Source organism: Veillonella magna DSM 19857 (assembly GCF_000428745.1).
Taxonomy (GTDB): Bacteria; Bacillota; Negativicutes; order Veillonellales; family Veillonellaceae; genus Veillonella_A; species Veillonella_A magna.
The window spans coordinates 57,672-173,014 of record NZ_AUAN01000003.1 but is presented as its reverse complement, the minus strand read 5'-3'; the positions used below and the strand labels follow the sequence as shown (position 1 = coordinate 173,014).

The 115,343-nt window shown below is 45.2% G+C and carries 110 protein-coding genes, 4 tRNA genes and 1 pseudogene (2 of these 115 cut by a window edge); 18 read left to right on the top strand and 97 right to left on the bottom strand.

Annotation, left to right across the window (positions count from 1 at the left end; genetic code table 11):
- The 5 genes from G344_RS10385 to G344_RS0100795 form a co-directional block, all read right to left on the bottom strand.
- A protein-coding gene (locus G344_RS10385; protein ID WP_051245627.1) for a pyruvate carboxylase subunit B crosses the window boundary here: on the bottom strand, nucleotides 1-103 show its beginning. It extends 1,304 nt beyond the left edge of the window; 103 of the gene's 1,407 nt are visible here — the first part of the coding sequence; the start codon lies at nucleotides 101-103; its stop codon lies beyond the left edge, outside the window.
- 247 nt (nucleotides 104-350) lie between these two features.
- The gene (locus G344_RS0100810; protein WP_028254526.1) at nucleotides 351-671 is read right to left on the bottom strand and encodes a hypothetical protein; all 321 of its coding nucleotides are present in this window, start codon (nucleotides 669-671) and stop codon (nucleotides 351-353) included.
- A 124-nt stretch (nucleotides 672-795) separates the two neighbouring features.
- On the bottom strand, nucleotides 796-1,728 hold the full coding sequence (locus G344_RS0100805) for a hypothetical protein (RefSeq protein WP_028254525.1): 933 nt from the start codon (nucleotides 1,726-1,728) through the stop codon (nucleotides 796-798).
- An 11-nt stretch (nucleotides 1,729-1,739) separates the two neighbouring features.
- Nucleotides 1,740-2,687 carry a phosphodiester glycosidase family protein gene (locus G344_RS0100800; protein WP_028254524.1) on the bottom strand — a complete coding sequence of 316 codons (948 nt, stop codon included), beginning with the start codon at nucleotides 2,685-2,687 and terminating at the stop codon, nucleotides 1,740-1,742.
- Nucleotides 2,688-2,706: 19 nt separating this feature from the next.
- A complete protein-coding gene (locus G344_RS0100795; protein WP_028254523.1) occupies nucleotides 2,707-3,516 on the bottom strand; it encodes a polysaccharide deacetylase family protein in 810 nt (269 codons plus the stop codon).
- A 242-nt stretch (nucleotides 3,517-3,758) separates the two neighbouring features.
- Here G344_RS0100795 and G344_RS0100790 point away from each other — a divergent pair, with 242 nt between their 5' ends.
- The gene (locus G344_RS0100790) at nucleotides 3,759-4,556 is read left to right on the top strand and encodes a carbon-nitrogen family hydrolase (RefSeq protein WP_028254522.1); all 798 of its coding nucleotides are present in this window, start codon (nucleotides 3,759-3,761) and stop codon (nucleotides 4,554-4,556) included.
- A 130-nt stretch (nucleotides 4,557-4,686) separates the two neighbouring features.
- On the opposite strand, the gene G344_RS0100785 is transcribed toward G344_RS0100790, so the two are convergent.
- The 10 genes from G344_RS0100785 to rpsF form a co-directional block, all read right to left on the bottom strand.
- Nucleotides 4,687-5,478, bottom strand: a complete 792-nt coding sequence (locus tag G344_RS0100785; protein WP_156886121.1) for a ferredoxin reductase domain-containing protein — start codon at nucleotides 5,476-5,478, stop codon at nucleotides 4,687-4,689.
- A 292-nt stretch (nucleotides 5,479-5,770) separates the two neighbouring features.
- Nucleotides 5,771-6,721 (bottom strand): 2-hydroxyacid dehydrogenase, encoded by a 951-nt coding sequence (locus G344_RS0100780; protein WP_028254520.1) that lies wholly within the window; start codon nucleotides 6,719-6,721, stop codon nucleotides 5,771-5,773.
- A 115-nt stretch (nucleotides 6,722-6,836) separates the two neighbouring features.
- Nucleotides 6,837-6,922, bottom strand: a tRNA-Leu gene (locus tag G344_RS0100775).
- A gap of 12 nt (nucleotides 6,923-6,934) precedes the next feature.
- Nucleotides 6,935-7,010: transfer RNA gene (locus tag G344_RS0100770), tRNA-Phe, on the bottom strand.
- A 13-nt stretch (nucleotides 7,011-7,023) separates the two neighbouring features.
- A tRNA-Asp gene (locus tag G344_RS0100765) sits at nucleotides 7,024-7,099 on the bottom strand.
- Between the two features lie 196 nt (nucleotides 7,100-7,295).
- A complete protein-coding gene (locus G344_RS0100760) occupies nucleotides 7,296-8,606 on the bottom strand; it encodes a dicarboxylate/amino acid:cation symporter (protein ID WP_028254519.1) in 1,311 nt (436 codons plus the stop codon).
- Between the two features lie 254 nt (nucleotides 8,607-8,860).
- Complete coding sequence (locus G344_RS0100755; protein WP_028254518.1) at nucleotides 8,861-9,844, bottom strand: ABC transporter substrate-binding protein; 984 nt, start codon at nucleotides 9,842-9,844, stop codon at nucleotides 8,861-8,863.
- Between the two features lie 233 nt (nucleotides 9,845-10,077).
- Entirely contained in the window at nucleotides 10,078-10,308 is a 231-nt protein-coding gene (gene rpsR, locus G344_RS0100750) for a 30S ribosomal protein S18 (RefSeq protein WP_028254517.1), read from the bottom strand.
- Nucleotides 10,309-10,347: 39 nt separating this feature from the next.
- Nucleotides 10,348-10,752 carry a single-stranded DNA-binding protein gene (locus G344_RS0100745; protein ID WP_028254516.1) on the bottom strand — a complete coding sequence of 135 codons (405 nt, stop codon included), beginning with the start codon at nucleotides 10,750-10,752 and terminating at the stop codon, nucleotides 10,348-10,350.
- A gap of 22 nt (nucleotides 10,753-10,774) precedes the next feature.
- Nucleotides 10,775-11,059 carry a 30S ribosomal protein S6 gene (rpsF, locus tag G344_RS0100740; RefSeq protein ID WP_028254515.1) on the bottom strand — a complete coding sequence of 95 codons (285 nt, stop codon included), beginning with the start codon at nucleotides 11,057-11,059 and terminating at the stop codon, nucleotides 10,775-10,777.
- A 246-nt stretch (nucleotides 11,060-11,305) separates the two neighbouring features.
- Here rpsF and G344_RS0100735 point away from each other — a divergent pair, with 246 nt between their 5' ends.
- Both G344_RS0100735 and pepT read left to right on the top strand, forming a co-directional pair.
- Nucleotides 11,306-12,850, top strand: a complete 1,545-nt coding sequence (locus G344_RS0100735) for an AbgT family transporter (protein WP_028254514.1) — start codon at nucleotides 11,306-11,308, stop codon at nucleotides 12,848-12,850.
- Between the two features lie 155 nt (nucleotides 12,851-13,005).
- A complete protein-coding gene (pepT, locus tag G344_RS0100730; RefSeq protein ID WP_038154606.1) occupies nucleotides 13,006-14,280 on the top strand; it encodes a peptidase T in 1,275 nt (424 codons plus the stop codon).
- Between the two features lie 205 nt (nucleotides 14,281-14,485).
- Here pepT and G344_RS0100725 read toward each other — a convergent pair whose 3' ends face one another.
- Complete coding sequence (locus G344_RS0100725) at nucleotides 14,486-15,310, bottom strand: class I SAM-dependent methyltransferase (RefSeq protein WP_028254512.1); 825 nt, start codon at nucleotides 15,308-15,310, stop codon at nucleotides 14,486-14,488.
- A 270-nt stretch (nucleotides 15,311-15,580) separates the two neighbouring features.
- Between G344_RS0100725 and G344_RS0100720 the strand changes: the two genes are divergently transcribed.
- Nucleotides 15,581-16,888, top strand: coding sequence for a hypothetical protein (locus G344_RS0100720; protein ID WP_028254511.1), 1,308 nt, complete (start codon nucleotides 15,581-15,583; stop codon nucleotides 16,886-16,888).
- Nucleotides 16,889-17,011: 123 nt separating this feature from the next.
- Nucleotides 17,012-17,087, top strand: a tRNA-Thr gene (locus G344_RS0100715).
- Between the two features lie 289 nt (nucleotides 17,088-17,376).
- Here the strand turns inward: G344_RS0100715 and hydE are convergent.
- From hydE to G344_RS10375, 5 genes are all read right to left on the bottom strand, one after another.
- A complete protein-coding gene (hydE, locus tag G344_RS0100710; RefSeq protein WP_028254510.1) occupies nucleotides 17,377-18,495 on the bottom strand; it encodes a [FeFe] hydrogenase H-cluster radical SAM maturase HydE in 1,119 nt (372 codons plus the stop codon).
- 19 nt (nucleotides 18,496-18,514) lie between these two features.
- A complete protein-coding gene (locus G344_RS0100705; RefSeq protein WP_083963028.1) occupies nucleotides 18,515-19,261 on the bottom strand; it encodes a YaaA family protein in 747 nt (248 codons plus the stop codon).
- Entirely contained in the window at nucleotides 19,218-19,820 is a 603-nt protein-coding gene (locus G344_RS10380) for a hypothetical protein (RefSeq protein WP_051245625.1), read from the bottom strand. The genes G344_RS0100705 and G344_RS10380 overlap by 44 nt, the downstream gene beginning before the upstream one ends.
- Nucleotides 19,821-19,924: 104 nt before the next feature.
- Entirely contained in the window at nucleotides 19,925-21,181 is a 1,257-nt protein-coding gene (locus G344_RS0100695; RefSeq protein ID WP_028254508.1) for an Nramp family divalent metal transporter, read from the bottom strand.
- A gap of 26 nt (nucleotides 21,182-21,207) precedes the next feature.
- On the bottom strand, nucleotides 21,208-21,885 hold the full coding sequence (locus G344_RS10375; protein WP_156886120.1) for a hypothetical protein: 678 nt from the start codon (nucleotides 21,883-21,885) through the stop codon (nucleotides 21,208-21,210).
- Nucleotides 21,886-22,182: 297 nt separating this feature from the next.
- Here G344_RS10375 and G344_RS0100685 point away from each other — a divergent pair, with 297 nt between their 5' ends.
- On the top strand, nucleotides 22,183-23,430 hold the full coding sequence (locus G344_RS0100685) for a M20 family metallo-hydrolase (protein ID WP_028254507.1): 1,248 nt from the start codon (nucleotides 22,183-22,185) through the stop codon (nucleotides 23,428-23,430).
- 141 nt (nucleotides 23,431-23,571) lie between these two features.
- Here G344_RS0100685 and G344_RS0100680 read toward each other — a convergent pair whose 3' ends face one another.
- Nucleotides 23,572-24,534 (bottom strand): AEC family transporter, encoded by a 963-nt coding sequence (locus tag G344_RS0100680; protein ID WP_038154604.1) that lies wholly within the window; start codon nucleotides 24,532-24,534, stop codon nucleotides 23,572-23,574.
- Between the two features lie 165 nt (nucleotides 24,535-24,699).
- Between G344_RS0100680 and G344_RS10370 the strand changes: the two genes are divergently transcribed.
- Entirely contained in the window at nucleotides 24,700-26,364 is a 1,665-nt protein-coding gene (locus tag G344_RS10370; RefSeq protein WP_051245621.1) for an ArnT family glycosyltransferase, read from the top strand.
- A 178-nt stretch (nucleotides 26,365-26,542) separates the two neighbouring features.
- On the opposite strand, the gene G344_RS10365 is transcribed toward G344_RS10370, so the two are convergent.
- The 4 genes from G344_RS10365 to G344_RS0100655 all read right to left on the bottom strand — a co-directional run bounded on the left by G344_RS10365 (nucleotide 26,543) and on the right by G344_RS0100655 (nucleotide 31,374).
- Nucleotides 26,543-27,355, bottom strand: coding sequence for a DeoR/GlpR family DNA-binding transcription regulator (locus G344_RS10365; RefSeq protein ID WP_051245619.1), 813 nt, complete (start codon nucleotides 27,353-27,355; stop codon nucleotides 26,543-26,545).
- Nucleotides 27,356-27,384: 29 nt separating this feature from the next.
- Nucleotides 27,385-28,746, bottom strand: coding sequence for an alanine/glycine:cation symporter family protein (locus G344_RS10360; RefSeq protein ID WP_051245616.1), 1,362 nt, complete (start codon nucleotides 28,744-28,746; stop codon nucleotides 27,385-27,387).
- Nucleotides 28,747-29,077: 331 nt separating this feature from the next.
- Complete coding sequence (locus G344_RS0100660; RefSeq protein WP_028254505.1) at nucleotides 29,078-30,100, bottom strand: sugar phosphate isomerase/epimerase family protein; 1,023 nt, start codon at nucleotides 30,098-30,100, stop codon at nucleotides 29,078-29,080.
- The gene (locus tag G344_RS0100655) at nucleotides 30,100-31,374 is read right to left on the bottom strand and encodes an MFS transporter (RefSeq protein ID WP_028254504.1); all 1,275 of its coding nucleotides are present in this window, start codon (nucleotides 31,372-31,374) and stop codon (nucleotides 30,100-30,102) included. The genes G344_RS0100660 and G344_RS0100655 overlap by 1 nt, the downstream gene beginning before the upstream one ends.
- Nucleotides 31,375-31,754: 380 nt before the next feature.
- On the opposite strand from G344_RS0100655, the gene G344_RS0100650 reads away from it, so the two are divergent.
- The 3 genes from G344_RS0100650 (at nucleotide 31,755) to ychF (ending at nucleotide 35,259) form a co-directional block, all read left to right on the top strand.
- Nucleotides 31,755-32,987, top strand: a complete 1,233-nt coding sequence (locus G344_RS0100650; RefSeq protein ID WP_028254503.1) for an LL-diaminopimelate aminotransferase — start codon at nucleotides 31,755-31,757, stop codon at nucleotides 32,985-32,987.
- Between the two features lie 118 nt (nucleotides 32,988-33,105).
- Nucleotides 33,106-34,080, top strand: coding sequence for a diaminopimelate dehydrogenase (locus G344_RS0100645; protein WP_028254502.1), 975 nt, complete (start codon nucleotides 33,106-33,108; stop codon nucleotides 34,078-34,080).
- Nucleotides 34,081-34,152: 72 nt separating this feature from the next.
- Nucleotides 34,153-35,259, top strand: a complete 1,107-nt coding sequence (gene ychF / locus G344_RS0100640) for a redox-regulated ATPase YchF (protein ID WP_028254501.1) — start codon at nucleotides 34,153-34,155, stop codon at nucleotides 35,257-35,259.
- Between the two features lie 142 nt (nucleotides 35,260-35,401).
- Here the strand turns inward: ychF and G344_RS10355 are convergent, their stop codons facing one another.
- From G344_RS10355 to G344_RS0100620, 4 genes are read right to left on the bottom strand one after another with little or no spacing between them, the layout of a single operon-like run.
- Complete coding sequence (locus tag G344_RS10355; RefSeq protein WP_038154602.1) at nucleotides 35,402-35,683, bottom strand: putative Se/S carrier protein; 282 nt, start codon at nucleotides 35,681-35,683, stop codon at nucleotides 35,402-35,404.
- Between the two features lie 22 nt (nucleotides 35,684-35,705).
- Nucleotides 35,706-36,332 (bottom strand): sulfurtransferase-like selenium metabolism protein YedF, encoded by a 627-nt coding sequence (gene yedF / locus G344_RS0100630; RefSeq protein ID WP_038154600.1) that lies wholly within the window; start codon nucleotides 36,330-36,332, stop codon nucleotides 35,706-35,708.
- Nucleotides 36,322-37,350: a selenide, water dikinase SelD gene (gene selD, locus G344_RS0100625; RefSeq protein ID WP_028254499.1), complete on the bottom strand. Its 1,029-nt coding sequence runs from the start codon at nucleotides 37,348-37,350 to the stop codon at nucleotides 36,322-36,324. Before selD ends, yedF begins: the two co-directional genes overlap by 11 nt.
- A gap of 15 nt (nucleotides 37,351-37,365) precedes the next feature.
- Nucleotides 37,366-37,572 (bottom strand): DUF951 domain-containing protein, encoded by a 207-nt coding sequence (locus G344_RS0100620; RefSeq protein ID WP_028254498.1) that lies wholly within the window; start codon nucleotides 37,570-37,572, stop codon nucleotides 37,366-37,368.
- A gap of 644 nt (nucleotides 37,573-38,216) precedes the next feature.
- Here G344_RS0100620 and rbr point away from each other — a divergent pair.
- Nucleotides 38,217-38,765: a rubrerythrin gene (gene rbr / locus G344_RS0100615; RefSeq protein ID WP_028254497.1), complete on the top strand. Its 549-nt coding sequence runs from the start codon at nucleotides 38,217-38,219 to the stop codon at nucleotides 38,763-38,765.
- 158 nt (nucleotides 38,766-38,923) lie between these two features.
- On the opposite strand, the gene G344_RS0100610 is transcribed toward rbr, so the two are convergent.
- The 3 genes from G344_RS0100610 to modA form a co-directional block, all read right to left on the bottom strand.
- Nucleotides 38,924-39,550, bottom strand: a complete 627-nt coding sequence (locus tag G344_RS0100610) for an ATP-binding cassette domain-containing protein (RefSeq protein ID WP_028254496.1) — start codon at nucleotides 39,548-39,550, stop codon at nucleotides 38,924-38,926.
- A 194-nt stretch (nucleotides 39,551-39,744) separates the two neighbouring features.
- Nucleotides 39,745-40,407: a molybdate ABC transporter permease subunit gene (modB, locus tag G344_RS0100605; protein ID WP_028254495.1), complete on the bottom strand. Its 663-nt coding sequence runs from the start codon at nucleotides 40,405-40,407 to the stop codon at nucleotides 39,745-39,747.
- A 37-nt stretch (nucleotides 40,408-40,444) separates the two neighbouring features.
- Nucleotides 40,445-41,236 carry a molybdate ABC transporter substrate-binding protein gene (modA, locus tag G344_RS0100600; RefSeq protein WP_028254494.1) on the bottom strand — a complete coding sequence of 264 codons (792 nt, stop codon included), beginning with the start codon at nucleotides 41,234-41,236 and terminating at the stop codon, nucleotides 40,445-40,447.
- A 391-nt stretch (nucleotides 41,237-41,627) separates the two neighbouring features.
- On the opposite strand from modA, the gene G344_RS0100595 reads away from it, so the two are divergent.
- Nucleotides 41,628-42,605: an AEC family transporter gene (locus G344_RS0100595; RefSeq protein WP_028254493.1), complete on the top strand. Its 978-nt coding sequence runs from the start codon at nucleotides 41,628-41,630 to the stop codon at nucleotides 42,603-42,605.
- A gap of 84 nt (nucleotides 42,606-42,689) precedes the next feature.
- Here the strand turns inward: G344_RS0100595 and G344_RS0100590 are convergent, their stop codons facing one another.
- From G344_RS0100590 to G344_RS10345, 30 genes are all read right to left on the bottom strand, one after another.
- Nucleotides 42,690-44,624 carry an OPT family oligopeptide transporter gene (locus G344_RS0100590; RefSeq protein ID WP_028254492.1) on the bottom strand — a complete coding sequence of 645 codons (1,935 nt, stop codon included), beginning with the start codon at nucleotides 44,622-44,624 and terminating at the stop codon, nucleotides 42,690-42,692.
- 37 nt (nucleotides 44,625-44,661) lie between these two features.
- The gene (locus tag G344_RS0100585) at nucleotides 44,662-45,036 is read right to left on the bottom strand and encodes a PaaI family thioesterase (protein WP_028254491.1); all 375 of its coding nucleotides are present in this window, start codon (nucleotides 45,034-45,036) and stop codon (nucleotides 44,662-44,664) included.
- A gap of 20 nt (nucleotides 45,037-45,056) precedes the next feature.
- Entirely contained in the window at nucleotides 45,057-46,262 is a 1,206-nt protein-coding gene (menC, locus tag G344_RS0100580; RefSeq protein WP_244869473.1) for an o-succinylbenzoate synthase, read from the bottom strand.
- A complete protein-coding gene (gene menE / locus G344_RS0100575) occupies nucleotides 46,259-47,707 on the bottom strand; it encodes an o-succinylbenzoate--CoA ligase (protein ID WP_028254489.1) in 1,449 nt (482 codons plus the stop codon). The genes menC and menE overlap by 4 nt, the downstream gene beginning before the upstream one ends.
- A gap of 15 nt (nucleotides 47,708-47,722) precedes the next feature.
- Nucleotides 47,723-48,565: a 1,4-dihydroxy-2-naphthoyl-CoA synthase gene (menB, locus tag G344_RS0100570; protein ID WP_028254488.1), complete on the bottom strand. Its 843-nt coding sequence runs from the start codon at nucleotides 48,563-48,565 to the stop codon at nucleotides 47,723-47,725.
- Nucleotides 48,566-48,618: 53 nt separating this feature from the next.
- The gene (menH, locus tag G344_RS0100565) at nucleotides 48,619-49,464 is read right to left on the bottom strand and encodes a 2-succinyl-6-hydroxy-2,4-cyclohexadiene-1-carboxylate synthase (protein ID WP_051245614.1); all 846 of its coding nucleotides are present in this window, start codon (nucleotides 49,462-49,464) and stop codon (nucleotides 48,619-48,621) included.
- Between the two features lie 50 nt (nucleotides 49,465-49,514).
- Nucleotides 49,515-51,185 (bottom strand): 2-succinyl-5-enolpyruvyl-6-hydroxy-3-cyclohexene-1-carboxylic-acid synthase, encoded by a 1,671-nt coding sequence (menD, locus tag G344_RS0100560; protein ID WP_028254486.1) that lies wholly within the window; start codon nucleotides 51,183-51,185, stop codon nucleotides 49,515-49,517.
- Nucleotides 51,185-52,330 carry an isochorismate synthase gene (locus tag G344_RS0100555; protein WP_028254485.1) on the bottom strand — a complete coding sequence of 382 codons (1,146 nt, stop codon included), beginning with the start codon at nucleotides 52,328-52,330 and terminating at the stop codon, nucleotides 51,185-51,187. Before G344_RS0100555 ends, menD begins: the two co-directional genes overlap by 1 nt.
- 209 nt (nucleotides 52,331-52,539) lie before the next feature.
- The gene (locus G344_RS0100550) at nucleotides 52,540-52,836 is read right to left on the bottom strand and encodes an ArsR/SmtB family transcription factor (protein ID WP_156886119.1); all 297 of its coding nucleotides are present in this window, start codon (nucleotides 52,834-52,836) and stop codon (nucleotides 52,540-52,542) included.
- 57 nt (nucleotides 52,837-52,893) lie between these two features.
- Nucleotides 52,894-53,508, bottom strand: a complete 615-nt coding sequence (locus G344_RS0100545) for a hypothetical protein (protein ID WP_028254483.1) — start codon at nucleotides 53,506-53,508, stop codon at nucleotides 52,894-52,896.
- Nucleotides 53,498-55,015, bottom strand: coding sequence for a DUF2157 domain-containing protein (locus G344_RS0100540; RefSeq protein ID WP_028254482.1), 1,518 nt, complete (start codon nucleotides 55,013-55,015; stop codon nucleotides 53,498-53,500). Before G344_RS0100540 ends, G344_RS0100545 begins: the two co-directional genes overlap by 11 nt.
- 81 nt (nucleotides 55,016-55,096) lie before the next feature.
- On the bottom strand, nucleotides 55,097-55,546 hold the full coding sequence (locus G344_RS0100535) for a universal stress protein (protein WP_038154598.1): 450 nt from the start codon (nucleotides 55,544-55,546) through the stop codon (nucleotides 55,097-55,099).
- Between the two features lie 126 nt (nucleotides 55,547-55,672).
- On the bottom strand, nucleotides 55,673-56,431 hold the full coding sequence (locus G344_RS0100530) for an amino acid ABC transporter ATP-binding protein (RefSeq protein ID WP_028254480.1): 759 nt from the start codon (nucleotides 56,429-56,431) through the stop codon (nucleotides 55,673-55,675).
- Nucleotides 56,432-56,440: 9 nt separating this feature from the next.
- Nucleotides 56,441-57,094: an amino acid ABC transporter permease gene (locus tag G344_RS0100525; protein WP_038154596.1), complete on the bottom strand. Its 654-nt coding sequence runs from the start codon at nucleotides 57,092-57,094 to the stop codon at nucleotides 56,441-56,443.
- Between the two features lie 63 nt (nucleotides 57,095-57,157).
- On the bottom strand, nucleotides 57,158-57,970 hold the full coding sequence (locus tag G344_RS0100520; protein ID WP_028254478.1) for an amino acid ABC transporter substrate-binding protein: 813 nt from the start codon (nucleotides 57,968-57,970) through the stop codon (nucleotides 57,158-57,160).
- A 628-nt stretch (nucleotides 57,971-58,598) separates the two neighbouring features.
- Nucleotides 58,599-59,090, bottom strand: coding sequence for a hypothetical protein (locus G344_RS0100515; protein ID WP_028254477.1), 492 nt, complete (start codon nucleotides 59,088-59,090; stop codon nucleotides 58,599-58,601).
- Nucleotides 59,091-59,131: 41 nt separating this feature from the next.
- Nucleotides 59,132-60,118, bottom strand: coding sequence for a tryptophan--tRNA ligase (gene trpS / locus G344_RS0100510; RefSeq protein WP_028254476.1), 987 nt, complete (start codon nucleotides 60,116-60,118; stop codon nucleotides 59,132-59,134).
- Between the two features lie 168 nt (nucleotides 60,119-60,286).
- Nucleotides 60,287-62,119 carry a glutamine--fructose-6-phosphate transaminase (isomerizing) gene (gene glmS, locus G344_RS0100505; RefSeq protein ID WP_028254475.1) on the bottom strand — a complete coding sequence of 611 codons (1,833 nt, stop codon included), beginning with the start codon at nucleotides 62,117-62,119 and terminating at the stop codon, nucleotides 60,287-60,289.
- 339 nt (nucleotides 62,120-62,458) lie between these two features.
- Nucleotides 62,459-63,814 carry a phosphoglucosamine mutase gene (gene glmM, locus G344_RS0100495; protein ID WP_028254474.1) on the bottom strand — a complete coding sequence of 452 codons (1,356 nt, stop codon included), beginning with the start codon at nucleotides 63,812-63,814 and terminating at the stop codon, nucleotides 62,459-62,461.
- Nucleotides 63,815-63,827: 13 nt separating this feature from the next.
- Nucleotides 63,828-65,429, bottom strand: a complete 1,602-nt coding sequence (locus tag G344_RS0100490) for an NAD(P)/FAD-dependent oxidoreductase (RefSeq protein WP_028254473.1) — start codon at nucleotides 65,427-65,429, stop codon at nucleotides 63,828-63,830.
- Complete coding sequence (locus tag G344_RS0100485; RefSeq protein ID WP_051245612.1) at nucleotides 65,413-66,369, bottom strand: CdaR family protein; 957 nt, start codon at nucleotides 66,367-66,369, stop codon at nucleotides 65,413-65,415. The genes G344_RS0100490 and G344_RS0100485 overlap by 17 nt, the downstream gene beginning before the upstream one ends.
- Nucleotides 66,366-67,184 (bottom strand): diadenylate cyclase CdaA, encoded by an 819-nt coding sequence (cdaA, locus tag G344_RS0100480; protein ID WP_028254471.1) that lies wholly within the window; start codon nucleotides 67,182-67,184, stop codon nucleotides 66,366-66,368. Before cdaA ends, G344_RS0100485 begins: the two co-directional genes overlap by 4 nt.
- 108 nt (nucleotides 67,185-67,292) lie before the next feature.
- Nucleotides 67,293-67,616, bottom strand: a complete 324-nt coding sequence (locus G344_RS0100475; protein ID WP_028254470.1) for an XdhC family protein — start codon at nucleotides 67,614-67,616, stop codon at nucleotides 67,293-67,295.
- On the bottom strand, nucleotides 67,606-68,331 hold the full coding sequence (locus G344_RS0100470) for an XdhC family protein (protein ID WP_028254469.1): 726 nt from the start codon (nucleotides 68,329-68,331) through the stop codon (nucleotides 67,606-67,608). Before G344_RS0100470 ends, G344_RS0100475 begins: the two co-directional genes overlap by 11 nt.
- 35 nt (nucleotides 68,332-68,366) lie before the next feature.
- Nucleotides 68,367-69,173, bottom strand: a complete 807-nt coding sequence (gene yqeB / locus G344_RS0100465; protein ID WP_028254468.1) for a selenium-dependent molybdenum cofactor biosynthesis protein YqeB — start codon at nucleotides 69,171-69,173, stop codon at nucleotides 68,367-68,369.
- Nucleotides 69,170-69,778: a nucleotidyltransferase family protein gene (locus tag G344_RS10350; RefSeq protein WP_051245610.1), complete on the bottom strand. Its 609-nt coding sequence runs from the start codon at nucleotides 69,776-69,778 to the stop codon at nucleotides 69,170-69,172. The genes yqeB and G344_RS10350 overlap by 4 nt, the downstream gene beginning before the upstream one ends.
- Nucleotides 69,769-70,530 carry a selenium cofactor biosynthesis protein YqeC gene (gene yqeC / locus G344_RS0100455; protein WP_028254467.1) on the bottom strand — a complete coding sequence of 254 codons (762 nt, stop codon included), beginning with the start codon at nucleotides 70,528-70,530 and terminating at the stop codon, nucleotides 69,769-69,771. The genes G344_RS10350 and yqeC overlap by 10 nt, the downstream gene beginning before the upstream one ends.
- 125 nt (nucleotides 70,531-70,655) lie before the next feature.
- Nucleotides 70,656-72,935 carry a xanthine dehydrogenase family protein molybdopterin-binding subunit gene (locus tag G344_RS0100450; protein ID WP_028254466.1) on the bottom strand — a complete coding sequence of 760 codons (2,280 nt, stop codon included), beginning with the start codon at nucleotides 72,933-72,935 and terminating at the stop codon, nucleotides 70,656-70,658.
- A complete protein-coding gene (locus G344_RS0100445) occupies nucleotides 72,932-73,387 on the bottom strand; it encodes a (2Fe-2S)-binding protein (RefSeq protein ID WP_028254465.1) in 456 nt (151 codons plus the stop codon). Before G344_RS0100445 ends, G344_RS0100450 begins: the two co-directional genes overlap by 4 nt.
- The gene (locus G344_RS10345; RefSeq protein WP_051245609.1) at nucleotides 73,378-74,199 is read right to left on the bottom strand and encodes an FAD binding domain-containing protein; all 822 of its coding nucleotides are present in this window, start codon (nucleotides 74,197-74,199) and stop codon (nucleotides 73,378-73,380) included. Before G344_RS10345 ends, G344_RS0100445 begins: the two co-directional genes overlap by 10 nt.
- Before the next feature lie 260 nt (nucleotides 74,200-74,459).
- Between G344_RS10345 and G344_RS0100435 the strand changes: the two genes are divergently transcribed.
- Entirely contained in the window at nucleotides 74,460-75,398 is a 939-nt protein-coding gene (locus G344_RS0100435; RefSeq protein ID WP_083963024.1) for an epoxyqueuosine reductase, read from the top strand.
- A gap of 43 nt (nucleotides 75,399-75,441) precedes the next feature.
- Here G344_RS0100435 and yfbR read toward each other — a convergent pair whose 3' ends face one another.
- The 3 genes from yfbR to G344_RS0100420 all read right to left on the bottom strand — a co-directional run bounded on the left by yfbR (nucleotide 75,442) and on the right by G344_RS0100420 (nucleotide 78,026).
- Nucleotides 75,442-76,107: a 5'-deoxynucleotidase gene (yfbR, locus tag G344_RS0100430; protein ID WP_028254463.1), complete on the bottom strand. Its 666-nt coding sequence runs from the start codon at nucleotides 76,105-76,107 to the stop codon at nucleotides 75,442-75,444.
- Nucleotides 76,104-77,003 (bottom strand): D-alanyl-D-alanine carboxypeptidase family protein, encoded by a 900-nt coding sequence (locus tag G344_RS10340; RefSeq protein ID WP_083963023.1) that lies wholly within the window; start codon nucleotides 77,001-77,003, stop codon nucleotides 76,104-76,106. The genes yfbR and G344_RS10340 overlap by 4 nt, the downstream gene beginning before the upstream one ends.
- Before the next feature lie 96 nt (nucleotides 77,004-77,099).
- Nucleotides 77,100-78,026, bottom strand: coding sequence for a mechanosensitive ion channel family protein (locus G344_RS0100420; RefSeq protein ID WP_028254462.1), 927 nt, complete (start codon nucleotides 78,024-78,026; stop codon nucleotides 77,100-77,102).
- Nucleotides 78,027-78,140: 114 nt separating this feature from the next.
- On the opposite strand from G344_RS0100420, the gene G344_RS0100415 reads away from it, so the two are divergent.
- Nucleotides 78,141-78,860, top strand: coding sequence for an adenosylcobinamide amidohydrolase (locus tag G344_RS0100415; RefSeq protein ID WP_028254461.1), 720 nt, complete (start codon nucleotides 78,141-78,143; stop codon nucleotides 78,858-78,860).
- Between the two features lie 83 nt (nucleotides 78,861-78,943).
- On the opposite strand, the gene G344_RS0100410 is transcribed toward G344_RS0100415, so the two are convergent.
- Entirely contained in the window at nucleotides 78,944-79,927 is a 984-nt protein-coding gene (locus tag G344_RS0100410) for an asparaginase (protein WP_028254460.1), read from the bottom strand.
- A gap of 291 nt (nucleotides 79,928-80,218) precedes the next feature.
- On the opposite strand from G344_RS0100410, the gene G344_RS0100405 reads away from it, so the two are divergent.
- Together G344_RS0100405 and G344_RS0100400 are read left to right on the top strand one after the other, a co-directional pair.
- Entirely contained in the window at nucleotides 80,219-81,655 is a 1,437-nt protein-coding gene (locus tag G344_RS0100405; protein ID WP_028254459.1) for an aminoacyl-histidine dipeptidase, read from the top strand.
- Between the two features lie 236 nt (nucleotides 81,656-81,891).
- Complete coding sequence (locus G344_RS0100400) at nucleotides 81,892-82,995, top strand: NADH-dependent flavin oxidoreductase (RefSeq protein WP_028254458.1); 1,104 nt, start codon at nucleotides 81,892-81,894, stop codon at nucleotides 82,993-82,995.
- Between the two features lie 176 nt (nucleotides 82,996-83,171).
- Here the strand turns inward: G344_RS0100400 and G344_RS0100395 are convergent, their stop codons facing one another.
- From G344_RS0100395 to G344_RS12185, 6 genes are all read right to left on the bottom strand, one after another.
- A complete protein-coding gene (locus G344_RS0100395) occupies nucleotides 83,172-83,576 on the bottom strand; it encodes a hypothetical protein (RefSeq protein WP_028254457.1) in 405 nt (134 codons plus the stop codon).
- Nucleotides 83,577-83,591: 15 nt separating this feature from the next.
- The gene (locus tag G344_RS0100390) at nucleotides 83,592-84,389 is read right to left on the bottom strand and encodes a sulfite exporter TauE/SafE family protein (RefSeq protein WP_038154626.1); all 798 of its coding nucleotides are present in this window, start codon (nucleotides 84,387-84,389) and stop codon (nucleotides 83,592-83,594) included.
- A gap of 294 nt (nucleotides 84,390-84,683) precedes the next feature.
- Nucleotides 84,684-86,240 carry a ClC family H(+)/Cl(-) exchange transporter gene (locus G344_RS0100385; RefSeq protein ID WP_051245607.1) on the bottom strand — a complete coding sequence of 519 codons (1,557 nt, stop codon included), beginning with the start codon at nucleotides 86,238-86,240 and terminating at the stop codon, nucleotides 84,684-84,686.
- 103 nt (nucleotides 86,241-86,343) lie between these two features.
- On the bottom strand, nucleotides 86,344-87,267 hold the full coding sequence (locus tag G344_RS0100380) for a carbon-nitrogen hydrolase family protein (RefSeq protein WP_028254454.1): 924 nt from the start codon (nucleotides 87,265-87,267) through the stop codon (nucleotides 86,344-86,346).
- Nucleotides 87,260-88,540 carry an alanine/glycine:cation symporter family protein gene (locus G344_RS10335; protein WP_211219538.1) on the bottom strand — a complete coding sequence of 427 codons (1,281 nt, stop codon included), beginning with the start codon at nucleotides 88,538-88,540 and terminating at the stop codon, nucleotides 87,260-87,262. Before G344_RS10335 ends, G344_RS0100380 begins: the two co-directional genes overlap by 8 nt.
- Entirely contained in the window at nucleotides 88,537-88,662 is a 126-nt protein-coding gene (locus G344_RS12185) for a hypothetical protein (RefSeq protein WP_277352579.1), read from the bottom strand. Before G344_RS12185 ends, G344_RS10335 begins: the two co-directional genes overlap by 4 nt.
- Before the next feature lie 166 nt (nucleotides 88,663-88,828).
- On the opposite strand from G344_RS12185, the pseudogene G344_RS10330 reads away from it, so the two are divergent.
- A pseudogene (locus G344_RS10330) lies at nucleotides 88,829-89,706 on the top strand (LysR family transcriptional regulator).
- A 113-nt stretch (nucleotides 89,707-89,819) separates the two neighbouring features.
- On the opposite strand, the gene G344_RS0100365 reads toward G344_RS10330, so the two are convergent.
- From G344_RS0100365 to G344_RS0100355, 3 genes are all read right to left on the bottom strand, one after another.
- Nucleotides 89,820-91,229, bottom strand: coding sequence for an alanine/glycine:cation symporter family protein (locus G344_RS0100365; protein ID WP_038154593.1), 1,410 nt, complete (start codon nucleotides 91,227-91,229; stop codon nucleotides 89,820-89,822).
- A 232-nt stretch (nucleotides 91,230-91,461) separates the two neighbouring features.
- On the bottom strand, nucleotides 91,462-92,181 hold the full coding sequence (locus G344_RS0100360; RefSeq protein WP_051245601.1) for an LrgB family protein: 720 nt from the start codon (nucleotides 92,179-92,181) through the stop codon (nucleotides 91,462-91,464).
- Nucleotides 92,175-92,552 carry a CidA/LrgA family protein gene (locus G344_RS0100355; RefSeq protein WP_028254451.1) on the bottom strand — a complete coding sequence of 126 codons (378 nt, stop codon included), beginning with the start codon at nucleotides 92,550-92,552 and terminating at the stop codon, nucleotides 92,175-92,177. The genes G344_RS0100360 and G344_RS0100355 overlap by 7 nt, the downstream gene beginning before the upstream one ends.
- Before the next feature lie 202 nt (nucleotides 92,553-92,754).
- Here G344_RS0100355 and G344_RS0100350 point away from each other — a divergent pair, with 202 nt between their 5' ends.
- The gene (locus G344_RS0100350) at nucleotides 92,755-93,660 is read left to right on the top strand and encodes a LysR family transcriptional regulator (protein ID WP_028254450.1); all 906 of its coding nucleotides are present in this window, start codon (nucleotides 92,755-92,757) and stop codon (nucleotides 93,658-93,660) included.
- A 74-nt stretch (nucleotides 93,661-93,734) separates the two neighbouring features.
- Here the strand turns inward: G344_RS0100350 and G344_RS0100345 are convergent, their stop codons facing one another.
- From G344_RS0100345 to ilvA, 21 genes are all read right to left on the bottom strand, one after another.
- Entirely contained in the window at nucleotides 93,735-94,616 is an 882-nt protein-coding gene (locus tag G344_RS0100345; protein WP_028254449.1) for a hypothetical protein, read from the bottom strand.
- A gap of 36 nt (nucleotides 94,617-94,652) precedes the next feature.
- Nucleotides 94,653-95,957, bottom strand: a complete 1,305-nt coding sequence (gene larAH10 / locus G344_RS0100340; RefSeq protein WP_244869472.1) for an NPN-dependent 2-hydroxyacid racemase, LarAH10 family — start codon at nucleotides 95,955-95,957, stop codon at nucleotides 94,653-94,655.
- On the bottom strand, nucleotides 95,935-97,137 hold the full coding sequence (locus tag G344_RS0100335) for a DNA polymerase IV (RefSeq protein WP_028254447.1): 1,203 nt from the start codon (nucleotides 97,135-97,137) through the stop codon (nucleotides 95,935-95,937). Before G344_RS0100335 ends, larAH10 begins: the two co-directional genes overlap by 23 nt.
- A 6-nt stretch (nucleotides 97,138-97,143) precedes the next feature.
- A complete protein-coding gene (locus G344_RS0100330; RefSeq protein WP_028254446.1) occupies nucleotides 97,144-97,479 on the bottom strand; it encodes an ArsR/SmtB family transcription factor in 336 nt (111 codons plus the stop codon).
- Between the two features lie 274 nt (nucleotides 97,480-97,753).
- Nucleotides 97,754-98,317 carry an alkyl hydroperoxide reductase subunit C gene (gene ahpC, locus G344_RS0100325; RefSeq protein ID WP_028254445.1) on the bottom strand — a complete coding sequence of 188 codons (564 nt, stop codon included), beginning with the start codon at nucleotides 98,315-98,317 and terminating at the stop codon, nucleotides 97,754-97,756.
- A gap of 301 nt (nucleotides 98,318-98,618) precedes the next feature.
- The gene (locus tag G344_RS0100320; protein WP_028254444.1) at nucleotides 98,619-100,193 is read right to left on the bottom strand and encodes an ABC transporter permease/substrate-binding protein; all 1,575 of its coding nucleotides are present in this window, start codon (nucleotides 100,191-100,193) and stop codon (nucleotides 98,619-98,621) included.
- Between the two features lie 2 nt (nucleotides 100,194-100,195).
- Nucleotides 100,196-101,323, bottom strand: coding sequence for an ABC transporter ATP-binding protein (locus tag G344_RS0100315; RefSeq protein ID WP_028254443.1), 1,128 nt, complete (start codon nucleotides 101,321-101,323; stop codon nucleotides 100,196-100,198).
- A 512-nt stretch (nucleotides 101,324-101,835) separates the two neighbouring features.
- Nucleotides 101,836-102,516: a GntR family transcriptional regulator gene (locus G344_RS10325; protein WP_051245599.1), complete on the bottom strand. Its 681-nt coding sequence runs from the start codon at nucleotides 102,514-102,516 to the stop codon at nucleotides 101,836-101,838.
- Nucleotides 102,516-104,129 (bottom strand): CTP synthase, encoded by a 1,614-nt coding sequence (locus G344_RS0100305; protein WP_028254442.1) that lies wholly within the window; start codon nucleotides 104,127-104,129, stop codon nucleotides 102,516-102,518. The genes G344_RS10325 and G344_RS0100305 overlap by 1 nt, the downstream gene beginning before the upstream one ends.
- Nucleotides 104,130-104,142: 13 nt before the next feature.
- Nucleotides 104,143-105,807 (bottom strand): arginine--tRNA ligase, encoded by a 1,665-nt coding sequence (gene argS, locus G344_RS0100300; protein ID WP_028254441.1) that lies wholly within the window; start codon nucleotides 105,805-105,807, stop codon nucleotides 104,143-104,145.
- Nucleotides 105,773-106,231 (bottom strand): YwiB family protein, encoded by a 459-nt coding sequence (locus G344_RS0100295; RefSeq protein ID WP_028254440.1) that lies wholly within the window; start codon nucleotides 106,229-106,231, stop codon nucleotides 105,773-105,775. Before G344_RS0100295 ends, argS begins: the two co-directional genes overlap by 35 nt.
- Nucleotides 106,232-106,304: 73 nt before the next feature.
- Nucleotides 106,305-106,607: a GIY-YIG nuclease family protein gene (locus G344_RS10320; RefSeq protein ID WP_051245597.1), complete on the bottom strand. Its 303-nt coding sequence runs from the start codon at nucleotides 106,605-106,607 to the stop codon at nucleotides 106,305-106,307.
- An 8-nt stretch (nucleotides 106,608-106,615) separates the two neighbouring features.
- Nucleotides 106,616-107,239, bottom strand: coding sequence for a peptidylprolyl isomerase (locus tag G344_RS0100285; protein WP_028254439.1), 624 nt, complete (start codon nucleotides 107,237-107,239; stop codon nucleotides 106,616-106,618).
- Between the two features lie 122 nt (nucleotides 107,240-107,361).
- A complete protein-coding gene (locus tag G344_RS0100280; RefSeq protein ID WP_028254438.1) occupies nucleotides 107,362-108,135 on the bottom strand; it encodes an HAD family hydrolase in 774 nt (257 codons plus the stop codon).
- A 14-nt stretch (nucleotides 108,136-108,149) separates the two neighbouring features.
- Nucleotides 108,150-108,389 (bottom strand): DUF1653 domain-containing protein, encoded by a 240-nt coding sequence (locus G344_RS0100275; RefSeq protein ID WP_028254437.1) that lies wholly within the window; start codon nucleotides 108,387-108,389, stop codon nucleotides 108,150-108,152.
- A 14-nt stretch (nucleotides 108,390-108,403) separates the two neighbouring features.
- Nucleotides 108,404-109,666 (bottom strand): iron-containing alcohol dehydrogenase family protein, encoded by a 1,263-nt coding sequence (locus G344_RS0100270; protein ID WP_244869471.1) that lies wholly within the window; start codon nucleotides 109,664-109,666, stop codon nucleotides 108,404-108,406.
- A 333-nt stretch (nucleotides 109,667-109,999) separates the two neighbouring features.
- On the bottom strand, nucleotides 110,000-111,010 hold the full coding sequence (gene ilvC, locus G344_RS0100265) for a ketol-acid reductoisomerase (RefSeq protein ID WP_028254435.1): 1,011 nt from the start codon (nucleotides 111,008-111,010) through the stop codon (nucleotides 110,000-110,002).
- Between the two features lie 141 nt (nucleotides 111,011-111,151).
- The gene (locus G344_RS0100260; RefSeq protein ID WP_038154590.1) at nucleotides 111,152-111,973 is read right to left on the bottom strand and encodes an ABC transporter ATP-binding protein; all 822 of its coding nucleotides are present in this window, start codon (nucleotides 111,971-111,973) and stop codon (nucleotides 111,152-111,154) included.
- 108 nt (nucleotides 111,974-112,081) lie between these two features.
- Nucleotides 112,082-112,570 (bottom strand): acetolactate synthase small subunit, encoded by a 489-nt coding sequence (gene ilvN / locus G344_RS0100255; protein WP_028254433.1) that lies wholly within the window; start codon nucleotides 112,568-112,570, stop codon nucleotides 112,082-112,084.
- Entirely contained in the window at nucleotides 112,570-114,276 is a 1,707-nt protein-coding gene (gene ilvB, locus G344_RS0100250) for a biosynthetic-type acetolactate synthase large subunit (protein WP_028254432.1), read from the bottom strand. The genes ilvN and ilvB overlap by 1 nt, the downstream gene beginning before the upstream one ends.
- Before the next feature lie 124 nt (nucleotides 114,277-114,400).
- Nucleotides 114,401-115,343, bottom strand: the 3' portion of a protein-coding gene (ilvA, locus tag G344_RS0100245) for a threonine ammonia-lyase (protein ID WP_028254431.1). It continues 290 nt past the right edge of the window; the window shows 943 of its 1,233 coding nt (coding positions 291-1,233); its start codon lies beyond the right edge, outside the window — the gene reads right to left on this strand; the stop codon is at nucleotides 114,401-114,403.

Here is a 115,343-nt window from a genome sequence, read left to right as displayed (position 1 = left end):
TTTCCAATACAGGCACCATCTGGCTAGTACGCATACGAGTTGCCAAGACGGACTGATGACCGTCACGAAGGACGGTTTCCATGAGTTTCACTTTTTTCGCCATTATTAATCCTTCTCCTTCACATTTGAGATGAATCGAACACTGCCGACTCTGTAAAATCTTCCACATTTCACAGATGTTTGCGATTCAAATCATTATTCTACAGATTGCGTCTCACAAGTCACTATCTTAAAAATAAAGACAGGCTTGTTTACGCCACAACACTATTAGACTACTTATACATGCCTTTGTCAACACATTTTTTAATACGGAATAATCATCTATGAGCGCTGTTTTTCTTAATTTTAGACTATTTTAATTTTTTCGGCCCTGTTTCCAAAACTATATTTTTGCCTTCTTTTTTTACCTGGACATAAAAATTATTTATACCATCCTTATAATACTCCATTTTTATCTCTAACAGCATCTTGCCGATTTGCGTCTCGATTTTTTCTGTCAGGAACTCACGATAGAAAGCATCTTGTTTATTTTCAACAGCTTTTTTCTTGGCGATTTTCGCTTGTCTAAGCCCTTCGCCGCGAAGCATGGCATTCTCAAATGTTTCCTCTTCCGTAAAGCCTTTAAACATATCTGCGTCACTTAAATTCTTTTGAATTTTGATTTTAGCCATTTTATTTCCTCCTTACTTAGTCGCTTATGAAAAAGACCTGCTAAAGCAGGTCTTTTAGCCTATGCTAATTACGCAACTACAATCTTTAATCAGATTTTAATAATATTATAATTTTTACTAATTATTATTTTTTCTTATCCGATGAATCGCTTGCATCATCCTTCGACGAAGAAGTACCATAGGTACCGTCTTCCATATTTTTCTTAATTGAGGCAACGGTAATCGTGCTCAAAGTTTGCGGCGAATCAAAGGTATGAATCGTTTCAAAGCCTACCCCAAGGCGCCCCTTGCTAAGAGATAATACTTCGTCTTCTTTATTCACCTTGGCAATATAAATATCCTTATTCATATCAACACCGATAAGGCGATATCGTCCCGGCGGATTGATAACACGCCATCCACCCTCGGTGCCGTTGAACATAAAGACATCGCCGGTACGCACATTATCGTAGAAGAAGCGATCTTCATCATAAAAAACTGCAATGCGACCGATATTAGAAGCCTGCATATACACACGACGCGTGTCATAGTTGGCATCGGTACGGTAAATACGATATGCATTCTCCGCTACCTTAATTTTCATGTATACCACATTAGTTGCCGTGGAAAAAGCCGCTTCCGTGATACGGCTATCCGATGGTAAATCCTCCATTGTCGTATCCACTTCATGGTCCGGATTTTCCGGATCGATGCGCGCTAACACAACAGCATCCTTAGGTCCGCCGTATAATCCCATGATTGCCAAATCACGGTCAGGTAGCCACTCGAAGTAGCTTACCATTCGCCCCTTGAGATCAAGCTTGGTTGGTTCTTTCTTGCCGGATGTATAAATTTTAACCGCATCATTGGTAACCACGGCCATGTACTTATGCCCTTCCGAATAATATTTACGTCCTTCCGTAACATCAGGAAAATTGCCGTCCTTTTCCTGCGATGCATTGCTTACAGCAAAATCCGTAGTCGGTGCCAAGTATACTTGATCCAAATAATAGTACACACCGCCCTGTAATAGAAGGCCTACTACAAAGGCCGTGCAAATCTTGCCGAATGATTTCATAACGCCTCCTATTACTTAACAATGAACGCCGTCGGAATCATACGTTCACCCAATAAATCCGCTGGTTTATTGACTACTTTACCATTATAATACAATGTCGTACTGGAACCGCCATCTAAATTAGCGGCAATATAACAACCTTCGGCATAAAGAACATCCTGTACATCACGCAAGGTCGCTCCGGTAGAATATCCCGGTTGACGTCCATCAATAACTAAGAAGATAACCGTACCATCTTTTTTCTGACCGATGGCTGTACGCGGACCAATCCCCCAACCGCCATCACCTTCGGTAATCATCTTCTTACCATTCACAATCAATGGTGGTCCGAAAGTAATTCCTTCGGAAGCTTCCATATCTGCTAACTCCGTCTTATTATAATTACCGGCAATAAGGTTACCGCTCTTGGTAAAGCCTACGAAATCTACGTTTTCATCAGGGCCTACATCCTGACCAATAACATATTTGCCATCGCGCAAGATAAAGCCATACGGCAAGCGCCCTGTACCCGTACCATTCGGATCGTGGAACCCACCGCCGTTAATAGCCGCTACCGCATCATTATCCTTGGCGATATTACTGGTAGTTTCTCCTTTTTCTTGGATATTCTTCGCCGTAGCTACGTGAATACGACGGGGATCCGGAATTTCCAATAAATAGCCTACATAGCGACTGGATTCAATTTTACGTAGCTTTAATGTATTATCTTCTCTGGCCTTAAATTTAAACAAGTCCTGACTGCGCACGGTTCCTACCGAGCCTAATATGGCATTAAGCTCATCTTGGTCGAAAAGCCACGTAATATAATGCGGATGCCGCGACCGCATGATTGCCCCCACTACGGTGCGCTTAATATTATCAAACGGACCGAACAAAACAATGAACGGCGCTGATACCGCGGTAAAAATAAACATAACAAGGATAAACTTTACCCATGCTTTTCGAAAGAACGATTTCATAGTTATCTCCCATCCTCAATTATAAGTCTGTATACTGTTCTGTCGTAATGCGCTCTTCGAAATGCGCTAAATCAACGGCATTACCTATCCAAATACGATGTAATGTAAGTGGATTATCACCTTGATGTACCCATCCCGGATTCATCGTTACCGCCAATCGAATACCTGCTTCCTTGGCCGCCGTTTCTGCCTGAGCATCTACCCGTCCGTAAGGATAGCAAAACCATACATTATCAATGTCCAGTTTATCCTTAAGCGCTTGTTGTGCTTTAACAATATTATCTTTCTTTGCCTCCGCTGACAATTCATTCATTCGTACGTGATCATAGCCATGACTGGCAATAGTAACGCCGTCATCTTTCATTTCTTTAATCTGCTCCCACGTCAATCGCTGTCCTACATCACCGGGATTTACATACACAGTTGCGGCAAATCCATATTTCTTCAGCGCCGGATACACAACGGAATATGTATCTGCATACCCATCATCGAACGTCAGCACTACCGGTTTTACGGGCACTGCTTTACCGCTTGTTACATAGTCATATAACTGCTCCATTGTAATCGGATGGAATCCCTTGTCCTTTAAAAATTTCATTTGTGCTAAGAACAAATCCTCGCGAAGCACCGCATCATTATCCTTATCAGGTCCAATTTTGTGATACATCAATACCGGGATTCCTTTGGGTACTGCTGTCGCTACCTTCTCTTGCACCGGAGCCTTTGCCTCGGGCTTTGACTCTGTCGTCGGCGCCGCTCCAAAGCTACATCCGGCTATGATTACCACAAGACCTATGAGCAACGCGCAGAGAATATATATTTTTTTCATGATAACATGTAACCTCCTACGTATCCGCCATTTATTGTAAGTATCTTTCCATTCAATCATTAGGAACTTATTTTTGTTGCGATACAACGCCAAACTCCCTCAACTATATCTCTTTTTGCTTTTACGATATATTTTACCATTTTTTTAGTATTTTCGCAGTAAATTTCTCTATATTGACAAGCCTTTCTCCCACTCATATACTGAAAGTGTATATCATCTTGGCTATTAAGGGAGGGAATATAATGAAAAAAAATATAGCACTTGTACAATTCGCCGTCACTGTCGGTGACGTTGCGGCTAACTATACACGGGTCGAACAACTTCTTACCGAAGCAGTGGCCAGTCATCCCGATATTATCGTCTTGCCCGAAACTTGGAATACCGGTTTTGCGCCGACTCCGGCGCTCAAGGATATGGCTGATCCCGACGGCGAGCGTACCCGCCACTTTCTATCCGACTTTGCCGAAAAACATGCCGTGAATATCGTCGGCGGATCGGTAGCTACCGTAAAAAAAGGGTGTGTATATAATACTACATACGTCCTTGACCGACAGGGTTCGGTAATTTCCGAATATGACAAAATACATGGCTTCAGCCCGGCAAAAGAAGAAAAATTCTTTACTGGCGGTAATCACATTCATCATTTTATGCTGGATGATATTCCTTGCTCTAGCTGCATTTGTTACGATATTCGCTTTCCCGAATTAGTACGTACCGCCGCATTACAAGGAGTAGATCTTTTCTTTGTACCTGCACAATGGCCTACGATTCGCTTACGTCATTGGGAAATACTGAATATAGCCCGAGCAGTAGAAAATCAAATGTTCTTATGCGCCGTGAACGGTTGCGGTCAGTTGGGGAAGGTCACCTGCGCCGGTAACTCTCTTCTATTAGATCCATGGGGCGAAGAAATTCTTCACTTAGACGGTACCGAGCAGGTACGGACAGCTAGTATTGATTTATCTATATTAAAAGATATTCGTCAACGCATCAATGTATTTCATGATCGTAAACCCGGTCTATATCGTAGCGACTACTAAGCGTCTTTCCTTTCTGACTACATTTCACATACAACATATGCGTTGTATAATACTCTCCCCTATATCAAGAAAGAGAGATGATTTCATATCCGGAAATCATCTCTCTTTTTATTCTACATAATCCACCATCTCATTTAATATAAATAGCTCGCTGTTCATCAGGTCGATCAAGGAAAATTCTATCTTGTGCCACTCCATTGTTTTCTAAAAAAGCTATCCACTCTTTCATAAAACGATGACCGCCGATAACAATAAAACGTCCTTGTTCTACTAAAATACTGTCTTCCATTAGTTTTTTTACTGCTTGTTCAAAACTATATCTATTATTCTTATACATATAACGCACACGTTCATCGTGTACTTCCAGTTCGGTCAACTCTTCCAATGGTTCGGCTACATTTAACGAAAGAATAGGACCATCACCACCGGCTTCCAGTAGATCACGAATAAATGCATGCAAACTGGACAGACCAACGCCCATAGTCAAAGCTACAATAGGACCCTTCGGCGGAACACGAAGATGCGTAGCCGATGTCAAAATAAAAATCCCGTCACCTACTTGATACTCTCCTAGGGTCTTTTTAAATAAGGACGGCTCCGCAGCTATACGCGTAGAAAATACAATCGCATTATCACATTCTCTAGTAGAAATAGAAAACGTTCTCGTAAACGCAGGATCAAAATCGGCTTCCGTTATTCCGCCCAACAATGCGCACCGTGTTTCTTTATCAGCTTGCTTTATCTTTTGTGCCAGCTCCGGCGACAATCCCTCGTAGAGCGCCACGCGCATATGAGCACCACCGGTCCAATGCATGCCTTCTGGCACATATAGTGTATAAGTACGTAACGATGTTCCTTTCTTTTTACAGTCTTTGATATCTGCCAAATAAATAGCCACAAACGTCACTCCTTTCATTCTCACCAGAGAACTCCTTTTATACATATGTGTTGCGGCATCCGCATTACTCTTTCGTCCGTAGTTTTCGCACACTCTTCATCACAATGTACAGATGTCATTTTTATTATTCTTCACTCATATTTAAAATTCCTCTTTTTAGATGTAGATGCAACAAAAAATCCGTTGCGAACATCACATTGTATATCGCGATGTGATTACCGACAACGGATTTTCATTGTATATCCTATTACTTATAAGAAAAAAGAGCTTATCATACACTCCCGCTTTAGGCGAAAAAATTTATACATACTCTCGATTAATCGACGCGATTAATCGGTTGTCCCTTCGCGAAAGCCTTAATGTTCTCCCGCAACAAATCAATTAAACGCCGTCTCGTTTCTAAGCCGCGCCATCCCATATGCGGAGTAATAATAACAGAGTCCATCGTAAATAATGGACTGTTCTCGTCTAAGGGCTCTACTTCTTGTACGTCTAAACCGGCTCCGGCAATAACTCCTTCTTGTAAGGCTCTAATCAATGCTTCCTCATCAATAAGAGCACCTCGTGCGGTATTAATAATATATGCGGAAGATTTCATCTTATCTAATGCTGCTTTATTAATCATGTGCCGTGTTGTTTCATTCAATGGACAATTCAATGACAGAAAATCACTTTCTCGTAGCACGGTATCAAAATCTGTGAAGTGTACACCCTCACTATCTTCGCGAGGTGTTCTTGTTGAAACAATGACACGCATTCCCAATGCTTGAGCTACCTTACTCATTTCTTTTGCAATATTACCATAACCGATGAGTCCCAATGTCTTTCCGTTTAACTCTACATGTTTGACCATTAAATGCTTGTGGAAATTATCATGATTCCCCTCTGCCAACATACGTATCTGCTTTTGCATTTCACTGGCTAAATTCAGCATCATCATAATTCCCGTGTGAGCTACGCGTTCACTACTATATGTCGGAATATTACAGAGCATAATCCCTTTTTCTCGAACTGCATCAAGATCAATATTGTTGTATCCCGTACCTGCTTCACAAATCATCTTCACGCTATCCGGGAATTGACGAATAATCTTACCCGGCACCTTCATTTCTTTCGTCACTACTACAGTAGCACCTTGAACACGTTCCAAAATCAGATCTTCCGGTGTTTCATCATAAATAATAACCTCAGAAGCAATAGATGAATAATCTACATTACCATCATAATTTACCAAGCCTGCATTAAGTACTACGGTTTTATCATTCATAAGAGACTCCTTTTCGTACAACTATATGTGATACTTCAATGATAGCAACAAATCAACATCAACGCAATAATATAAAAAAGAGTACATCGTCATACTCACGATGTACTCTTACGCTTGGTGCGGTTGATGGGACTTGAACCCATACGAGCGTACGCTCACCACCCCCTCAAGATGGCGTGTCTGCCATTCCACCACAACCGCATATTCTTTTAATGGTGCCTCAGGACAGAATCGAACTGTCGACACACGGATTTTCAGTCCGTTGCTCTACCGACTGAGCTACCGAGGCATGAATAAAAAAATGGCGACCCCGATCAGATTTGAACTGACGATCTTCGCCGTGACAGGGCGACATGTTAACCGCTACACCACGGGGCCGCGTATCTGACGCTCACGTCAGGTACTTGTATAATATATCATGTTTACTTTTAAATTGCAAGTCTTTTTTTAAAAAATATCGCTTTACGTTAACACGTAAAGCGATATTTTAATTAGGGCTTAAGAAACTCTCTCTCGTATATGTTTATAGATGTTATTCAACTTCCAATATCATTATTCCAATATCATTATAAAGTTAAATGCTTGGTGCCAATGCTTGGTCTTCATCGGTAAGCTTACCTTGCAAATCCTTATCCGTCATAGCACATACTGCCGAATCAGACCATACATTTTCTGCCGTTTCAATCATATCAATAATAGTATAAATCGGCAAAATAACCCCCATAAGACCAATCGGCGCGCCAATAGACGACATCAAGGACAACGTCAAGAAGTAACATCCCATCGGTACGCCTGCGTTACCTACGGCTGCCAGTACGGCAATAAAGAGCCAGCCTATCATTTCACCTAACGATAATTCCATCCCTGCATTCTGCATCAAGAAAAGAGACGTTACCAAAATAAATGCCGCACAGCCATTCATATTAATAGTCGTACAAATCGGTAACACAAACCGAGATACTGCTGTATTGGCTTTTAAATTCTGTTCTGCCGAAGCCAACGTTACAGGCAAAGTACCTGCCGAGCTTTTAGTAAAGAGTGCCACCATAACAGCCGGTGACATTTTTTTGAATACTGTTATAGGATTCAACCCACGAGCAATTAGGAACAGCGGAATCACAATAAAGAACTGAATCAAGTTCCCACCGATAACAATGGCCGTATATTTACCAAGCGCGCCGACAATAACACCAGCTTCGATTTGTGCTGCCAACTGAGCCGCAAAAGCCAAAATGCCCACCGGCAAAATCCAAAGCAATGCACGAATTAATGTAAATAATACTTCCTGGAAGCCTAACAAAATTTTTAAGAAGGCATCACGATTTTCTGTTTTAGGCATAAAAGCTAATGCCAAACCTACAGCCGCCGCAATAAGCATTACCGACAATACATTGCCTGACAAGAATGGCTGCAGGAGATTATTAGGTATAATCGACAAGAAGTGATCATAATAGGTAATCTTACCCAACTTTTCAGGTACCTGAGCTACCCCGGCGCCGATAAGATCGGCAGAAATATTGCCCGGCTGAATCCATAAATAAAGCGCTAAACCTACAGCTGCCGCGCAAATTGTAGTAAGAAGCGTATAAGTAACCGCATGAGCAAAAATACGACCTGTGTTTTTATTCGACCCCAATGCTGCCAAAGTGGTGATAACCGCCAATGTAATTGTCGGAACCGCAATAAATTGGAACAGTCTAGTAAACACTGATGCCACAAAATTAAACAATTCGTTTAATCCCGGATTATTCATCCAACCCAGAATTCCCCCTATAATAAGGGCCGCAATCCATAGAAGCAATTGTTTCAGCTTGCCTTGTCCTCGGCTACTGTCCAATGCTTCCTTGGCCTTGCGATTGACTTGATTTTCATCATGTTCTGCCATAAAAATCCCTCCAAAGCTACGCTTTCTTAAACCCTATAATAATTATGGGAATAATTATATTCCTACTTGTAGACAATGTCAATTGACTTTCAGTACTTCACAACTTCACTTTTCATCAACATGATAAGCAAAAAGCAGCCAAGATGAAATCAAATCTCAACTGCCTTTACTTATACAATTTATGCAATACGGAGTATTTCCTCTATTTACATCAATCAAATTATAACTTATCTTAATTCCGCATGTATTACAAGCTATTTTGCTTCCTTAGGTACATCTGCCGGAACAGTAATTCCCAATTTCGTTAGCTGACTATTATTGATAGCTAATTTCATCATATCCTGCATCTGGATCGGCATATCCTGCGGCTTTTTCTTGCCATCCAAAATATCGGCTGCCATATGACCTGCCTGTACACCCAATTTATAGTAATCTACCGTATAGCCCATTAATCCGCCGCCAGATAATAAATTATCGTCCGCAATAAATACCGGAACTTTTGCTGCATCGGTAACTGCCGTCAAATTAGGCATAGCCGATGCCACCAAATTATCTGTTGGTACAAAAATAGCCTTTACGCCTTGATTAACAAGATTTTGTGCTACCTGTTGGATATCGTTGACACTGGTAATCGTACCCTCCGTCACATTCAACCCCTTCTTAGCCGCATATGCTTTGAAAGCCTCTATTTGAGCCTGCGAATTAACCTCACTAGACGCATAGACAACTCCGATTTCTTTTACACTCGGCATAACTTTCAAAATTAAATCAACTTGCTTTTCCAAAGGATTAAAGTTTGTTACTCCCGTAACATTAGTTCCCGGAGCCTTCATATCTTTAATCAAATCAGCCTTTTTATAATCAAAGATTGCTGCACCTACAATTGGTATATCTTTGGTTTTATTCGCCATAACCTGTGCAGCCGATGTAGCTACCGCAAAAACAAGCTTATCGTTATCCGCTACAAACCGATTGGCAATGCTTTCCATATTAGCATGGTCACCCTGTGCATTTTGACGATCAATAGTAATATTCTGACCTTCTTTATAGCCACGCTCTGCCAAACCATCTACAAAACCTTTTACCGAAGCATCCAACGCAGGATGTTCAACCGGCTGAATGACACCGATTCGAGGGGAATCAGAACCAGCACTCGATCCGGACGACCCACATCCGCCTACCATTACACCGGCCATGATCAACATCGCCACAGCTACTCCCATACTACGCTTAAACATACTAGAAACTCCTTTCTACCTGGCTCTTCACTGAGCCTCTACCATTCTACATATATCTTACTGGCACAATGCTTTTTCACAAGACAATTGTATGCCCGCTCGCAAGATGTATCCATTATACTCCTGAATGCTATTTATTTCAACTGCAGTCAACGTCGCTGTTATATTATATCCATTTATAAAAAGCAAAGAACCCGGCAACCTTTCGGTTACCGGGTTTCAAGGTCATCAGCTTATTCAGCAGTGAACGGCAATAAAGCAATTGCACGAGCACGTTTGATGGCTAAAGTCAATTTGCGCTGATGTTTAGCGCAAGTGCCGGAAATACGGCGCGGAAGAATTTTACCGCGTTCCGTAGTGAAACGGCGAAGCTTAGCAACGTCCTTGTAATCAATTTCTTCAACATGATCAACGCAGAAGTTGCAAACTTTTCTTCTTGGCTTTCTGCCTCTATCTCTTCTCATTGTGAATCCTCCTTTTCGAATTAGTAGGAGTCCTAAACATTAGAACGGAATGTTCTCCTCGTTGTTGCCGCTTCCGAAGCTATCAAAGTTAGAACCGCCTCCGAAGGAATCCGCTGCATGCTGTGCATCAAGCGATTGTCCTACAAAATTGGCAACAACTTCGGTTACGTAACGTTTTTGACCATCCTGCGTTTCATAAGAACGCGTCTGCAGACGGCCTTCTACGAAGCAACGACTACCTTTACGAAGGTTGCCGGCTGCCTCCCCGAGTTTTCCCCAAGCCACACAATTAATAAAAGCGGTCTGTTCTCTCATTTCATTGGTGGTGGAATCAACATATGTGTTCGTCGCAGCCACGGTAAACGTTGCTACGGCTCTACCAGTTTTGGTAAAGCGAACTTCCGGGTCACGAGCTAAATTACCTAAGATTTGTACAGAATTCATTCTTACCTCCCAGGGCTTTTGCTTATGCTTCGTGTTTAACAATCAGGTGTTTAAGGACTTCATCGTTGATTTTCAACACACGATCGATTTCTTTGATTTCAGCCGGAGCTGCTTCAAAGTTTACCAATACGTAGAAACCATCCGTGAATTTTTTCACCGGATAAGCAAGACGACGCTTGCCCCAACGATCTACCTTTTCTACTGTGCCGCCTACACGAGCAATCAAAGCCTCAATCTTTTCAATTACAGCGTTAGTTGCTTCTTCTTCGGCCGGTTTCACAATAACCATGACTTCGTATTTGTTCATACAAAATCACCTCCTCTTTCGGACTAATGCCCCTATCTTTCATAGGGGTAGGAAGTGCTTGCCATTAACAAGCTTTTTAATTATATAACAAACCTTTCCATCACGCAAGTAGCATTTGATTTTTTAATAAACCTCCATTTATATTTTGTATACATACAGAGAACATATATCCTTAGCAATCTAATTTATAGTATAATCAAAGTAAACATCTGTACTTAGTCCTTAACACAAGAAAGGAGCACCTCTATGGTCACGCAACAACAAAAACCAACTACCGGCGTACTCGCTTTTATCGAGCGCCTGGGCAATCGCGTTCCTGATATTACCATATTATTTATCGGAGCCTTTATTATTGTCTGCATCATCTCTGCCATACTCTCAACTATGACATTTGGCTACGTCAATCCGGCAACAGGCAAACAATTACAAATCATCAACATGCTTAGTCCGCAGTCACTCATCACGTTGATGAGCAAAATGGTAACCAACTATTCCGGATTCCCTCCGTTGGCCATGGTTATCGTAGCTACCCTAGGCGTAGGTATTGCCGAAGGATCCGGTTACTTAAATATTGCATTACGAAAGCTCCTCTCTATTACACCGCAAAAGGCCATTACACCGGTGGTTATCCTTGTAGGCATGCTTAGTCATCTCGGTCCGGATTCCGGGTATGTTATTATTATCCCTATTGCAGCTTACATGTTCTACGCTTCCGGAAAGCACCCGTTGGCTGGAATTGCAGCATCATTTGCCGGAATTGCCGGCGCCTTTGCCGCCAATTATACACCGTCAGCTATCGACCCTGTAATTCAAGGATTTACTCAAAGTGCGGCACAAATTATCGACCCTACGTATTTGGTCAATGTATTATGTAATTTTTATTACGCCTTTATAGCTACCTTCATCGTTATTCCCACCTGTTGGTTTATTACTGAGCGCATCGTTGAACCCTGGCTATGGAAAATGTATCCTCTTGATGAATCCTTGCAGGTAGAGCACAATGCGTCCACAGCCATCACCCCGCGTGAAAACAGGGCATTCTTTCTTGCCACCGGCTTTCTGGTGCTCATGGCTATCGGTCTCGTTTGGGGCCTTCTACCGGCGGATAGCCCGTGGCGTGCACCCGACGGTACCATCGCCAGTTTTAAAGCCCCCATTATGCAGTCTATCGTCGCATTAATTTTTCTCTTCACTGGTGGTATTGGTATCGTATACGGTATAGCTGCCGGCACCTTTAAAAGTACAAAAGATTTTACAAAATCCATGGAAGATATTACTCACACGTTAGTACAACTTATCGTATTCTATTTCTTTGCAGCACAATTTTTATATGCATTTAATGCTTCACAAATTGGTGCTTTACTTGCCATTTCCGGTGCCGAATTTCTGCAAGGCCTGGCTTTGCCGCCACAGCTCACTATCTTCGGGATTATCTTCTTCGTTGCCCTATTAAATCTGATCATCACCTCTGCATCGGCCAAATGGGCTATCTTGGCACCGATATTCGTACCAATGCTAATGGGTGTAGGCATTGCTCCCGAACTGACGCAAGTGGCCTTTCGTGTATCAGACTCGGCTGTTAACGTAGTAACTCCTATGTTTGCATTTTATCCACTCATCATTACGTATTGTCAAAAATATGTGAAGGAAAGTGGTATCGGTACCTTAAGCTCTATGATGCTTCCTTATACTATAGGGCTACTCATTTCACTGACTATAGTATTGTACTTGATGTGGGCCTTTGATATTCCCTTAGGCTTACAAGCATCATACATCTACCCTAGACCTTAACTTTTATTCTTACTATTGTTAATTTATATTATCATCCCTAACAAATAGCAGTATCTCCAGCATGTTAAGGCATTTAACACATTACGGAAACGTTTTATTTCTTTAACGATTACCACATCTTTTGATAAAACAACAAAAGCCGAAAGGAGTAAACCATGTCTATTAATCTCTATCCCGACGACAACATTTTGCAAGAAGATCTCGTAACGCGTTTCTTCCGTTACACTTCGGTAAGTTCCCAAAGCGATGCCTCCTCTACCATTGTTCCCAGCACACCGGGGCAACGCGAACTAGCCGAATTACTCAAGGAAGAGCTTACTTCTATGGGACTTCATAATCTACACCTTAGTGAATACGGAGTACTCACCGGCTATTTACCTAAAAATTGTAAGAGTTCTATACCGTCTATGGGATTTTGTGCCCATCTTGACACAGTCGATGTCGGTCTACGCCCATCCATTAGACCTCAACGGGTTACCTTCACAGGCGCCCCCATCTGTTTAAACAAAGAAGAACAAATCTATCTAGATCCGGCCGAGCACCCCGAACTTCTCCCCTATAAGGGACAGGAGATTCTCGTCACAGATGGGCTCAGTGTTCTTGGTGCCGACAACAAAGCCGCTATCTCTACAATAATGACGGCACTACAAGTGCTCCGTGATACGCCCTCCCTATTACATGGCGATATATACGTTGCCTTTGTGCCCGATGAAGAAATAGGTCTTGTAGGCGCCAAGCATATGGATTTTAATCGCTTCCCTGTACAATTTGCCTATACTATTGATTCTTGCGAAATCGGCGAGGTTGTATACCAAACCTTTAACGCGGGGCAAGGAACATTGACAATCGAAGGGGTCAGTGCACATCCTATGTCAGCCAAGGGCGTATTACTTAACCCTACCTTGATAGCCGTAGACTTTGCCAATTATTTCAATCGTTTGGAAACGCCGGAAAATACGGATGGCACCGATGGTTATATTTGGGTGCAAGCCATCAACTCCAACCAACGAACAGCCACGGTAAGCCTAAACATTCGCGATCATCACAAAGATCGTTACGAAGCAAAAAAAGCCTATATTCGAGAAGCAGTAAACTTTTTACAAAAGCGGTATCCGCGTGCCAAATTAACACTTACCATCGACGATGTTTATGGTAATATCGAAGATGCAATTACTTCGGACAACCATTATGCTATCGATTATGTATATCAAGCAATGGGTCGCCTGGGCATCACACCTAAAACTATCGCCATGCGCGGTGGTACGGATGGATCTTATATTTCTACCCAAGGTATACCTACGCCTAATTTCTTTACCGGCGCTCATAATTTCCATTCTCGTAATGAGTTTCTTCCGTTACCCTCTTTTGTGGCCTCCTGCAAAATGGCTCTTACACTTATTACTCTTACTGCCGAGCAAGGAAACGCCTAATACAAATTTAGCATTTCTATTAATAAAATAATTTTAGAAAAGAGTACTAACCACAATACGCTAGTCCCTCTTTCTAGATACTACTCAAAATTATTTCTAAACTGTTTAACTTTATAAAAAGACCCGTACATATTTTATACAGAAGTCTTGGCCTGTCCATGATTACTGGTAAAAATATATACGGGTCTATTCATTTAGTGATAATTTATTTTACTGTCCACGAAATCCATGCAACTTTGTCTTCCGTTACATTATGTACCTTACCGTCTTCCTTAACATACGGCTGCAAAGCATCCTTCATGGCTGCCTTCATAGCTTCCTTTGTTCCCCACTCTTCACTATATAACCGAAGCATAAAATACTCAATAGCCGCCTCCATATCGAATGCTTCTTCTTCCGGTGTTGTAATATAGTCTACATTTACGTCTTTTCCCACCTGATGCGCCACCGAAATGCAGCCATCTACTTGAGACTGCCAATCAAACGTATCCTGTGTGCCATAAAAATGCTGGGTCAACGCTTCTACTATAGTATCATGACGATCCGCAAAGACAACTAACAAGCATTTATCTTTAGATGTTTGAGACATAGCCGCTACATTTGCCTTATCAAACATAACTGGACAAAAGAAGCTATACGTCAAATCAAATTTACGATTCCACTCCAATGACTGCCTTGTTTCTTCCGACCACGGCCCAACAAAAAGCTTTAGCGCCGTGCCTTCTCGCTTGGCTAGTTCTTGTCCTCCTTTGATCATACCATCAGACAAATCAATACCATGCGCTTCATAACCTTTCTTTGCCAAGCCCAACGCATAATCACCTACACCACAGCCAATGTCCAATGTAGCCGCTCCCTCTTTAGGTAACAGCCCCTTCTTTTCTAAATAATTCAAAAAATAAACTACCTGTGCTTTTCGGTCATCACGTTCATGGAGTTCTACAAAAAAATCAGAACGATCGTTCCAAGCCTTTTGTTCTTCACGCCATGCATCTAAAGATACATTTACTGTATTTACAACGGTTTCCATACAACCTTCCTTTCTAATTTATATCCTTTTATTTTATTTGAGATTTATTCTTATATTTATATTTTTCTATATAAGAGTACTCCTATTTTTATAATTGCGCAAGGGATTTCCTCAATTTAGTTATATCGTTTTTTTATATCGCAGTTTTATTTTTCAATAACTTTTATAAATTCGACCGTATTTATCACCCCCTTAATGAAAATATATGTTACAATACAGGTGTTATCACATTTATATATACTATTGTAACGTTAGCGAGGGAACCTTTTTATGAATTCATTCTGTCGTTCATTATGTCTGACAACTGTACTTAGTCTAGCCCTGGCTGCCGGGGGATTTTCCGTTCCTGTACAAGCAGCCTTTCCTTGGGCCTCCGATGTTTCGACTGCTACCGGCGAAACCCCAGCTTGGCAAACAGCCTATCACCAAGATTTAACTAATGATAGTATCGCCACAAAGGTCCTTCCCGAACTGGATCGCAACACCCCGACGGGAATGGTCCTAACACAATTAGCCAAAAGCAATACTATCCTTATCGGCCATAGTCCCACTACCGATTATCGTTTGACTATACCCGAACCTCCATACCGTGTAGACGTGCGCGGTAATCATGCATCCAAAATATTACTAACTACTGAACCGGATCATGTATGGGCTCTGGAAGCTACGCCTACTACTGCTGCAGAAAAAGCCGCTATCCGCACAGGCTCTCCTATGGTAAAAGGAATTCCGTACCGAGTCCTTACCGATACCACCTTAACTGACATTTTAAAGGAAGGCTATGATTATCCGGAACGCATACGCGGAGGCTTATTACCGAAGGATAATGCGATTGCCCCTTACTGGGATGCCATGCCTTACAATGAAGATAATTACTCTTTCTATGCCTACACAGGTAATTTTATTCTTCGCGACAATATCAACTTTCATTATACCGTTGGCACTATAACACCGCAAAAAAATGATGCTGCATCCAATGTAAAGGATTGGGCTACTATCCTTCTTCCATCAATGCGTACTTCTTCTGAAGCGCTGCGCACTGCACAGCCTATCACCAGTGATGATACTACATTTTATATCCCAAAAGGGTTTAAACTGGATACTAAAAAATCAACAACATCGGATAAATCACGCAACCCATCTATTCGCGTATATCGACACAACGATACGGTAATCACCTTAACCGAAAATGTTAGCTATCTTCAGCTACCTACAATAAAAAAATTAGGAGCTAACAAAAAATTCCTTAGCTTTATCGCCAATGATTTAGGTACTGCCCAAGAATTATCAATGGTAACCAACTCCTCTTTTATCTATAACAATGGTATACCTGCTTTTTACTTTGAAGGAGTCCGTAGCCAAAACGATGCTTCTGTGAACTACATGACTGTCCTTTATATAGATGGCCAACGAGCCTATCGCTTGATGGCGCTATACGATCCGCAGACAGCACCTGCCGATTTACAGCATCTAAAGGATATTATCCAAACTATTGATACAGATAAAGCTGATCGAGCCTTACTCGGTGTAGACATCAATACGATGCTATCCAATCGCGGGCTTCCTCCGCAAAAATAACACATGGTAAAAGCTAACAAAATAGCGTCAAGACATGAATGCTTGGCGCTATTTTATTAATTTAGCCGCAAGAAAATTTATATTGACAAATCTTTTATTCGTGAATATAATTATTAAAGACGTGCCGGTATAGCTCAGTTGGTAGAGCGGCTCATTCGTAATGAGTAGGTCGTAGGTTCGAGTCCTATTATCGGCTCCAATAAATGAGAAGAATCCAAGTTTTATATAAAACTTGGATTCTTCTTTTTATTAGTGCACAAATCAAAAAAATATTGCACCCTATAATATTCTTTTGTATAATAAAACAAGTAATTATTTCAATCCTTTCTTATATCATATACACATCCGATGATATGGATAAAATAATTACTATCTTCCAAAGCACCTGTGTCTTATCCAACACACATTCATCCCCACAGCACAGGTGCTTTCCTTCATAAAACGGGACTGTAACAACTAATTGCTACAGTCCCGTTTTTTATTTTAAATTAAAATGCACCGGTTCTTTTACCAAAATGACGCGAGTCACCATTCTGCTTCCAACCGACACGATCTCCGATAGACATAACACGGCGAGTCAAGCAATCCTTGCACTTATCTGCATTATCATCTACACAAGGCTTATTATCATACAATAAATATTTTGCTCTATGTTCCGGAATTGTAATAATCGGCATCAAAATATTGGCGCCTGCCGCCAAACCTTTTTCACGCCCTAACGGATCCAGAGCTTGCAGTGCCGTTGTTGCAGCAATGTTAACATCCTTTAAGAAAAGTCGTGTTAACGCAATCATCTTAAGGCCCAGTTGAATACGACGTAATTTACCTTCTTCACTATCGATACCCATAGCCAGCGCCTGCTGTCCCAACGGCGTATCATGATGTACTACGTAGGGTCCCATACCGATCATATCAATATCCATATCTCGATAGAAGAGAATATCATTGACCAAATCCTCTTCTGTCTGCCCCGGTAATCCAATCATAACACCCGTCCCCACCTGGAAACCAACTCGCCGCAAAGCCTTCAAACACGCAATGCGCGTATCAAAGGAGTGCATCGCATCCTTAGGATGGATTGTTTCATACAAATTACGATTCGTCGTTTCTATACGCAATAAATACCGGCTGGCACCGGCATCTACCATACGACGATAGGCTTCTTCAGACTGTTCACCTACACACATGGTAATTCCTAACGATCCGTCACCAATTCGTTTGATATCTCGAATGAGCTCCACTACATAATCAACGAACGCATCATCGGTACGTTCTCCGGATTGCAAAGTAATAGATCCATATTCGTGATCATAAGCCCACTGCGCCATACGAATAATGTCATCCCGCTTCATGTCAAAACGTTCTGTCTTATCATTTTCACGGCGAATCCCGCAGTATTTGCAATTTTTGATACAACGGTTAGAGAATTCAATGAGTCCCCTATAGTATGCTACTGTATCCACGTTACGCGCTTTAACTTCATAGGCCTTTTTATAAATCGCATCTAAATCGGCCTGGTCAGTACAATTCATAAGGAAGCGTAATTCCTCCACCGTGAGCATATCCGCCCCGGCTAAATCTTTGCGCAATATTTCTGAAACTGTCATAGTTACCTCATCATACATGTTACACTTTTTTGTGCTGTCGACGATACGTAATAAGGCTCGACTCATTTGATTTTATACCAGCCAAAACAAAATCATCCAGCACCTCCGGAAGATCGCTGGGTTGTGCTACACGTTTTTCCAATACGTATCGCGCCAATCGCCCACGCATCTGCTTAGACGATGTGCTCAGCTGCTTCCAAACTCCATTCTTTTCCTCTAAAAATTCTACCGTTACCATACGCGGGTGGTTCACTAACTTGGCATACTCTTTTGATGCTAAATTTAAAATCCAATCTTCATTGGCAAAGTAGCTCGTTACGGAAGGACACCACCAATCATACAGTGTCTCCTTGCGATCTTTCAGCACACCGTCTACCAAATCTAATCGATAGTCCTTAACAGGACTTTCCGGAGTAAGTACACCATACAGCGCCGACAAAACAATCAGCACGTCTTTTCCGTACGTTTTAGATTCTTCATCCAATGTTTCCCAACTTAAATTTTTAAAAGCCAATCCATTATAGCTTTCGGCAGCACACCCCGTGGGAGCCTCATCATAATGAGTAAAAAATTCCTGTACTCCAATCGCTTTTTCCTGAGTAAGCTTCAAGGCCTTTCCTATGGCCTCTAAGGACAAACTCTGCATATGCTTTACAATGCGTTCCGTCATAGCCGCATCAAACAATGGAGCCGTTGGTATCCCTTTTATTTTTTTAGTCTTACTAGGAGAGACGATGACCTTCATTGCTTTTTCCTTGTCCCTCATTATCGGACGGTTCTTCTAATTCCGGGTTCCATAACATCAGCGGCACCGCTACTACGTGAGATGCCTTATTTTCATGACATAGACTAATTATTTCATTCAGATAATCAGAACCCTTGCGCATGATATCACAGAGAATAACAACGTGACGATTTTTTACATCTGCACCTTCGTACACCATTTCCTGACTATTATATACCACTCGGCCTATTTCCAAACGATCATTCATAAAATCATCAATACGCTCAAAACTAAGATGCTTTAACAACGTGCTGATTGGCGTAACCGGTGGCACATGCGTAGCCAATCCTTCCGGCGGTACCTGAATATACACGGTTTTGCAACGCTTATCCGTACGGTACTGAAGCAATGCTTTTTCTACCGCACCGAAGAATAAAAATAACTGCCACGGATCATAGTTGCCTGCTTCAAACATTTCAATAACCGAACCGTCATCACTGAAAGCCAACTGTGCTAACAATTCTTCTGCCACTTCATTAACCACTTCTTCATAATCGGATACTTTTTTATCTGTGTGTTTTTCATTTTCTTTTTCTGCCATTATATCCTCCTCATATTACCCTCACCGGAGTTACGTTTTATCATTATAGCACGACAAGCCATATTTGTGATATATCTAACATCACATATCCATAAGACTTCTGCCTAGGCTACACACAGCAAATAAATATTCATCACTGTCACGATAATCCCGATACTCCACAGCATGATGCTCGTCGACTTTCTGTTCTTATATACTCCCATTACGGAAGAAGAACCTGTCAGATAAAGCTGTAAAAAAATTGTAATCGGTAACTGCAAACTCAAAAACATTTGCGATACTAGCAGCGCCTTAAACGAGTCCTGTATAAACATAATAAGAACCAATGCCGGAACGTAAGTTAATGCTAGACCTACGCGACTGTGCAAATCTTTCATATCATAGGACTCGCCAAACATACCGGCAAAAATGCTGGCACCGGCCATCCCCGCCGTAGCTGATGATGCAAAACCGGCAAAGAGCAAAGCTATCGCAAAAATAACACCCGCCGATGGACCAATAAGTGGTACTAACAATTCCTGCGCCTGTTCCAATTCCGTAACTTCAATGCCCTCAACAAAAAAGGTAGCCGCCGCCAACAAAATCATAGCCGAATTAATTGCCCAACCAATTCCCATAGAAAAAATGGTGTCCATAAACTCATAGCGCAACTGCTTTCGCATAATAGCCGGATCCTGCTTGTTGAACTGCCGACTCTGAATAATCTCCGAATGTAAAAACAAGTTATGCGGCATAATTACGGCCCCCAGTATGCTGAGTACTACCAGCATCGATTCATTCGGTAATGTCGGAGACACCCACGAGCATCCCGCCAAAGGCCAATCAATATGCACCATAGAAAGCTCTGCCAAGTAAGCCAGCGCAATGAGCGATACAAAACCGGCAATAATTTTTTCTAATTTACTATAAGAGTTCGTGACCAGCATGCCTGTACAAACCAAGGCCGTCAGTATCGATCCCCACAAAAGGGGAATATGAAACAGCATTTTTAACGCTATGGCCGCGCCGATAAATTCTGCTAAAGCCGTCGCTGCGGCCGCAATACCGGCTGTACTAAGCAATATGCGAGATAACCATCGCGGTAAAAACTGGTATGTACACTCTGACAAGCATCGCCCCGTAACAATGCCTAGGTGTGCCACATTATGTTGTAACAAGATCAACATAATCGTCGACAATGTAACCACCCAAAGTAAATTATATCCAAAGCTGGCACCGGCAGCTAAATTAGCGGCCCAGTTACCGGGATCAATAAAACCTACCGTCACGATAATTCCCGGCCCAATATAGCGGAACACCTCTGATACCTGCATATTCTTCTGATGCATGGTCGTCAACTGTTCCTTCAATTTTTTTATCATCTATAACTACCTCCCCACCACAGCTACTATGGCTGTATTACGTTTTCATTCGAAGGGGTATTACCGGAATCATTGGAATGCTTCGTTTCCTTCTTAACATCCTGTGCGGCTTCTTCAGCCGGTGTAGATGTAACAGCTTCACCGGCAGATACGACTACACCTCTTTGAATAGGCTGTAATTCATCCGGTGCCGATTTTCCAGGTCCACCGATAGTAAACTCTAACAAAGCCCTCGCATCATTTTTACTGTGACGGCCGGCCCCGTTTGCATATCGGATACGCACCTCACCGCCAACCTTTACGCGGTTCGTATCGATATGAAAGTTATCCATCTTATGTGCGATTTCTTCATCGGACAATACCCGCCTGTTTTCTCGTTTTTCTAATTCTACTTCATAATCCATCAAATCATCGCGATATTCCTTATATAGACGAATAGCAAGTTGCTTGTCACTATCATTCATTACTTCGCGCTTTTCTACAACCTCTGCTATTAACGGCGTCAATTCATAACGAGTATAGGACTGTGTTCCCAGTACCAACCCACGAGTGTCCGTAATAGCGCCATGCTTAACTAACGTTACCAACGCTTTATATGCCCAATCATTAGGACGTACTTCTTGCATACCATGACTTGCGGCTCCGGCTGATGCCGACACACTTACACAAACCAATGTTGTCATCATTACTTGTTTCCAGTTCATATACCCTCCGTCTGTACCAAGCAGCAAATAACCGTCAACCATCGTACGGCATCTCCGCTTCTACATATTACTTACGACTATTCGGGATACGACCTTCGATGGCCGTACAGCCCTATTATACCATGTTTTCTACAAAAGCCTAGACAGGCCTATACATGGTAAGTATAGGCTAGATAAATGAAAATAAAATAAAATACTTTTTTATCCTTTGCATAATGCTATAATAAACATAACAGTTATTTGATTCTAATAGAAAGGAAGCGATGTGCGGTTCTGCCGTACATACAGTATAAGCTTATGATTAACAAGGAACGTATTACCACACACTTTAATGTCATCAGGACTGTCAGCGTTATCCCCGGTATTCCAGGTATCAATCGTCTGGCATTTACCGATCCAGACTGGCAAGCCCGCGCATTTTTAATTGCTCGCTTAGAGTCCTTAGGCATGAAAGTTCGCGAGGACTCCTTCGGCAATGTTATTGCTCGTTTAGAAGGCAAAAATCCTAATGCTCCGGCTATTATGGTTGGCTCCCACACCGATAGTGTCCCCATGGGCGGTCACTATGACGGGCTGTCGGGCATCGTAGCTGCCATCGAAGCCTTGCAAAGCATTCAAGAAGATGGTATTGAATTGGATTGTCCAATCGAAATTGTCCTCTTCATGTGCGAAGAATCTAGCCGTTTCGGAGTGGCCACATTAGGCAGCCAAGCTATGCGCGGCGAATTAACGCCGGAATTTTTAAAGGAGCGTACCGATAAAGACGGTAACACCTTATACGATGTACTAAAATCCCGTGGTCTTTCACCGGATTTAGTAGGCAGTGATCCTTACACATCCCCTTTAAAGGCATTCTTCGAATTACACATCGAACAGGGTAGTGTTCTGGAAGAAGCCGGCTGCCCTCTAGGTATCGTTACCGGCATTTCCGCTCCGACTCGATACAAAGTAAGTATTCACGGCACGGCCAACCACAGCGGTGCCACCCCGATGCCTCTTCGCCGGGATGGCTTATGCGCAGCTGCTGAAATCATTTTAGATGTAGAAGCTACAGCCAAGGCAACCAATCATCCTGCGGTAGTTGCTACCGTCGGAGTTATTGATGCAGTACCCGGCGTAATGAATGTTATCCCCGGCGAAGTTACCTTAGGCATAGATATCCGCAGTATTTCCGCTGAAGCTAAAAAGCAAGTTGTGGATCATATCTTAGACAATATCCAACGCGTAGCTCAAAAACGAGATATCGTCATCGATACTTACGAAATGTCTAAACAAACACCGCTTCCTATTGCCCCGGAAATGCTGACATTCATGGAAAAAGTAGCGGTCGACAACGGTTATCCATATATGTTACTCCCCAGTGGTGCCGGTCATGATGCCATGAACTGGGGTGACTACACCAAGGTTGGTATGGTATTCATTCCTTGTAAAAACGGTATTAGCCACAATCCGGCCGAACACATTGATCTTGACGACATCGTACTTGGTGCACGCTACTTAGAAAGCCTTTTAAAAGCTGCCTCCAGCGATAGTTTTCAATGGTAAATAAAATACATTTGAAATAAATTTACAACCTATTAAGAGATAAATATTTCCGCCAACCGATGAGACGACAATAAAAAAGAGACCTCCTTGCCATAATGCAAAGAGGTCTCTTTTCTACATTCATACTCGGACTAACTATTTTCACAGCCACGACGAAAACATAATCACACAAGGTAATGTTACTACAGACAATACGGTAGTCGCAACTACCAGCTGAGTCGCATAATCCGCATGACTGTGGAGAATTGCCGCGATAAGTGCTGTCGTAACTCCACTGGGAACAGCCGCCGAAATAATAAGTACTTGGCTTACCAACGATCCTACCGGTTCTATCCACAAACTATAGCCTACAATGGTAAGCCACATGAGAAATGGACCCATAATAAGTCGTCCCGCACTCCCCCAAAGCACGGGGCCACTCCAAAAATTAAAAGGCGTCCGCGATAATTGCACCCCCAAGGTAAAAAGGGCAATCATTACCAACGCATTACTGATATTAGAAATAATAGGCCAAATCGGCGTGTTCTTAATCGGCACACCACCTACATTGAGAACTAACGCCAAAGCAATAGAATAAATGATCGGCATCTTAAATACAATAGCCAATGCATCGCGTGCGCTCATTTTACCCGAACCGGCAAAATAAAAACCAAAGCTATTAGTTACAATATTTTGAAAAGCAAACACTACAATTTGAATGCCGATTGCCGCTTGTAACCAAATCGCTTCACCACCTTGCAAAAAAGGTTCATTAGAGTAAATAAAAACGATTAACGGAACTCCGATATTTCCGCAGTTATTGAACAAAATCGCATTACGCATAATACCTGCTCGCGCCGTATCCATACGTGATGCGCGTTCTAGCAACCAACTTCCCAACCAAGTCACCGCAAAGCCAATAACAGTCAACCAAATAACTTGGCTGCTTTCCGGCGTAAATACATATGTGTAAGTGTTGGTAAACAAAAAGGCCGGCGATACAACGTAAAAATTAATTTTACTCAAAGTATCCAAGTCCATAGAAAATTTACGATCCATAGCAAAACCAATTGCTACCATCGCCAAAATAGGAACTATTGTTGTAAGGAAGATATGCGTTATCAAATTGTCACGCCCCTTTATAGAAAATTCGCATGGTCCAATCGCTATGCGTTACGCTCGTATAATGCTATCATATATACAATAGTCTGTTATGGTCTTATTATAGGCGGTTTTTCCCGATAATGCACTAACCTTTCTACCATAACAAGCAAATCAAAGGAGATACTTATGACAAAGCGCGATTACTTAACGGCCGGTGGCTTAGCCGTTTTTACCTTTTTATTCTATTCTCTCTTTACATGGCATATGCCCGTCACCGATCCGGTAGAATCCAATTACGTGCTTACCGCTACTGAAATGATGCAGGCTCACGATTATTTAACACCGCGTATCTATGGTGCACCATGGTTTGATAAACCTATCCTGGTATATTGGGGGCTGTTAGCGTCTATGTCACTTTTCGGCAACAGCGACTTTGCGCTCCGCTTGCCGTCACTTTGTACCGCTGCACTTACTATCGGTACTACATTTTTAGTGTGGCGTAAATTAACTCACCGGTATCTGCCCGGTCTTATAGCCGCTGCTGTCTTAGGCACCTCGCTTCAATTTTGGTATATCTCTCATGCCATCGTCACCGATGGTTATTTGTATTTGTTCACCTTAGGAATTTTCTATCATGCCTATCAAGGACTCAACACGTATACCACACACGCTAACCTAACTACCGATACTGCTAAAGCAACTTCACCATTAGCTACGAAACATATTATCATTGCCTATGCTTGTGCCGGTCTTTCTATTCTTACCAAAGGTCCTGTAGGTCTTGTATTGCCGGGACTGATTCTCCTCATCTATTGTCTCTTTACCCGTCGCTATAAAGATTGTTTACGTCTCTTTTCTCCATGGGGGCTTTTCATATGCGCTCTTGTAGCCGTGCCATGGTATGGCTACATGTATTACCTACACGGGGCCGACTATGTAATGGAATTTCTCGGACTTCATAATGTAGTACGTGCTACTGTATCCGAACATCCCGAAATGGACGTTTGGTATTATTACTTACTCCTTTTGGTAGTACAAATTCTACCTTGGACCGGTCTTATCATTTATGAAATGCGTCAACTGTTACGACTGCGCCGCCACTTATCGCCGCTTATCGTTTATACTCTTGTTTGGCTTATGGGTACGTTATTATTTTACTCACTTATGTCAACCAAGTATATAACCTATACCTTCATTGCCCTAATTCCACTGACCTACCTTATCGCCGATGGTGCTCTTCGCCTATCCGCACGTCTATCTTCCAAACGCTTGACGCTACCGGTTATGGTTCTTCCCTTTTTTCTTTTGCTGTCAGGTCTATCCATCGCAGCACCACTGTTCTTTCCCGAAGCTCGTCTGGCCATTTGGAGTATGGCTATAGTCGACGCCCTGCTCATCCTTCAGCATTACCGTCATCGTTTACGCCTTCTCGGATCCGTCATTATAGCTATGATTGTTTTCTACGGCACGTTATCCTATGCGCTGTTACCTGTTATCGAAGACGCTTCCGCTCGCGAAGCTTCGACCGCTATACCAAAGGACTATACAGGCGATATCTATATCTATTACACCTTTGCCACTTCCTTTAATTTCTACAGCGGTCGCGAAGCCTATTTATTATTGCCGGACGATATACCCAACACAAGTCGGTGGCAATCGTTTAGAGAAGGTATGCCTAAAAAATTTCCTAACGATGTTGCCCAAGAAATGCGTATCAAACCTTCTACCCCTGTAATTATCTTAGTGCCAACATCCAAGGAAAAGTACTTTACTGCATTGCCCATCAGCCAGTACGTAACACCGCAAAGGGTAGTGGGAAAATATCTTCTGTATAGCAATAACTCCTTGTAGGAAGTGGACCAAGCTCCATCGACTCTTAGACTAACACGTTTTGTCCCATAACTCCCATCAGTGTTCTCATCCCGGCATAAAAAACACCCTTATATTCTACGTGCCTCGTTTTTCCAAGCACCTAAATATAAGGGTGTTTTTATTGTTAATTACTTTATAGTCACAGTGAACCTATATACTAATCATCCAGGTCTTCTAATAAAGAACGACCTCTCGGATTGGCCACAACAATGTCGTGACCCATTTCGGCATAGCGCTTTACTACCTCTTTATCTAGTTTACTATCGGAAATAATAAAACTTACTTGATCCAAACCACAAATATGAAGTAGTGATGCCGAATTAATTTTATTCGAGCTGGACAATACAATAACTTTGGACGAAATGGCAACCATTTTTTTCTCCAAGCTTGCTTCTTCATCTTTATAATCGGTACAGCCTTTGAAAAGATCTACACCGGATACAGCCAGGAACAAAAGATCGACGGAGAAGTTATCCAAGAACTGTGTAGCCAACGCGCCGAAGAACGCATTTTCTTCACGATCAAAACGGCCACCGCAAAGAATTACTTGAATCTTCGGATCTTCTCGCAGAATATCTACGATGGTCAACGAATTGGTCAATACAGTCAAACGCTTTCCGCAAAAAGCGAGCTCCCGCGCTACGGCTTCATTGGTTGTTCCCGAATTGAGAGCCACGCTGGTGCCATCTTCCACAAAAGATACTGCCATCAAAGCAATTTCCGATTTTTCTAATTTTTCCGACTGTTTCCGTCGACCGTAATCCATCTCCGGATACTTACCGGTATAGAACTTATTAGACACCACACCACCGTGTACCTTGCGAACCAATTGATTGCTGGTCAACACTTCTAAGTCGCGGCGAATCGTTTCTACCGACACATTTAATAACTTAGCTAACTCTTTTTTTGTTACTGTACCTTGTTCCCGTACCAAATCAACAATAAACTTATGACGCTCTTCTGCTAACATCGAAAACACTCCTTTTCTATCTGACATACTCATACCATATGCTGTGCTTTATCAGGACAACCCGCTTCCGCGCTCCGCAATTCCCTCAGTACATCACCTCTGAGCCATAGCAAGGCCAACAGATTGGGAATTATCATAATACCTAATATAACATCCTGCAAGAGCCAAACCATTTTTATGGAAGCAATGGTTCCCAAAAAGATAATAATCATAAAAATATATTTAAAATTATCGGCTAAACGCGTGCATCCCAAATAGGCCAATGCTACGTTGCCAAAATACCATTGCGATATAATCGTGGAATAGGCAAAAAGAATGACTGCAAAAAATACGATATATCGCAAATAATAATTTACGTTTTCAAAAGCGGTTAAAATAAATACTGCCGGTGATAGGTCTTCCGTAAACACGCCGGACGCAATGATAGTAAAAGCAGATACGCTACAAATAATAATGGTATCTACAAACACTTCAACAATTCCCATGAGGCCTTGCGTATGTGCTCTTTTCACTCGTGCCGCCGAGTGGAGCACCGGTGCCGATCCCTCCCCGGCTTCATTACTGTAAAGGCCGCGAGCCACACCGAAGCGCATCGCTTCCTTGACACCGTAACCGGCTACGCCGCCGAGCGCACTTTCAGGGTAAAACACCGAGCCTATAATCATTTGCCATACAAATAAGGCTCTGTCCCAATGAACGATTACTACAATCAACGAACCTACGATATACAAAACGGCCATTAAAGGTACGAGTCGTTCCGTCACTCGCCCTAGTCGAGTGACTCCGCCGACAACAACAAGAAAGACCATAATACATAAAAAGATGCCGATAAGATAGCCGGGAATATCAAAGGTATGCATGAGCACACCGGACAAAGCATTGGCCTGAATAAGTCCGCCACCGCAAATCTGCATAAACATAAGTATGGCAAATAGCGCACCCAACCAAGGAAGCTTCATGCCCTTTTTGATGTAATACATAGGTCCTCCTACGTATTCCCCTTTTTTATTCTTCTCGCGGTATAAAATGCCCAACACAATTTCCGCATATTTCGTAGCCATACCGACAATTCCCGTAAGCCACATCCAAAAAACCGCTCCGGGACCTCCGCTGGCTACCGCCGTTGCTACACCGACAATATTTCCATTGCCTACGCAGCTGGCTAACGCATTGGTCAACGCCTGAAATGAAGATAATGTCCCCTCGCCACTGCCCTGGCCGCTGCCGCGCATGCCTGCTACGGCTTGTGCAATAGCACGTGTAAAATATCTAATTTGTACAAATCGTGTTGCTACCGTATAGTACACGCCTACACCGATTAATGCCACCATCAAGTACTTATCCCAAATCAGTCCTGAAAGCGTGAGTAAATAGTCTTCTACCATACCCATATTACCACCTTACTGCTTTTATCCGTAAGCCACTGTGATTACGCCATAGATTACCATAAATTCTATGCCTTCTTGTATCTTATTGAGTGCTGTCTTAACACTATCACCTTGTCAATCGTTTCATTGCAAATAAGAGACAGACGACGTTACCGTCATCCATCTCTTTTATCTTACACTGCACTATCGTAAAAACACAATAATTATATATTTATTTTGCAATTTTTCCCAACTAAATACAGCTCATTTGTGTTATTCGCTTATACCTCTTGACAGCATTATATAACAACACCCTATAAAATATCAGCCATATATACGCATTATAATCGTATCTCTACTCATATTGTGCCAACATACGTTTTATATAACTTACACTTTTTTCCACACCGTGCATCTGATCAACCAACAATTGTTCCAGCATAGCCTCAGATACTTCATGTGGATAATAATACTGTGATGGCTTAATAGGATATAAAGGATGACGAATGGCAAATGCCCCTTCGCCACAGCCATATACACCGCCGGTACCCACCGAGCGCTTAAACTCGGCACAGTAGGGATAGCACATTTCGATATTTAAACGCTCTACCGGTGAGTTTTCATACAATACATCAAATAAAGCCGGCACATCTAAATTGCCTTCACCGATAGGCACTCCACACACAACATAGCCAAACTCCGATGATTTGTCGGGAATAATTATATGATCCTTACAATGCGTCATCTTTACATAAGGAGCCATCTTTCTCACTGCTGCCATCGGATCCTCCCAGGCCATCATAGAATTTCCAAAATCAAAGAGTAATTGTACCCATGGACTTGCAATTTCCTTCACCAGTGCTACTAATTCGTCTGCTGTTTCATATTCATGATTTTCCAAACATAATGTAATGCGATACTTTTTAAGCAATGGCTCGATACGACGAATAGCCTCCACTGCATCCCGCAAGTTTTGGGGATCGAAGTCCTGCCTTACTTTTACAATGTCATACGCACCCTCTGCTGCTGTTGCGAGCGCCGATCGATTAATCGTAATGGGTACGTAAGAACGGACAAAGCGCGCTCCTAATATATGTGCTACGCGCAATACTTCTGTCAACCGTTCATACTCAAGGTTACGCATATCAAGTTCCACGTACATATCATACGCCTTGAGCTTATCTTTAATTTTTTTCAAATGAGTTTCATCGGCACTGCCCAATGTTCCCCATTGTTCATCAAGATTATAATCCTTGATTACATTAATCTGAACACCGTCCAGTCCCAACTCATGAGCCTTATCGATAAAACCAAAAATATCCATCCGCTTATGCTGAAACCATAAGTGCAGACTTTCGGTTTCCAGTCCTAATTTCATTACTGCACCATTGCCTTTCTGCGTTTAACCATGCGCAACAACACTGTAGAAATGATAACGCCCAAGATAGAAAATCCAATCATGCAACTGAATACGAATTGATAACCCGTAAATCCCGGATACGAGTCCAATAAATATCCATAAAGCGCAAAGCAAAACAGTTGCGGTGCGTATCCCAGAATGCAGGCAATACTCATAGCTGCCCCGGAAATATCTCGCGGCACATCAATTTCATCGACATTAGCAAAAAATACGGCTCTCATAGTAAATATAATGGCACCATATCCCAATGTCAAAACCATCCCTAGGTACACATTAAAATTCTTATGCGGTAACATCATGAAGATAACCATATATATAATAGCAATAATCAACGCTACACGAGTATAGCGAATAGGCGAATGGAATTTTTTATCTACCAAGAAGCCGCCTACAGGACCGCCTACCATCTTAAGACCGTACTGGTTAATAATACCGTATGCACCGACCAATGCCACCGGTAATCCATAAATATCCTTCAAGAACGGAATAAAATATGTAAGACCGCAATATACAGAGTACACGGAGAAGATCATGAAGGAGACTACCCAAATTTCAGGCATTTTAATTGCTTTCAGCATGCCATCAAACGCTACCTTAGACTGAGACACTTTACCTTCCAAAACTTCTTGCGACACTTTGTCATCCTCTACTAAAAAGTAGGATACGATCCCTACGGTAATAACAATGCCGGAGTAGAATAAAATAGATCCGCGCAAAGCAAATGCAGTTTCGCCCAGTCCAACGAAAATAGCTAACGCAGTAAAGGCAACTATGGTATCGACAATACCGCGCCCTGCTTCCAGAAAACCAAACAAACGGCCCTGCTCTTCACTCGTACCCAACAAGCGCACCGCTTTGAGCAGTACCGGCCAATACACAATTTCTCCCCAGAACGAAAGTAAGGCCCAAGAGATTAAAATACCCATATATCCCGGGAACGTAGAAATATAAATACCGGTTAAACCAATGCCCACCAAAGAAATAGAAATCATCTTTCGTTTTGAAAATCTGTCCGCCAAGTAGATGGAGGCAAAGTTACCGATAGTTTGTACTAAACCATATACGGATAACGCCATACCTATCTGCGTGTTTGATAAACCCATAAACTCTTGCATCGGTACATAGAAAGCATCCTTTAACGAAGAAAGCTTAAATATAGTACCTCCGCCTAATACGAGTACTACAAATGTAAACCATTTGTAAGCTACTGCGCTCATTCTGTCCTTTAACATACGGCCACCCCGTTTCCATGACTAAAACATTATAGTTTAGTTGCAACTTTGTGATTACAATATATCATTATTTGTTAATTATGTAAATTATTTTATGTTATTTTGTGTTTTTATATTACATTTTTATATACATTGCTATTTTTATTTACCACAGATTGCACTTTATGCATGGCCATATGCAATAAATCAATATTTCTTCTCAATTATTTATTGCATTCCTTATAAATTCTATAGTAAAATAATTTTCGAAACGGACTATATTCTATATACTATGAATACAGTCATACATGAATCGATTGCATGCTGCAATGGCAATTTTTCCGATGAACTTATCGGCATGCATCACCATTACTGAATGAGAATTGAGGGGGATTTATCCTATGGCAACCGTAAATGAAAACTATTTTAACCTGCAAGGTTCCTTCCTCTTTGCGAACATTGCACGCAAAGTAGAAGAGTTTCAGAAGGCACATCCCGATGCCGACATCATTCGACTTGGCATCGGCGACGTAACACTGCCGCTTGTACCGGCTGTAATCGACGCTCTTCACAAAGCCGTTGACGAAATGGGCAATACTGAAACCTTCCGTGGCTACGGTCCGGAGCAGGGCTATGAATTTTTGCGCAAAGCGGTAGTAGAAAAAGACTATGCACCGTTGGGCATCACTATTGCCCTCGATGAAGTATTCATCTCCGATGGCGCTAAATCCGACGTAGGTAACATTCAAGAATTGTTTGCCGAAGACAACATCGTAGCCATTACCGACCCTGTGTATCCGGTGTACTTAGACAGTAATGTCATGAGCGGCCGTACCGGTAAAGCTATTGACGGCATCTTCGAAAAAGTTGTATATTTGCCGACGACGGCAGAAAATAACTTCTCTCCGGACTTTCCGAAAGAACGCGTTGATATTGTATATCTTTGCTGCCCTAACAATCCTACAGGAACCGTACTCAGCCGTGCCCGCCTAAAAGAATGGGTTGACTGGTGTAAACAAAACGATGCTATCCTCATGTTTGACTCCGCATACGAAGCATTCATTTCCAGTGAAGACACCGTTCACAGCATTTACGAAATCGAAGGCGCTCGCGAAGTAGCCATCGAATTCCGTTCTTTCTCCAAGACGGCCGGCTTTACGGGCACTCGTTGCGCTTACACCATTGTTCCTAAGGAAGTGACTGCCCGTACTAAAGATGGCGAACGCAAACAGCTTAATCCTATGTGGAACCGCCGTCAGTGCACCAAGTTCAATGGCGTGCCGTATATCATTCAGCGTGCTGCCGAAGCAGTATATACCGAAGATGGTTACAAACAGACGCGCGAGAACATCGCCTACTACAAAGAAAATGCCCGCATCATTCGTGAAGGTCTCGAAAGCATTGGGCTTACCGTATTCGGTGGTGTAGATGCACCGTACATTTGGCTAAAAGCTCCGGCCGGCATGACCAGCTGGGATCTCTTTGATCTCTTATTAGAAAAAGTTCACATCGTAAGCACGCCGGGTTCCGGTTTCGGTCCATCCGGTGAAGGCTATTTACGCCTTACCGCATTCGGTAGTCGCGAAAATACATTACGCGCTATCGAACGCATCAAGACGTTGTCTTTTAAATAAGATAACATCTCGGCGGTAACGCACTCGTTATAAATGCGGGCCCGCCTATTACGGCGGGCCCATTTAAATATATTCTTTACAAAGTATAGTCAAAAAATTTTAAAGGAGATGTATCTCTATGAACAAAATCAGAATTGGTATCGTAGGCTATGGTAACCTCGGTCGCGGTGTAGAAGCAGCTGTAGGTCGTCAGCCGGATATGGAACTTATCGGTGTATTCTCTCGTCGTTCCGGTCTCACCACCAACAGCGGTGTAGCCACCTACACGATGGATCAGCTCGCCGATTTTCAAGGTAAAATCGATGTCATGGTATTGTGCGGCGGTTCCGCTACAGACCTTATCGAGCAGACACCGGAAGTTGTAAAATACTTTAACGTTATCGACAGCTTCGATACCCACGCCCGCATTCCGGAACACTTCGAGAATGTAAAAAAAGCAGCCCTTGCCTCCGGTAAAGCCGGTCTCATTTCCTGCGGCTGGGATCCGGGTATGTTCTCCTTGCAGCGTGTGTACGGCGAAAGCGTATTGCCGCACGGAGAATCCTACACCTTCTGGGGTCGCGGCGTAAGCCAAGGTCACTCCGATGCCATTCGTCGCATCAAAGGTGTTGTAGATGCTCGCCAGTATACGGTGCCGAAGAAAGAAATCATCGACGCAATCCGCAATGGTGAAACGCCGGAAGTAACTGCCACCTCTTCCCATGATCGCGAATGCTACGTAGTCGTAGAAGATGGTGCCGACAAAGCAGCTATCGAAAAAGAAATCAAAACGATGCCGAACTACTTTGAAGGCTATCATACAACGGTTAACTTCATTTCCCAAGAAGAACTCGATGCCAATCACAAAGGCATTCCTCATGGTGGCTTCGTCATCCGCAGCGGTGAAACCACAGAAGGAACTAAACATATTTATGAATTTTCTTTACAGCTTGACAGTAATCCGGAATTCACCGGTTCTGTCTTAACCGCCTTCGCCCGCGGCCTCTATCGTTTGGCCAGTCACGGTGGTCGCGGTGCCTTCACTGTATTCGATATTCCGCCGGCATGGTTGTCGCCGAAAACGGAAGAAGAATTGCGTGCTCACTATTTATAATGCTATAATAAAATAAATTATGGTTACAGCGCATCTATGAAAATAGGTGCGCTATGATTTTGAGGTGAACACATGAGTACAAATTTAGAAGTAGGTATTGTAGGCTTGCCGAACGTCGGTAAGAGTACCCTATTCAATGCTATTACAAAAGCCGGAGCGGAAGCAGCTAACTATCCGTTCTGTACCATCGAACCAAATGTAGGCGTCGTTGATGTGCCGGACGAACGCATTAACGTCTTGGCTGAAATGTTTAAGTCAAAAAAAATTGTCCCTGCCGCAATGCGCTTCGTAGACATTGCCGGTCTCGTTGCCGGAGCTTCCAAAGGCGAAGGGTTGGGCAACAAATTTCTCAGTCACATTCGTCAGGTAGATGCGATTGCCCAAGTAATTCGTTGCTTTGATGATCCTAACATCACACATGTATCCGGCTCTATCGATCCGATTCGTGATATTGAAATTATCAATACCGAATTATGTCTGGCCGATTTGGACAGTGTCGAAAAACGTCAGCAACGTATTGAAAAGATTGCCAAAAGCGGTGATAAAGCAGCTCGTGCCGAATTGCCGGTATTAGAAAAAGTAGCTGCTGCACTTAGCGAAGCTATTCCGGTGCGTGCGCTTGGTCTTGAAGAAGAAGAACTGGATATGCTCAAGGAGTTAACTCTCTTAACGGCCAAGAAATCCTTGTATGTAGCTAACATTTCCGAAGATGAAGTGTCTGATTATTCCGGTAACGACTACGTTAAGCGTGTACAAGAATACGCAGCTAAGGAAGGTTCCGGTGTCGTTGTCGTGTCGGCACGTATCGAATCGGAAATCGCCGAGCTCTCCGACGAAGAAGCCAAAGCCTTCCTCGAAGATTTAGGCGTAACCGAAAGTGGTCTTGATAAGCTCATTAAAGCCAGCTACAGTTTGCTCGGTTTGATTAACTTTTTTACAGCCGGTGAAATGGAAGCGCGTGCCTGGACGATCGTAGACGGCACTAAGGCGCCGCAAGCTGCCGGCAAAATTCACTCCGATATAGAAAAAGGATTTATACGTGCAGAAATTGTTGCCTATGATGACCTCATTGCCTGCGGCAGTCAAAATGCAGCCAAAGAAAAAGGTCTTGTTCGCTTAGAAGGCAAAGACTATGTCATGAAAGACGGCGATGTAACCTACTTCCGTTTTAATGTATAAACAGAATACTATCCACAAGTAAATTACCGTAACAAAAAGGCCATCGGCTTTGCATTTGCAAAACTGATGGTCTTTTTACATCGTTTTATAAAATTTTATATAATCTCTACTGACTCATCTTAGGCAATGATTTTCTGCTCACTTATCCCCTAAGCGATTCACCGAACAATTCATCTGCCGATAGCTTTACACAATCTTTCGCCGATCCACCGTAGCTATATACCCCGGAATGCGATATACCATTATCTCGCATGTACCCTAAAGCCGTTCGCAAATCTACTCGCTTTAGCAAAATACACAAGCCACATGCATGGTGTAACTGCGGTGGTGTAGGAATCAGCTTCATCACCAGTCCCTTTTCTTTGAAAAGTGTCTCTGCTTTAGTAGCAAAATAATAACTGGTGAACATAATCAAAGTATCCATTGCGTGTTCCTAATCCTTTAGCCTACAAAGTGACCATGGCTTCCGTCATCATCGAATCGGAAATAACATACATGTTAGTAATGGTGCCAACCTTAACAGACTCCTTCAAGCCATAAAAATCAAGACAGATACCGCAGGCCGCAATCTCTACACCTGCATCCGCCAAAGCCTGCAGATTTTCCAAGTGTTCCGATCCTTCCGCAACCATTTTAACGCCGCTGTTAATGAAGAAAATCTTTTTCGGTTTTACATCAGCTTCCGTCAAGCAAAACCAGAATGTCTTCATCAAGGAGCGTCCCAACTCTTCGCTGCCTTCACCAAGATAGTCCTTAGTCATCAAAAGAACACGACCGCCTACTTCGGGAATTTCTTTTTTCTCATGTACTGTAGCCGTCGATTCTGTCTGATTTGCCACTATATCATTACCCGGCGGCGTCATTCGAATATAGTAAGCACTCCCGCGTTGCTGGATACCTACCGCATACTTTTTAGATTTCCCCAACTTAATTACATTATCTCGGCTGACTTCATTATCTACGACGGTAACAATCACCGCTTCCGGAGAAGCATCCATAGCTTTTTTACTTTCAATAACGGGAACCGGACATAATTTTCCCCGTACGTCCACTACTACTTCTTTACTTGACATATACTGCGCAATCTCCTTTCGTTACTACTTCACCGATACGCGTTGCTGCAATTACACCTGCCTCATGCATGGCCTTCACTAAATCATCGGCTTCCTCCGGCGGCACCGCCAACAGCAATCCACCGGATGTCTGCGGGTCAAAGCATATATCGCTCCATACTTCATCTACGTTTTCTGCAAAGCAAATGCCCGATACGGCTTTACGATTTCCATACGTTGCCGCCGGCACCAATCCCATAGATGCCGCTTCCACCGTATCCGTAAACAAAGGCAGCTGCGCTGTGTTGATAACAATAGACACATCACTACCGTCCGCCATCTCGCGCCCATGTCCCATAAGACTGAATCCGGTCACATCCGTGCAAGCATGTACCGTAAAGTGTTGTGCCGTTTCTGCCGCTGCTTTATTAAGTGTAAACATACTGTTTGCCGCCTCTTGCGTGCCGTTCTCAAAGACGCCGCCTTTTAAAGCAGTGCTCATAATGCCTGTGCCTATAGGCTTAGTCAAAATCAATGCATCGCCAACCTTAGCACCGCTATTCTTCCATACCTTGTCGGGATGAATCACTCCGGTAACAGACAAACCAAAAATAGGCGTTTCGTTTTCAATGCTGTGTCCGCCTACCACTGCAATCCCGGCAGACTCCAGAATATCCGCCGCCCCGTTTAACACTTCCGTCAATACACCTTGCTCTACCAAAGGCACGGGAAAACCTACAATATTCATCGCTGTCAACGGCCGTCCTCCCATAGCATAAATATCACTGACGCTATTTGCCGCCGCAATGCGCCCGAAGGTACGAGGATCATCTACGATGGGCGTAAAAAAATCCAGGGTCTGTACTAATGCCGCATCATCCGTCAAGCGATACACGCCGGCATCATCAGCCCCTTTCATGTCTACCAGCACATGTTCATTCGTCGGTACCCGAACTTGCTGTAACACACCTGCCAATATATGCGGCCCTATCTTACAGGCACAACCTCCCTTGGCTGCATAGGTCGTAAGCTTAACCATGTCGCACTTCCTTTCTTACTCTTTGGCATCCGGTCCGCGAGACACAATCTTTTTTACCGCCTTTTCAAATTTAGGACGAGCGATCATAACTTGGTGACCGCAGCCTCGACACACCATAGTAAAATCTACCCCAATACGTCGCACTTCCCATTCATCGCTGCCACAGGGATGCGTCTTCTTCATTTTTACTATATCGCCTACATAATATCTAACAAATGCCATAACTGCCTCCTACACGATACGCTACCTTATTACTTTCTTATTGTAACACTCTTATTTTCCCTATGCAAAATTCAATACGCCTTTACCCGCTTCATCTCTTTTGATAGTATCCGCTTCACCTTTCTTGGTATAATCTACTTCATCTTTCTTATCTTACTCTGCTCCGCCTTTCTTGTCATAATCTGCTTCGTCCGGCTACTCGACATAATTTACTTGTTACAAGTATATCCTTTCGCTTATCTTTTTGATTTCCTAATCTACGCCGGTACAAACCGGGTTACGGTAACGTAGGTTATCTTATTATAAAGCGTGTTTAGTTACCTTATTGAATGGTATATAAAGAATATATTCCGTTAATTATCAATAGAGAATTCTTTAATATGATATTAATTCTCATTTAATAAAGTTAGAGCATAGCACATCATCTTACTATCACGTATTCCCAAAACATAGATAAACTCTACATTGATAAGCATTATCATTTTAAAATAAATTTATAAAATTCGATAAAAAAGACTTGCTTTTCTCATTTCTATGTCCTATAATGTAATCAACAATGATTATTCATTAATTTGAATTGTTTGCTACATTCTAAAAGTTTGTATGTATTGTTGTTTATGTGAGTGCATAAAGGAGAGATTATCATGTCAGAATTAAAAGGAACTAAAACTGAACAGAACTTACAGGCTGCATTTGCTGGTGAATCCCAGGCTAACCGTAAATACACGTATTATGCTGCTGCAGCTCGTAAAGCAGGCTTGAACAAAATCGCTGATTACTTCGAAGAAACCGCTTTGAACGAAAGCGCTCATGCTAAAATCTGGTTCAAACTTCTCCAGGGTGGCGACGTTAACGCTGACGTAGCTGTTAACTTGAAAGACGCTGCTGCCGGTGAAAACTACGAACACACTACAATGTATCCGGAATTCGCTAAAGTAGCTAAAGAAGAAGGCTTTGCTAAAATCGCTTACCTCTTCGAACAGGTTGGTAACATCGAAGCTCGTCATGAAGAACGCTACAACGATCTTCTTAGCTATGTAAACGGCGGTAAAGTGTTCAAACGCGAACAGCCGGTTGCTTGGATTTGCGCTAACTGCGGTTACATTCATGTAGGTAACGAAGCTCCGCAGGTTTGCCCGGTATGTGCTCATCCGCAGGCTTACTTCTCTCAGCATAGCGACGTTCTTCTCTAATTCTAACTACTAAGTAGCTTGATTATAGTGAACGCAAGGTTGCAATACTATATAACAATATAGCCAAGTGGCATTACATGTATGCAAGTGCATACTAAAAGACCGACGGTGGTTTTCCATCGTCGGTCTTTTTCATATCTATGAGCTTCTCATTCTATTTATTCTGTATATAACTGCCCTGCCTCACAATGCCATCGCTGTTGTCCTACCTCATCAGCTTCATTTTTATCATGAGTAACCCATAAGCAGGGGATCTGCCATTCACCGATTATATCTACCAAATCCCGGCGTACCTGTTCCCGCAAATTCCAATCTAATGCCGACAACGGTTCATCCAAAAGCAGTATTACCGGCTTAGCATATAGAGCACGCCCTAATGCTACCCTCTGTTGCTCACCGCCCGATAATGTGCCTGCCTTTATATCTTTGTACTTACCAAGTCCCAAGCGATTCATAATATGGGATAGTAACGCTTCATCACCGCGTTTGCTATAGGTAATATTGTGATATACCGACATGTGTGGAAAAACAATATTTCCCTGAGGCATATAACCTACAAAGCGTTGCTGCGGAGCCAGAAAAATATTCTTTGTCGTATCCACCCATACCTCATCATTGCGGATAATACATCCCGTAATAGGGCGTACCAAACCGGCCAGCGATTTGATGATGGTAGACTTGCCACTTCCCGAAGAACCGGTTAGTGTAGTAATCCCGGTATCCAATACGCCCTCTGCCTGTATTAACAGCGTTGGGCGCTGCACTGTTATTGCAAAAGATATCAAACTCCATCGCTCCTTATTTCTTCATCCTTCAACGTCGCACCGTTAACTTTAAAACGACTAGCGCTCAAAACAGCAACACTACTAAAAATAGTAACACTAATAATACTAACACTAGTAATACTAACACCAATAATACTAACACCAATAACACTAACGCCCAAAATGCTCACTTCAAAACGATCAGAACAATTATATCAGCGCCGCTGTCCGAATAAACCGCCCTTGGTAATAAGATGTACACTCCACAACAAACCCAGCGTAAGCGCGCAGATATAAACGACAATAGCAAAGGCTCCGCTGTAATCGCCTACTTCCACTAAAGAATAAATAGCCAGCGGCATGGTCCGTGTAAGCCCCGGAATATTACCGGCAATTAAAATCGTCGCACCGAATTCCCCCAATGCTCGACTAAATGCCAAAATAGCCCCCGTCACAATTCCCTTCCAAGCCAAGGGAATAGAAATAGTAAAGAAAATCCGCAGTTCCGAAGCACCCAAGGTACGAGCCACATCTTCTACAGCGGGATCAATCGAACTTAGCGCTGCCCGCACTGTCTGATAAAATAATGGAAAGCCGATGATCGATGATGCCAATACAGCCCCCATTTTGCTGAATACCACCTGTATTCCTATGGACTGCAGCCACGCACCAAAGGCTCCGCCGGGGGAAAAAATAACTAACAACGCAAAGCCCACTACTACCGGCGGCAAAACTAAAGGCAAGGTCAACACCGAATCGATGAGTGCCTTGCCTTTCACATCATACCGCTTCAATATATAATTCAGCAGCAGGCCCACTACGATAATATGTACTAATGCCAGGAGAGCAACCTCCAGCGACAACCATAATGGACTCATAGCTTATAACTACTCCTTGCTAGCTACCGCTATGCATTTATTTTGCTGCATTCGGTACACTGGTAAATCCGTACTTCTGTAAAATCTGTTGTGCTTCGGCACTGGTCAGATACGCATAAAAATCCTTAGCCAATTGGTTTTCGTTCTTTGTTACTAACGCAATAGGATAGATAATCGGCTTGTGACTGTCTGCCGGCGCCGTATCGGTAATGGCAACGCGATCCTTGGAAGCCATGGCATCCGTCTTATATACAAATCCTGCATCCGCTGTTGCTTCCGCAACATAAGCGGTTACTGCTTTTACATCCTTCGCATATACCAGCTTAGGCTGTACTTGTTCCCATACACCTAATTTTTTAAGACTTTCTTCTGCATACTTACCGGCCGGTACCGTTTCAACCGTGCCGATAGCCAAGCGATTTACATTTCCTAAATCACTGATTTTATAGGCCTGCTTACCTTTGGGAACGATAAGTACCAATGAGTTCGCCGTCAAAGGCTTTACCTTTTCCACCAAATTCTTATCTTGTAACAGCCTCATATTACTTTCGTTAGCAGAAATAAAAATGGATGTAGGTGCCCCCTGCTCTATTTGCTGCCGCAGCGTACCGGAACCGCCGTAATTAATTGCGATCTGGGAAGCATCCAAATGATGTGCCTTCACGTAATCATCCTTCAGCTCATTCATAGCTGCCTGCATGCTGGCTGCTGCCGACACCGTAATAGTTTCTTTTGAAACATCCGCTTTTTTTGTATCATCGCTTTGCCCGCAACCGGCCGTTACCAATAACAACGCACTTAATGCTACCCCCAACCATTTCTTATTCATCTCACTACCTCCTTATCGTATCGACTCTGATGCTCCGCTCATCACCATATCATATACGCCATCGCAGTCTTTCTAAAAGCAGAGCACAATATATATTTTTCTGTTCATATCCATATTACTACAAAACACGCAGTTCCGCACGTCTCATTCATCACATAGGCATAAATTGTCAGTTAATTATCTTTGCTAATCACAGGCTATATGCATTCTCTTTTCTATGGGTACTACATTATGATAGTATCTCACTAAAGAATGTAGGCAGTACATATTTTCATACCGGCTATAGGAAATTAATATATTTTTATTCTTACTTCACTGTGATATAGTATAAATAGCAAGTGTAGGTATAGAATTAACGGAGGTTGTCCCTCTCTTAGGAAGGAAGTCATGTATGGAACTGTTTATACATATTTTTTGGACCAGCGTTATGCCGATTCTCATCATGGTGTTCGCCGGCTTTATATTGGATAAATTATTTACATTGGATTTACGTACCTTAAGTAAGCTGAATTTTTTTATTCTCTTACCTACCTACGTGTTCACTCAAATTTACACGGCTCATTTAACAACGGAAAGTATCGAAATTTTCTTCTGTGCCCTGCTCATCTTAATCAGCAACAGTTATGTAGGCGTCGGCGTCAGTAAACTGCTGGGCTATGATTTGAAGAAAACCCAGATCATCCGCAATGCTACCATGTTTAACAATGGAGGCAATATAGGGATTGCCATTGCCACCTTTGTATTTTCCAATGTACCGTACATCGTCAACGGCAAAACACCTTATGTGGAAGTAGGCATCGTCGCCATTATTGCTTCTTTTATCATCCAAACCATCAGCTGTAATACGCTGGGCTTTTATCAAGCCGGTGTCGGCGTACTGACTAAACGCGATGCATTGCGCATGGTCTTTCATATGCCGGTGCTATATGTAGCCCCCGCTGCTGTTCTGGCTCGCTGGATTCCCTACGATCTTACCACTCTTATGGTTTGGTCACCGCTGAGCATCTTCTCTCATGCCTTCGTTGGTATGGCTATGATGACCTTAGGTGTACAAATGAGTCGCACTCCTTTGAATTTTATAAAGAAAGACGTTATGGTCGCTACGGCCTTACGCCTCATCGGCGGTCCGATTATTGCTGCCACCTTGATGCTCTTGTTTATCACCCTCTATTCACCGGTGCATCCTATCTCTGCCCAGGCTATCATCATTAGCTATAGCGTACCTTCCGCGGTAAACACGGCCCTCATCGCCTTTGAAATGAAAAATCATCCGGAGTTGGCTACGCAAATCGTCATGGCCACCACCCTCTTCTCGGCCGTCACCATGCCACTGGCCATACTCTTTGCCTATTACCTTTTTCCGGTATAAGAGAATATAACAAAAATAACCCTCTCCCACGCAGAGGCTCTTCGCAAGACCGAGCCTCCTAGTGGGAGAGGGCTATTTTTGTTATTATAACTTAGCTTTTACCTTTACCGCTACCTTATACATGAACACGCAAAGTACTAAGTACATTACGATGCCCAAATACGTAGCACCTTGGGTAGCATGCCATGCCTTAGCAAACCAGTCGATACCGGCGATACGCAATACCGCACTGATTAAACTACCGATAGCACCGCCGGCTACAAAGCCGGATGCAATGGTGCTGCCTTCACTGAGGCGCAATTCATTAGTATCCTTGTCATCACTGCTGTGAGATACCAAATGAGAAATCAATCCACCTACCAAGACCGGTAAGTTGATTTCCATTGGCAAGTAACTACCAAGGGCAAAAGCCAACGGCGGCACACCAATCATCCAGAGTACAACGGCGAAAAGAGCACCGGCCATATACAACGGCCAATGAGCGCTGCCGCCGGACATAAGCGGCTGAACAATAGCTGCCATCGCATTTGCCTGCGGTGCCGGCAATGCATCCGGACCGGTAAATCCATATGCATGATTTAACAAGAGCAATACGCCTACGGACACAACAGCAGATACGATAACACCTACCAACTGCCACAGCTGCATGCGTTTCGGCGTAGCACCTACCAAGTAGGCTACCTTCAATTCCGACATAAAGTTACCGGCTACACCGATAGTGGTACCCAGGAACGCCGCCATCATTAAGATTGCAATGATACCGACATCACCGGTCATACCGGTAGAAGCCAATACTACCGCCGAGAGAATAATCATAAAGATGGTCATCCCCGATACCGGTTCGTTACCGGTAAAAGCGATAGAACTAATACCTACTACAGACAACAGGAATCCCAAAATCAAAACGATAAGGAAGGCCAAAATCGTCTGTAAGAAAGTTTGCGCGTAATAAATATGGAAGAAAATAGCAAATAAAACGACAGTAGCAATAATACCTAATGCCAATACGGACATCGGTAAATCGCGCTGCGTGCGCAAGATTTCTACCTGCACCGTCTTATTCGGCGTAAAAATATCTTTTAACGCACGAACGACAACATCCTTAACTACACCGGCCATTGTCAAAAGACCGATGACCCCGGCCATAGCCAGCATACCGATACCTACATGACGTACATAGTTGCTGAATACGGCACGTACCGGTGCATCCGCCAACATCACCGTCTGACCATCAATCACCATCGGATGCGTACCACCTAAGTAGTATACGATCGGTACGCATACAAACCAGGAGAAGAAGGAACCGGCCGCAATAATAGCTGCGTAACGCAGCCCCGTAAAGTACCCGATACCGAGCAAGGCCGCATCACTATCAAGACCGAAGCTCAGCTTTAATTTATCTTCCAGTACCTGTCCCCAGGAAAAAGCAGCCGAAGAAATCCCTTCCTTCCACCATCCTAAGCTGTTCAATACAAAGTCGTATGCCATAGCCAAGGTACCGCTGACAATCATCAGCTTTGCCTTACTGCCTTCAGAGCTGCTCAATACTTCTGCAGCGGCACGACCGGCCGGGAACGGATATACGGAATTCATTTCTTCACAGAAATACCGCCGGAACATAACGGACAGGAACACACCCAAAAGACCGCCGAGAATAATCGGCACAATCATCTGGAAGAAGGATAAGCTCGGCATTTTCAAAATATAAATAGCCGGCAAAATAAACATGGCCCCGCACAACACATTTGTGCCGGAGCTGGCAATGGCTTGGATATGCACCGTTTCCGGGAATGCATTTTTGCGTTTGAACATAACCGCCATGCCCATAGCCAATACCGATACCGGTGCAAACGCATCGACGGTCTGACCGATTTTAAGACATAAATACCCTACTGCCAACGCAAACAAAGCAGCATAAAACAAGCCCCAAAATACAACGTAGCCGTTGATTTCCACGTATTCCTTTTGAGGCGACATAATTGGCTCGTGAAGCTCTGTTTTTACCTCTTCGGTAGCCATAAAAAAACCTCCAATTCACATCGACCGTAACACTGAGTTAGTTCGCTGCAATCAGGGCGTTTACAACCGTAACCTGCGAGATCAATCGATCCTCCTCGTCAACGACGCGAATAGACCATACATGACTGCGCTTACCGCGATGCAACAGTTCTCCGATTGCGGTAACAGTCCCTTCCGCCTTTTTAGGTCGCACATGATGTGCCGTAACGGACTGTCCCACCCCCAGATACTCTCCTCTTTCAATCTCATTTGAGGCCATACCGGCGATAGCTTCGCAGAATGCAATCGTGGCGCCGCCGTTCAAATAACCGAACGGCTGTGCATGGAAGGGACCCAGTTTCATACGACTTTCCAATCCCGTTTCCGTACAGCGCACATATTCAATAGTAAGCTGCTCTACTAACGACTTCATCGGTCTCGCTCCTCTCTTTTTCATGGCGTAAAAGTTACCTGCCGCTGCGTATACTGATTCAGCACAGCTTCATCCACAACGGCCCCCGAGCCTATACCTGTAGGCACCTGCATAGATCCTTCACTGAATGCGATATCCGGACATATCACATCCTTTTCAAAATACCTGGCGGAATCCGACAAATCGCCGGCCATATACGTATCCGGTAATGCTGCCAACTGTACATGCAGCCACTTAGATATTCCGCTTTCTACCATACTTCCAATCCAATAGGCGATATGCTGCCTCCGGCAATAGTGAATGATTTCCTTCGCCCGTACTAAGCCGCCGAGACGACCGATTTTAACATTGAGCACGTCCAAGGCACCTGCACGGTGTGCCCGTCGTAAATCATCCATGGATTGCACGCTTTCATCAAGGCAAATAGGTGTGCTTGACGGCGTATCTTGCCGCAATTTTCCCAGCACCGACACATCCGCATCCAGCGGTTCTTCAACACACGCCAGCTTATACGGTGCCAGTGCCTGTATCAACGGCCATTCACTGACATGAAAGCTGCGATTCGCATCCGCTGCCAATGTAATCTCCGGAAAAGTGCGGCGCACCAAGCTCACTCGTTCTACCGCATCCGATGGATTAATCTTCAATTTAATACGTTTACATCCCTTCTCAACTTCTCGTCTCACCTTTGCCAACATGTCATCCAGCGCCATGTCTCCGATGACAACCCCCGACACAATCATCGGCGTAAGAGGCTCACCGAAAAAGGTGCTTACCATAGGCTGACCCAACTTCCTATAGTATAGATCCAACAGCGCATTTTCAACGCCCGCCGTTGTCATTGGATAGGCGTCGCTACCGATTAATCGCACTATATCGTCGGCTACCTGTTCCGGATTCGTTATACGGTACCCCACTAAGCGCGGACCGATGCACTCGGTGCACAGTGACCACGCCGTATCCAGCGTTTCCGCCGTATAAAACGGTGTCGTAAAAGCCACTATCTCACCATAGCCCGTAAGTCCTGTGTTATCGGTAACTGTCACACATAAAGTGTCGCGCTGCGCCAGCCTCCCTTTTGCCGTGACAAAGGCAAATTTCATCGGCAGCACAACGTGTCGTATAGTCACCCGGGCAACCTGCACCGTCATCGGGGCAGATGCGCCGCCATTGTCATCGTTCCCTGCCGATGCGGCAAAGAACCGCACATTATCGCTTTCCTTCATAGGTGTAGCTCGCCTCGCAGTACTTTACCGGATGCATTTTTCGGCAGACTCGCAATCTGTCGTATGTACTTCGGCAACTTATACCGCGCCAAACGGTTTGCCAAAAAATCACGTACTGCCTCCGGTGCTACCGTACCGGCATAAAACAATGCCGGTACCTGCCCCCAATGTGCGTCTGCTACCGGTATGACCGCACATTCTTCCAAGCCGTCCAGTTCATATAAGGTATCTTCCAATTCTTTAGGATAAATATTTTCTCCGCCGGAGATGATAATATCCTTGCGGCGATTTAACAAATATAAAAAGCCATCCTCATCAATATAACCGATATCATCGGTATTAAGACCTTCCGGCGATAATGGTTTCTTTCCCAAATACCCCGTCATCAACATTGGCGACTGTATCCATATGTCACCGACACCGTGGCTGTCCTGATTCTTAACGGTAATTGTTACGCCCGGCAAAGGCTTACCCACCGCCGCCAATTTATGAGGATACGCTAAAATATTAAAAGTCGCACTTTGTGCAAAGCTTTCCGTCATACCGTATGTTTTATATACGGGTAATCGTTTTTCCAAGCACCGCTTAATCAAAGGCTGAGGAATAAATTCACCGCCTAAGAGAATCATCCGCAAACCATGTGCCGGCACGGCTTCAATAATTCGCTGTAAAATCGTAGGCACCAAGGAAATCATATTCACCTTGCCTTCGCCGATAGCCTTCAGTACCGGACCTTCTTCATACTTGCGCATAATCGTGGCCGCCGTACCATTGTAAAGGGTACGAAGTATAATGGACAATCCCGACACATGAAACATCGGTAACACAACAAGCCAGTTATCCTCGGCTTCGACACCGATAACCTCCACCGATGCCGCTACATGCGCGCGAATCTGTCCCCAACGAATAGGTACCGATTTGAAGCGTCCCGTAGTCGCACTGGTATTCATAATCACCGCTATTGCCGTATCATCCGGTCGCCAACAAAAGGACGTGTTTGCCGGTGAATTCGGCATCACCGCTTTACCGCCGGCTGCCGTTAACGCATCGCGTTTCTCTGCCGCTTTTGATGAGCGTGTCGGCACGGTTATATGTAAACTATGAAGTCCCATTGCTGAAATGTCCTCGATTCCATTCCACGGGACATCCCCGGCTACGGTTAGCAAGCTGGTAATCTCTAACGTTTGCATCTGATCCGCCACCTCGCCCGCCGTCAAATGTGTATTTATCGTCAGCACTTCCTTACCGCACAACAGCGCCGCAAATAAAGTGACCGCCATAGCAACGGAGTTTTCTGCCCGAAGTGCCACACGCCGCTGCCCATCCAATGCCTCTTGCAAGTAGGTAGCCACCGCTATCGTCGCTTCGTACACATCACCATAGGTCCACTCATTTAAAAAGAGTGCCGACGGCCGTTCAACCGCCCATCGTCGAAGCCATTCCATGACTGCACCTCACCATCAAGGGAATTTCGGGAATTGCTTGAAGTCCGGTTTGCGTTTTTCCTTAAATGCGTCGCGGCCTTCCTTGGCTTCATCCGTTGTGTAGTAAAGAAGGGTTGCGTCACCGCCGAGCTGCTGCAAACCTGCCAAACCGTCCGTATCGGCATTAAAGGATGCCTTCAAGAAACGTAACGCCATCGGGGAAAGCTGTAAAATTTCTTCACACCATTTCACCGTTTCTTCTTCTAACTTATCGAAAGGTACCACCGTATTGACAAGCCCCATGTCCAATGCCTGCTGTGCCGTGTATTGGCGGCAAAGGAACCAAATTTCGCGAGCCTTTTTATGACCTACCAAACGAGCCAAGTAACCGGCACCGTAACCGGCATCAAAGGATCCTACACGCGGACCGGTTTGCCCGAACTTCGCATTTTCCGAAGCAATGGTCAAGTCACATACGATGTGAAGCACATGACCGCCACCGATTGCATAGCCGTTAACCATAGCAATAACCGGTTTCGGCGTAATGCGAATTAAATGCTGTAAATCGAGCACGTTCAAACGAGGAATACGGTCTTCACCGACATAACCGCCATTACCGCGAACGCGTTGGTCACCGCCGGAGCAGAACGCTTCCTTATCCTCACCCTGTCCATGGTTGGCACCGGTCAGAATAATAACACCTACTTCCGCATCATCGCGGGCTACCGTAAACGCATCAATCAGTTCCACTACTGTTTTAGGGCGGAACGCATTGCGTACTTCCGGACGATTAATGGTAATTTTAGCAATGCCATTATAGGTTTCATAAATAACATCCTCATACCCTCTGTCCAATACTTGCCAGTTAAATTTGCTCATACCATGACCTCCTTATACATTCTGTCATATTTATATGAAAGATAGTAATTGTGTTAACAGCCTAAGAATAAGCCGACAATCTCGGCAAACTCCTCCGGCTTTTCTACATGCACATTATGCCCCGCACCGGCAACAGACGTTGTCGTAATATTTAGCCACTGCGCATACACCTCGCGCCGAATCGTATCATATTTTTCATCCAGCTCTCCGCTGATATAAAGAGTAGGCATCTTCAGTCTATCCAACTTATTGCCTGCATAAAGGAACATTCCCTGCCCTGCGCCGCGAAGCATGCCGGCAAGGCCGTGCGGCGATACCTCACAACGGCGTTGCCTAATAGCCGCCTGTACGGACGGTGGCAAATGGCGTTGCGTTTCAAAGATAGGTAACTTTTCCCAGTAGTTCGCAAACCATATTGCCCCATGCGACTCTATCCTAGCCGCCAATCCCGCATCTTTTATGCACCGTTGCAGTCGATCATGTCTATCCTTAATACCGGGCGACGCCGACTCGAGAATCAACGCACGATAGGGCAAGTCGGGATACTCCAATGCCATTTGTAAAGCCAGGCGGCCGCCCATAGAGTAACCTAATAGTACGAAAGGCTTTCTCCGGCTGATGACTGTACAAAGAAATTGTAAATCATCCAATATAATATCCGAATCGTACGATGCCGGACTCCACGGTACCGAAGTCTTACCATGCCCCATCATATCAATGGCATAGATACGGAAACCGGGCAATGTCAGTTGATCCCAAGTGCGTCCATCCTCGCCAAAACCGTGAAAACAAATCAGCGGCACGCCGTGCTTATCACCATGCATATGCACATAATATTCCTTACTGTCTATGCCGATACAGGTTCCCTGTCCTTCGCGCAACGATTCCTCCAGTGCCATTGCCTCGTAATCATCTCCTATTAAAGCTTCACTCGTATAAAGTTCATGACTCATCGCATCACCGTATACTTTCTATGTAACTCTCTACTGCGTGCCCGATCGGTGGGCACTTCAATCAAATATATATCATCGCCGCTTAACGCTTCCGCCAACGTGCGATTAAATGCTTCATACGACTCCGCCTTACAATACCGCAAACCTGTAAGCTGTGCCAAGCCGCTGAAATCAAGCCCGTGCGGCGTAGCAAACAAATAATCAAAGTGCGGTGATTCCCGCTGCGGCAGATATTCAAAAATACCGCCCCCATCATTATTGAACAGAACGATTACCAACGGAATCCGATGCGTTTTCCCCATGATAAGACCGTTCATATCATGTAGAAACGATAAGTCACCGGTAACCATAACGGTGCGTTTACCGGCCGCCGCTATTCCCAACGCCGTCGACACCGTACCATCAATTCCGTTAACGCCGCGATTGCCCAATAGTTCTACATCCTCCGAACCGGCTATCCAGAAGTAATCCATGTCGCGAATGGTCATACTATTCGCTGCCAACAAGCGACTATCCTTGGGCATCTGTTTCTGGAGCAAGCTAATGATGCGCCCTTCAAAAAGGAACGGCTCCGACGCTACGGTAGATAGTTGCGTACGCATTCGTCGTTGATACTCTTGCCAACGAGCCGTGTACGCCGTTGCTTCCGTTACATCCGTAGGCAGCATTTGCGCTAATGCCTCACGACAAAACAAAGCTACATCGCTGCGCACCACTACATTCGTAGTCAAGGCCGCATTGCGATACTCCACTGCCGGATCCACCTGCATGCATAGTATATCATTGTGAAGACGCATAAACTGCTGGACCCGTTTTGATACGGGAATCTGTCCGAACAGCACCACAAAATCCGGTTTTATATCGGCCTTTACCTCATCAGACGATAAGAACGCATCATAGCTGTCTATAATGTGCGAATGTGTAAAGCGCCGCACCGGTGACAGCGGATCCGCCAATATGGGCACCTGCCATGCTTCGGCCAGCTTCACTATGTCAGCCGCATAGCTATCCCCCCGATAATCGGGCCCGCATAAAAATAAACCGCGCCGACCTACGGGAATTTCCGGCAACGCCGCTGTCATCTGGCCCGGTATAATACGAAATCCGCGCTGGCTGCGTCCCATAGTAAAATGTGATTCATCTGTATCCGGCATCAACGGTTCGCTGACGGGAACATTAATATGCACCGGTGCCGGGGCCACATTTGTAGCAGCCAGCATGGCTTTTTGAATCACCGTTCGCGGATACACGTTCGGCGTACTTTCTGTGGGGGCCGCCAGTTCTTCGTAGTAAGCAACGAACTCACCGAACAAATTTGCCTGCTTCATCGTCTGCGGCGCTCCCACGGCTCGTAATTCCGCCGAACGATCCGCCGTAATGACGATAAGCGGTACGCGACTGTGCTTCGCCTCTGCCAGCGCCGGTAAATAATGGGCACCGGCGGAACCGGAGGTACAAACCAACACCACCGGACGCCGTGATGCCTTGGCTAACCCGAGGGCAAAAAAGCCGGCGGACCGTTCGTCCAAATTCATATATGTAGAAAATTTCTTATACGCCGTAAACAAAATTGCCAAGGCCGTAGACCGAGAGCCGGGACTGAATACAACATCCCTAACGCCTAACAGATACAGCTCATCTACGGCAGACGCTAAATACTCATTCATTACAGGGCCTCCACTATCGTTCTCAGCTTTGTCTTCGTTTCCGTATATTCTTCATCGCACTCGGATCCGTCCACAATGCCGCAGCCCGCATACGCATACATATGCTTGCCTTTAACAAGGGCCGATCGAATGCCTACGGCCAATACGCCGTCGCCTTTGCTGTCCCACATGCCCAGCGGGGATGCATACAGTCCGCGTTCATGACCTTCATACTCCTTGAGTAATTTCAGAGAAACATCCCGCGGTTGACCGCCCATAGCCGGCGTCGGATGCAGCACGCCGCCCCAGTCCAACAAGCTGTGCTCGCTGTCCTCAGCAGTCACCAAGGTACGCAGGTGAAACAGATTTTTCAACTCCATCAATTCCATCGGCCCCGCTGTTACCGAAGAAGCCAAGCGCTGCATAGATTCCGTAATCATGCGCACCACGATACCATGTTCTCGCACATTCTTATCATCATGCAGCAACCGCTGTCCCTGCGCCTCGCGATTCTCTGCCGTTTTACCGATTGTACCGGCCAAAGCATAGCTGGTAATACAGGAGCCTTCCTTTTGCACCAAAATTTCCGGCGATGCCCCCAAGAAGGTACGTCCCTCTTTGTGGTAGCCAAAAATAAAGCATCCCGGATTATTGCTGACGAGACGATGGAGAATACTGCATTCATCAAAATCCTCATCGCCCACCAAGTGCACCTCGCGGGAGGCTACAGCTTTAGTAATGCGCCCGTCTTGAATCGCCGATGTAATAGCCGTAAACAATCGTTGCCAAGCTTCGTAGTCATCGGTACGTTCCTCATAGTGATGTGTGCGAAGTATCGTTCGGTCATCGTCAATCGTTTCCGGTATATCCGCATACATATAGCGCTCACCGTCGGCATCGGCTATGTAATAATGGGAGAACGCAATCATTTCATTGCCCATATCTCGCCACAGATCACCGCGGGCCGTCTCAAAAAAGGTACGCCCGTAAAATATGTACGGATACGCCTTACTATCAGCTTCCGTTTGCAGCACCGCACGACGATCGGCACCGATAATCAAACGCTGCTTCTGTGTATCATACCAAAAGACCCGTTCCCGGCCATCAAAGTGACGCCAAAAGGATAAAGGGTCTGTCAGTTGTAATGTCATTGTATTGTAATTCATGTAGATCCTCACATGACCGCCGCAGCGGCCCCACTCATTCGGTTACCTAACTGTGTTATTATACAACATCTTATTATAGCACTCCCACCCCGTAATCACCAACCAAAAACCGCAACCTGTCTTCTAAAAAAGGACGGCAAAAAGGACTGCTCTGTTCATAGTCCATGCAATGAACAAAGCAGCCCCTCATATAATAACACGTTACTCGTCTATTGATGTGATACATGCTCGATGCCTTGTTCGAGCAATACCGTCACATGATCATCGTTCAAGCTGTACCATGCCGTCTTGCCTTCCTTGCGAAAGGTGACAAGCCGCGCTTGTCTGAGCACGCGCAGTTGATGGGAAATGGCAGACTGTCCCATATCCATGGCATCGGCAATATCGGATACGCACATCTCCTTCGCAAGCAACAGCTGCACGATGCGCAATCGTGTAGGATCGCCGAGCACCTTAAACAACTCGGCTAATTGCAAATAATCTATTTCTTCTGTACGCAGGTCCATCATGTCACTCCTCTAATTAGTATCGGTACTATTATATACCCAATACTCCGTCTTCCGCTACTCTTCTACGGGCGGCGTTATCTTGCCGTCACCGTTTCCCAACTCTTCCAAGGGTATGCGACTATCTCGTTCCTGCTCTTCAATGCTGCCGGGCTTTGCTATCTCGATGGATACACCTTTCGAGTAAACACCCGTCACCACACCGTGACCATCTTTCACTTTTAGCGTTGCCAACAGCGTGCCCTTATAGCCTTTATAAAATTGCGGATTCACTTTACTGAGATCCACCTTAACGCGATCAAAGGGAATCTGAAATTCTGCGATACCGTTTTCATAACGCGTAATACGAGCCAATATGTATTCGCCGCTATCCGGTCGATTGGGTGTAACTTCCTTAACCGTAAGTAATCCGCTGGGCTTGGGCACTACCACAACATAAGCTTCTTGCTGCTCCACCGGTGCCCGCTCTCCCATCCACGGGCCTTGGGCACCCAAAAAAGTAACATGCAAATAGTCGGATGGAATCCAACTTGCTCTTCGACTGATAGACACCGGCCACTGATATTCACTGCCTACCTGAAGTAGGCTTGTATACCGTTGTTGCACGAAGAATTGCGACACAATGGCACCGATGGCCACCAAGGCAAAGACAATCCATTTTCTATACTTCATGGTCTTCGCCTCCCTTCGTTGCTTCGCTTTCCTCACGCTTAGGCTCTCGCAGCATACGATGTCCTTCTCCTTTAGTCATGCGCAGCGGCACAACCGAAGATGTATTGTCATCAGCTTCACGTTGCGGCAATGTCTTTTCTTTTCCATCTGTACCGATTCGATTTGTTTGTAGGTTTGCTTGCCGATTTGTTTGTCGGTTCGTTTGCCGACTCCCTTGCTGTACCTGTAAATGCTTACGCCACATATAAAATGCATTAATGCCGAACACAGCCAAGCCTACCAGTAAAAATACAATGCCCCGCTCTACAAAGGTAAAGGCCGGATCGAAGAATCGCGCCCCCATCATGGCAATGCACATCACGACACAACCGTTAAAAAGACCTACCCGTTTTTCTACCGTGCCGCGTATACACATGATGATGGCTAAAAAGATGATATACACATTAAAGATTGCGGACGCCATAAAAGGAGACACTCCGCCGTGAACGGCTCCACTGATGCCGGCCAAGACTAGCGGGCACAGCCCGATGATCGATTCCGTCACCAACCGTGCCTGTAACAAGCGCCGTTCCAAATATAGCGTAGCGCCCAGTCCCACTACGGCAAGCAATCCTGTAAACCATCCGGGGGTAATCACCGCTTCCGTTTGCCAAGTGCTGAGCAAGGTGCCGCACACGACTACATATAAAAGTCCCAATGCTCCGATTCCGCGAAACGGCAATGTCCAAATGCCCTTGCTCCGCGAAAGACTTCCCATGGCAAACGTGCCGTTGGCAAAGGCACCGACAAGTACCAAAGCCAGCGACAGATTATATGACTCAATGACGAAAAACAAGGCTCCCAACGCAGCTGCCATATATGCCCACGACAACCACAGCAAGAGAAAGTGTCTTTCCTTGTATCGCTGAATCGTATGCCAATAGAAGGGCACGCCCAATGCCAACAGCCCCCACAGCACGATAGGTTCCGCATGAACTGCCACCGCATGCGACGACACACTCCATACCAGGGCACCCAATAAATACACGATCATGCCGATACCGGATTCCATGATATAGATAACCGGCAAACTAAGCATTAACACCATCAGCACATAGATGCCCACCGCTTCGCCGGTATAGTATGTATCGGCCATGAGAAACGTCGACACACTAAGCGCGCCCATAAAAAGTAATGTTGCTCCTTCCGCAAGCGCGCCGCCGCGCTTGGCATGTCCTACGGCAATCCCCAGTGCCAATAAAGACAGCACCACTATAACCAGGCTCCAATCGAAGCGCCCATTCGGTGAAAATCCGTACCAATACCCGGCAAAGAGCAAAAATATTCCCATGCCTACCAATATAGATCCCATGGCGAGCACCAACAAACGCGTCATAGACGGCCCCTTGGTGATAGGCGCCGCCAAATACCGATACCTAATCTCGCGGGCCCCCTCTTCACTGAGCCAACCGTTTGCTTCCCATTCCGGCACTCGGCTACGCAACCATTGCAGTATTTTTGTATCCATCGCTCGCTCCTTTCTCACCTGTCCCCATAATTCCAAAAAAGGCTTTGCTCTTACGAGCAAAGCCTTCAGCTGCCGTCATACTTATTTAACAACCAATACCGGACATGTGGAGTGGCTCGTTACATAGCTACTTACACTACCCATGAATAAGCCTTTCAATGGGCCGAGGCCACGGCTACCCATGACGATAAGATCGGCATTGAATTTCTTTGCCACAGCAAGCACAGCCGGTCCCGGTGAACCTACTTCGAATACGCTCTTCACCGTTACATCCGCCGGCACTTCCTTCACTACATCGTTAAGGATTTCCTTGCCCGTTTCTTCCATGTCTTCCGCGATTTGTTCGGATACATAGCCACCGCTGATCGGAGTCTGGTCAAAATTGGAAATAGCCGACACGATGTTAGCTACATGAACAACAACAAGCTGCGCCTTATTGCGTTCCGCAATGGATACGGCATGCTGCAACGCACGCTTTGAGTTTTCCGAACCATCTGCCGGAACAACAATCGTTTTGTATTCTACCGTCATATAAATCCCTCCCATAACGGATACTCCATCCAGTATCTGTACATGTAATCTTTATATTATTTATTTCTTTGCCGTGCCTATGAACTCCTTCTTTTTTATAAAAAATTTTTCATTTTCTTTTTAAACCTACAGCATAGAATCCAAGAAAGCTTTCGTACGCGGCGATTTCGGAGCACCGAATACCTCTTCTGCGGGCCCCTCTTCTTGGATGATGCCATCAGCCATAAAGATAACGCGGTCTGCTACTTCCCGAGCAAACGCCATCTCATGGGTGACAATAATCATCGTCATGTGTTCTTCCGCCAGTTGTTTGATCGTGCGCAATACCTCGCCGGTCAGCTCCGGGTCGAGAGCCGATGTCGGTTCGTCAAAGAGCATAATGTCCGGATTCATCGCCAATGCCCGCGCAATTGCCACACGTTGCTTTTGACCACCGGATAAACGCGACGGATACACATCCCGTTTGTCCCACAAGCCTACTTTTTTAAGAAGCCGTTCCGCCGTCGGCAGAATATCTGCCTCCTTCATGCCCTTTACCATCTTCGGTGCAATCAAAATATTATCCAACACCGTCATGTGCGGAAACAGATTAAATTGCTGAAATACCATTCCCATGCGCAAAAGCAATTGTTGCTGCGTTGCCTTATCCGCGTACACCGCCTTAGCCGTGCCTTCGCTCTTGGCCAGATAGGTACCGTCTACACAAATAGAACCGCCGTCGATAATTTCCAACTGCCCCAAGCAGCGAAGAAACGTGGATTTACCGGAACCGGACGGTCCGATCATCGCCACGACTTCCCCCTTTTCCATTTCCAGTGACACATCCTTCAGAACAGGTGTGCCGTCAAAGCTCTTCTCAATATGTTTCATTTCAATAAAGCTCATAGTGCCCTCCTATTCATCATATACGGCATACCGTTTTTCTAAGTAATTAAAGATATTCGTCAAAACAAAGGTCATGATCAAGTAAAAGACCCCGGCCACGATGAAGGCCGACGTATCAAAATCACGCTGCACAATACCGCGAGTGATGCGGAGTACATCGTTCATCGCCAAAATATACACCAAAGATGTATCCTTGAGCAAGTTAATCGTTTCGTTAGCCAGCGGTGGCAACACGCGCTTAATCACCTGCGGCAAAATAATTTTACGCATGGTCTGCGCATAGGTAAAGCCCAACACCTTGGCTCCTTCGTATTGCCCTTTCGGAATTGATTGAATACCGCCGCGGAAAATTTCACACAAATAGGCCGCATAGTTTAATACGAAGGAAATCACTGCCGCCGTCGGTGCATCTAACTGTACACCGATGTAAGGAATAAAAGGCAAGCCGTAATAAATAAATAAGATCTGAAGCATAAGCGGCGTGCCACGCATGATGTACACATAAAACTCAACGATACGACGTACAATCGTCAGCGGTGACAACCGAAGCATAGCCAGTAAAATACCGGATGGCAACGATAGCACCAACACCACAAAGAATAACGAAACCGTTACTTCCAATCCTTCGGAAATAATCGGAACGATATGAAGTAAATAATCCATGATAACCTCCTCTACATGAAACATAGGGAGGACTATGCCTCCCTACGCTTGGGTACTGCCATTTTATTTATAGGCATCTTTGTCGAGCAACGCAGATGTGCCGAACCATTTTTCTGCCAGCTTATCTGCTGTGCCGTCTTTCATCATGTCGCCTAAGATGCTGTTCAGTTTTTCACGCAATGCCGTATCTTCCTTGCGAAGGCCGATAGCATTATCTTCGGAGCCGTAATCACTGCCCGTTACCGCACGGAATTCGCCGGGTTCTTTACTCATTGTATAGTTACCTACGATGCCGTCTACAACCATGGCATCGATACGACCTAATTTAAGATCCATAAACGCATTTACATAGTCACCGTATTTTTTCACTTCTTTAATTTTTTTAGTGAACGGATCCTTTTCCATTACCGTTTCACCGGTACTGCCCTGCTGCGTGCCTACGATTTTACCTTCCAACTGTTCCTTGGAGTTAATCGGAGAATCCTTTCTGACTACGATGATTTGTTTATCTTTCAAATACGGTTTGGTAAATGCCATGTTCTGTTTGCGTTCTTCCGTTACCGTAAGACCGTTCCAGAGAACATCAATGTGCTTACTCTTCAATTCCGCTTCCTTGCTGTCCCAGTCGATAGGTTTGAATTCTACTTCCATGCCTGCTCGCTTGGCCGCTTCCTTCGCCATATCAATATCAAAGCCTACGAGATTACCTTTTTCATCGCGGAATCCCATAGGCGGATAGTTGTCGTCAAGACCGATAACAATCTTTTTCGGCAACGTCTGCGTATCCGCCTTATTCGTATCACTGCCGCAACCGGCGGTAAACGCTACCAATGTCAACGCTGCCATACCTAATGTCACTACTTTTTTCCAATTCATGATGGTCACACTCCCTTTTCTTCATCTCATACGATTACCTTTGTAGACAAGGCAATCCTTCCTCTCACCGCTTAGCCGCTCGGTAGTGTTGGATGAGCAAACATCTTTCATTACTACCGAACGAATTCTTTGCTGCCAGAGCGTCTCTTGTTTAACTCATGGGCCTATTATACTTTACTTCAATAAAGTTGTAAAGAGAAAAATAAAAGATTCTTTTTTCAGACCGCGCTCTCCTTTCTTTGATGGTTTTCTTTCCTACTGTTTAGTTTTGTTTTGTTTAGTTTAAGAATGGTATCGGCGTGCGTATCGGTGTGCGTACCGTTGTGCGTATCGGTGTGCGTCTCTCTTGCGTATCACCGTGCGTCTCTCTTGCGTATCGCCGTGCGTATCGGTTTGCGTCTCCCTCTCGTATCACTTCTGTATCGCTAGGTACATCATCACATGCATTGCGAATTATACCGACTAATGATTTGTACCATCTAATGGTTTGTACTGTCTAATGGTTCCTCCTGTCTAATCATTTGTAGTAAAGTCTTACATTTTTGTTCTTCATAAAAATAAAAAGAGCCCCCCCGCCACAGACATAGTATCGATTACCTATGACTGTCAGAACAGGGTAACTCTTTTTTTAATCATCCTTATGCCCTCTATCATCGATGATGGATAGCAAACGCATTTTATCGGCGTAACGCAAAAACTGAAGGTCCACCGATATGATCATGAGACCACCGTCATTGAGGTTAGCCACATGAATTTCTTCCCAGTTGGCCGTAAAGCCTACAATGTTGCCGTAAGGTATATAATTATAATATTTTTCTACATCCCAAACCATATCAATGCGTTCAAAAAAATCTGCCGCCTTTCGCCGTATGACAATCCCTTTATTACAGATATACACCACCGGATCGCCTTGATGATGTATCCGCCACAGGCAAAAGACGATGACAATATAGTCAATCATAAGATGGTTCCAGATGTCGCCATGTCGGGAGTGCCAAAAGGCCCACATCGCCAAAGCCAGATAAAACAGACGCATGATTATGATGACTACCTTATAGTTTGTTATATATTCCTCCACTTCACCACAAGGAAACCGCCGCTCCACCGCTGCTTTATCCATAGCTTTGTCGCCTCCCTTGGTCTTACGATCCCGATTGTCGCTTATTTACGATGCAATCCCATGGCCAATTCTACCTGGCGATAGGTTTTAGCCGCCTTTTCATGTGCCTTTGCCGCCCCTTCGTCAAGAATCGTATCCAGCTCCGGACTGTTGATTAATTCATTGTAACGAGTTTGAATCGGTACCAACGCACCGACGATTAAATCGGCTACATCCTTCTTGAACACACCGTATCCCTTGCCGGCATATTCGCTTTCGATGGTTTCGTACGGCGTTTTGGTAATGGCTGCGTAAATGCCCATCAAGTTAGAAATGCCCGGTTTATTTTCCTTATCGTAATGAACGGAATTATCCGAGTCGGTTTGCGCTCGTTTGATTTTCTTGACAATCGTCTTTTCATCATCTAACAAACGGATCGTAGCCAGCTGATTGTCATCGGACTTGCTCATTTTCTTTGTCGGCTCTTGCAAGCTCATAACGCGAGCACCGCCGATACCGGTTTTTATTTCCGGAATAGTAAAGACCTCACCGTATACGCGGTTAAAGCGCTGCGCCAGGTCGCGAGTCAATTCCATATGCTGACGCTGATCTTCGCCGACCGGCACATAATTGGTTTGGTACAGCAAAATATCGGCAGCCATTAACGGCGGATAGGTAAGAAGACCTGCCGGAATCGAATCACCGCGCTTTTGAGATTTATCCTTGTACTGCGTCATGCGTTCCAATTCGCCTACGTAGCTGATGGTGTTCATCACCCATCCCAGCTTAGCATGCTCCGGTACTTCGGATTGTACGAAAAGCGTAACCTTCTTCGGATCTAAGCCAACTGCCAAATACAATGCTGCCAATTTACGAGTATTTTCAAATAATTCTTTCGGATCCTGAGGCACTGTAATCGCATGCTGATTAACAATGCAATAATAGCATTCGTTATCATCCTGATAATCCAAGAAATTGCGAAGAGCCCCCAAATAGTTACCTAATGTCAATTCGCCGCTGGGCTGAATGCCCGAAAATATTACTGCCATTACAAACCTCCTAGTATCCACGCACTGATGAGCGCGCTCTTTCCTTACTTTTATCTACTGATGTGTCGCCCAACCCACGAGGGCCATGCAAAAAAGGGAGCGACCACACTTCGGCCACTCCCATATTCATATGGTCCGCAGTCGGACGCACGTACTATACTGCTATGCTTATTCTACGGTTACGGATTTTGCCAAATTACGCGGCTTATCTACATCAGCACCGCGCGTAATCGCTGCATAATAAGCCAATAGCTGCAACGGAATAACCGCTAAAATCGGCACCGTATATTTGTCGGCCTTCGGTACGAAAATCGTATGATCCACGTATTTAGCCAGTTCCGTATCACCGTCTACACCGACACCGATAACAACGGCATCGCGCGCTTTTACTTCCTTGATGTTGCTCATCATTTTTTCGCGCACATCTTCCTGCGTTGCCAACCCGATAACCGGCACGCCTTCTTCGATAAGCGCTAAGGTGCCATGCTTCAATTCACCGCCTGCATATGCTTCCGCATGAATATAAGAAATTTCCTTCAACTTCAAGGAGCCTTCCATCGCTACGGCGTAGTCAATAGAGCGTCCCAAGAAGAAGGCATCTTCACGGAAACCATAGTTACGGGCAAAGGATTTAATATCATCTACACCTTCAAAGATTTCATGACACAACGTCGGCAATTTATGTAGGTCTGTCAGAATACGCTGTGCCAAACCGCTGTCCAGTTTGCCGTTAAGCTGACCCAAGTATACGGCCAGCAGTAAAAGTGCTACCAGCTGTGTCGTATAAGCTTTCGTCGACGCTACGGCAATTTCCGGACCGGCCCATGTATAAATAACTTGATCCGCTTCACGGGATATGGACGAACCTACCACATTGGTAATGGCCAATGTCCGGGCACCTAAGCGTTTCGCTTCCTTCAATGCTGCCAAGGTGTCGCTGGTTTCACCGGACTGACTGATAACGATAGCCAAGGTATTCTTATCGGTTAACGGATTACGATACCGGTATTCGGAGGCAATATCCACTTCCACCGGGATGCGCGCCAACTGTTCGATATAGTATTTTGCTACCAAGCCGGCATGATATGCTGTACCGCATGCCGTAATAAGTACGCGGTTAATGGAAGCTACATCGTCCGGCGTCCAGTTCAATTCTTCGTAAACTACTTCCGTATTGTCTTTGGAAATACGACCTGTCAAGGTATCGCGAATGGCCTTCGGCTGTTCGTAGATTTCCTTGAGCATAAAATGTTCGTAGCCGCCTTTTTCGGCTGCTTCCGCATTCCATGTTACATGATAAATTTCTTTTTCTATCGGATGTCCCGCACGGTCACTGATTGCTACGGAGTCTGCCGTTACGATGGCTACTTCGCCATCATTCAAAATATATGTATCCCGCGTGCGATTGATAATGGCCGGAATATCGGAGGCAATAAAGTTTTCTCCTTTGCCAAGACCGATAACGAGCGGATTATCCTGCTTCGTACAAATAATACGGGACGGATCGTCGGCACAGGTAATTACCAAGGAATAAGAACCTTCAATGCGGTCTAGCATCCGGCGTACAGTTCCTTCGAAATCCCCGTCATACAAGTCTGCCAATAAATGAGCGACTACTTCCGTATCGGTTTCCGATTTGAATTCATAGCCTTTGGCAATCAATTCTTCTTTGATGGGCAAGTAATTTTCTACAATACCGTTGTGAACAACAGCAAACAAGCCCTTAGCATCCGTATGCGGATGCGCATTCATATCCGACGGACGACCGTGAGTAGCCCAACGAGTATGACCGATACCCACATGTCCCGGGTTCGGATCTGCCTTAACAACGGCTTCCAAGTTGGCCAAACGGCCTACCTTTTTCTGCACTTTTATTACATTATCAGGACCGATAACGGCAATCCCTGCCGAATCGTAGCCGCGATACTCCAGCTTCGACAATCCTTCTAACATAAAATCGGCGGCATTTTCAAAGCCGATATATCCAACAATACCACACATGGTGTTATTCCTCCTTGTTATTGCGTATGTACTTTTTTCTGCGAAACCCTTTGTCTCCGATGTCACCATCGGTCTTTGCTGTTTCGCTGACGACCCTGTCGGGCCGAGAGGCATCCGCTGACACTTCGATACTCCTCTACCTCGTCTACTGAAATCGTCTGTCTCCGTTCAGTACTTGCGCTATTCGCTGTTACGAATTCCGTTACCTCCTCATCATTTGCTTCGACAGATCTAATAGCCTGCCCCCAGGGGCGCACTGCTATACGGTATATTATAAATGATAGTCCCCTACATTGTAAAGAAGAGCCACCTTCCGAGGAAAGCAGCTCTTCCGCTATATTAATCTTCTGCCAAGCCTTGTTCGCGACCGATGCAGTCGGCGATGGTTTGACATAAACGTTCCAATTGTGCTTGGTCCGGACCTTCGGCCATAACGCGAATCAACGGTTCTGTGCCGGACGGACGTACCAACACGCGACCGTTTTCGCCAAGCTCACGAGAGGCTTCGGAAATTTCTGCCTGAATAAGAGGATTTTCTTCCCACCCCGTCTTTGTGAGAACACGCACATTGATAAGCAGCTGCGGATATTTTGTCATAATGCCGGCCAATTCCGATAAAGGCTTGCCCGTTTCCTTCATAATGGACAGCATCTGTACAGCAGTAAGCAAACCGTCACCGGTAGAATTATAATCCAAGAAAATAACATGACCGGATTGTTCGCCACCGATAGAATACCCTTCTTCGCGCATTTTTTCCAATACATAGCGATCGCCTACAGCAGTAGCAAAGGTACGCATTCCCAGTTCGTGCGCCGCTTTGTGGAATCCGATGTTGCTCATAACGGTGCCCACAATCATATCGTCTTTCAGCTTGCCCTGTTCTTTGAGATGACGCGCGCAGAGTAGCATAATCTGATCGCCATCAAGAGCCGTCCCCGTTTCATCCACCAACAAGCAACGGTCCGCATCACCATCATTGGCAATCCCCACCTGCGCACCTTCGGCAACCACTCTTGCCTGAAGTCCTTCCAAATGTGTGGAGCCGGCATTTTCGTTAATGTTCACCCCATCCGGATCCACATTGATAGCAATCACTTCGGCACCTAAGCCGCGCAATACTTCCGGACCTACCATGGAAGCCGCTCCGTTGGCCCCGTCATACACAACGCGTAATCCTTCTAAGGATACATCAACGGTAGACTGTACAAAGCGAGCGTATTCATGAGCCAGCGAGCTGTCCCAATGAATGCGTCCCACATGCTCTGCCACCGGTCGCGGTAATTCGTTTTCACCGCTTTTGCGGCACAACACTTCCAGTTCATCTTCTACCGCATCGGGCAATTTAAATCCTTTGCTGTCAAAAAACTTGATACCGTTATCCGGGAATTTATTGTGCGATGCGGAAATAACAACCCCTGCATCCCAACCGTGTTTGCGTACCAAATACGCTACCCCCGGTGTAGGGATGACTCCGGCAATAACCACATCACCACCTACCGAGCAGATGCCGGCGGCCAGTGCACTTTCAAGCATAGCACCGGATATACGGGTATCGCGGCCGATTAAAAAGACCGGTCGTTCTTTGGATTCTCCGAAATGAGCGGCTGCCGCACGTCCCAAATGATAGGCTAACTCCGGTGTCAAAAATTCGTTAACTACACCTCTAACACCGTCAGTACCAAATAATCTTGCCATCTTTTCATTCCTCCTATAGTGCCAACGGCGCATATTCCGCCATAATGCGAATCGCTGTTTCCGCGCCGTCCAAAGCTGCACTCATAATTCCGCCGGCATATCCGGCTCCTTCGCCCATCGGATACATCCCACTGGTCGTGGGCGATACTCTATCATCATCACGCTGTATTCGCAGCGGCGAAGATGTTCTTGTTTCTACACCGGTCATACATACCTCCGGTGCATCAAATCCTTTGATGCGACGTCCAAAATACGGTAACGCTCGCTCCATAACACTCGTTACATAGATGGGCAAGCAGTCATGCAAATCGGCCGGCACCACACCGGGTGTGTAACTATGTACCGCCGTCTCAGGTATATTGCCTTTTGTATGATTCAAAAAGTCGCCTACGGTCTGAATCGGCGCACAATAATTTCGTCCACCCAATTCAAAGGCCTTTGCTTCCCATTCTCGTTGGAACGCTACCCCTGCCAAGGGATGCTCACCGAAATCATCAGGGCCTACCGTTACTACCACGGCACTGTTCGCCACACCGCTGTCCCGCGCATACAGGCTCATGCCATTCGTAACCACATGATTGTCTTCCGACGCACTGGCTACGACTTGACCGCCCGGACACATACAAAAGCTATATGCCGTACGACCGGTTTCCTTATCGTGGTACACCACAGAATATTCGGCCGCACCCAATCCCAACTCCGCCGGCTCCACACCGTACTGTGATACATCGATAACATGTTGCGGATGCTCAATGCGAACACCTACCGCAAAGGGCTTGCTTTCCATTCCCACGCCGCGTCGATATAACATTTCGTAAGTGTCGCGCGCACTATGACCGATGCCCATGAGAACAACCGAAGCGGGAATCACTTCATCATCGTTAACTACGACTGCCGCCACTTTTCCATTTTCCAAGCGCAAGTCCGTCACCTTCGCGCCGAACCGCACATCACCGCCCCACGCAATAATTTGCTCACGCATGCCCTTTACCATACCGCGTAAAATATCGGTGCCTACATGAGGCTTATGCTTAAATAAAATTTCCTGCGGTGCACCAAACTCTACAAAGTATTGCGCAATTTCATGAAGTCTTGGATGCGTTACTCGCGTCGTCAGCTTGCCGTCCGAAAAGGTGCCGGCACCGCCTTCGCCAAATTGTACGTTGGACTCCGCCTTAAAATGACCGTGCGTCCAAAACTCTTCTACATCCTTCGTCCGCGTATCCACGTCCTGTCCACGTTCCAGCACGATCGGTTGATAGCCTTCGCGCGCCAAGTAAAACGCTGCCAGCATACCGGCCGGTCCAAAGCCGATGACCACCGGTCGATGCTGTAGCTTCTTCGTACCGTGTACAATCGCTTCCGGCTCTTCCGGTTGCATGGCACTTATATTTTTGTCACGACTTAATTTTCTTAACACTGTCTCTTCGTCATTGACCTCCAGGAACAATGTATACACGAAGGTAATCAGCGGTTTCTTGCGCGCATCCACAGCTCGGCGTACAACATGCACCGTCCGAATGCGGCCGCACAAGGGGGGATATTTTTTCTCCAACAGCGCCGTCAAATCTTTCTGCGCTTTTACATTAACCCTAAAATTAATGACTCTTAGCATTTGTATCTCCTAATAATTTTTTTCGTATATCGACTGTTACATGTACGCGAGTAGGCACTGCCGTCATACCGTCCTCCTGCCGAAGCTCATAATCGCCGGCAAAGGTTTCCGTTGCATTTTGCAAAGGAATATCCACGGTTCTGATTTCCGAAAGTCCTCCAATAGCACTTTCCTTACCGCTTACGATGGCCTGCTGCGGATCGACGGTAATACTGCGCACTACATAACCGGCCGGTACTTCACCGACCGTGCTTACCGTAACGGGCAAATTCTTTTCAAAGCGGATTTGTTCCAATTCCAATTGTGCCTGCCCTTGGCGCGGCGTAATGGTCACTCCGTCTACAACACCGCCGGCTGCATTCACTGCCGTGATAACGCCGGATGAAGTGAAGTTGCTTTTGCGGTCCACCATATTTACTTTTAACAGCACATGCGACACCGTTGCCACCAACCGCTTAGGGCCGCTGACGGATACCACCTTCGGCACGGTGCTGATTTTCTTCACCGCAATATCATCAGCCACCTTCCCCAGCTGTTGCACTTCTACGGGAAATTCCTTAACCATATATTCATCCACGGAAATCGTCGCATTGTCCGGGGTCATGCTTACCAGTGCCAAGCCACTGGGCGATACAAACTGAATCGGTACATTTTGCTGTCCCGGTGAAATATCTCCTAAATCAACATACGCCCGTAAAGAGTTTTGCGCCAAAGCCAAAATGGCATTACGAGGCCCTCGCAAATGAACGATAACCTGCTTCGGAATATCTTCTACTACGTATTTATCGCTAAGATTCTGTACATGGACAGGTACTGTATAGGTAGCATCGGTAATCGGATTTTGTTCCTTCATAACATAAAACCACATCAGTACCGCTCCGAGGAAGGACAATACTTTGGCTACCCAGTTGTTTTGCATTTTACGCAGCAATCGCATCATTTGCCCCACCTCCATGTTTTAACGAAGGAAAAGGCCGATTTTGGCTTATCCAGGAACGTACGCAACGCTTCACGCAGCTTTTCTTCCGTTAAATTACGGTAAATATGTCCGCCGTATGTATAGGAAATCTTACCGGTTTCTTCACTGACTACCAATACGATAGCATCGGCCTGTTCACTGAGACCGATAGCGGCACGATGGCGCGTACCCAATTCCGTACTAAGCGTACGCTGCTGCGTCAACGGCAATAAGCAAGCCGCCGCCATAATCCGATTATTGCGAATAACTACGGCACCGTCATGCAGCGGTGTATTGGGAATAAAAATATTATTTAACAATTCTCGTGATACTTTACCGTCAATATCAATGCCAGTATCGATAATTTCGCCGAGACCTACTTCGCGTTCGAATACGATGAGCGCACCAATGCGTTCGCGCGACATAACCTTCGCCGCCGCTACGACTTCGCCCACCATGCTTTCGATTTCCGCTTCGCTGGCATCCACCTTCTTAGCCAATAATCGTCCGCGCCCTAGCTGTTCCAGCGCGCGTCTGAGTTCCGGTTGGAATACGACCGGCAAGGCAACAAGAAGAACTGTCATACCTTGGCTGAGGAGCCAGCTCACTACGTGCAAATCAAAGAAACGGCTGATGACATTAATAACCAGCAGCACTGCCAAGCCCTTTAAGAGAGCCATGGCGCGGGTATCCTTTATTTGTTTGTACAAGAAATAAAATATTACGGCCACGCAAAGGATATCGAAAAAATCGCCGACCCGAAATGTTTGAATCAATCCTTGAAATTGAAGCGACATTATATGAAACCTCCTATGAGGATACTCGTAAAAAAAGAAGGGTATAGCGTCTATACGCTTATACCCTTCATTCTATACTATTTTATGTATGGTGTAAAACCAAATTTATCACTGCACACCGGCGTTCTGCGTTTCAATCCACACATCAAGATGACCACCGCAGACCATCCCTTCCTTCATGGCCACATCATCATTGAGGTCCACATCGATACGACGAAACGCTTCCTTTTTCATCAATGCATCCAATGCGCTGAGGCGTATTTCATTTTCTGCACGCCCACCACCGATGGTGCCGAAAATGGATCCATCCGGATGAACAATCATAGTCGTCCCCGCTTTGCGTGGTGTGGAGCCTTCTGTCTTTAAGATTGTCGCAACAGCTAAGGTACTCTCGGGCCGTGCTTGTAAATATTCAATAAATTCACGCTTCATACTTTAGCCCCTTTCTCGACAAAAACCTTCCTTGCTTGCCTCGCGTAACCGCCAGGTATTCGCTGACAATGGAAAGAGCAATTTCTTCCGGCGTTTCCGCTCCGATTTCAAGACCGATAGGACCGTAAATCATATCTAATTCCTGCTGTGTCCAGCCTTCCGCCTTTAATGCTTCAAAGGCGTGGAAGATACGCTTATGGCTACCCATGACACCCATGTACGTAGGCAGTAACTCGCGCAATTGATTCAAGCATATACTGTCATATTCGTGAGCACGGGTAACAATGATGATACCGTTGTAGGAAGTAAGCGGCAAGTTTCCTTTCAATTCGCGAAAATCCATGCAAATGCGTTTAACCCGACTGTCGAAAAAGTCTTCGCGCAAATACTCGCTGCGATCATCTACCACCGTCACATGGCAACCGATGAACAGCAACATATCCGCAATGCAACGACTTACATGGCCGGCACCGAGTACCAATACTTCCGGATCTTTTTCCACCGGTTCCACAAAGCATTCCGTTGCGCCGACGCGCACAATTTGATTCTGTAAATTGCTGTCCAACGTAAAGCCTTCAATGGACTGGCCGTATAAAACGGTACCGTCTGCACCGTATACTACCTTATCACCCCGGCGAGGGCCGGACACTACCGTCACGATCCACGAAGCCTCATCTCTATCCAGTTGCTGCTTCATTACATCATACATTGTCATCCTATAACCTCTTTCCTCGTAAATGTCTGTTTTCGTCAACACCGTTCCCGCTCCGCCTGCCACGCAGTAATCGCTTCCATTACACCGCCGGCCACGGCCAACGCCTTATCTGAAATCGTATAGCAATGGAACTCTTCACATCGCGCATCCACATCGGCCAACTTAAAACCTTTGGTCACCATAAGTCCGCTGGTTAAAATACCGCGCAGGATGCCGCGAATCTTTGCCTTCACAGGTTCTTTATCCACATAGCCTACGACTTCACCGGCTTCAACTTCTTCTCCGATATGACGACGTGCCGTAAAAAGCCCGTCACACGGTGAGTGCATAACCCGTTCCGTCGTATAACCGCCCACATTACCGGGCACCCCCGTATTAGGTAAGGCGGTGCCTTCGTAAATACACCGTCCCAATGTATGACCGCGCATAGTTTCGATCACCACATCTACGTCATCACCGGCAGTAAATCCCGGTCCGCAACCGATGACGAGTTCCGCATCATCATTACGCGTGCCTATATTGCGTTTTGCCAAAATGGCATCCACCACAATCGTCGGTTGCAGCGTATCCAAGATTCGCTCATACGGCTCCGTCACTACGGGAATAACAGCATCCCCGCTATCAATCAGTTGCCTTGCTTCAGCCAAGGTCATATGACGCGCTGTTAATCGTTCTAAAATCATCTCGCCTAAATGAACGGCATTGCCGTAACACACATCGCGGCGAATCATAGTCGGAATGGCAATCTCACTGACTACCACCGGAAAGCCTGCTCGTTTCAGGCGATAAATAGAGCCGGAAGCAATATCGCCTCCGCCTCTGACTAATACTAATGGTTTCATAGTTTACCCCATAATCGATACATCTTTGCATATTCCTCCGGTGTATCGAGATCGCAACCTACCTCGGCCGGTAAGGGACAATAACTCACATACGACTTACCCTTGCCGCGCACAATTGCGCGACCGCCTACATCACCGGTCACCTTCATTAAGTCCTCGCGCCATGAAGCGCCGAAGATAACCGGATTGCCACCTCTCGTATCACCGTATTGCGGACAAACAATCCGTTGTCTGTTGCCGCCGTGCTTACCGAACACATCGACCATGCGCCGTATATACCGTGCCTCCAGTAGTGGTTGATCCGCAACGGCACAAAGAATACCGTCTACCTCGCCCAGAGTCGCCACCCCTTGTCGCAATGAGGAGGCCTGACCGTCTTCGGGACAAAGATTTTCTACCGTACAAAAGCCGTGCCGAGTAGCGATGGGCTCCATCGTTGCTCGGTCACGACCTACTACCAGTATTCGTTCACTTTGCATCGGCAAATCCGTAAATGCTGCCAACACCGCATCCAGTACGGTACCGTTTCGCCATGGCAACAGTGCTTTGCAACGTCCCATGCGCGATGACAAACCGGCCGCCAATACCACCACACCTAACGACATTGGATATGCCGCCTAATTTCACAGCTCGCCTTATAGCCGTCAGCGAGGACAATCCCATCAATAGTCGCACCGGCCAAGCAGTCCAAGAAGGCATCAATCATGCGATGCTGCACCGTATCATAGCCGGTGCCGAACAAGATTTTGCGTCCGCGACTGTACTGAAAAAGACCGTGCGGATGCAATACCAAGCGTGCCAGCATATGCGGTGTAACTACAGCTCCGACACAACGCTCCATAACCTCCGATACTTCAGCCATGTTATGTACATGCTCTTCATCGATAGCTTGTCCCAACATTTGCAAGTTAATAACACCTATGGTCATTGTTGTTTCTTTGGGAATAACCGGTTCCGTTTCCTTCGGTGCCTTCAACCATTTTTCACGGGCTCCGTCCGCTTCCACCAAAATTTGCCAATTCGGATGTACCTTGTGCATATCATCGATTTGTCTTGATGACAATGCCGTAACCTTTGTTCCGTCTATACCACCGAACCAAGCGGCACAACGACCTTGATGAACCGCTGCCGTACAAAGCTCATCGGCGCGATTAAAATCCTCACCGTAGTACGGATTCCACTGCGCTACCTGTGATTCGTACAGTTTAGTCGTCGTTGTTACCAATGTAGGTTGGCCTTGCAAACGACCGTACTCCACCAATTTAGATAATACCGTCGTCTTACCGCCGGCACCGACAATAGATGTAATTCCCGGTGCGATAAGTGCGTTCCAATGCTTTGCCTGTGTCATGGTCATAGCTGTGCCTCCTCACTGCAAACCAACAAACCTGCCTATACCTGTGCAAGCGTGCGCGGCGCGTTAAGCCGTTTACGCAGTAAGCTCCCCTTTATTATACTCCCATAAGGATGATTAATGTGTTGTTATTTATGCATAGCTTCAAAAACAACCTCAGGAATCATAGGTAATTCGGTCGGTTCTGCACCGCATGCATTAAGAATGGCGCCTTGAATAGCCGGGCATGACGTATTGATAACTACTTCACCGATAGACTTTACTCCGAAAGCCCCCGTCGGCTCATAGGACTCTACAAAATCCACCGTCACTTTACCTGTATCGGTACGATCCGGTATCTTATATAACATAAAGTTATTGGTTTCCAATTGCCCCGCCTGAGAATACCGAACTTCTTCATAAAGAGCCATACCGATACCTTGCACAATACCGCCTTCCGCCTGTACCTTAGCCAACGTCGGATTTACGATCGTACCGCAATCTACTACGGAATAAAATTCAATAGGCACTACCTGTCCCGTTTGGGTATCCACACTTACTTCCGCAATACTGGCCATAAACGGCGGCGGTGATGTATGACTGCCAAAGGTAGCTGTTGCACTGAGCTGACCGTACGTCGGTCCTACGGACAACTTCGCCGTCATTTCTTTTGTCGTCATAGTGCGACCGTCATCCAAGGTGCGCGCTGTCAATCCATCAAAATCTATATTGGCTGTATCTGTTTCCAGCAGCGTAGCAAACTGCTGCATAATTTTTTGACGTAACTCCTCCGCTGCCAGCTTGGCCGCTGTCCCGGTTACGTAGGTTGTACTCGATGCATATGAACCCGGATCGAAAGGCACTACATCCGTATCCGCTTCGTAACAACTCATCGCTTCCATAGGGCATCCCAATACTTCACAAGCCATCTGCAACAGTACCGTGTTGGAACCAGTACCCATATCCGTAGATCCGGTGTATAAAATATAATTGCCTTCATCGTTCAAACGAATTTCCACGGTAGCATTATCAATGTTGGCAATCCCCGATCCTTGAAAAGCCAAAGCAATTCCCAAGCCGCCACGATGATGCTCATCAATTTGCCAACTTTTCGGACGTTCATCCCAACGCGCCATAGTCTTTACCTTCGCAATAGCTTCCTTGAGATTACCGGATTCCAATACCTCATCCGGAGCGTACACCAAAGATGTTTCGCCTACATTGATTAAATTTTTCTCCCGCAGCTCAATTTCATCTATGCCCATCTTCTTCGCCAGCTTTGTTACCGCACATTCCAAAGGCCACAAGGCTTCCGTTGCACCATAACCACGGAAAGCACCACCCGGCATATGATTGGTATACACGATGTTAGAGCTGTAGCGTACTGCCTTCCCTTTATTGTACAGCGGCACCGACTTATGCTCGCCGGCAGTAAAGGTAGTAAATGCATGCGTACCGTATGCGCCGGCATCGGATATGGCCACCATGTCAATCACCTGAATGATGCCGTCTTTCGTTGCACCTAGGCGCACCTTCCACTCTCTGGCATGACGGCTGGTCGAACAGTTCATGGCTTCCTTGCGATCCAAAATAAGAACTGCCGGCTTTTTTAACGTCCAAGTGACAAAGGCACAAATAAGTTCGGTACAAGCAGTTTGCTTTGAACCGAAACCACCGCCGATACGCGGCTTAATCACGCGCACCTTGCTGGCCGGAATATCAAGAGCATGCGCAATATGACGACGCACGTGGAAAGGAATCTGCGTCGAGCTGGTACATACCAATCGTCCGAATTGGTCAATGGTACAAAACGTACGGAATGTTTCCATCGCCGTTTGCGAAGCAGCTTGGTCAAAATAGGTTTCTTCCACCACATAATCGCATTTTGCCAGTTCTCCTTCAACATCGCCTACCACATGGTTATACGAGCAGGCTAAATTTCGTTTCGGATCTCCGCCTACAGGGAAATTGTAATGTAAATCCTCTTCCGGATGTACTACGCTCGGATGATCTAAAGCCGTATGAATATCAAGAACCGGATCCAATACTTCGTAGGTTACCTTGATAAGCCACATCGCCTGCTTGGCTGCCTTTTCCGATTCTGCTACCACAAAGGCCACTTCATCACCAACATAACGCACCAAAGGCTCCAACAATAACTTATCATACGCAGACGGTTCCGGATAACTTTGCCCGGCCAAGGTAAATCGCCGCTGCGGCACATCCTTATATGTATAAATGGCTACTACTCCGGGAACGCGCATCGCCGCTGCCGTATCAATTGTCACGATACGCGCGAATGCATGAGGGCTGCGCAATACTTTAATAACCAATGCATGAGCCGGTACTAAATCTTCTGTATATACGGCACGACCGCTGAGAATCATAGCGGAATCTATTTTTTTATATCCCTTGCCAACGTGTTTCATACCTCGTCTCCTCTCAAGTATTTGCGAATGCCCCTTAGCTGCGATTCATAGCCGGTACAACGGCAAAGATTTCCTTTTAAGAACGCTTTAATATCTTCGTCTGTAGGATTTTCCTTTTCACGTTTCAACGCCATAGCACTCATCATCATACCCGTCGTGCAATAACCGCATTGATCCGCTCCTTCCGAAGCCAGGCACTCGCCGAGATAGGCCGCTTCATCCGCCAATCCTTCCAAAGTAGTAATGCTATGTCCTACGGCACGGAAAGTCGGGTACGCACAAGATAAAATCGTCTTGCCGTCAAGCCATACCGTACACAATCCACAATTTGTCGTTTCACAACCACATCGTACACTGTAATATCCGAGATTGCGCAATGTCGTAAGCAACGCTTCATCCTGCGCAATATCAATATTAATTTTTTTATCGTTAATAGTTAATGTTACTTCCATGCCGGTACCTCCCCTGCATTATCGCCTGCTGTCGTCACCGTATACCATAATCGTTCAATCAACACCTTTGTCATCGCCTGTCGATACGAGGATGATGCATGGGAATTGCTTTCAAAGAACAATTCTGCCGCTGCTGCTTCACCGGCTTCGGCTACCGCATTCTCTCTGCCGGCTGTTAAAATACTGCTTGCCCGTTTTGCTTTTACCGCTACCCCGGGACGACCCCCGATATAAATACTGTAGCCTACTGCATCATGACGCATGGCACCTACCAAATACGGAAAATCCGAAGCAGATTTGCGCAGTGCCACAAGAGCCACCGCCGGTTGTTCGCATTTTATACGGATCTCTATTAAAATATCCCGCTTGTCATATGTAAGATAGTCTTCCAAGGACATGCGTCCCGCTTTATAAAGTACTACATCTGCTTTGAGTGCCAACAGCGCCGGAATAATATCGGAAAATCCAAAGCGTCCCGCCACCGATCCACCGATGGTCGCCATATTTCTAAACTGCACACCTAAAATGGAAGACAGCGCCTGCGGCAATATGCCGCCGCCCAAATGTTGAAACGCTTCATAGGTTTCCACATCGCGCTGCGTCGTCATCGCTCCGATAGCGTATTCATCGCCGTCCTTTACGATATATTCCAATTCTAATTCCGTTAAGTCAATAACAGCCGGCCATTGGCGCTTTCCCAAGCGCAGCCAACATCCTCCGGCCAATAGCGGCGCTGTTTTATGCCGTGTCGTAATCAATTCATACGCCTCATCCAGCGTCGTCGGTTGTAGCATTCGCACACATGTTAGCATCGTTTTTCTCCTGTACCATTACTTAATTCACAAGCAAACTTTCCACAGTTAATATACATTAGTCTTTTATTCACTACTTCAATATAATTATAACTTACGTTTCACTGATAAGCTATAGTTATTTTTAAAAGTTTAATATGCTCATTATGTATATATCTATATATTTTGCTATTTCTTCTCACTTACGCTATAATAAGCCCCATACTCCATAGCTATTTCAATATTTAATTCACGATAATTAGCAGAAAGTAGGTGATCCTATGACAAACAAAATAACTTCACTCGCTAACCCCCTTGCATCCCCAGACTCCACTTCCGTAACAGTTTCTACGATTGAAACTCTTTGTCACCGTCTCGGCATTCCTACCGTTGGTATTGCACCATGGCCCTTACCGGCCGACGCCAAAGAACATCTCTTCACGAATGAACCTTGTCCCTTCACGGCCGGTACCCTCGAAGAACGCTTGCAAGGCGGAACGCACCTGGTAACACCGCGCAGTGCTATCGTCTGCCTCTTTCCTTATTACATGAACACGCCCGCAAAAACAACATCCAACATTGCCCGTTATGCTTGGGCTGATGATTATCACCTGGTCGTAACCGACTATCTGTCTCGCCTTATTGACCAACTGCGCCTAATAGCACCGGAAGCAGAATTTGAAATTCACTGTGATACTTCGCCATTAGCCGATCGCTATATGGCCTACTTGGCCGGACTTGGTTTTTATGGCAAGAACCGCGCCTTAATCAATCCTACTTGGGGTACCTATACCAACATCGGCTCCATCCTTACCACGCTCCCCTTAGAGCCGGCTACTCCCATGACCCGAAGCTGCCTCGGCTGCAATGCTTGTATACGTCACTGCCCGGGACAGTCCTTAGGCGATAAAGACTTCCACTTTCATACCTGCAAAAGTTATGTAACACAAAAAAAAGGCGACCTTACGGACGATGAAAAAAGTATCATCCGCAAGACGCCGTTAATTTGGGGTTGTGATGTATGTCAAGAGGTATGCCCGCACAATCGCGGAATTCCGGAAACACCGATTCCCGAATTCCGCCGAATACAGGCTCGTCTTGATGTATCCGAAGTGGCCCCTCTCAGCAATCGAGAGTTTAAAAATGCCTTCGGTCATCGCGCTTTTGCTTGGCGCGGGAAAAAAGTGCTACTGCGAAATCAGGAAATACTGGACACCTAATCGTATGCCCTACTACGAATCCATTCTTTCCTTTTTATTTTAGTCAGTCATTCTTCAACTCATCCAAAGAGCATCCCATAGCCGGTAAGTAGAGTTCCATAAAGCGATGTACTGCCGGTAGTTCCATTGCCATCAGTTTATTGTAAATCGAATTATATGCATCATCAAATTCATCGTTTCCCGCACGACGTTCGATGATGCACTTCATAAAAGCGGCCAGAGTATCCGCAGCCTTTAACAATCGCCGGTAACTCTCTTCTACCGGTTCGTCGATAACCTGTCGATATTCGTCGCGCAGCGATACCGGCAACGTACCGACGAGTAAATTTCTTGCTCGTCGCTCAATATCACCGTATAAGCTACGCAGCTGAGGATCAAAATATTTTATAGGTGTCGGCATGTCACCGGTAAAAATTTCACTTACTTCATGGTACATGGCCAGCACCGCCAAGCGGTTAGCATCCACCGGTACAAGATTCGTCGCAGCTATTTTTTCGCCGATCTCGTTGTCCTCTGTCGAGGTTTCGGTCTTACAATCTGCAGGTAAATTACGCAACCATTCATTGTGAAGCAACGCCAGATTATGTGCGATGAACGCTGTTTCCAAGCTATGTTCCAAAATATTTTCTTCTTCCGTGTTACGCATCAGCCCCCACCGACGGATATACCGCATGCGATGTAATAAGGCAAAAAAGGAGTGCTCTTTCATTTCTCTCCTCCCACGGTAGCAAAACCGTAATCCAAAAGGGCCGGTGCATCACTCCACCGGTAGTCATCATTGAGAAGAACGGCAATCATTGTATGACCGTTACGGGTAGCCGAAGCCACCAAACAATCTCCGGCGGCTTCCGTATACCCTGTCTTTAATCCATTGGCACCGGGATATTTATTGCGGATAAACAGATTTGTAGTACGCACCGTTTCCGGCGCACGGTTTTGATAAGGTATCTTGTAATAGTCATTGGCCACATAATCGCGGAACATAGGAATTCGCATTCCATAGGCAGCAATACGAGCTAAGTCCCGCGCCGTCGTATGATGCCCTACCTGTGTTAATCCATGAGGATTTAAGAAATGACTGTGTATTGCTCCGGCTTCGGCAGCTACTTTATTCATTTCTTCCGCAAAGGCCTCTACGGAACCGCTTACATTTTCCGCCACTACTACAGCCGCATCATTACCACTGGCTACCATCATACCTTCCGCTACAGCCTGTAAGGGCAATTCATCACCTACGCGCACGCCTAACACCGAAGGCTCCATGGAGGTGGCGTACGGTGTAATGGTCGCCATTTCATCCATCCGTGTACCTCGTAGCTTTAACGCCGTTAGGAGCGTAACCATCTTTGTCGTACTGGCCGGATGCATCCATTTATCTGCATTGTGTTCATATAAGATGCGCCCGGATTCAGCCTCGATCAACACCGATGCTTCCGCATGCACTGTCGGCACCGGCAATGTCGGCGATGGCGTTGCTGTTCCCGTCTCGGTTTGAATACGAGCACGCAAATCGATAGGACCGTCAGCGGCATATACTGTTCCCGACAGCGCCGTGCCGCACAGACTTGCTACCACTAAGCCTGTGACTATTGTTTGTTTCCACATACTCCTTCATCCTCTCTTTTCTTTTATGGAAGCCTTCGTTTCTCCGTACTGTTTATTTTCGACCACAATACCATATCACTTGGTTATTACTTACCACTAGTTTTTGCTTGACGGCGTTTGCAACGGAGACACCGATTCATCGATACCGGCCTTCGGATAATCTGCAATATGCACTGTCCGCTGTGGGTACGGAATGCTAATGTCATGTGCATCGAAAGCATCCTTTACGGCAGACATGGTATCGTAAAAGACGGCCAAATAATTTTCATTTTTAATAAGCGGAAATGCCGCAATGCGTACGGAATTATCCCCAAATTCTTTAATGCCGATTTCCATATGCTCTGCATTTAAAATGCGTTTATCTGCTTGGAAAAGTTCACGCAATACCGCAATTGCCTGATGATGGTCGTTTTCATACGCAATATCAAAAACAAAAGGAATATAGCGGGTGTCTCCGTAAGTACTGTTCGTCACTTGCGATGTAGTCAACATGGAGTTCGGAATAAAAATAGTCCGCGACTCTTTAGTAACAATAGTGGTACTCATAAATTGAATGCTCGTTACCGTACCGGATACATCATTAATCGTAATCCAATCACCGGCTTTGAATGGTTTAAAAATCAGAATGAGTAAACCGGATGCAAAATTTGATAGATTATTTTGTAAAGCCAAGCCTACAGCTAAACCTAACGCACCAAAGGCAGCCAAGAAGGAATTTGTCGGGAAGCCTGCCACACCTAATGCCGTCATCAGTACAATAATCAGAATACTATAGTAAATAATTTGTCCCACAAAGGAAATAACCGTATGGTCATAGTTAGCCTTGACCATCATACGATCAGCAATATTCTTAATGACCCCGGCAATATATCGTCCGATGATGAACACCACAATCCCCATCACCAGCGAAGGACCATGCGCCAACGCAAAATCCTGTAATTTGTCGATGTAATTTACCCCTTGATGAACCTGTTCCTTTACATTGTCGGCAACCGTCGTCGCTGACGCGCTGGCTAATAACATAAACGTCTCCTTTCCGCGATACCCTAATGACAAACTATATAAAAACGAGTAAGATAAAAGTAATACAATATCTACTATTATACATCATTTATACAATGACGCGAGGTATTAACAATGCAAACAAATCCCTACACGGCTCCTGCCGAGCTTATCACCGGAGGTCGTGTAACAACCACAATAAATTCTATTACGGTAGACTTTGATACGATTCACTACGCTATCTGTACCGGTCCTTTACACGGTGGCCTGCACCACGTCATGGCCGTACGCAATCAGCAATTGGCCTTCTTTGTAGAAACAGAAAAGGAATTACCCGGTGGCTCTGCGGCTAACTACTTAGCCGCAGAATTTGAGCAAGTCGACTTGCCCGTCAATTTCTGTTCCGGTCTCTTAACAAGTGCTTCTATGGAAAAACATGCGTATGCCAAAGTGGAGCAAGGCTCGGTTATTGTAGAAGTAATTGCTACTGCCGGCTTTGAAGCTACCGCTCATCGCGCCGGCGACGGCTATCTTTACGAAGAAGCCGATGGTTCCTTTCATAGTCCGGGTACTATCAATTTGCTGATTTTTACCAACAAAGCTTTAACCGATGGTGCCATGGTACGCGCGCTCATCACGGTAACGGAAGCTAAAGCAGCCGCCGTAGCCGATGCCGGTAAAACGAGCGTAGTCACTCACAACATAGCTACGGGTACCGCTACGGACGGCGTAATACTCACCATTGATACCGGCGGTGAAATTCTTACCGATGCCGGCACCTTCTCCCTTTTCGGAGATACATTAGCCAAAGCCGTCCGCCTTGCCTTGGCTCGTTGCGTGGAAAATTTAAAATAGCAAAAAGGGAGGTATCCCGTATATGAAAATCAAGTCTTATGAATGACATGATTTCGACACGGGTTGCCTCCCTTTCACTATTGTTAATACGTACCAAACATAGATTGCAATTCATCGACATGTCGCGTTTTCGTAAGTCCCAACATGAGGAGAATACGCGCCTTCACCGGCGTCAATGTATCTGCTGCCACCATACCGTGTAGGCTATCGTTTTTCATAGGCGATACCATGCCATGCCCTGTTTTGGATGCACGCACAATCGGAATAGTAAGCGATGATAACTGCGATTGTATGCGCTGCGGTATAATCCCGTGGCCAAGACCGGCCACTACTAAGCCGTCTAAACGCTGGCTAAGAGCCGCTGCTACAAAATTCTCTTTAATGCCGCCATACAAATACAGAATTTCAACCTGCGGCAATGTCTGTTCGCCCAGGCGTGCAAACTCGCTATATTTCGTGTGTCGACGCAGCGGCTCATAGTAGTAAAAAGGAATGCCATCCTGTACCAGTCCCATATGCCCAAAATAATCGTTGCCGAAGGTAGCCACATCCGTAGTGTGCAGCTTTGCCACTTCGCGAGCACAATCCAGGTATCCGTTTAATGCTACGATAATTCCCTTTCCCCGGGAAGCCTCGGACCGTACCGTTTGTACTGCCATCAATAAATTCAGCGGCCCATCGGCACTGATGGCCGTAGCCGGTCGCATGGATCCCGTCAGTACCACAGGTTTATCCGTGTCCACCGTCAAATGAAGAAAATATGCTGTTTCCTCCATACTGTCCGTACCATGTGTAATCACAATACCTGCCACCGTATCATCATCGACATAACGCTGCACCGTTGCCGCCAGTCGCACCCAATGTTCTACCGTAACGTCCGAGCTATCTATATTGGAAAACTGTTCACACTCGAACGGTCCGTACTGCATCAAGCCCGGCACTGATGACAACAAGGACTCCACCGACAATTCGCCGGCATGATACCCCGTCAAATCCTCAGCCGCTCCGCTACGGCCGGCAATCGTTCCGCCGGTACCGATAATAATTACTTTTTTATCATAAGTCATGCCCTCTCCCTACCTTTCTGGCTATGTCACCATATAACGAAGCACCTACTTATACGGTGTACAATCATACGAGTATATGTAGCCTCAGTATTATTTTCTATTATAACAGGTATCAACCTCTCGTTGTATACTGAAAATTAATGTCACAAAAAGCTCGTAATGTGGTATAGTGAAGATGTATCTATTAAGGCGTTAGTCATATATGGCCGAGATGCAGGTGCTATCTACGTGATATGCCATGGCATATATAGACTACGTTCACACTACACATCACAAAAAGGAGTAATTACTATGGACGCAAACAAGGTAATAGAATATTTTAAAGCAATGAACCAAATTCCGCGTGGGTCCGGCAACGAAAAAGCTGTCAGCGATTGGCTTGTACAATTTGCCAAGGATCGCAATCTGGATGTACTACAAGACGAAGCCAACAATGTTATTATTCGCAAACCGGCTACAGCCGGCTATGAAGATCGACCGGCTGTCATTCTGCAAGGCCACATGGATATGGTCTGCGAAAAAGCGGCTGACTCCACCCATGATTTTACTAAGGATCCTATCGAACATATCATGGACGGTGAATGGCTCCATGCTAACGGCACTACCTTAGGTGCAGATAACGGCATTGCCGTAGCCATGTCACTTGCGGTCCTCGATTCCGATACAATTCAGCATGGTCCCCTGGAATGCTTGTTCACCACTGCCGAAGAAACCGGCATGGATGGTGCATTGGCCGTAAAAGGAGAAAACCTTCACGGTCAATATCTTTTAAATATCGACACCGAAGTGGAAGGTGAATTCATCGTCAGCTGTGCCGGCGGTTGCCGCGTAGAAGTAGACGTACCGGCTGAACGCGAAGCCTGCCCGTCTTCTTATGATGCGGCTTTAAACCTTTATATGGAAGGATTACTCGGCGGTCATTCCGGTATTGAAATCCACAAAGAACGCGCCAATGGCAATCAGGTGTTGGCACGTTTACTCTTAGATCTTCGCCAACAGTTTGACTTCCAGCTTGCCTTCTTTGAAGGCGGTACAAAACACAATGCTATTCCGCGCAATTCCCATGCGCAAATCGTTCTTAAATCCGCTGACGTCCCGGCCGTAACCGAAGCACTCACCGAAGCTGCCGCTCAGTTCCGTCAGGAATTTACACCGCAGGATCCGGATATTTCCATACGCATCGAACCTACGGACGTACCGGCTGAGGTATATACCATCGAAACAGCACAAAAACTTATTTTCTTCCTCTATCTTGCTCCGAATGGTGTATTCGGCATGAGCCACTCGTTGGATAATCTTGTAGAAACCAGTAATAATCTGGCCATTGTCAAAGATAACGGCGCTACACTATCTGTTCTCATTTCCATCCGCAGCTTATCCGAACACGCTCTTACATACTTAACCGGCAAAATTACGCTCTTAGCCCAGAGTCTCGGTGCCAAGGCAACGGTAGCAGGCGGCTATCCGGCTTGGGAATATTCTCGTGGCAGCAAGCTGGAAGAACAAGCCATCGCCGTATACAAACAAGTGACCGGGCATGAACCGACCGTAACCGCTATCCATGCCGGCTTGGAATGCGGACTTTTAAGCGCTGCGTTACCAAATACGCAGATGATTAGCTTTGGGCCTACTATCACGCATGCCCATACACCGCAGGAACGTGTCAGTGTTCCTTCCGTGGAACGCATGTTCACGTACCTCGTTGCTCTTTTAAAAGAACTACAATAAGTAATCACTGCTACACGATATAACCGTATAGCCAAAAACATAACCACAAAAAGAAGGGAGTATATACCCATACCCCCTTCTTTTCTTATGCTTTCATCCATGTTAGAATATCATTGTAAACAATTTATATGTATGCTATCAGATTCCAGTAATTCCCCATAGCAATGCATATTGCTTTCATTTTGACAGTATACATTTCAAATAATTTTTTCCTACCTAAATTACGAGGTGATACTATGCATACATTAACAGATACTGTAACGTTACCCAATGGGGCTACGCTTAAAAACCGTTTGGTTATAGCACCGCTCACCGTATGTCTAAGCGATGCTAACGGTTATGTAACACCGCAAGAAGTTGACTACTATGCATCCCGCACCGGTGCTGTCGGTATGTACATTGCCGGATGCTCCTACATTCAACCTAACGGTCGCGGTTGGCTCGGTGAAGAAGCAATTTACGACGACTCATTCATTCCCGGCTTATCAAAAATGGCTGCCGCTATGAAACGGAACGGCACTAAAGCTATTATGCAAATTTTCCATGCCGGTCGTATGGCAGAGGCTGATGCTATCTTCGGTCATGATCTCGTATCGGCCGGTGATGTAGCTGCCCCTCTCAAAGGGTATCGCACGCCTCGTCCGCTAACCGAAGAAGAAATTACGGATGTAATTAAAAACTTTAAGGCCGCCACAATCCGTGCCATCAAAGCCGGCTTTGACGGTGTAGAAATTCATGGTGCAAACAACTATTTAATTCATCAATTCTTCTCTCCCCATTCCAATACGCGTACCGATCGTTGGGGCGGCTCCTTAGAAAAACGTGCTGCGTTCCCCTTGGCCGTAGTAGAAGCTGTACTCTGTGCTGCCCGCGAAGCCGGTCGTAAGGATTTTATTGTTGGCTATCGTTTATCGCCGCGCGAACAATGGACACCGGGGATTACACTGAAGGACACCTTATATCTGGTAGATAAACTTGCTTCCTTGCAGTTGGATTATCTGCACATTTCCCAAAGTCATATTGGCAGTGTAGCTACCGAACAGGGGTATACGGATAAATCCATCCTTGCCTACATCAACGAAACCGTGAACGGTCGCTTACCGATTATTTCCGTTGGTAACATTCAAACTCGCAGCGATGTGGAAGAAGCCTTAACGAACTCTGATATGGCGGCCGTAGGCGGCTCTGCCTTAATCGATCCAAACTGGGCTGCTAAATTATTAAACAACCACGATGCAGCCATTCGCACTAAGCTTGCGCCGGAGGATTGTGAAATTTTAAAGGTCTCCCCTTTAGCCTATAAAATTCTCTCCAGTCGTGCACCGGAACGCATTTTGTAAATACACACATCCCATAGAATAATAGAAGTCCTTCAGTACTATGCTGCAGGCCTTTTGTATCTCCGCTCCATACCCAAGAAAATATCGCATAGAAAAATAGGCTATCATCACTATTTAAGGGTGCCTTCGCAAAACCGGCTCCCCAAAAGTGATGATAGCCTATTTACTATGTTAAATTATTTTTTTATAAACATTCCTTTAGTCGCTGTCCGAATACAATAAAATACGAACAACGATGCGACTATAATAATCGCTTTTGAAATATCATTCAACTGATCAGAGCGATACATGGCCAATGAATAAAAGAACACCGCCAGCAGGGTTGTTACATACGCTACAATAAAACGACATGTATCAGCCATATGGCGATTAGTCGCCAATGCCTGTTTCCGCAGTACCCAATAGCCCCCGCCGATGATCACCGCCAACAGTGCCAATCCGGCCAATAGAGTCACCCCATAGTCCATATAAAACAGGTACGCCAAAACGACATACAAAATTTGTAATACGACGCGCACCGCTACACCTACTGTATCCTTTACTACCGGTATAGCTTGCTTGCGTTGTTTCTTTTGCTTCATTACCAAATTCGCTCCTTAAAAAAACATGTGGGATGTATAAATCAGGCGCAATGCCAATGCACCGACCCCAATGGACAGTACCATTAAAATGGAGGTTGCCTTCATGCGCTTAGAAATCTGCGCACCCAACTGGGCTCCGAAAATGGCACCGATACTGCAAGGAATCCCTACGGCAAACTGGATATGACCAAATATAAAATGAGATGCTACCCCCACCATAGTCGATACTGCCAAAATAAAATGACTCGTCGCCGTTGCCATATGCGTAGGGAATCCCATTAAATAAATAAGCGCCGGCACGTGAATCAATCCACCGCCGATACCGAAGATACTGGAGATAAAACCTACAATAGCACTGATACCTATCCCCAAGGGTTTGTTATAGGTCAACTCTTCACGAGTCAGCTTTTCCTCCTTGCGTTCGCCCTTCTTCCAATTCTTATACCCGATAAGTACCGACATACACAAAAGGAATAGCCCGAACCAGAATCGGAACGTCATTTCATTAAAACTTCCCGATGCCTGTGCACCGATGTACGATCCAGGGAAGGTAGCAATACTGAAAATAATAGCAGCGCTATATAATACCTTCTTTTGTCGTACATATGCCCACGAACCGGATATGGCATTACACATAACCGCCAATAGGGATGTACCGACTACCATCGCCGGTGACCAATCCGGAAACATATATAAGAACACCGGTACAAAAATAATTCCGCCGCCGGCACCGATTAACGTGCCTAACGCAGCCACTACTACGCCTAATGCAATTAACTCGATAATTTCTATCGGCGATACACCAAGCCCCATTACTGCAGCATCCATATACAATCCTCCTTTTCACTCAATCACTCGCACACTTGTTATCAGCTGTATATGGTTATTAAATTGTATTTTGATTATACCATAAATCACTTGCTATAATATCTTATCTTTTCTTTATTGAATACTTTTACGGAATGCAACAAGGCATGTCTGCAAAACAAGAGGCTGTAACGATTTGAGATACACAACTCTATGATGATACCTTCACTACTATACGCTACAGTCTAATAAAACATGCCGTATACATAAAAATCGAGGAAAGCTGCTCGAGTATATCGACTACGATTGCGTGAAATATTTTTTCGCCTCCTCCAGCCTACCGCGACGACATGAAATATACAACTCATCACCGGCCTCCAGCTTAGTATCACCTAACGGTACCAAGTGCATGCCGCGCCGGGCAATGCTGACGATGATTGTTCCTTCCGGCATATTCAAAGTACGTAGCTCTTTACCTGTAATGCCGCTGACAACAGGAATTTTCGTTTCAAAAAAAGTTTGCACTGCATCTGTTTTTTCTGCCGGACCGGCCATCATTTCCAATAAGGAATCATAAATCGGTGCTTCCTTGCATAATTCGGCGGTCAAGTATGCTACGATAGCTACCGTACCGACGGAATATATACTATGAAAGCTGTTCGTCATCTCCAACACTAACAGAATCGATAGTAATGGTGTACGCATAGCCGCAGCCAACATGCCTCCCATGGCGCAGATGACAAAATTTCCCAAATAGGCTTGATCCATCAATCCTGCCGTAACCAAAACAGCTTGTACCAAGGCTCCAGCCGCTGCACCGATAACAAGCATCGGTAAAAAAATCCCGCCTTGTGCACCACTGCCATAGCACAACGCAGTCAGCAAAATCTTACCTACCACAATGCCTACCAGCAGCCACAATCCCAAATGCTCTGCCGATAGCTGTCCTACCAAATCATTGCCGCCTCCGAGAAGCAGTTGTGAATCATAACCAATCATGGTCACCACCAAGAAGGTAGTTATAATTTTCACCGTACCGCTGGCTGACCAACGGCCGAATAATTTTTTCCCCCACAAAATTGTGCGGTTAAACGCCACCCCGATAAGTCCCATCACCACACCGAGAAGTAATAAATAGGAAAAGGACGACAAGGGAAGTCCCGTCATAACCGTAAAGCCTAACGATGGTTGCAGACCAAAAATAGTACTGGTAACGAAATTAGACATCAGCGCCGCTGTAAAGGTAGGAATTACCAACATGGGATAAAAACTTTTATGCACCTCCTCAAAAACAAAGATAGCTCCCGATACCGGAGCACTGAAAGCCGCCGTTAAACCGGCGGCTGCCCCTGCCGAAGTGAGGATTCGTTCCTCGCGAAGAGGACTTTTAAACCAATAGGCTAAAATTTTTCCTACCGAACCACCCAGTTGCACCGACGGACCTTCACGACCGACAGAAAATCCGCACAGGCCATTAAAGATTCCGCCTAAATACTTGGACACTAGCGTACGATATGGATTCATATCAAAGATACCCATCATTTCACCTTCGATTTGAGGAATCCCGGACCCGCCGGACAGCGGTGCCCAGCGTAGTAGCTTCGCACAAATCCAACCTAAGATAATCATGAGCACTACCCAACAGCTTATACTGAGCCAATCCGTATTCATCATGTACACACGGCGTACTTCCTCACCGTAATGAATAAAATAGCGAAAGGTAGCTCCGAAAAAACCGGCGGCCATTCCCACCAAGGCACCCTTAATTACCAACTGAATGATGGTATAAATGTCCATATTATTGTATAAGTCATTCGTATGATGACTACGAAAAAAATTTCTGATTTTAAACTGCATCCGATACCACTCCTTTGGCTTCTATTGTAGCCTATTTACGAATATGGCACCAGCTATAATTTCCCCCATAATCTCTTCAGTAATCTCAAAATAAAGCGCTGAACTATTTATCTACCACCTTAAAACTGAACACATCCGGTCGAGCATAATGCCCACATACATCAAACTCCATTTTGCTACGCGGAATTTCTTGCAAGTCTAACTCCGCATACAAAATTTCTTCTTTGTCCCATACTGGCTCTATCACATAGTGTCCATAAGGATCCACAATACACGATCCCCCCCGGCAAACTATTTCATTCAAAGCGCCTATACGGTCCTGCTCTAACAATTCCCCAGGATATGAAGAGCGCCGAATAATCATATCACTATTTATAAAGTATACCTTTCCTTCCAATGCTATATGTTGTATCGTGGATTGCCATTCTGGATTATCATTGGTATTTGGTGAAATATATAATGTAATTCCCTTTTCATACAATGCCATTCGAGCTAACGGCATATAGCTTTCCCAACAAATCAGACTCCCTACCGGACCCCATGGAGTATCCATAGTAGGAAAATAACCACGATCCGCATCCCCCCAGACAACGCGCTCAGTGCCGGTTGGCTTTAATTTTCTATGCACAGAGTCTAAGGTCCCATCTGCCTTGAATAATAGATTCGTATTATAAAGTGTCCCTGTAAGGCCGTCTCTTTCTGATACCCCTATACTAATATATATATTGTACTTACGAGCATACTCTCCTATTTTCTTCGTTTCTTCTCCCGGAACAATCAGTGACTGGTCATAATATAGCTTCCAATCCTGACGTCCACTTTCTGCTCTACTCCCAACCGTAAAACCAAATGTCATACCAAAAGGATATCCAGGTATAAACAACTCTGGAAATACAATGAACTCCACTCCATGAGAAGCTGCTTCTTCTATTATCCCCAGTACTTTTTCAAGACCTTTTTTCTTATCAAACATAACAGGCTCCGCTTGTACGACAGCTATTTTGCACGTTTCTTTTAAATCACGCATGTTTCTCAACACCTTTCTTTTTCTTGTAAAGATCTACTATATCCTCATCATAATCCCATAATGGAACCATTCCTTTAACCATCTGTTTTTTGTAATCAACAAGAGCAAATTTTACATATTTTGCTAACACGAACAACGCTATCACATTAAAAAGTACCATGAAAGCACCGCATAAATCTGCCACTTCCCATAACGATACAACAGGCACTATAGCTCCTAAAAATACTAATATACATGCGAATACCCGATAACCGTGAATAATATTTTGTCGATTAGAACATAACCAGCCAATATTTATCTCACCATAATAAATATTTGAAAGCAGTGTCGTATAACCAAATAGCAACATAGCACCAGCTACAATCCAGTCGCCCCAACTACCGAAGGTTCCAGAAAACGCTTGTTGTGTCAAAGTAATCCCTACTGCACCGCTATTCAAGTCAACGGATAACAAAATACAAAAAGCCGTACTACTGCAAACTACTATTGTAGTCATAAATACCCCTAGCATACCAGACAATCCTTGATTAACTGGATGTTTTACATTAGCTGCCGCATGCATAGACGGAGTTGTTCCTGCGCCAGCATCATTACTAAATAAACCGCGTGCTACACCATAACGAAATGCTTCTTGCATAGAATAACCAAAGAGTCCACCGGCTACCTGTTGAGTACCGAAGGCCGATTCTACTATTACCGAAAACATATATGGTATTTTCTCATAATTTAACATCATAACAACTAACGATAAAGCAATATAGGTAACAGCCATAAATGGAACAATATAGGATGCTACCGACGATAACCGCTTTATACCGCCAAAAATTACAAGCCCAACCAGAATAACAAGCACTATACCTATACACCATGACGGCAAAAATGCGGTGTTACTAAAAGCACTAGCAATCGAGTTACTTTGAATCATACACCAAATGCCACCATTGCCTAAAATAAGCGATATGGCAAACAGAGTAGGCAGTACTTTATTGTTCATACCCTTAGACATATAATATACCGGACCACCGCGATAGGTTCCATCACCATTAGAAACACGGAATAGTTGTCCGAGTACTGCCTCCCCAAACATAATAGGCATACCCAAGATAGCCGTCACCCACATCCAAAAAATTGCCCCTGGGCCTCCGGATACGAGCGCTGTCGATACTCCTACCAAACTACCTGCACCAACTTCAGAACCTACAGCAGCACATAATGCGCCAAAGGCCGACACACCGCTATTATCTCTGCTGGCTTTCCATAAATTAGGAATCAAAGAAAAAAATATCGTACTTGTGGTGCTTTTAAAATAATTGTATAAAACAACCCACATAGTAAAAGAATACCGGCTATCAACCATCCCCAAAATATTGAATTCAATGCGACAACAAAATCCATAATATAACCTCCTATCGAAGTTTTCTATAGATTATCCCGTAATAGCGCCACTACATCTAATAAACATATGTACATTTGTTAAAAACATGATATCATATTATTAGTTATTCATAAAACGAAGATACAACATATTCCATATCGATTATTTCTATAAGAAGGTGATATTATGGATTCTCGTACCATAGAAACTTTCATACATACTGCTGAATCCGGGAGCTTTAGTAAAGCCGCGCCTCGACTAAACTACGCACAATCAACCGTAACTTCTCAGATAAAAGCACTCGAAAAAGAATTAGGTGTAGAGCTCTTCACGCGCACTGGTAAAAAGGTGTCACTATCTAATGCAGGACGTCTTTTTCTACAGTATGCTTACAACTATCGTTCTTTAACAACCGATGTATACCATCGATTCAATTCTGAAAGCCGTCCTATTGGACCTGTACGATTGGGCCTCCTTGAATCTATTGCTGCCTCTCCCTTCATGAACACTATCTATTCATTTTTACATGATAATCCCAAGATTAATATTACTCTAATTATTAATACTGTAGGTGAAATCAAGAAACTCCTCCTTCAAGGAGATTTAGACTTCGCTATTATTCTAGACGATGCTATAATTCATTCCTCAATTATCCCTCTTTACACTAAAAAGACTCCAATTATATTTTTTGCTTCGGATCAATTATACCTACCAGCACAACCTATTAAATTATTAGATTTATCTAAATATCCTTGGATACTCACAGAAAAGGATTTAATTACAGACGAAAACTTGAAGAAGTCTTGCAGAGCAAAAAACAATATATAGTTCCTCGCTTAGAGGTTGGTTCCACACAAGCTGTCATACAAGCTGTTGAAAAGAATTTGGGTATCTCACTTTTGCCGGAATTCGACTTAAACGATGCATTTCTTACCCATAAAATTATCCCTATTGTTCCCATTGATTATACTATGGTCATGGATCTTCAAGTGCTCACCTTAAAAGGCCACTGGTTATCACCTGCTACCACCCTATTAATCAATTACCTCATTGACGCTTTATAAAAAGCTATACACAAATAAAAGACGGTATGAGATGAATGTAATTGCATTCATCTCATACCGTCTTCTTTTATTCTATCTTAAATGTTATTGCCAACTATCCTACTTACATATTCTTATTTCTCCGTTTCCACCTTCGGATGATGGTACACAGGCACCTTGCCTTGGCGACGTCGATCATAGTCACGAAGAATATGTTTTATTTCCTTGCGAAGTAAAATAAGAGCAATCAAGTTCGGGATTACCATAATACCGTTGAAGAGGTCACTGAGACTCCACACGAGATCTACCTTTCCCAACGTACCTACGATGATAAAGAGCAATACCAATACGCGATATACCGCCACCCCTTTCGGCGATGTAATGAGGTAACGGATATTGGACTCACCGAAATAATACCAGCCGATGACCGTAGTAAACGCAAAGAACAATAAACAAACAGCAATAAGCTTCGGTCCCACATCACCAAAGGCAATTTGGAAAGCTTGTTGCGTTACCAACGGACCATCAAGACCTAACTGATTGGCACCGGTCAACAAAATAATTAATGCCGTTGCCGTACAAATTACCATCGTATCTACAAACACACCGATGAACGCCGTAAAGCCTTGCAATACCGGATGTGCTACTAAAGCGGTAGCATGCGCATGCGGTGTGGAGCCCATACCGGCTTCATTCGAGAAAAGACCGCGGGCGACACCAAAGCGAATTGCTTCCTTCATGGTAACCCCCAGTACACCACCGCCGATGGCTTCCGGATTAAAAGCGCCTACGATAATATGTTCAAACATCGGTCCGATTTCCGATCGATACGTCACTAAAATAATAATGGCCAACACAATATAGATGAATGCCATAAAAGGAACAACCAACTGAGCAACGCGAGCAATGCGACTGATACCACCGATAAAAATCAATCCGGCCAATATAGCAATAATCACGCCCACGTATAACGGATTGATATCAAATGCATTCTGCACGGCCGATGCCATTGAATTGGATTGCACCATGTTGCCGATAAATCCCAATGCAATAATAATTGCTACTGCAAAGAAGCCTGCCATGAACCGTGCCGTGCCTTGTCCAACAATACCGGCAAGACCCTTTGAAATATAAAACGCCGGGCCACCGATAAATTTACCGGCCACCTCTTTGCGATATTGCTGCGCCAGCATTGCTTCGGCAAAAATAGTACTCATCCCGAACAAGGCACTGACCCACATCCAGAAAATAGCACCGGGACCACCGGCCATGATTGCCGTAGCTACACCGGCAATATTACCTGTCCCTACCTGCGCCGAAATAGCTACTGCCAACGCTTGAAACGACGAAATGGAGTGACCGTCACGATCCGTCAGATGCTCCTTGTATAAACGACCGAATACCTGACGCACGGCCGGACCGAATCGAATCAGCTGCGGACAGCCCAAGTAGATAGTAAAAAATACGCCTACTCCTACCAAGGCGTAAATTAATACATATCCCCACAACACATCATTAACTCCGTTTACTATGCTCTCTAGCATATGCAACACCTCTTTTTCTCTAAATACCCTACCTATTAGGCACATTCTACCACAGCTCCGCCTGTATGTCTATCTACAAAAATCATTTTTCCATTTATAATAAACATATAAGAGTATAGAAAGAAACACCGACACCGTCTGCAGTTTTCTACAGACAATGTCGATGCGAGGTATCACCCTGCGGTGACCTGTATCAAATTACCCTTACATCCACTGTTACAACAAGCTTTTCTTAGAGCACTCCGGCCAACGCCGATACAATTGGTGCTATGATGGTGGTCATAATACCCATGAAGATCATCGACAGCGAAGCAATGGCCCCTGTCTTCGGACCGTCTTCATACGCCTTAGCTGTTCCCGTACCATGTGCGGAAATGCCGTATAACATGCCTTTCAATAAACGATTATGGATATGCCGACGCTTGATCAGCATCGTTGTCATAATCATTCCCAACAAGCCGGTGGCAATAACAAGGATAGCCGTAATCGTCGGGTCCCCACCCAACGTATCGGATGCAGCCAATGCTAACGGTGTCGTCACGGAACGCGGTGCAATACTATGCACCAATTCCGGACTGAGTCCGATAGCTTCTGCCAATCCCATCGACCCCAAAAAGGCTACCCAACATCCCATACCGATAACTACGATAAGCGGTACGGCATATTCCTTAACAACGCCACGGAATTTATACAAAGGCACAGCGAAGGCTACCGTCGCCGGCTGTAACATCAAAGAAATATATTGGCTGCCTTCTTGATACGTACTATAGGGAATATGCATAGTTACCAAGAACAAACCAATAACGACCGGCACTGCCAGTAAAGGAGTTAAATATAATTTCTTGCCGGACCGTTCATATAACTTTTTAAACGCATAGTACAGCACCAACGTGCCCACCAAGGATTCGATAATATGGATACTGATAAGCTGGAATATATTGTAGTTTACCATAACCGATACCCCTTTCTGCGCAATTTCATAATACTTAATGTAATAACCGTTACCGATGCTAACAAGGTAATGATGCTAGTGACGATAACACCGAGCAGCATAGCTCCGGTGGATCCGAAAAGCTGCGAATACTGAATGATACCGATGGCCGAGGGAATAAAAAATAAAAGCAACTCACCAATGAGCACTGCCGCTCCTTGTTCGAACCATTCCAACTTAACCACACCGGTCAGTAATAAAACAAATAATAAAATCATTCCTACCAGCGTCCCCGGTAAGGGAAGATGTAATAATTCGGTAATCATATTGCCGATGCCGGCGATAATAGCCAGCCCAATAATCTGTGTCACAATCAATGCGATGCGCTTCATCGCTCCTCACGCTCCTTAACTACCTAATCCCACTGCTTTGCAACCTTCTTCGGCAAAGCATATTGTTTTACTCTTTGTTAACAACTCTTTCCGTTGTCTTATGATACTCCATTTGTCTTAATAATAAAAATATAAATTTACTATACTCTCATATTCCTTTTGGCTATAATAAAAGAAAGAATATCATCGAAGGAGTTTTACTATGGATATTACGCATCTTACTTATTTTGTCACTGTAGCCAAGCATAAAAGCTTTACAAAAGCTGCTCAAGCACTGCATGTAAGTCAACCTTCTCTCTCAAAAGCGGTACGGCTTCTCGAAAACGAATGGAATACAAAGCTTTTCAAACGCTGCGGCCATCGCATTGAACTCACCGCCGATGCGCAAGCCGTATTACCGCAAATAGAAAATCTGGTACAACGCTTTGAAGCCTTGCAACATCAAATGAGTCGCGATTATGATACGGAGGAAGGTAACCTAAGCTTAGGTATTCCGCCCATGGTGGGATCCTCCTTTTTATCACCGCTGATTCGTGATTTTATGAAAGCGTATCCTCGTATTTCACTACAGGTTACAGAGCATGGCTCCCATCATATTGCCGAACTGATTCATGAAGGACGCTTGCAAGTCGGGTTCGTATCACTACCGGTACCGGCTATGGCCGATGCAGATTTACAGAGCTATATTTTCACCAAACAGCCTTTACGCTATGTTGTCACACCTGACTCGCCCTTCGCCGACTACACCAGCGTCACCTTGGAGGAAATAAAAAAAGAACCGTTGGTCTTCTTCCAACAGTCCTTTTCATTATATGACATCATCCTCGGTCGCTTCCAAGAAATCGGTGCACGCCCCAACATCGTGGCGCAAAGTAATAATTGGGATTTTGTAACCGAATTAGTCAAGAGCGGTCTCGGCGGGGCCATTTTACCGCAAGCCATTTGCCGTCGTCTATCGGGAGATGCTTTCCGCATCATTCCTATTACCCCTTGTATCAATTGGGTGCTGGGTATGGTTTGGGATGAACGCTCTATGATCATCCCCGCCACACGCTTATGGGTTAATTATTTTAAAACGCACGTATCCAACGAGCAATCACCGCTATAAAAAGAAAAGGCCGCTCCACTCTACACCGACTATCATTGCCATCGCTTGATAGTCCCGTAGGGCAGAGCGTGCCTTTATTTTTTATCTTTCTTACAAGGATTGCATTTTGTTTTACATCCTTTGCACGGCTTATCTTTTGCATGGTCTCCATGTTTTTTACCATGCTTCTTTTCTTTATGCGCCGCCTTTTCAGCCTTCTTCGCCTTATTGCCGGCCTTTTTTAGAATCTTACCTAATTTTTTTAAGGACTTGCTATCCATGCATTCCATAAGTGCCGTTACATCTATAGTTGTTGCATCTTCTCCGACGATAACGGGAAGTCCCGTTTTTACCGGTACACTACTCTGCCGCGGAGTCGGTAAATTATTCTCCTTTTCCACGGGCATCCCTACCGGTTTGGTCATCGGCACCGCCGCTTCCTTGCGCATAGCCACATCACCGCTTTCCGGACGCACTGCTACATCGCCGTCTTGACGTGTCACCACTTCATTTTTATTATGACGTGGCATGACATCTCCGGCAGCGCGCGATGTCATCGTCCCGTCATGACGCTCTGCCATTGCTCTATCTTCCCGCACCTGAACAGCGCCGCCCAGTCCATTGATGTCCACATCTTCCAACATGACATTATCTATACTGTCGCCAAATTCATTCTCTGCGTCTACGTCGCTGAACTCGCGTTCCAATGAGTCATACACATGTAACCCTTGCAATGTTTGCTGCACTTCATAAATTTCCTGCCATAAGCCATCCAAGAGAGACGTATAGTACAATCGTGCCGACACTTCATCATGCGCCTGTTTGGTCACTTCCGCCTCATCCGGCTTCAGACCTCTCTCCGCACCCAATTCTTCTATTAAATTGCGAATACGAATATCTTCTTTATATTTATTCTGTAGTGAACGCCGTACCGAAGTGATAAACGACGGCCCCACAATTCCTTGTCGACTATGCATATATACCTCTCCTATCTATGTTACCTAAGTTCCATGTTATTTCTTAACGATAGGCATGGTGTTGCTGGCCAAAGGCATTACATTATATGTGAAGGTATCATTGCCGATAATTTTTTCCGCCTTAGCCAATGCCTCTTCAATGCTGGTCACTACTTCAATACCTACGCGATCGCACACTTCTTTATTTTCCGGTTTAGTCACTAAAATATGCTTACATTTTTGAAAATCTTCGCCAAGGTGCAAAGAAATAAAGCCCGGTACAGTAAACCCACCACGCAATTTCACTTCACGGTCATATAAGTTCTGTGTAGCAAACCAATCGATAAACTCCGCCGGTTCACTGATATCATCTAGCTCCATCATTAAAATGACTACGCCGCCCGGTTTGCAAGCCTTCACTGCATTATCCTGCGTCTTAACCCCTTGATAGAGGTTGATATCTTTCGGATACCCACCAGCGGTAGCTACAACACAATCTGCCTTCTCGGAGATCTCCACACCATAAATCTCATCTACCAATTGCGTCCCCTGTTCCCAGGCCTTGGCCCAATGACCGGTAACAAATTTGCAGTGCTCGCCGTCGGCATTGCAAATAACGTTTACCAAAAAGTCAGCATCAGCCGCTTCACCATGCTCCATCTGATCGTCGTGCATAATGTTATGTGCAATGTTGCCGCTTACAATTTCCGGATTGGTACCGCCACCGACTTCGTCCTGCAAGCATAAGCAATGATTTTTTTGAATCGCTTGGTATGAAGAAATCCCCGGCAAAATAGCTTTGCGTCCCGCACCATAGCCGGCCATCAAATGATAAATAATTCCTCCCGTAAGAATGAGGCGATCTGCATCTAGCGCAAGTTCATTAATCTCGATGGGGACACCGTGAGACGTCGTTCCCAAATGACGGAACTTGCTCTCTGGATTGATACCACTGCTATGCTCGATGCGTACACGATCCACCACTTCGTCACCGAATTCAAGACGAGACTCAGCTTCGGTCTGCAAACGGTGCGCACCGTAGGCAATGAGCAAGAAAATATCCTTGTCTGGAATACCGGCCGCATTCAGGTAATTTAACAAATATGGCAAAAAGCGTTCATAGTGAATCCACCCACGTGTAATATCCGATACAACTACACACACCGATTCGCCGGGTTTTACGATTTCTTTTAATGCCGGAGTTCCCACCGGATGATCCAATGCCTCAATCAAGGCCGCATTCAAATCATCCAAGGCCGGGTACGGCGCACCTTCCACCACGTTAAGTACACGTTTCTTAGGTAAATCAAATTCTACATATCCTTTACCATACTTCAATTTAAAATGTGTCATCTCTCTCATCCAACTTCCCATCCTTTCTACACGCAACGCTGCGTTGCCACAACGCGCCCTTCATGACAACCTCGGTGCCGTACTTCTTTGTCAGCTCATCGAGGGTGGTAGCCAGCTTCTCCTCCGCTCGATCTTCTTCGAACAAAGATGGCTGAACAACCGCCTTTTCCAAGCCACTTACAGTTACCCCCAATAGCCGTACCGGCATAGTGTTGTTGAGCCTATTATACAACATTCTACTCACACGATACAATACATTCTCACTATCCGTGGCATGATCCAATCTCGTTTGTCGCGTTACGGTAGAAAAATTTGCATAGCGCACTTTGATAGCCACTGTATGCCCGCGCAATCGTTTCCTGCGCAGGCGCTCTGCTACATAATGCGCAAAATAACGCCATTCTAAATCAATACGTGCTTCATCAACTAAATCCGTTTCATACGTTTCTTCATTACCTACGGATTGTATCTCGCGGTTATATTCCACCGGCCGATGATCAATCCCTTGTGCCATTTCATACATACGTCGTCCCATAGAACCGCATATAGAAAGTAAAGGACGCTCGTCCTTTAGCGCTGCTATATCACCGATGGTATGAAAACCTGCTTTCTCCAGTGCTTGTGCCGTCTGTTTACCTACGCCCCACAACCGCCGCACCGGTAAAGGCGCTATCATAGCCGCCTCCTTGCCATGCGGTACGATAACCAGGCCATCCGGTTTTCTAATATCTGAAGCCAGCTTAGCCAAAAATTTATTAGGTGCCACCCCGACGGAAACTACTAATCCCGTTGCCGCCAATACGTCATCCTTAAATTGGCGGGCCATAGCATAAGGACTGGCAAATTGTGCGCCTGCCCCCGTCACATCCAGAAAAGCTTCATCCAACGATAAGGGTTCGATATAAGGCGAGTAGCGTTCCATGATTCGATGGATTTGCTCAGAAATCTCTCGATAATGATAAAAGCGAGGGCGCAAAAAAATTCCCTCCGGACATAGTTCACGCGCCTTAGACATACTCATAGCCGAGTGCACGCCATACCGCCGTGCTTCATAAGACGCCGTTGCTACTACGCCACGTAAAGAAAGGCCGCCTACAATAACAGGGCGGCCTTTGTACTCGGGATGATCGCGTTGTTCTACCGATGCATAGAAAGCATCCATATCAACATGCATTATCCAACGACGCATCGGTAATTACTCCGGTTTATCCTCTAACCGACAATACTTAATCTGGGCGCAAATGCATTCATCCTTTGTTTGATATAATTCGGGAATGATACGCACCAATTCACCAAAGGTTTCTTCATTGATGGAATAGCGCGTCCATAATCCGTTGCGCTGTGAGTTTACCACACCGGCATCAATTAAAATCTTCATGTGATAACTCAACGTAGACTGCGATAAATTAAAGCTTGCCAAGATATCACACGCACACAATTCATTACAAGAGAGCATGTCGATAATATGCAATCTTGTTTCATCACTTAGCGCTTTAAAAATTGTAGCCAACCGCTCATATGACACTTCCATAAATCCAAACTCCTTCTTCCTACTAACCTGATACTTACCTGTAACGCTATTATATAATAAAATTTTCCATAAATCTAATAATTTAAATAAATCAATATAGGAATTCTCTCGATAACGGAATATAGACAGGACCATTTTTAAATTCTATTCCCCACCTACAAAACTATCCACATACGGCAAGCGGCGATGCTCCGAGGAACACCGCCGCTATTTTGAGGAAAAGGGATACAATCTAACTGTTAAGAAGTTCGCTATTCGTTATTTTATGTTTGTATTATAGTTTGCCTACGAGATCAAGACCCGGTTTCAAGGTATCCTTACCCGGTTTCCACTTAGCCGGACATACCTGGTCACCATGCTTAGCTACGAACTGAGCTGCCTGTACTTTACGCACTAATTCGTCGGCGCTGCGACCGATACCCATGTTATGGATTTCCGCTGTCTGTACACGACCTTCCGGATCGACTACAAAGCTACCGCGGTACGCACGACCTTCTTCTTCGGAGAAGGTTTCAAAGAAGTCAGCCAATTCATGTTTCTGATCGGCCAACATAGTATACTGAATCTTGGCGATGTTCGGGGATGCATCGGCCCATGCTTTGTGAACGAATTCGGAGTCAACGGATACGGAGAAAACTTCTACGCCCATATCCTTCAATTCTTCATAATGGGACTGCAAGTCTTCCAGTTCTGTAGGACACACAAAGGTGAAGTCAGCTGGGTAGAATACGAACACACTCCATTTGCCGATAACATCAGCCTTAGTTACGGTAACCACATCAGGATTGCGGAAACCCTGTACACTAAATTCCGGTAATTCTTTGCCGATAATTGCCATGTTTTCATCTCCTTTTCATTACACCGTAAACAGCGACTGTAACTTTTGCTGCTTACTTATAATCTATATACGCTATAATTGATAATAAATAACAATCAATAATTACTATTGATTACATGTATATAGTACCCTAACTACAGAAAAAAATCAATATATTTTTTCATAATCGAGCTAAACAAAAGATTTTCCTATCATTTCGTTACTTATGAAATCTATATGATAAGTTATATTTTCATCATAATCCATCCCTTATAAACAAAGAACGACAAGACTATACCTTGTCGTTCTTTGTTTATATATTTTATTGTACTAAGCCTTCCTTAACAAGGAAATCATGTGCCACATCCTTTGGATCGCGATGCTCCACATCAACCTGATAATTAAGATCCTGCATTGTCTTTGTATCCAATTTTGCAGTCATTTTATTAATAATATCTTTCAATTCAGGATGCGTATCCAATATGTCCTGACGAACTACCGGCACACCGTAGTAAGGCGGGAAGAAGGACGCGTCATCTTCCAGGACAGTTAAATCATATTTCTTAAGAAGCCCGTCCGTACTAAATGCATCAACAATCTGTACGCGACCGTTTTCCAAAGCTACATAACGAGTTGCCCCGTCAATCCCTTTGGCACTATTAAAGGTAAAGTCATAGGCTTGCTCTAATCCTTTTAAGCCATCCGCACGATTTAAGAACTCCAACGTAGTCCCGGCATTAAGGAAACGTCCGGCTCGACGCAAATCACTCAGCTTTGATAAATTATATTCGGCAGCTACACTTTTCGGTACTGCTAAGGTGTATGTATTGGAGAACGGAGCTGCGTCGAGTAACGCCATATTATATTTGGCTGCCATCTCTTCACGTCCCGTATCGTATACAAGTTTTGCATCTGTTTCCGGCGCATGCTTTAACACATCTACATACACGGTACCGGTATACTCAATGTACGCATCCAGATCACCCTTCTGCATAGCATTAAACAATACCTGCGTACCACCGGCCCCTAAATGTTTCTCTACCTTTATATCCGAATTTTTCTCAATCATTTCAGCCAGCATGTTTCCTAATACCAACTGTTCGGAAAACTGCTTACTGCCTATGCGCAATACATTGCTGTCCTTAAAAAAACTACTGTAGGCTGCGCTGCCAAACATTACTACAAGACAGGCCACCGCCGCACCGACGATAACTTTCTTATACCGGCGGGACGTAATTAAGGCAGATTTATTTTTTAATACTCCCGGCTGCAGACTGATTGGTGTTACCAATGATTCTACGGCAGACAACACCCAATCGATGAGGAGCGCCAAGATACAAGCCGGCACCGCTCCGGCCATAATCATTCCATTATTAACGGAAGAAATCCCACTGAACACCAAGAAACCTAAGCCACCGGCCCCGATGAAGGCGGCAATCGTCATAAGGCCTACCGCGGTTACTGCCGAGATGCGCACCCCGGCCATCAACACGGGCAAGGTTAACGGTAGTTGTACTTTAAACAAAATCTGGGCCCGCGTCATTCCTATCCCTTTAGCGGCCTCAATGGTTTGCGGATTAATCTGGCTGATACCGATATATGTATTTTTTACAATCGGCAACAATGAATATAAGAACACTACACCTACCGCCGGAATGGTACCGATACCGAGAAGAGGAATGGCAAAGCCTAAAAGTGCCATACTCGGTACAGCCTGAATGAGATTCGTAAAGCCTAACACCGGTTTATTTAATGGCTTAACATAGCTAATTAAAATTCCCAACGGCACACCTACCAAAATTGCCAGTCCTACGGATACGGCTGTTAAATGAATATGTTCCAACAGAAGTGACCACACCTGTGAGGAGTTCTGTAGCATATAATTAAATATGTCCATGATTACACAACCTCCTCTTCATCAATATATTGACTACCCATAGTTGCCACCAAACTACTTTGGGTAATAATCCCTGCCAGGCATTCCTTATCGTCAAGCACAATCATATAGGGACGATGAAGTTGGCGTATGGTATTAAGTACATCCGGTAACGAATCGCCTACATGAGCAACGGCCTTCGGCTGTTTCATAATATCCGCAGCCGTCTTATGTAAGTCATCCTGTTCACGAATCATACGAGCATTCAACAATCCATGGAACTTACGGCTGTACTTATCTACTACAATCAGAAATTCCTGTGGCATGGCTTTAATTTTTTGTATGCATCGCACCAAGCTATCTGTAGGCGTACATAAATTATCGGCCTCTATCATAATGTCTTCAGCTTTAATGAATTCCGGCGAATTCCAAATGCGATTCTTCCCGATAAAGCTTTCTACATACGCCGTAGCGGGATTGCGTAAAATAGCTTCCGGCGTATCATATTGTTCTACATACCCTTCGCGCAACAAACAGATACGATCGGAAATCTTAATCGCTTCATCCATATCATGCGTAACGAAGACGATTGTTTTCTTAACCGTATCTTGCAGACTGCGTAATTCATCCTGTAAAGATACTCGCGTAATCGGATCAATAGCCGAAAACGGTTCGTCCATAAGAATAACTTCCGGATCTACAATGAGCGCTCGCGCCACGCCCACACGTTGCTGCTGCCCACCGGATAATTCGATAGGATACCGATCCAATAAGTCCTGAGCTAACCCTACGGTATCCATCATATTGCGAATGGTTTCCTCCCGACCGTTTTTAGGTATAGCATGTAAATCCATTACCAATTCAAGATTACGACGAATTGTCATATGCGGGAACAACCCGGTCTGCTGAATAACATAGCCAATCTTCCGACGCAATTCTACAGGCTGTAAATCATGAACACTTGTGCCGTTCACCACAATATCTCCGGATGTAATGGGGATCAATCGGTTAATCATCTTCAACAAAGTTGTCTTACCACAACCACTGCCGCCTATAATCGATACGATTTCCCCTTCGGGAATCGTTAAACTAATATCGTGTAATACCTCTTTTTTGCCATAGCGTTTTGCTACACTTTTAAATTCAATCATATAAGACCTCCTCTTATTTATGCCGTGTACGACTGGATGTATTACAATGGTTACTAAATACGCATGATATTGTTCATACTCATTTGATAAACCATTGCCGACTATACGTTATGTCTTCAACCTATTATCTACATTAATTGTATTAGTATATTTAAATATCAATGTTAGCATATGTAAAACGTCTATATTCTCAAAGCATTGCTGTTTTCAAACCATCAACACCCGCAAAACATCGCGCCCCTCTTAAACAACTCAATATGAAATATAAGTTGTTTCTTTCAATAAATAAAAAAGTACGTATGTAGCCACCTTCTCTATGGCCACTGTCGTACCTTATCACAATCTACACATATCCTTACAGCTGTCATAAAAAGTAACAACTTTATTATATCATCAAGATGTTTCTTTGTCAAAAGCACTCTCTTTAAGTAGGCATTAGAAAAGCGGTTCGAAGATACTTTTATATCTTCAAACCGCTTTCACATTTTGGGGTTACATCTACTTACACCCCTTTATATATTTTGTTGTATCGTATCACTATCTTCAGATTGTCCGCTCTTACGGGTAGGCATATCATTATATAAGAAATGATGCAATCGTTGCCACGAGTCTTCGGGACCGACAAAGAATATTTCTTCACCGGCCGTCAATATTGCATAAGGGCCCGGCGATATGATCATCTTTCCTTCCGATTGAATAGCCACAATAGTCACGCCCGTATTTTGCCACAACTTGATAGTACCAATAGATTCGCCCAAGTAGCGACATCCTTCGGTAACCCGCATATGTAATGGCTGTAACGGATTTGTATGCTGATAATGTGCCAAATGTTCGCTAAGCTTACCGGCTGTTTCCTTTAATCGCTGCAAGCCGGCAATTTGTGTATCGATTTCATCATCAAAGCTTTGCCACAAGGTACTGACAGAAGTAAAATCGTTGAAGCGACGGCGGAACGCCTCCGCTTTTTCTCGGGAAGCAACCGTACAGCCACTTCCTTTAATAACCTCTACAATTCCTAAATCAGCTAGCAACGCAATCGCCCGGCGCGCCGTCTCCGGCGAAACACCGTACTGCACCGATAACGCCGATCGAGCAAAAATGCGATCTCCCGGAGCATAATCACCGGACGCAATTTTACCGGCCACATCCGCTGCGATTTGCTGGTACCTTGATCCTCCAACCGTGCGCTTCATTACTTACCGGACACCTTCAACACCGCTTCTACAAAGCCTTTGAAAAGCGGATGCGGATTAGTCGGGCGAGATTTCAATTCCGGATGGAACTGTACCCCTACAAACCACGGATGATCGGCAATTTCTACGCATTCTACCAAACGATTATCCGGCGAAGTACCGCTGATGATAAGACCTTTATCCGTTAAAAGCTGACGATATTCATTATTGAATTCATAGCGATGACGATGACGTTCGTAAATAAGATCTTCCCCATAGGCTTCGCGTACCTTCGTCCCCGCTGTAGTCTTACACGGATAAAGACCGAGACGCATCGTACCGCCCTTCTTATCCACATCTACTTGGTCCGGCATAAGATCGATAACGCCGTACTTTGTACCGTCTTCAAACTCTGTAGAGCTGGCGCCTTCAAGACCTGCTACGTGACGAGCAAATTCCATAACGGCCGTCTGCATTCCCAAGCACAAGCCAAGATACGGCACCTTATTTTCGCGAGCATATTGAATCGTGCGAATCTTACCTTCCACGCCGCGATAGCCAAAGCCGCCCGGTACGACAATACCGTCTACATCCTTATAGAATTCAGCTACATCTACGCCGTCTTCTTCCAGTTCTTCGGAATCCACCCATTTAATATTAACCTTTGTATCTTCCGCAATACCTGCATGGGTCAACGCTTCCGCCACGCTGAGGTAAGCATCGTGAAGCGCCACGTATTTACCTACGAGAGCTACGTTGATTTCCTTCTTCGGATTAAGAATCTTGTCAACCATCTTCTTCCAAGCTTCCATATCCGCCGGACGATCCGGTAAATCAAGCTTCTTCACAACGATGCTGTCCAGGCCTTCTTCTTGCATCATCAACGGCACTTCGTAAATAGTGCTGCATGTCTGATTTTCGATAACTGCATCGGGATCGATGTCGCAGAAAAGAGCTAGCTTTTCTTTCATTTCATTGGAAATCGTCTTTTCCGTACGGCATACTATGATGTCCGGCTGAATACCAATGCTGCGCAATTCTTTAACACTGTGCTGCGTCGGTTTCGTTTTCAATTCGCCGGCCGCATTAATGTACGGTACCAAGGTTACATGAATATAGAGTACGTCATTACGGCCCACTTCTTTTTTAACCTGGCGAATAGCTTCGAGGAACGGCAAGCTTTCGATATCGCCTACGGTACCACCAATTTCGGTGATAACTACGTCGGCGTTATCTTCCTTACCTACGCGATATACGTTCTGTTTAATTTCATTGGTAATATGAGGAATTACCTGTACAGTACTTCCCAAGTAATCACCTTTACGTTCCTTATTGATAACGGACCAGTACACCTTACCTGCCGTCACATTAGAACTTTTACCGAGATTAATATCAATAAAGCGTTCGTAATGACCGAGGTCAAGGTCGGTTTCGGCCCCATCATCGGTAACAAACACTTCACCATGCTGGTAAGGACTCATCGTTCCCGGATCAATGTTAATGTACGGATCGAATTTTTGAATAGTTACATTAAATCCGCGATTTTTTAACAATCGTCCCAAGGATGCTGCCGTAATACCTTTACCTAATGAAGATACAACCCCGCCTGTTACGAAAATATACTTAGTTGCCATGGTTCCTCCCAATTTACATCTTTTCCGGCGCTGAAATGCCCAATACGCCTAAACCGTGTTTCAATACATTTGCAATAACCGTGATAAGACCCAATCGAGCCTGCTGCAGTTCCGGTTCTACACCCATGATACGTCCTTGTTTGTAGAAGGAGTGGAACATACTTGCCAAATCATAGAGGTAACGCGCAATGCGATGCGGTGCCCGATGCAATGCCGACTGTGCGATTTCTTCCGGATAGGCGGCCAATTTCTTAATCAATTCCAATTCGATGTCGGCATTCAAGCTATCATAGGAAGTATGTTCCCAATCACCGTAGCTGATACCTGCTTCCTTCGCTTGATTGAAAATACTGTGAATACGTGCATGCGCATATTGAATGTAGTATACCGGATTATCATTACTCTTAGATGCCGCCAGGTTAATATCAAAATCAAGCTGGCTGTCCAAAGAGCGCATAAGGAAGAAATACCGTGCCGCATCAACGCCAACTTCTTCCATTAATTCGTCCAGCGTAATCGCCTGACCGGTACGTTTTGACATCTTCACCATTTCGCCGTCACGATAGAGTGCTACCATCTGAAGTAAAAGCACCTCCAGATTATCCGGGTTGTAGCCGAATGCCTGCATAGCTGCCTTAACGCGGGCTACATAGCCGTGATGATCGGCACCCCACACATTAATCATTTTCTTATAGCCCCGTTCGTATTTGTTGCGGTGGTATGCAATATCGGCCGCCAAATACGTCGGTTCGCCGTTTTCACGAATAACTACGCGGTCCTTATCATCGCCGTAACGTGTAGATGCTAGCCACAATGCGCCATCTTTTTCATATACGTCTCCGGTGTCCTTTAAGAACTGAACGGCTTCTTTAAGCTCGCCATCACGATGAATCTGGCGTTCGCTAAACCATTTATCGAATTCTACATTGAATTTACGCAGCGTAACGCGTAAAGCATTCAATTTTTCCGTCAGTGCGAACTCACGGAAGAACGGCAACCGATCCGTTTCCGGAATAACTGCAAAGAAATCGCCGCGCCAGTTGATGATGGACTGCGCCGTTTCTACAATATCCTGGCCGTGATAGCCGTTTTCCGGAAATTCGAATTTCATATCTAACAATTCTAAATAACGAGCATTTACGGACTTAGCCAAATTGTCGATTTGCTTACCCGCATCATTGATATAGTACTCGGAGCTTACATTATATCCGGCGGCGCGAAGCAAATTCACCAATGCACTGCCGTACGCAGCGCCGCGGCCATGACCTACATGAAGCGGCCCTGTCGGATTTGCGCTGACATATTCTACCTGTACTGTATCTTCTTCACGCAACGGTGCGTTACCATAATTTTCACCGGCTAACAACGCTGCTTTTAAGCTATCATATACCATGTCGCTTTTCACAAAGAAATTGATAAAGCCGGCCCCGGCTACTTCTGCCTTATCAAGCCACGGATAATCCATATTGGCAATCAGCGTATCCGCAATGGCACGCGGATTCATCTTTGCTACACGCGCCGACTGCATAGCGATATTTGTCGAAAAATCGCCGAATTCTTTTTGTGGCGGAACCTCCAACACTACTTCCGGATAGGTGCCTGCCGGCAGCTTGCCGTCAGCCAACGCTTTTTCAACGGCCGCTTCAATGCCCTGTTTCAGCACGTCCTTCATTTCCATACTCTGCATCCTCCCGTAACTCTATATCCAACTGATTATAAAATTGCCAATCGCCGCCTACCGATATATCGTAGCCCAAATGGACTCGTCCAATACCATCGGTAATATCCGTAGTCAGCTCGTGGGTGTTAACAACCATTTTTAAATTGCCAAACGGCGTCTTGTACTCGGACTCCCGCTCTTTACCCAATTCATAGTAATGTCGCATGGTCACCTTACCGTTGCGTAAAAGCACAATCGACGTGGGATATACCTTTATCGTCGTCTGCACTCCTTCGAGACCGGTAACTTCGCTTTCTTCATAACGAATATACTTAACGCCGCCGCGTTCGTAATACTTTCCCGGCGAGACCAATTCAATTACCGTATCTTCACCGGCTATATCGCGTTGCACGCTCTTTACAGCCACCATTACACGCTTCATCATTGCCTCCCAGAAAATATATAGCAAAAGTCTATTATCGTTTTATTATACCATAGATAATATGCATTTTACACTAGCCGTCCGCGGATTTTGCGGTTGCCTGCTCGGCTTGAAACGCCGCAATAAGCGCTCTTTTCTGATCGCGCACCATCCGCTTTACCTGTGCCTCCATAGACTGTGCATCGTTTTTACGTTCAAAGGCTGTATACCAAACCAGCTTAACCGGTCGTCGCGACCGCGTGTACTTAGCACCGCCGGGAATCTCACCGTTATGTGCCTTCACCCGTTGCACCAAATCCGTGGTCCATCCCGTATAGAGGGACCCATCGGCACATTCTACCATATATGTGTAATATGCATTCGTACCTGTTTCCATACGCCCTCCTATTTTGAAGGATTGGCATCCGGCATAGGTTCCAAGGTAATCGATTGAATCACCACCGGTGTTTTCGGTGCATCGTGACTATCCGTAGGTACCTTGCCTATTTTTTCTACCACATCCATTCCCTGTACAACCGTACCGAAAATAGTATGCTTATTATCTAACCACGGTGTAGGTGCCAAGGTTATAAAAAATTGCGCATTGCCCGTATTGGGACCGCGATTGGCCATAGCCACCACGCCCATAGCATTGAAATGCAAATCCTTAGCAAATTCATCGGGAATCTCATAGCCGGGACCACCCTTTTTATTATCCCCGCCTTGTATCATAAATCCGTCAATAACACGATGAAATGTCAAATCCTTGTAATACCCTTTGGTTACCAAGCTGTCAAAGTTCTTCACCGTAATCGGTGTCTTCGTCCCAAACAGCCGTATCTTAAAGGTTCCCATGTTCGTCGTGACCACGGCGTAATGATCCTTCACGGGCGTACTGTCAAAGGTCGGTGCCGTCGCTTTTGGCTCTGCCGAAGGCGTTGCCGGTTCGGCCGGTGCATTACCGCAAGCACCGGTAACAAACAGCACCGCACTGAGGGCGAGGCAAGCCATCCATCTTTGTAGCTTCATAACTCCTCCTAGTGATATAGAATAAAACCGCTCACAACCATGAGCGGCTTTTGACATTTCATTATAGCATATTTAATTATCTGTAACAAGCAACCTACATACTATCTGCTTGAAGCCGTTTCTTAAATCCAACCGAACGCCTTACATGCATTGTAGATGCCATCATGATAACAATCATCGGTAACATAGTCCGCTGCGGCCTTGAGTTCCGGACGTCCGTTCCCCATAGCAATGTTCAGCCACGTAGGCGAGAACATCGACAAATCATTATAACCATCGCCGAATACGACTGCCGCCGTGTCTTCCATTCCATAATGCGCCAGCATGGCTCGTACACCGCGCGCCTTCTCCATCGGCTCAAACAGAATACAGTTTTCACCGTAACGAATAAGATCCGTTGTCATATGTACCACGCCGCTTTGCGTTTCTTCCTCCGGCGTCATGAACGCATAGATTTTATAAAACTGCTCCGTCCTGCGGTAATCATAGTCCGCTTGATGTACCGTAGTAAACACATCCCATGACGGATGCCAATTCAATACGTCTTCATAAGGAGTAACACGACGCAATTCATTGGTATCCGTTACCGCCCAGTGCAATCCCTTTGCATCAAGTTGTGCCAAATAGGCCAAACACATGTCGCGATCCATGCCTTCCATATAGACAATTTCATTCTCCGCCGTCATGCTGCGACCGCCATCGGCAACGAAGTCACCGAGCTCGGCCATAATCGCAAAACGCTTTGCATCTGCCTGCAGACGCCCCGTCGCCAGTGCCACCCGATGTCCCGCCTTCTCCAATCGGCGCAACGTATCCATGGTACTGTCCGGGATACAGCCGTCCGGCCATACAGCCAGTGTATTATCTATATCAAAAAAGAAAAATTTTTGTTTCATTTCGCCTCCCCGACTTATTCGTCACGGCCACTCATCAGTTTAAACCGTTCCTTCTGTGTTACCTGCGGATATTTATCATGATCTACTTCACTGGCAAACATAGCCAACGGGCGAATGTATGTCTTTCGTTCACCGTAAAGCTGTTGATACACTACAAAGGGTTCCCCCGTCTCCGAGTGAATCGCAATATCCGATACGTAATAATACATGCCTTTAAAATGACGATACAAACCGCCTACTACGATTTCTTGCACCATAATCCTCCCACCTAATTCGCTTCTTCCAATGCATCAATGGCTTCGTATAATCCTTCGGCCGTTACGGTAAACGGTGCGATTTTAGCATCCGGTACCTCCAGGGCGCGCGCAATGACAGGTGGTAACATGTCCCTTGTCATATCCAGATCCTGTAATCGCGTCGGTAACCCGATAGCGCGATACAGCTTCATCAATTCGTTTCGTTCGCTCCGTTGACCATCCATCGTGAGCAATACCAGCACACCGTACGCCACAATCTCACCGTGCAAATGATGCTCTTCCACAGCCGGTTGCGTAGTCAAACCATAGCAAAGCGCATGTGCCACACTACTGTTATATTCTTCCGCCAACATGCCCGACACGAGTCCGGTGGTAACAATAATCGCCATAGCCACCGCATCAAAAGCTGCATTGCGCACCTGAGCTTCGGCGGCTTTCATCGCTGCTGCACCGCCTTTAATAATCGGGTCCACACACATAGAGGACAAAGCTAATCCCATTTGTGTTTCGTAATCCGTTTCACGACCGCGAGCAGAAAAATGACTTTCAAAATGTTTAGCCACCGTATCACCCATTCCGGCCCACACAAAACGTGTCGGTGCGGCGACCAAAATATCGCTATTAATGAAAGCATGTACCGCCGGATACGTATTCTCACGCACCTCTTCAAATACATGGTCATCGGTATATACAATGGACACTTTCGATAAAGCCGCACAGGTAGATGCTACGGTAGGGAATGTAAAGAAAGGCTTGCGCGTCGGCTCTTCGCAAATGACTTTTACCGTATCAATAGCCTTGCCGCCACCAATAGCAAAAATCATATCCGCCGTCTGAACCTCAGGGCGCATAGCCAACGCACGACCATTAGCCACCGTACACTCCTTGCCGTACATAACGCTACCCGTTATCGTAAAGCCTGCTTTCTCCATAATGGGACGCAGCATGGGCTCTACGATACTCAATGCCGTTTCGCCGCCAACGAAGCACACCTTTGTGCCATACGGCGCAACAATCTGCGGCACCGCTTCATAGGCATCGAATCCACCAAACGTATAACTTGGTATAATTTGCGTAATCATTTCATCCACCTCGTAATCTCTTTCGGCACTCTCATCCGGATACTGCCGACTCTTATTTCCCATGTATCGTACATTACAACTGATAGCAACACCTATTACACCACAACGAACTGCCGTACAGATAGCCTTTCCCATCGATACGCATGCTACCCACAGTACAGAAACTACTGCCACCAGCCACTTAAATATCATATACGCTTTTTATTATAATGCAAAAGAGGCGAGAAATAAAAGACCTAATACGATAGCGATGCAACACCCTCCCTCTTTAGAATAACAAAGACCTACTACGATAGCTATGCAGAATGCCTTTCGCAAGACCAGGCTTCAAGTAGCTGTCGTAGTAGGTCTACGTCATTTATTTTATATCACAGATGTCTATTTTTACCACTATATATAATAACATTAAATATAATTACATAATCGTACAGTGATTACATAATTGCGGTTCTTGAACGCCAACAGCTCAAAATGTCGCTGACGCTCAAGATACCAATCATTTATACACCGATTATTACGGATTAATTATTTTTTAATCCACGGCATCAAGTTGCGCAATGCAGCCCCTACTTTTTCTACTTCGTGGTTTTCTGCCTTAGCGCGTTCACCCTTAAGGAACGGGAAGCCGGTCTTACTGTCTTTAATGAATGCTTCCGCAAAGGCACCGGACTGAATGTCCTTCAATACGTCGCGCATAGCCTGACGCGTCTGTTCGGTAATCATCTTCGGACCGGTCAGATAGTCGCCGTATTCAGCCGTATTGGAAATAGAGTTACGCATAGTCTGGAAGCCGCCTTCGTAGATAAGGTCAACGATAAGCTTCATTTCATGCACGCATTCGAAGTACGCATTAACCGGATTATAACCTGCTTCTACTAAAGTTTCGAAACCTGTCTGCATCAATGCGCATACGCCGCCGCACAATACAGCCTGTTCACCGAACAGGTCGGTTTCCGTTTCCTGACGGAAGGTCGTTTCCAAGATACCGGAACGACCGGCACCGATACCGGCAGCCCAAGCCTTTGCAATTTCCATCGTGTCGCCGCTGGGATCTTTTTCTACAGCTACGAGGCACGGTACCCCACTGCCTTCCTGGAAGGTGCGGCGAACCAAATGACCTGGGCCCTTCGGAGCTACCATGAATACATTGGCATCAGCCGGTGGTACGATCTTATTGAAGTGAATATTAAAACCATGAGCAAAGGCAAGGTAAGCGCCTTTCTTCAAGTTCGGAGCAATGGCATTAGCATAGGTATCTGCCTGCAGTTCGTCCGGAATCAAAACCATAACGATATCCGCACCCTTAACGGCTTCGCCAGTTTCCTTTACCGGGAAGCCGGCTTCTTCAGCGGCGGTCCAAGATTTAGAACCTTTACGCAAACCGATGGTAACATCCATGCCGTTTTCTTTTAAGTTTAACGCATGTGCATGGCCCTGAGAACCATAGCCCAATACGGTGATTTTTTTACCAACCAATTTTTCTACATTGCAATCTGCGTCGTAATATACTGTTGTTCCTAAGATGTTCCCTGCCATAATAATGACCTCCTGTTTTCTCAATCATTGTACCTTGCGGTGTCGCCCTCACTTTCTATGCGGCACCAAAAATATATACTACGTTATTAATACACAACGCTTTCTTTCGCTGCCCATCAATAACGGAAGTACCATCATAACTTACGAGCGCGCCGTAACAATCAGCCAAGGTCGATCCTGTTCCCATACGACCTTCACCGGTACATCGTACAGCGCCGATAGTCGTTCACCGGTAAGAATTTCTTTCTTTGGCCCTTTCGCGACCAACTCGCCATCATCCAAAATAGCCACGTGCGTAACGGAAGGCATGATTTCCTCCGTTCGATGCGTCACATAAATGAACGGTGGCCAGGTGCGTTCATTGGCTTTTTCCTCCAAGGTGGTCAAGAACTGCTCCCGTGCCCGAATATCCAAAGCACTGCACGGTTCGTCCAGCACTAGCAAATCCGGATTCGCCATCACGGCCCGCGCCAACAGCGTGCGCCGCTGTTCACCGGCCGACAGCCTCCCGTAAGGATTCTGCCCTACATAGCCGAGTCCGAATTCATCGACTAACTGTTTAGCCCGTGCCCTATCTTCCTCGGTAACCTCACGGTAAATACCGATGGAGCTGTACGCACCGGACAGCACTACATTTTCTAAGGTTTCACTGTTCAATGTACCTGCGAATTGATGAAGGGCTGCGCTGACAAATCCAACGCGCTCCTTAATCTTCTGCCACGGATAACGGCCGAAGGTTTCACCTAAAACGATAAGCTCGCCCTTTGAGGGAAATGTATATGCCGGTATCATGCCCAGCAAGGTTGATTTTCCGGCACCGTTCAATCCCAAAAGCGCCCAGTTTTCACCGCGGCGCATCTGCCAGTTTACTCGGCGCAGTATATGCCGACCGCCGCGCACATACGCCACATCGGTGAAAGATAATAACAATTCGTTTGTTTGCTCTCTCTCTTTTTCTGTCATATATCCCCCTTTGTTCGCATTTGCTTTCGTATGTTTCGCACGTTTCGACAGCACCACTCCGATGTCTTTCTCACTGTATCCATCTGCCAAACGTCAACACCATAACAACTACATGCGCTCGCCGCGACTCATTGCGGTAATACCGGTTTTGGCAATTTCCAGCACACCGTAATCCTGCATAATATCAATAAAGCCACGTAGCTTTTCCGTATCACCGGTCAACTCAACGATGAGCGATGTCGGCGATACATCAAGAATGTTGCCGCGATAAATCGTGGCAATCTGAACGATTTGTGATCGCGTATGTTCATCCGCCTTTACCTTAATGAGCATCAGCTCACGGCGTACTACATTGTGGTCCGAGAATACTTTCACCTTAACCACATCGATGAGCTTGTAAATCTGTTTTTGAATTTGATCCAACGAAGCCGCATCCGCATCCACCGTCAAGGTAAGTCGCGCATAACCGGGCTTTACCGTTACACCGGACGTCATCTTTTTAACCGAATACCCGCGGCGATTAAACAAGGAAAGAACGCGGGCCCCGATGCCCGGTGTATTCTTAGCAATAATCAAAATTTCATGATCTCTGGACATCAGTCAGCCACCCCTTTCTTCCCTACCATATCCGCTACCGTCTTACCGGCAGGAATCATGGGATATACATTTTCTTCTCGTTCCACTACGCATTCGATGAGTACACCTTCATCGCTGCGAATAGCATCGGCCAGTTTTGTATGTAACTCATCATGCGTTTGAATCTTTACGCCTTTTACGCCATATGCTCCGGCCAGCTTCATGAAGTCCGGATTGTATTCCATATCCACGTAGGAGTACCGGCGATCATTAAACAACTCTTGCCATTGCCGTACCATGCCGAGATACGAATTGTTCAAGAGCAAAATTTTTACGGGCAGCTTATATTGCTGCATGAGCATCATTTCCTGCGCCGTCATCTGGAAGCCACCGTCACCGACGACAAGGACAACCTTGCTGCTTGGCATAGCCACCTGAGCACCGATGGCTGCCGGCACCCCGAAGCCCATCGTACCGGCACCGCCGGAAGTAAGAATCGTATTCGGATGACGATAGGTCAAGTACTGTGCTGCCCACATTTGATGCTGACCTACGTCGGTAACTACAATGCCTTCACCTTGTAAAATTTCATTTAATACGGTCAGCACTTCCTGCGGCACCAGCTTACCGTCCGGTGCTTCATTGTAACGCAGCTTGTAAGTAGTCTTCCAATCCGTCACGCGTCGTACCCAATCTTCATGCGTATCCGGTTCCAACAGCGGATGTATCTCTGACAATACTTGCTTCAAGTCACCAACGATAGGTACATCTACCTTGCAGTTCTTTTCAATCTCTGCCGGGTCAATATCGATATGAATGATATGCGCTTGTTTACAAAACTCTTTGGGATCACCGGTGATACGATCATCAAAACGTATCCCCGCAGCGACTACCACATCAGCTTCCGTCGTAGCATAGTTTGCCGCTGCCGTACCGTGCATCCCCAACATCCCCAATGCCAACGGATGATCGCTGGGGAACGAACCTAAGCCAAGTAAGGTGTTCGTCACCGGAATTTGCAATTTTTCGGCCAACTCGAAAAGCTCTTTTGACGCACCGGATTTTAAAATGCCTGCTCCGGCAATGATAAGCGGTCGTTTTGCTTCTCGTAACAGTCGCGCCGCTTTTTTAATCTGCAAAGGATGTCCTTTATAATTTGGATCATACCCTTCCAATGTAAAATCCTTATTATATAAGCGATCGAATTCATCACGACTGATTTCCTGCAACTGAATGTCTTTGGGAATATCTATCAGCACAGGGCCCGGTCGACCGGTCGTGGCAATGTAATGTGCTTCCTTTAAAATACGCGGTAAATCGCGAATATCTTTCACTAAGTAATTCGTTTTCGTAATGGGGAGGGTAATACCTACAATGTCCGATTCCTGGAACGCATCCTTCCCTAAGAGGGAGCGTCCTACCTGTCCCGTTATGGCCAGCATCGGTACAGAGTCCATATGTGCCGTCATGATACCGGTCACTAAATTTGTTGCCCCCGGTCCTGAAGTTGCCAGGCATACGCCGCAACGCCCGGAGGCTCTGGCATAACCGTCAGCTTCATGAGCCGCCCCTTGCTCATGACGGGCAAAATAATGATTGAGTCCATCGAACTTGTAAATCTCATCGTAAATGGGAATAACCGCGCCACCGGGATAGCCGAAAATATCGCGAATCCCGATGCGGTACAGGGTTTCCAATACCATGCGGGCACCGTTAATCATGCTCATAGTTACCCTTCCTTTCTCTCGTTTCTTCTCCTATATTCTCTATACATTCTATATACGTTGTTCTTACATCGTATTACGTCCGTCACCATGGATAGCCGGAGTAGTTATACACTACCGCCTACGACTATCGTTCCACCACATCATGCACTTCATGGGAGTTAATCCGATGAATGTCATATCCGGCATCCTTCATGGCTTTAGTAATCTTAGCAATATGATCTTCTCCATTGGTTTCCACCGTTACCTGCAATTCCACTTCGTGGAAGCGATCCAGGTTTTTAAACTGGTTGTGTTCCAATTTAACAACGTTAGCGTTTTCATTGGCTAAGATTTCCGATACTGCCACTAACTGACCCGGTTTATCCGGCAGATTTACGGAGAAGGTAAAAATACGACCGCGAACGATAAGCCCTTTCGTTATCATCGAGGCAATCGTCAATACATCTATATTACCGCCGCTGAGAATCGATACTACTTTCTTGCCTTTTTCCTTGATTTTTTTCAATCCGGCCACAGATAAAATACCGGCATTTTCACCGACGATTTTATGCTTTTCTGCCAACAGCAAGAAGGCTTCCATCAATTCATAATCCGATACGGTGACGATTTCATCCACATATTGCTTAATGTATTCATAGGTAAGGCCGCCTATTTTCTTAACTGCCGCGCCATCGGCGATGGTACTGACACCGTCCAAATCAACAGGTCCCCCCTGGGCCAACGCGGCTTTGGCACTGGCTGCGCCTTCCGGTTCCACGCCGATCACTTTAATCTGCGGATTTTTCATCTTTGCCGCTGCAGCTACACCGGCGATAAGTCCGCCGCCACCGATGGGGACCAACAATACATCCGCATCGGGCAATTCCTCTAATACTTCCAGTGCAATCGTCCCTTGCCCTTCGATGACATCGGGATCATCAAAAGGATGTACAAATACATAACCGTTGGCTTCCTGTAACTCCTTTGCCTTCGCATACGCTTCATCATAAATATCACCGGCCAACACCACATCCGCGCCATATTGCTTGGTAGCATCTACTTTAATAAGCGGTGTATGCCTAGGCATA

Coding starts and splice junctions, on each gene's coding strand:
- G344_RS0100810 (WP_028254526.1), bottom strand. CDS start 671: ATGGCTAAAATCAAAATTCAAAAGAATTTAAGTGACGCAGATATGTTT.
- G344_RS0100805 (WP_028254525.1), bottom strand. CDS start 1,728: ATGAAATCATTCGGCAAGATTTGCACGGCCTTTGTAGTAGGCCTTCTA.
- G344_RS0100800 (WP_028254524.1), bottom strand. CDS start 2,687: ATGAAATCGTTCTTTCGAAAAGCATGGGTAAAGTTTATCCTTGTTATG.
- G344_RS0100795 (WP_028254523.1), bottom strand. CDS start 3,516: ATGAAAAAAATATATATTCTCTGCGCGTTGCTCATAGGTCTTGTGGTA.
- G344_RS0100790 (WP_028254522.1), top strand. CDS start 3,759: ATGAAAAAAAATATAGCACTTGTACAATTCGCCGTCACTGTCGGTGAC.
- G344_RS0100780 (WP_028254520.1), bottom strand. CDS start 6,721: ATGAATGATAAAACCGTAGTACTTAATGCAGGCTTGGTAAATTATGAT.
- G344_RS0100760 (WP_028254519.1), bottom strand. CDS start 8,606: ATGGCAGAACATGATGAAAATCAAGTCAATCGCAAGGCCAAGGAAGCA.
- G344_RS0100755 (WP_028254518.1), bottom strand. CDS start 9,844: ATGTTTAAGCGTAGTATGGGAGTAGCTGTGGCGATGTTGATCATGGCC.
- rpsR (WP_028254517.1), bottom strand. CDS start 10,308: ATGAGAAGAGATAGAGGCAGAAAGCCAAGAAGAAAAGTTTGCAACTTC.
- G344_RS0100745 (WP_028254516.1), bottom strand. CDS start 10,752: ATGAATTCTGTACAAATCTTAGGTAATTTAGCTCGTGACCCGGAAGTT.
- rpsF (WP_028254515.1), bottom strand. CDS start 11,059: ATGAACAAATACGAAGTCATGGTTATTGTGAAACCGGCCGAAGAAGAA.
- G344_RS0100735 (WP_028254514.1), top strand. CDS start 11,306: ATGGTCACGCAACAACAAAAACCAACTACCGGCGTACTCGCTTTTATC.
- pepT (WP_038154606.1), top strand. CDS start 13,006: ATGTCTATTAATCTCTATCCCGACGACAACATTTTGCAAGAAGATCTC.
- G344_RS0100725 (WP_028254512.1), bottom strand. CDS start 15,310: ATGGAAACCGTTGTAAATACAGTAAATGTATCTTTAGATGCATGGCGT.
- G344_RS0100720 (WP_028254511.1), top strand. CDS start 15,581: ATGAATTCATTCTGTCGTTCATTATGTCTGACAACTGTACTTAGTCTA.
- hydE (WP_028254510.1), bottom strand. CDS start 18,495: ATGACAGTTTCAGAAATATTGCGCAAAGATTTAGCCGGGGCGGATATG.
- G344_RS0100705 (WP_083963028.1), bottom strand. CDS start 19,261: ATGAGGGACAAGGAAAAAGCAATGAAGGTCATCGTCTCTCCTAGTAAG.
- G344_RS10380 (WP_051245625.1), bottom strand. CDS start 19,820: ATGGCAGAAAAAGAAAATGAAAAACACACAGATAAAAAAGTATCCGAT.
- G344_RS0100695 (WP_028254508.1), bottom strand. CDS start 21,181: ATGATAAAAAAATTGAAGGAACAGTTGACGACCATGCATCAGAAGAAT.
- G344_RS10375 (WP_156886120.1), bottom strand. CDS start 21,885: ATGAACTGGAAACAAGTAATGATGACAACATTGGTTTGTGTAAGTGTG.
- G344_RS0100685 (WP_028254507.1), top strand. CDS start 22,183: ATGATTAACAAGGAACGTATTACCACACACTTTAATGTCATCAGGACT.
- G344_RS10370 (WP_051245621.1), top strand. CDS start 24,700: ATGACAAAGCGCGATTACTTAACGGCCGGTGGCTTAGCCGTTTTTACC.
- G344_RS10365 (WP_051245619.1), bottom strand. CDS start 27,355: ATGTTAGCAGAAGAGCGTCATAAGTTTATTGTTGATTTGGTACGGGAA.
- G344_RS10360 (WP_051245616.1), bottom strand. CDS start 28,746: ATGGGTATGGTAGAAGACTATTTACTCACGCTTTCAGGACTGATTTGG.
- G344_RS0100660 (WP_028254505.1), bottom strand. CDS start 30,100: ATGAAATTAGGACTGGAAACCGAAAGTCTGCACTTATGGTTTCAGCAT.
- G344_RS0100655 (WP_028254504.1), bottom strand. CDS start 31,374: ATGTTAAAGGACAGAATGAGCGCAGTAGCTTACAAATGGTTTACATTT.
- G344_RS0100650 (WP_028254503.1), top strand. CDS start 31,755: ATGGCAACCGTAAATGAAAACTATTTTAACCTGCAAGGTTCCTTCCTC.
- G344_RS0100645 (WP_028254502.1), top strand. CDS start 33,106: ATGAACAAAATCAGAATTGGTATCGTAGGCTATGGTAACCTCGGTCGC.
- ychF (WP_028254501.1), top strand. CDS start 34,153: ATGAGTACAAATTTAGAAGTAGGTATTGTAGGCTTGCCGAACGTCGGT.
- G344_RS10355 (WP_038154602.1), bottom strand. CDS start 35,683: ATGGATACTTTGATTATGTTCACCAGTTATTATTTTGCTACTAAAGCA.
- yedF (WP_038154600.1), bottom strand. CDS start 36,332: ATGTCAAGTAAAGAAGTAGTAGTGGACGTACGGGGAAAATTATGTCCG.
- selD (WP_028254499.1), bottom strand. CDS start 37,350: ATGGTTAAGCTTACGACCTATGCAGCCAAGGGAGGTTGTGCCTGTAAG.
- G344_RS0100620 (WP_028254498.1), bottom strand. CDS start 37,572: ATGGCATTTGTTAGATATTATGTAGGCGATATAGTAAAAATGAAGAAG.
- rbr (WP_028254497.1), top strand. CDS start 38,217: ATGTCAGAATTAAAAGGAACTAAAACTGAACAGAACTTACAGGCTGCA.
- modB (WP_028254495.1), bottom strand. CDS start 40,407: ATGAGTCCATTATGGTTGTCGCTGGAGGTTGCTCTCCTGGCATTAGTA.
- modA (WP_028254494.1), bottom strand. CDS start 41,236: ATGAATAAGAAATGGTTGGGGGTAGCATTAAGTGCGTTGTTATTGGTA.
- G344_RS0100595 (WP_028254493.1), top strand. CDS start 41,628: ATGGAACTGTTTATACATATTTTTTGGACCAGCGTTATGCCGATTCTC.
- G344_RS0100590 (WP_028254492.1), bottom strand. CDS start 44,624: ATGGCTACCGAAGAGGTAAAAACAGAGCTTCACGAGCCAATTATGTCG.
- G344_RS0100585 (WP_028254491.1), bottom strand. CDS start 45,036: ATGAAGTCGTTAGTAGAGCAGCTTACTATTGAATATGTGCGCTGTACG.
- menC (WP_244869473.1), bottom strand. CDS start 46,262: ATGAAGGAAAGCGATAATGTGCGGTTCTTTGCCGCATCGGCAGGGAAC.
- menE (WP_028254489.1), bottom strand. CDS start 47,707: ATGGAATGGCTTCGACGATGGGCGGTTGAACGGCCGTCGGCACTCTTT.
- menB (WP_028254488.1), bottom strand. CDS start 48,565: ATGAGCAAATTTAACTGGCAAGTATTGGACAGAGGGTATGAGGATGTT.
- menH (WP_051245614.1), bottom strand. CDS start 49,464: ATGGCACTGGAGGAATCGTTGCGCGAAGGACAGGGAACCTGTATCGGC.
- menD (WP_028254486.1), bottom strand. CDS start 51,185: ATGAATGAGTATTTAGCGTCTGCCGTAGATGAGCTGTATCTGTTAGGC.
- G344_RS0100555 (WP_028254485.1), bottom strand. CDS start 52,330: ATGAATTACAATACAATGACATTACAACTGACAGACCCTTTATCCTTT.
- G344_RS0100550 (WP_156886119.1), bottom strand. CDS start 52,836: ATGGACCTGCGTACAGAAGAAATAGATTATTTGCAATTAGCCGAGTTG.
- G344_RS0100545 (WP_028254483.1), bottom strand. CDS start 53,508: ATGAAGTATAGAAAATGGATTGTCTTTGCCTTGGTGGCCATCGGTGCC.
- G344_RS0100540 (WP_028254482.1), bottom strand. CDS start 55,015: ATGGATACAAAAATACTGCAATGGTTGCGTAGCCGAGTGCCGGAATGG.
- G344_RS0100535 (WP_038154598.1), bottom strand. CDS start 55,546: ATGACGGTAGAATACAAAACGATTGTTGTTCCGGCAGATGGTTCGGAA.
- G344_RS0100530 (WP_028254480.1), bottom strand. CDS start 56,431: ATGAGCTTTATTGAAATGAAACATATTGAGAAGAGCTTTGACGGCACA.
- G344_RS0100525 (WP_038154596.1), bottom strand. CDS start 57,094: ATGGATTATTTACTTCATATCGTTCCGATTATTTCCGAAGGATTGGAA.
- G344_RS0100520 (WP_028254478.1), bottom strand. CDS start 57,970: ATGAATTGGAAAAAAGTAGTGACATTAGGTATGGCAGCGTTGACATTG.
- G344_RS0100515 (WP_028254477.1), bottom strand. CDS start 59,090: ATGGATAAAGCAGCGGTGGAGCGGCGGTTTCCTTGTGGTGAAGTGGAG.
- trpS (WP_028254476.1), bottom strand. CDS start 60,118: ATGGCAGTAATATTTTCGGGCATTCAGCCCAGCGGCGAATTGACATTA.
- glmS (WP_028254475.1), bottom strand. CDS start 62,119: ATGTGTGGTATTGTTGGATATATCGGCTTTGAAAATGCCGCCGATTTT.
- glmM (WP_028254474.1), bottom strand. CDS start 63,814: ATGGCAAGATTATTTGGTACTGACGGTGTTAGAGGTGTAGTTAACGAA.
- G344_RS0100490 (WP_028254473.1), bottom strand. CDS start 65,429: ATGCTAAGAGTCATTAATTTTAGGGTTAATGTAAAAGCGCAGAAAGAT.
- G344_RS0100485 (WP_051245612.1), bottom strand. CDS start 66,369: ATGATGCGATTGCTGCGTAAAATGCAAAACAACTGGGTAGCCAAAGTA.
- cdaA (WP_028254471.1), bottom strand. CDS start 67,184: ATGTCGCTTCAATTTCAAGGATTGATTCAAACATTTCGGGTCGGCGAT.
- G344_RS0100475 (WP_028254470.1), bottom strand. CDS start 67,616: ATGAAGCGTGAATTTATTGAATATTTACAAGCACGGCCCGAGAGTACC.
- G344_RS0100470 (WP_028254469.1), bottom strand. CDS start 68,331: ATGACAATGTATGATGTAATGAAGCAGCAACTGGATAGAGATGAGGCT.
- yqeB (WP_028254468.1), bottom strand. CDS start 69,173: ATGAAACCATTAGTATTAGTCAGAGGCGGAGGCGATATTGCTTCCGGC.
- G344_RS10350 (WP_051245610.1), bottom strand. CDS start 69,778: ATGTCGTTAGGTGTGGTGGTATTGGCGGCCGGTTTGTCATCGCGCATG.
- yqeC (WP_028254467.1), bottom strand. CDS start 70,530: ATGACCATGACACAGGCAAAGCATTGGAACGCACTTATCGCACCGGGA.
- G344_RS0100450 (WP_028254466.1), bottom strand. CDS start 72,935: ATGAAACACGTTGGCAAGGGATATAAAAAAATAGATTCCGCTATGATT.
- G344_RS0100445 (WP_028254465.1), bottom strand. CDS start 73,387: ATGGAAGTAACATTAACTATTAACGATAAAAAAATTAATATTGATATT.
- G344_RS10345 (WP_051245609.1), bottom strand. CDS start 74,199: ATGCTAACATGTGTGCGAATGCTACAACCGACGACGCTGGATGAGGCG.
- G344_RS0100435 (WP_083963024.1), top strand. CDS start 74,460: ATGACAAACAAAATAACTTCACTCGCTAACCCCCTTGCATCCCCAGAC.
- yfbR (WP_028254463.1), bottom strand. CDS start 76,107: ATGAAAGAGCACTCCTTTTTTGCCTTATTACATCGCATGCGGTATATC.
- G344_RS10340 (WP_083963023.1), bottom strand. CDS start 77,003: ATGTGGAAACAAACAATAGTCACAGGCTTAGTGGTAGCAAGTCTGTGC.
- G344_RS0100420 (WP_028254462.1), bottom strand. CDS start 78,026: ATGTTATTAGCCAGCGCGTCAGCGACGACGGTTGCCGACAATGTAAAG.
- G344_RS0100415 (WP_028254461.1), top strand. CDS start 78,141: ATGCAAACAAATCCCTACACGGCTCCTGCCGAGCTTATCACCGGAGGT.
- G344_RS0100410 (WP_028254460.1), bottom strand. CDS start 79,927: ATGACTTATGATAAAAAAGTAATTATTATCGGTACCGGCGGAACGATT.
- G344_RS0100405 (WP_028254459.1), top strand. CDS start 80,219: ATGGACGCAAACAAGGTAATAGAATATTTTAAAGCAATGAACCAAATT.
- G344_RS0100400 (WP_028254458.1), top strand. CDS start 81,892: ATGCATACATTAACAGATACTGTAACGTTACCCAATGGGGCTACGCTT.
- G344_RS0100395 (WP_028254457.1), bottom strand. CDS start 83,576: ATGAAGCAAAAGAAACAACGCAAGCAAGCTATACCGGTAGTAAAGGAT.
- G344_RS0100390 (WP_038154626.1), bottom strand. CDS start 84,389: ATGGGGCTTGGTGTATCGCCGATAGAAATTATCGAGTTAATTGCATTA.
- G344_RS0100385 (WP_051245607.1), bottom strand. CDS start 86,240: ATGCAGTTTAAAATCAGAAATTTTTTTCGTAGTCATCATACGAATGAC.
- G344_RS0100380 (WP_028254454.1), bottom strand. CDS start 87,267: ATGCGTGATTTAAAAGAAACGTGCAAAATAGCTGTCGTACAAGCGGAG.
- G344_RS12185 (WP_277352579.1), bottom strand. CDS start 88,662: ATGGATTTTGTTGTCGCATTGAATTCAATATTTTGGGGATGGTTGATA.
- G344_RS0100365 (WP_038154593.1), bottom strand. CDS start 91,229: ATGCTAGAGAGCATAGTAAACGGAGTTAATGATGTGTTGTGGGGATAT.
- G344_RS0100360 (WP_051245601.1), bottom strand. CDS start 92,181: ATGGTAAACTACAATATATTCCAGCTTATCAGTATCCATATTATCGAA.
- G344_RS0100355 (WP_028254451.1), bottom strand. CDS start 92,552: ATGAAGCGCATCGCATTGATTGTGACACAGATTATTGGGCTGGCTATT.
- G344_RS0100350 (WP_028254450.1), top strand. CDS start 92,755: ATGGATATTACGCATCTTACTTATTTTGTCACTGTAGCCAAGCATAAA.
- G344_RS0100345 (WP_028254449.1), bottom strand. CDS start 94,616: ATGCATAGTCGACAAGGAATTGTGGGGCCGTCGTTTATCACTTCGGTA.
- larAH10 (WP_244869472.1), bottom strand. CDS start 95,957: ATGAGAGAGATGACACATTTTAAATTGAAGTATGGTAAAGGATATGTA.
- G344_RS0100335 (WP_028254447.1), bottom strand. CDS start 97,137: ATGCGTCGTTGGATAATGCATGTTGATATGGATGCTTTCTATGCATCG.
- G344_RS0100330 (WP_028254446.1), bottom strand. CDS start 97,479: ATGGAAGTGTCATATGAGCGGTTGGCTACAATTTTTAAAGCGCTAAGT.
- ahpC (WP_028254445.1), bottom strand. CDS start 98,317: ATGGCAATTATCGGCAAAGAATTACCGGAATTTAGTGTACAGGGTTTC.
- G344_RS0100320 (WP_028254444.1), bottom strand. CDS start 100,193: ATGGACATATTTAATTATATGCTACAGAACTCCTCACAGGTGTGGTCA.
- G344_RS0100315 (WP_028254443.1), bottom strand. CDS start 101,323: ATGATTGAATTTAAAAGTGTAGCAAAACGCTATGGCAAAAAAGAGGTA.
- G344_RS10325 (WP_051245599.1), bottom strand. CDS start 102,516: ATGAAGCGCACGGTTGGAGGATCAAGGTACCAGCAAATCGCAGCGGAT.
- G344_RS0100305 (WP_028254442.1), bottom strand. CDS start 104,129: ATGGCAACTAAGTATATTTTCGTAACAGGCGGGGTTGTATCTTCATTA.
- argS (WP_028254441.1), bottom strand. CDS start 105,807: ATGGAAATGAAGGACGTGCTGAAACAGGGCATTGAAGCGGCCGTTGAA.
- G344_RS0100295 (WP_028254440.1), bottom strand. CDS start 106,231: ATGAAGCGTGTAATGGTGGCTGTAAAGAGCGTGCAACGCGATATAGCC.
- G344_RS10320 (WP_051245597.1), bottom strand. CDS start 106,607: ATGGAAACAGGTACGAATGCATATTACACATATATGGTAGAATGTGCC.
- G344_RS0100285 (WP_028254439.1), bottom strand. CDS start 107,239: ATGAAGCTACAAAGATGGATGGCTTGCCTCGCCCTCAGTGCGGTGCTG.
- G344_RS0100280 (WP_028254438.1), bottom strand. CDS start 108,135: ATGAAACAAAAATTTTTCTTTTTTGATATAGATAATACACTGGCTGTA.
- G344_RS0100270 (WP_244869471.1), bottom strand. CDS start 109,666: ATGATATTTAAGTGGCTGGTGGCAGTAGTTTCTGTACTGTGGGTAGCA.
- ilvC (WP_028254435.1), bottom strand. CDS start 111,010: ATGGCAGGGAACATCTTAGGAACAACAGTATATTACGACGCAGATTGC.
- G344_RS0100260 (WP_038154590.1), bottom strand. CDS start 111,973: ATGACAGAAAAAGAGAGAGAGCAAACAAACGAATTGTTATTATCTTTC.
- ilvN (WP_028254433.1), bottom strand. CDS start 112,570: ATGTCCAGAGATCATGAAATTTTGATTATTGCTAAGAATACACCGGGC.
- ilvB (WP_028254432.1), bottom strand. CDS start 114,276: ATGAGCATGATTAACGGTGCCCGCATGGTATTGGAAACCCTGTACCGC.